The sequence below is a fragment of the Kineococcus lubricus genome (assembly GCF_050871965.1).
GTDB lineage: Bacteria > Actinomycetota > Actinomycetes > Actinomycetales > Kineococcaceae > Kineococcus.
Window position 1 is genome coordinate 1 of the sequence record NZ_JBJLSK010000008.1, and the last position, 112,793, is coordinate 112,793.

Consider the following 112,793-nt stretch of genomic DNA (forward strand, 5'->3'; position numbering starts at 1 on the left):
GGGACCGGTCCCGGTCCCGCCCTCCGGCTCAGCCGTCCGACCCGCGGGTCAGGGGACGATGAGGCCGTTCGTCTGCGTGCGGGCGCGGTCGAAGCGGGCCTGCGCGTCGGCCCAGTTCACGACGTTCCACCACGCCTTGACGTAGTCCGGCTTCACGTTCTTGTAGTCCAGGTAGAACGCGTGCTCCCACATGTCGAGCACGACGATCGGCACCAGGCCCAGCGCCAGGTTGCCCTGCTGGTCGTACAGCTGGACGTTGAGCAGCTTCTGCCCGATGGAGTCCCAGGCCAGGATCGACCAGCCCGAGCCCTGGATGCCCAGCGCGGTCGCGGCGAAGTGCGCCCGGAACCCGTCGAAGGAGCCGAAGTCCGCGTCGATCGCCGCGGCCAGCTCGCCGGTCGGCTTGTCCCCGCCGTCGGGGGACAGGTTCGGCCAGAACACCGAGTGGTTCACGTGACCGCCGAGGTTGAACGCGAGGTTCTTCTCGTGCAGGTTGACCGTCGCGAGGTCGTTCTTCTCGCGGGCCTCGGCCAGCTTCTCCAGCGCCGTGTTCACCCCCGCCACGTAGGTGGCGTGGTGCTTGTCGTGGTGCAGCTCCATGATCGCCCCGGAGATGTGGGGCTCGAGCGCGGAGTAGTCGTAGGGCAGATCCGGAAGCGTGTAGTCAGCCATGCCTTCTCCTCGTCAGCGATCGTCCGTGCGGGACGTGGACCGGCCTGGCGACCCCGTACCGCACCCGTGACCTTCGCGCAGCCGCCGGGGGCGCGCAACCGGCTCCGGCAGCCTCTCACCGGGTGATCGCCGACGGTCGGCCGGGGTCCGGCACGTAGGGTCGGCCCCATGACCCGCACGCCCGACCCCGCCCCGACGCCCGCGCCGACCGGGGCACCGACCGGGGCACCGACCGGGGCACCGGCCCGGGTCCCGGTGGTGGGCTTCGACCTGGACATGACGCTGGTCGACTCCAGCGAGGGCATCACGGCGACGCTGCGCGCGGTCCTGGCCGAGGTCGGCGTCGCGGTGACGGCCGCCGACACCCGGCCCTACGCGGGCATGCCGCTGGAGCTGATCCTGGCCGGGCTCGCCCCCGGCACCCCGGCCGCGCAGCTCGACGCGCTCGCCGCGCGCTACCGCGAGCTGTACCCGTCGCTGGGGGTCGCCTCGGTGCGCGCCTACCCCGGCGCGGACCGCGCGCTGGCCGCTCCCGCCGCCCACGGCGGGCGCAGCGTCGTCGTCAGCGCCAAGCACACCCCGAACGTGCACCGCGTCCTGGCGGTGGCGGGCCTGGACGGCGCCGTCGCCGCCGGCGACGTCGCCGGGGACCTGTTCGCCGAGCAGAAGGGGGTGCGGCTGGCCGAGCTGGGGGCCACCGCCTACGTCGGGGACCACCCCGGGGACGTGCGGGCGGCCGCGGTGGCCGGTGCGGTGTCGGTGGGGGTCACGACGGGCGCGCACGACGCGGCCGCCCTGCTCGAGGCCGGCGCCGACGTCGTGCTCGCGGGGCTGGAGGACTTCCCCGAGTGGCTCGCCACGCACGTCGCCGACCTGCGCGAGGAGGAGCGGGTGGTCCCGGTCCCCCGTTAACCTGGACCGACGGCTCCCCGTCCTGGCGACCTCGCGGTCCGCCGGACGCGGACCGGCAGACACCCGAACGCACCCGCCGGTGCGCGCGGCCACCCGGCCGCCGCGCCCGGCGCCCGCAACTGGAGAAGGTTCCCGTGCCGACTGGCAAGGTCAAGTGGTTCGACGCCGACAAGGGGTTCGGCTTCCTCGCCGCCGAGGACGGCAGCGAGGTGTTCGTGCACGCCTCGGCGCTGCCCACCGGCACCGCGACGCTGTCGAAGGGCACCCGCGTCGACTTCGGCGTGGTGCAGGGCAAGAACGGCAACCAGGCGCTCTCGGTCCGGGTCCTGGACCCCGTCCACTCCGTCGCCCGGGCCACCCGCAAGAAGCCCGAGGACATGGTCCCCATCGTGGAGGACCTCATCAAGCTGCTCGACGGCGTCTCCGGCTCCTTCCGCCGCGGCCGCTACCCCGACAAGTCCGGTGCGAAGAAGATCGCCACCGTGCTGCGGGCCGTCGCCGACGACATCGAGGCGTGAGCGTGAGCCAGGAGACCACCGGGGACACGGCCGGGGGCACGGCCGGGGGCACCACGCCGGTGGCCGCCCCCCGGGTCCGCCGCCCGCGCAAGCCGACGCTGGACGCCGCCGCGGCCGGGGCCGTGGAGCTGGCGCGGGCCGCGGCCGAGGAGGTCGCCGACGAGGGCACCGTCGGGGAGCACCTCGACGCCGTCGCCGAGGGCGACCGCATCGTCAGCCACACCTTCGCGTGCCTGCTGCCGGGCTACCGCGGCTGGCGCTGGACCGTCACCGTCACCCGCGCCTCGCGGGCCCGGAACGTCACGGTCAACGAGGTCTGCCTGCTGCCCGGCGAGGACGCGCTGCAGCCCCCGCAGTGGCTGCCGTGGGCCGAGCGGCTGTCCCCCGGCGACGTCGGCCCGCAGGACACGCTGCCGCGCAAGGAGCACGACCCGCTGCTGGAGCAGGGCTACGAGGAGACCGGCGACGAGGACGCCGACCGGGTGGCGCTGTTCGAGCTCGGCCTGGGCCGCGAGCGCGTCCTGTCGCCGCTGGGCCGCAGCGAGGCCGCCGCCCGCTGGTACGACGGCGACCGCGGCCCGCGCACCGAGATCGCGGAGAACGCCAAGGCCCAGTGCTCGACCTGCGGGTTCTTCGTGCTCCTGGCCGGGTCGCTGCGCCAGGTGTTCGGGGTCTGCGCCAGCGAGTGGTCCCCCGAGGACGGTCGCGTCGTGAGCGCCGACCACGGCTGCGGCGCCCACAGCGAGACCGACGTCGAGGTCACCCCCGACGAGCCGGCGAGCCCCCTCATCGACGACCTGTCCCCCGCGGCCCTCGAGCTGTTCCCGGCCGGTGACGCCACCACCGGGGGCACTGCCGAGGACACCGCTGAGGCCGTCGAGGGCGTCGAGGCCGGCCGCTGACCGCGGAAGACCCCTTCGGGACCGGCGCGGTCCGCGACCGCGTCCTGGCCGCCTGGAACGCCTCGCCCGCGCGGCTGCGGGAGGACGCCAACGCCGAGGAGGACGCCGCCCTCGGCGCCTACCGCGACCGGCTCGTCGTCGAGCTCGCGCAGAACGCCGCCGACGCGGCCGCGGGCGCCGGGGTGCCGGGGCGGTTGCTGCTGCGCCTGGAGGACGACCCCGCCGGGGGCCCGGGGCGCCTGCTGGCCGCGAACACCGGCGCTCCGCTGACCGCGGCGGGCGTGGAGGGGCTGGCGACGCTGCGGGCCAGCGCCAAGCGGGACGAGGCGGGGTCCGTGGGCCGGTTCGGGGTGGGTTTCGCCGCCGTCCTGGCCGTCACCGACGACCCGTCCGTGCGCTCGTCGACCGGGGCGGTCCGCTTCTCCCGCAACGGCTCCGCCGAGCTGATCCGCACGCGGGGCTCGGTCGGGGCGGTCGCCGAGCTGACCGCCCGCGACGGGCACGCACCGGTGCTGCGGCTGCCGTTCCCGGCGCCGGGGGCCGCGGCCGTGCCGACCGGGTACGACACCGTCGTGGAGCTGCCGCTGCGCGACGCGGCCGCCCGCGCGTTCGTGGCCGACCAGCTGGCGGCGCTGCCGGCGGGCGCGGCGGACGTGCTGCTGCTGGCGCTGCCGGGGCTGGCCGAGGTCGTCGTGGAGGTCCCCGGCGGGCCGCGGGCGCGGGTCGGGGAGGTCGGCGAGCGCTGGCGCGTGCTGCACCGCCGCGGGCGGCTGGACCCGGCCGACGTGGCCGGGCGCGGGGTGGAGGACCGGAGGCGGCTGGGGTGGTCGCTGACGTGGGCGCTGCCGCGCACCCCGCAGGTCGCCTCCCCCGGCGTGGTGTGCGCGCCGACCCCCACCGACGAGGACCTGCCGTGGCCGGCGCTGCTGGTGGCGACGTTCCCGCTGGGTCCGGACCGGCGCCGGATCGCGCCGGGGCGGGCCAGCGAGGTGCTGCTGGACGCGGCGGCCGCGGCGTACGGGGACCTGCTGGCCGAGGTCGCGGCCGAGGGCGGGGACGCGCTCGCGCTGGTGCCGTACGGCGCGGCGGTGGGCCGGGTCGACGCCGAGCTGCGCCGCCGGGTGCTGGACCGGGTCCGCGACGTGCCGCTGCTGGTGTGCGTCGAGACCGTCGACGGGCTCCCGCTGCCGGTGCGGCCCGGCAGCGCGGTCGCCCTCACCGGTCCGGGCGCGGACGACCCGGCGCTGCTGGCGGCGCTGGCTCCCGTGCTGGCCGGGCTGGTGCCCGCGCCGCGGCGCGACGACCGGCTGCTGACGGAGCTGGGCGTGACGCGGATGGGCCTGGCCGAGGTGCTGGACGTGCTGCCCGGCGGGGACGGCCCGACCGCGCGGGCGCTGTTCGCGGCGCTGGCGCCGCTGGCCGCGGCCGACCCGGTGGCCCGGGAGGCGATGAGCGGCCTGGCGGTCCCGCTGCTGGACGGTCGCCGCGTGCACGGGGTGCGCGACCTGGTGCTGCTGGACGCCGGGCGCGCGGCGGACGCGCTGGGCGACGGCCGGGCGCGGGTGTTCGCGCCGTTCGGGCTGCGGGTGGTGGACCCGGAGGTGGCGCTCGGCGCCGCCCGCGACCTGCTGGTGCGCCTGGGCGCCCGCGAGGGCGGGGCGTGGGCGGTCCTGACCGACCCCGCGGTCCGCGCGGCCGTCGTGGCGTCCCCGGACGCCGAGGACCCCGAGGAGGTGGCCGACGCGGTGCTGTCGCTGGTCGCGGGGGTCGTCCTGCCCGACGGCCCGTCCGGCGCGGTGGACCGCGCGGCGGTGGACCGGGTGCGCCGCACCCTGCCGTGGCTGTCCGACCTGGCCCTGCCCGACGAGGACGGCGAGCTCACCCCCGCCGGTGCCCTCGTGCTGCCCGGGACGCTGGCCGAGCGGGCGCTGGACCCGGCCGAGGTGGGCCGCGTCGACCCGAACCTGTTGCGGGAGTGGGGGTCCGGGGTCCTCGAAGCGGTGGGGGTGCTGTCCGGCCCGGCCCTGGCGGACCTGCCCGAGGTCGACCTCACCGACGTCGAGGCGGCCCGGGACCTGGGGCTGGCCGACTTCGGGGAGTACGTCGAGGACGTCTGGGGCGACGTCCTGGACGACCCGCTGGAGGGCACGGCCGCCGCGGCGGCCGGGGCCGTGCGGGACCTGGACCTCGTCGTCGCGCAGTGGCCGCAGCTGCTCGCCTCGCTGGCCGCCGACCCCGCCGGGGTGCGGGCGCTGACCGAGCCGTGGGTGCTGGGCCCGCACCGCCGCACCGGCCACACCGCGTGGTGGCTGCGCCACCACGGCCCGGCGCCCTCGGTGACCCGGGACCCGGCGGGGACCGCGCCCGGCTGGCTGCCCGCTGCGCCGGGGTGGACGGCGCAGCTGCCCGCGCCGGTGCGCCGGGTGCTGGGCGTGCTGCCCGACCTGACCGGCGCGGGGGCCGGCGACCTCGAGGGCCTGCTCGACCTCAGCGCCCGGCGGGCCCCGGACGCGGCGGACCTGCTGGTGCTGTGGAGCGTCCTGGGCCGCCTGGCCGGGCAGGCGGGGCCGCTGGCCCCCGAGCGCCTGGCCGCGCTGGACACCCGCGGGGAGCCCGTGGTCGCCGACGCCGCCGACGTGGTGGTGGCCGACGACCCCGCGTGGGCGCAGCGCACCGACCTGGGCCCGCGGCTGCTGGTCCCCGGCGCCGCGCGGGTGGCCGACCTGCTCGACCTCGACCTGGCCTCCGACCGCGCCGACGGTCACCTGGAGCACCCGGCGGGGCGGGAGCGGGCCGTCCCGGCCGCCGCGTTCGCGCTGGTCCCGGGGCTCGCGCCGTCGTGGACGCACGTCGGGGCGCTGACGTGCGACGGGGCCGCGGTGGGTTTCTGGGTCGTCGACGGGCACGTCGTGGCGACCTCCCCGGCGGCGGCGGCCCGGGGCCTGGCGCACGCGGCCGGGGCCTGGTGGGCCCGCGGTCCGCTGGCGCGGCTGCTGGAGGACCCGGCGGCGGCGGCCGCCGTGCTGGCCGGGGAGCTGCCCGGGCTCGGTCGGGACCCGTCCCCGCCGGTCGGGTCCCCGGGCGCAGCGCTGCGCGCGCCCTGACCGCGGCGTCGCTCGCGGGACGTCACCGGCGGGTGCCCGCGGGCGGGGCGCGGACCTGCGCAGCGGCGGGGCGGGTCCTCAGCGCCCGGCGGGGACGGTCGTGATCCGGAAGACCGGGTGCTTCGGTGCGGCGGCCAGCAGGTCGGCGTCGCTCGCACCGGCGTCGATCCCGTCGAAGAACACGCCGACCTCCCACGCCCAGCGGCGCAGGTACTCCCGCAGCAGGGGCGGCTTGTCGGCGTCGGTCACCTCCACCGCGGTGAAGGCCTGCGACCGCCGGCCCGAGCGCAGCTCCCCGGTGCCCGCGGCCCGCAGGTTGCGGACCCACTGCGTGTGGCCGCGGGGGGCCACGAGGTACTGCACCCCGTCGATCGCGAGGGGGTTCACCGGAGTCGTGCGCCACTGCCCGCTGCTGCGCCCCCGCACGGCGAGCACGCGGGACCCGGCCAGCGGCAGCCCCAGGCGCGTCGCGGCGGCCACCAGGGGGTTGAGCAGGCGCCGGGTGAGCAGGTCCGGGGCGACGTAGCGCGGGACGGGACTGTGAGCGGTGGTCTTGGGAGAGAGCACTGATCTCGTCATGCCGACCAGCATGCACCCGTCCGCACCTCCGGGCAAGAGCAGTGCTCTCCGACGTGATCGGTGCTCCGCGCCGTGGCAGGATCCAGGACGTGCCCACCGTCCCCACCGCCCGCGAACGTGCCCGTCGAGAGCTCACCGCCGACATCCTGGCCGCCGCCCGCCACCAGCTCGCCGCCTCCGGAGCGGCCGCGCTGTCGGTGCGCGCCGTGGCCCGGGAGCTGGGCCTGGCCTCCTCCGCCCTCTACCGGTACTTCGCGACGCGCGACGAGCTGTTGACGGCGTTGATCGTGGAGGCCTACGACGACGTCGCCGACGCGGTCGAGGCGGCGGTCGCCCCCCGGCGGGGAGCCTCACGCCGGGCCCGCTTCACCGGGGGCTGCCGCGCCTTCCGCACGTGGGCCCTGGAGCACCCGCACGAGTACGCCCTCGTCCACGGCTCGCCCGTCCCCGGCTACCGGGGCGACGAGCGGACCACGGCGGCCGGCGCGCGGGCCCCGCTGGCACTGCTGTCGGTGCTCGAGGGCCTGGACGGCCCCGCGACCTCCCCGCCCCTGCCGCCGCGACTGGCGGAGGGCGCTGCCCGCGTCGCCTCAGCCGGGGCCGGCGAGGTGCCGGCGGCTCTCATCGTCCTCGCGGCCCAGTGCTGGACGGCCCTGCTGGGGCTGGTGAGCAGCGAGCTGTTCGGCCAGCTGGCGAACACCTTCGACCCGGCCGACGCCTTCGCCGACGCCACGATCGAAGCCCTCGCCGACCGCCTGGGGCTCTGAGGTCACGCGCCCCGGGGTCGGCGCGCCCCGGTCCACGGGGTGGGCCGCGGACCCGCTACCGCCCGCGGCGCCCGCGGCGGTGCAGGTGGGCCAGCCCGACGAGCCCCAGCGCCAGCCCGGCGACGCAGGACCCCAGCCAGCGACCCTCGCCGGTGTCGCGCACCTCGGGGACGGCGATCGCGACGCCGAGCAGCACGGCCCACACGACCAGGCCCACCAGGACGGGCCGGCGGTCGTCGGTCCGCACCGGCGGCGGCGGGGGTTTGGCCTTCGACGGCGGCAGGAACAGCGGCACGGGGCCAGTGTCCCCCGCGCGGGGCCGGTCTGCTGGGATGAGGACCATGCCTGCTCCCGAGACCCCCCAGCGGACCGCCCTCGTCACCGGCGCCAGCAGCGGCATCGGCGCCGCCACGGTGCGGGCCCTGGCCGCGGCGGGTTTCGCGACCGTCGCCGCCGCCCGCCGCGTCGACCGCCTGGAGGCGCTGGCGCGGGAGGTGGGCGGCCGGGCCGTCGCCCTCGACGTGACCGACGCCGCGTCGGTGGCCGCGATGGCCGAGCAGGTCGGCGACGTCGACGTGGTCGTGCACTCCGCCGGGGGCGCCCTGGGCAGCGACCGGATCGAGGACGGCGACCCCGAGGGCTGGAAGACCATGTACGACACCAACGTCGTCGGGGTCCTGCGGGTGCACCAGGCGCTGCTGCCGGGCATGCGCCGCGGCGGCAACGGCCACGTCGTGGTCCTGGGGTCCATCGCCGGTTTCGAGGTCTACCCCGGCGGCGGCGGGTACACGGCCGTCAAGCACGGGGTGAACGCGCTCGTGCGGACGCTGCGCCAGGAACTGCTGGGCGAGCCGATCCGGGTCACCGAGATCGCCCCCGGGATGGTGGAGACGGAGTTCTCCCTGGTCCGGCTGGGGTCGCAGGAGGCGGCGGACAAGGTGTACGAGGGCCTGACGCCGCTGAGCGCCGAGGACGTCGCGGACGTCATCGCGTTCGCCGTGACCCGCCCCGCGCACGTCGACCTCGACAAGGTGGTGGTCCGGCCGGTCGCGCAGGCCGACGCCGCCCACGTGCACCGGGCCTGAAACCCCGCTGAGACCCCTCCGGCGGCGGCGGTAGGCTCGGCGGCGGCGCTCCTCACCCCCGGCGGCGCCCCCCGTCCCGCCCGACGTCACGAACGGTCGCGGCCCGACGCCCGTCCACCGCCGCCGCCCGAGGGGTCCTCGTGAACCGCCCGCCGAACCACCCGCCGAACCACCCGCCGCTGTCCGCCCGCCTGTCCGGTGTCCGTTCCTCCCCGGTGCGCGACCTGCTCGCGCTGACGGGCGTCCGGGACGTCATCTCGCTCGCCGGTGGCCTGCCCGCCCCGGAGCTGTTCGACGTCGAGGGCCTGCGGGCGGCCTACGACCGGGCGCTGTCCGGACCGGGCGCGCGCCGGAACCTGCAGTACGCGGCGACCGAGGGCGACGTGCGGCTGCGCGAGCTGGTGGCCGCGCGGCTGACCCGGCGCGGGTTGCCGACGGCCGCCGACGACCTGCTCGTCACGACCGGATCGCAGCAGGCGCTGACGCTGCTGACGACGGCCCTGCTGGACCCCGGCGCGGTCGTCGCCGTCGAGGAACCCAGCTACCTCGCTGCGCTGCAGGCGTTCACGCTGGCCGGGGCGAGGCTGGTGGGGGTCGCGAGCGACGACGAGGGCGTGCTGCCCGAGGCCGTGGAGGAGGTGTTCGCGACGCACCGCCCCGCGGTGCTGTACCTCGTCCCGAACTTCGCGAACCCCACCGGGCGGACGCTGGCCGCCGACCGCCGGGCCCGCGTCGCCGAACTGGCCGCCGAGCACGGGGTGTGGGTCGTGGAGGACGACCCGTACGGGGAGCTGCGCTACGCCGGGGAGCACCTCGCGCCGATCGCGGCGCAGCCGGCCGGGGCGGCCACGATCCACCTGGGCAGCTTCTCCAAGGTCGGGGCGCCGGGCCTGCGGCTGGGCTGGGCGCGGCTGCCGCGCGCGGTGCGCCCGGCGGTGGTCGTGGCCAAGCAGGCCGCGGACCTGCAGACGTCGACGGTCGACCAGGCCGCGGCCGCGGAGTACCTCGCCGCGACCGACCTCGACGCGCACGTCGCCCGCGTGGTGGCCGCCTACGCCCCGCGCCGCGACGCGCTGCTGGAGGCGCTGGCGGCCGAGCTGCCCGTGGGCAGCAGGTGGTCGCGGCCCGACGGCGGGATGTTCACCTGGGTGCAGCTGCCGGCGGGGGTGGACGCGGCGTCGCGGTTGCCGGTCGCCCTGGAGCACGGCGTCGCGTTCGTGCCGGGCGAGGCGTTCCACGCCGGGGACCCGGACCGGTCGACGTTGCGGCTGTCGTTCACGACCCACGCCCCCGACGTGCTCGCCGAGGGCGCGCGGCGGCTGGGCGCGGCGCTACGGGCGTGAGCCGAGCGGCAGCAGGCCGGCCGCCACGGGACGGCCGAACAGCCAGCCCTGGGCCCGGTCGCAGCCCATCTCCCGCAGCACCCGGGCCTGCAGCTCCGTCTCGACGCCCTCGGCGGTGACGACCATGCCGTGGGCGTGGGCGAGGCTGATGAGCGCCTCGACGACGGCCTCGGCGCGGTCGGAGGACCCCAGCGGCCGGACGAAACTCATGTCGATCTTCAGGAAGCTCAACGGGAACCGGTCCAGGTACGACAGCGAGGAGTAGCCGGTCCCGAAGTCGTCGAGGCCGACGCGCGCGCCGATGCTGCGCAGTTCCCCCAGGCTGGCGCGCGTGGAGGTCGACAGGTCGATGAGGGTGCGTTCGGTGACCTCGGCGAGCAGGGAACTGCCCGCCGCGCCGGTCGACTCGACGCTGTGGGCGAGGCGGTGGGCGAAGGCGGGGTGCTCGAGGGTCTTGCCGGAGACGTTGAAGGAGACCTGGAGCCCGACGCCGTCGCGGCGCCACTCCCGCAGCTGGCGCAGCACCTCCCCCAGGACCCAGGTGTCGACGTCGACGATGAGCCCGGTGTCCTCGGCGGTGTCGACGAAGTGCTTCGGTTCCAGGATGCCCTCGACGGGGTCGTCGAGGCGGACGAGGGCCTCGGCGGCGACGAGCTGGTCGCTGCGCAGGTCCACGATGGGCTGCCAGACGACCCGCAGCCCGTCGGTGCGCAGCGCGCGGCGGACGCGGTGCTCGGCGACGTGCCGGGCCTGGGCCTCCTCGCGCATGGCGGTGTCGTAGACGGCGACGCGGTCGCGGCCGCCGTCCTTGGCCCGGTAGAGGGCCATGTCGGCGCTGCGGAAGAGGTCGTCGGCCGTGCCCTCGTGGCCGACGGCGATGCCGGCGCTGGAGGTGCAGACGAACGGTTCGGGCAGCCCGGGCAGCAGCATGGGCGCCCGCAGCCGGCGGATCATGTCGCGGGCCATGATGGCGGCGGCCTCGACGCGGCCCACGCCGGGGACCATGACGACGAACTCGTCCCCGCCGAGGCGGGCCAGGGTCGCTCCGGGCGGGGCGGCGTCCTCGAGCCGGACGGCGACCTGCCGCAGCAGCGCGTCGCCGATCTGGTGGCCGAGGGTGTCGTTGACGAGCTTGAAGCGGTCGAGGTCGAGCAGGACGAGCGCGACGGCGTTCCCGGGGCTGGCCGCGTCGAGGGCCTCGGCGAGGCGGACGTCGAGCACGGCCCGGTTGGCCAGCCCGGTCAGGGAGTCGCACTGGGCGAGCCGGACGAGCTCGCCGGTGGACTTCTCCCCCGCCGAGACGTCGAGCACGAGGCCCTGCACGACGCTGGAGCTGGTCGTGGCCAGCGGGACGCTCATGCCGAGGAAGGTGCGTTCGGTGCCGTCGGCGGAGGCGATGCGGAACGGGTAGGGCGCGGAGGTGCCGGCGTGGGCGGCGGGGTCCTCGACGCCGGTGAAGGGCCCGCGGTCGTCGGGGTGGATGCGCAGCCGCCACGTCTCCAGGTCCGGGTCGGGGTCGGCGGCGCTCATCCCGAGCATCTCCCGCAGCCGGTCGTCGAGGGTCACGACCCCGGTGGCGGGGTCCCACGCCCAGGACCCCAGCCCGGCCAGGCGCAGGGCCCCGGACAGCAGGAGGCTGGCGCCGGTGGACTCGCGGTCGGCGCGGGCGGCCTCGGCGGAGGCGACGAGCGCGCGCCAGGCGGCGCCGGCGGCGGCGGCGAGGACCTCCAGCCGGGGGCCGGCGGTGCCGGCGGTGCCCCAGACGGCCAGCCGGGGTGCCCGCGGGTGGCCGGGGACGAGCTCGACGACGGCGGACGGCGACATGCGGGTGAGGTCGTTGCCGGTGATGCGGCGGCCGGGGACGAGCAGCAGGTCGCCGCGGGCGGCGAGGACCTCCAGCTCGCGGTGCCGGGACCGGGCGACGGTCTCCAGCAGCAGCACGCGCTGGTACCCGGCGGCGTGGACCTCGACGACGAGCTCCTCGCCGAGGACGGCGGTCTCGGTGCACTCGTTGAACCGCCGCTGGGCCCGCAGGACGGCGGTCGCGGTGTCGTGCTGCGCCGCGGCGCGGGTGGTCACCTCGAGGGTGCCGGGGGCGTCGAGGTCGTCGTGGGTGACGGCGAGGTCCACGTCGGCGAGCCGGGGGCGCCGGTCCCCGACCGCGGCGTCGGCCTCGGCGACCGCCGCGGCGGCTCGCTCCAGGGCCCGCCGGGCCCGACGGGTGGCTGACGTCGCCGCAGATCCACTCACTCGCCCGCTCCACCTCTGCGCCGCAGGCTCTGGGACCACCCGCGAAACCATCACCCAACGTGACCGACTCTAACGCGCCGTGTAGCGCTGCGGTAGTTCGTCCGCGCCTTCGCCACCTCGTTCGCAGTGGTAATTACCTCGAGTCACGATTACAGTGGCCCGGTGACACCACTTCGAGCGGAGTCGCCTCCCGCCCCGCCCCCGCCGGCGGCCCACCCGGACCAGCCCACCGAGGACCGCCTCGCCGTCGACCTGCGCGTCTGCGTGCTGCGCACCGCCCGCCGGCTGCGCGCCCAGAAGAGCGTCGACGAGCTCACCGACGGCCAGTTCTCCGTGCTGTCCCAGCTGCACGGCGGCGGACCGCGCACCCCCGGCGACCTCGCCGAGGCCGAGCACGTCCGGCCCCCGTCCATGACCCGCACCATCGCCGCGCTCGTCGAGTCCGGCCTGCTCGCCCGCAGCGACCACCCCGACGACGGCCGCCAGGTCCTGGTCTCGGCGACCGAGGCCGGTCACCGGGTCGTGGAGGAGACCCGCGCGCGCCGCTCCGCCTGGCTCAGCCGCCGCCTCGACGGCCTGAGCCCCGACGACCGCGCCACCCTGGCCGCCGCCGTCACCATCCTGAACTCGGTGATCAGCGAGTGAGCCAGACGTTCCGCTCGCTGCACCACCGCGACTACCGGCTCTGGTTCAGCGGCGCCCTGGTGTCCAACACCGGCACCTGGATGCAGCGCGTCGCGCAGGACTGGCTGGTCATCCAGGTCCTGACCGACGGGTCCGGGACGGCCGGCGGGATCACCACCGGCCTGCAGTTCGGCCCGATCCTGCTGCTGGCCCCCGTCGCCGGCACCGTCGCCGACCGGTTCCCGCAGCGGCGCACCCTGATGGTCACCCAGGCGGTCATGGGCCTGCTCGGCCTGGTGCTGGGGGCGCTGGTGATCAGCGGTGCGGCGCAGCTGTGGCACGTGTACGTGCTGGCCGCCCTGCTGGGCTGCGCCTCGGCGATCGACGGCCCGGTGCGGCAGACGTTCGTCGGCCAGCTCGTCCCCCGCGAGGACCTGCCGAACGCCATCGGCCTGAACTCGGCGTCCTTCAACTCCGCGCGGCTGGTCGGTCCCGCCCTGGCGGGCGTCCTCATCGCCTGGATCGGGACCGGCCCGGTGTTCGTGCTCAACGCCCTGTCGTTCGTCGCCCCGCTGGTGATGCTGCACCTGATGCGGCCGGCCGAGCCGGTGCCGCGGCCGAAGCCGGCGAAGGGCAGCGGCGGCATGCGCGAGGGGCTGGCCTACGTGCGGGCCCGGCCCGACCTCGTGGCGATCTTCGTCCTGGTGGGGGTCGTGGGGACGTTCGGGCTGAACTTCCAGCTCACCAGCGCCCTCATGACGAGCGTGGAGTACGGCACCGGCTCGGCCGGGTACGGGCTCGCCGGGACGGTGCTGGCGGTCGGCTCGCTGGCCGGGGCGCTCGTCGCCGCCCGCCGCGAGCGGCCCCGCTACCGGCTCCTCGTCGGGGCCGCCGTCGCGTTCGGGGTGCTGGCCTCCCTGGCCGCCGTGATGCCGACGTACGGGCTGTACCTGCTGGTGCTGCCGTTCATGGGGCTGGCGTCGTTGACGCTGCTGACGACCGCGAACGCCACGGTGCAGATGAGCACCGAACCGGCCGTGCGGGGACGGGTGATGGCGCTGTACATGTCGCTCGTGCAGGGCGGCACCGTCCTGGGCGGTCCGTTCGTCGGCTGGGTGGGGACGGCGTTCGGCCCGTCCTGGTCGGTCCTGGTCGGGTCGATCCCCTCCGCGCTGGTCGGCGTCGCCGTCGGGGTGTTCCTGCTGCGGCGGGCGCGGGTGCGGGTCAGCGTCTCCTGGCGCGGCGCCCCGCGCGTCCGGCTGGTGCCGGTGCCGGAGCGGGGACGCGCTCAGGGGCACCAGGCGGACGGCGGGGACACCACCCCCACCCCCACCGCGATCAAGGACAGCGCTCCCGCGATCAAGGACTGAACGTCGGCGATCAAGGACAGCGGGCGCCGGGCGGTGACTGTGTCCTTGATCGCGGTGACTGTGTCCTCGATCGCGGCGACTGTGTCCTCGATCGCGGCGACTGTGTCCTTGATCGCGGTGGGGCGGGCGGAGAATGGGGGCGTGCCCACCGACCTCACCACCGCCCTGGCCGACGTCCGCACCCTGCTGCTGGACACCCCGAACCTGTCCCGGGCGGTCGCGGCGGGTCGGCGCAAGGGCGTGGAGCCGCCCGCGGCCGAGCGGGTGGAGGTCCGGCCGGTGCGGCTGAAGGACGGCCCGCACCTGCAGTTCGTCGCCCGCACCGGGCCGGTCGTCTCCACCCGCAACGTCCCGGTGGACCGGGCCGGGGACGCCGTGGACGAGCTGCTCGCGCAGGCGTACGGGAACCTGCACGTCGAGACGGCCACCGAGGTCGTGCAGGTGCGGATCACCAAGAAGGGCGAGGCCCAGGTGCACCGGGCCCCGGCGCGGCACGAGGCCGGCCCGCGCGCGCACGACCGGGCCAAGCAGCGCCTGGTGGACCCCGACGACCCGATGTTCCGCGTGCTGGGGGCCGGCGGGGACAAGCGCCGCCAGGTGGAGGCGTTCGTCCGCCAGCTCGCCCCGCTGGCCCCGACGGTCCTGTCCGGCGGCGGCGACCGGGTGCGGGCGGTGGACCTGGGGTGCGGCAACGCGTACCTGACGTTCGCGGCGCACCGCTGGCTGGGCGGGGCGGCCCGCGAGCGCGGCAAGGACCTCGTGACCGTCGGGGTGGACGTGCGGGAGGACGTCGTCGCCACCGGTCGCCGCGCGGCGGCCGAGGCGGGGCTGCCGGGGCTGGAGTTCGCGGTGGGGTCGATCGCCGGCGCCGAGCCGTTCCCCGACGCCCGCCCGGACGTCGTGATGGCGCTGCACGCGTGCGACACCGCGACCGACGAGGCGCTGGCCCGCGCGGTGCGCTGGGGTGCGCCGCTGGTGCTGGCCGCGCCCTGCTGCCACCGCGACGTGCAGCGGCAGCTGCACGAGAACCGCACTGCCCTGGTGCGGCACGCGATCCTGCGCGAGCGGTTCGCCGACGTCCTGACCGACGCGCTGCGCTCGCTGCTGCTGCAGGTCCTCGGCTACCGCGTCGAGGTCGTGGAGTTCATCGACTCCGCGCACACGCCCCGGAACGCGATGATCCGCGCGGTGCGCGCGGGCGCACCGCGCGGGTCACGGGCGGCGGAGCTGCTGACGGAGTACGACGAGCTGACGCGGGCGTGGGGCGTGGAGCCGGCGCTGGCGCGGATGCTGACGGCGGAACTGGCGCAGGCCCGTCAGGCGGCGCTGTAGGTCAGGCACTTGGTGCCGCCGGACGCCTCCACGCCGACCTCGACGCTGTCCGCGTGGCAGGTGAGGTCGGAGTTGTGGGTGCAGTCGGACAGCTGGCACGCGCCGACGTGGCCGTCGCTGGTCGGCGAGTGCTTGGTCGGGATGCCCAGGAACGTGGCGCAGTGGTTCGCGCCGTGGTCGCCCACGGTGATGGCCGGGGCGTGGCACGTCGTCGAGGCGTTGAAGGTGCAGCCGTCGACGGAGCACTGGTGGATCGGGGTGAGGTCCAGGTTCACGGTCGCCATGAATTCGACGGTAACCAGGGAAGGCGTTCCCCGCTAGACAGGAACGCCTTTCCTGACAAAACCCGGGGAATTCAGGTCAGGCTTTCCTGAGTGCGTCCACGACGTGGTCGACGCAGGCGGTCAGGGCCCGCACGTCGTCGGGTTCGACGGCCGGGAACACCCCGACGCGGATCTGGTTCCGGCCCAGGCTGCGGTAGGGGAAGACGTCGACGATCCCGTTGCGGCGCAGCACGTCCAGCAGCGCGGTGGAGTCGATGGAGGCGTCCAGGTCGATCGTCGCGACGACGTGGGAGCGGGCCTGCGGTTCGGTGACGAACGGCGTGGCCCAGTCCCGGGCGCCGGCCCAGTCGTACAGGACCTGCGAACTGGCCGCCGTGCGCGCGGTGGCCCAGTCCAGCCCGCCGCGGGCCAGGATCCACTCGATCTGCTCGGCGAGCAGGACCAGCGTCGCCACCGCGGGGGTGTTGTAGGTCTGGTCCTTGCGGGAGTTGTCGACGGCGATCTGCAGGTCCAGCGACGCGGGCGTCCAGCGGCCGGTGGCGCCGATCTCGCGGACCCGGTCCAGGGCGGCCGGGGACAGGACCGCGATCCACAGCCCGCCGTCGGAGGCGAACGCCTTCTGGGGGGCGAAGTAGTAGGCGTCGGTCTGGGCGATGTCGACGGGCAGGCCGCCGGCGGCGGACGTGGCGTCGACGACGACCAGCGGCCCACCCTCGTGCGGGCCCGGCCCGGCGGGGCGGGCGACGGGCGCCATGACGCCGGTGGAGGTCTCGTTGTGCGGCCAGGCCACGACGTCGACGCCGTCGCCGACCTCCCCCAGCCGCGGCAGCGTCCCGGGTTCGCCGCGCACGACGACGGGTTCGGCCAGGAAGGGCGCGGCGGCCGCGGCCGCGGCGAACTTGGCGGAGAACTCCCCCAGGACCAGGTGCTGGGAGCGTTCGCGCACCAGCCCGAGGGTCGCGACGTCCCAGAACGTGGTGCTGCCGCCGTTGCCGAGGACGACCTCGTACCCGTCGGGCAGCGAGAACAGCTCGGCCAGCCCGGTGCGCACGCGCCGCACGACGTCCTTCACGGGGGCCTGCCGGTGGGAGGTCCCCAGCACGGACCGGCCGGCGGCGGCCAGGGCGGCGACCTGCTCGGGGCGGACCTTGGAGGGCCCGGACCCGAAGCGGCCGTCGGCGGGCAGCAGGTGGGTGGGGATGCGCAGACCGGTGTTCTCGACGCTCACGGGGGGATCCTCCCGCACCGGTGGGCCTGCCCGTGACGGCCGCGCGCCCGGTCGCGGTGGGGGCGAGGATGGCGGGGTGGACCTCGAACGCTTCGTGACGGCCTCCGACGGCACCCACGACCGCGCGCTGGCCGAGCTGCGGGCCGGGCGCAAGACGTCGCACTGGATGTGGTGGGAGTTCCCGCAGCTGCTCCTGGGCAGTTCGCCCACGTCGGTCGCCTACGCCGTGTCCGGGGTGCAGGAGGCGCGCGCGTACCTGGCGCACCCGGTGCTGGGCGCGCGGTTCGCGCAGAACTGCGAGGCGCTGCTGGGGCAGGGGTCGCGGGACGCCGTGGAGGTGCTCGGCGGGATCGACGCGCAGAAGCTGCGCAGCTCGGCGACGCTGTTCGCCGCCGCGGGCAGCGAGCTCGCACAGCGGGTGCTGGTGGAGTTCTTCGCCGGGGAGCCCGACCCGGTGACCGCCGCCCGCTGCCGCGAGGGCGCCGGGTCGTGACCGGCGTCAGCAGCAGGGGGCGGCGGTCAGGTCCCAGACCGTGAGCCGCCCGCACATCCCGTACCGCTCCCCCGGCACGGGCGCGGTGGACCGCACGGCGGCTTCCCGCAGGTGCTCGGACCGGCCCTCGCGCAGCGCCCGCAGCTGCTCGCCGGTCCGCGCGGCCTGCGCGGCGGGCCCGGCGGTCCACACGTCGTGGAAGTCCGGCACCCGGGGGCGCACCAGCGCGGCGGCGGCGGCGTGCAGGCCGGCGAGGGCGGCGGGCCCGTCGCGCTCGACGCGCTCGCGCAGCGCGGCGTAGCCCTCCAGGGCCAGGTCGCGCCGGGCGCGGGCGCTCGCCTCGTCGTGGACGGCGGCCGCGCGGGCGTAGGCGCCGGGGTCGGCGAGCACGTCGGCGGGGAACGTCAGGACGGCGTCCCCGGCCTCGGGCAGCCCGGCGTTCTGCATGAGGACGAGGATCTCCAGGTCCCCGGAGCCGTTCACCAGGCGGTGGACGGTGCCGGGGGTGAACCAGAGCACCGTCCCGGGGTGCAGGGGGTGCTCGGCGAACCCCGCCGACCCGAGGGTCTGCACGGAGCCCTCGCCGCGCAGCACGACGTAGCCCTCGGCGCAGGCGGTGTGCAGGTGCGGGGAGCCGCCGCGCAGCCCGTCGGCGGTGGGCCAGTCGTAGACCCGCAGGCGGGAGACCCCCACCGCCCCGGGCAGGCCGGTCAGACGAACTCCTCGAACCGCTTGCGCAGGGTGCGCGCGACGTCGTCGGGGTCCTCGGCCCACCAGCGGGAGGAGAGGATCTCGACCTCGACGGGGCCGCTGTACCCGGCGGCGGCGACGGCGGCGGACATCCGCGGCAGGTCGATGAGGCCGTCGCCCACCATCCCGCGGTCCAGCAGCAGGTCGGAGGTGGCGGGCAGCCAGTCCGAGACGTGGTAGCCGAGGACCCGCTCGCCGGCGCGGGCGATCTGGGTCTCGAGGTCGGGGTCCCACCAGACGTGGTACGCGTCGACGATCACCCCCGGTTCACCGTCCAGGGCGTCGGACAGGTCGAGGGCCTGGGCGAGGGTGTTGATGACCGACCGGACGCCGATCATCATGGGGTGCAACGGTTCCACCGCGAGCCGGACACCGGCGTCGCGGGCGTGCGGCAGGAGCTCGGCGATCCCGTCCTGGACGCGGGCGCGGGCGGCGGGCAGGTCGTGGTCGAGCAGCGGGCCGCAGACGAGGACGAGGGTGTCGGCCTGCAGGGCGGCGGCCTCGTCGACGGCACGCCGGTTGTCGTCGCGCACGTCGCGCTCGGGGTCGGTGAACATGCCCCCGCGGCAGACCGAGCTGACGCGCAGCCCGGCGTCGCGGACGAGCCGGGCGGCGCGGTCGAGGCCGACGGCGGCGATCTTGTCCCGCCACAGGGCGATGGCGCCGATCTCGTGCCGCTCGCAGGCCGCGACGGCCGCGGGCAGGTCGAGGGAGTTCAGGGTGATCTGGTTGAGGCTGAGCCGCGCGGCGTCCATCGTCCACTCCGTCGTCATCGCTGGAATGCGCTTTCCAACGCACTCTGGCACAGTGCTCCGGACCGGTCAAGGTCACAAGTTCCGCTTGTGACCCCACGGCGGACCCCCGCTTCACCCCGCCCCCGGGACGGCGCACGCTGGTCCGGTGCTCCGCGCCGTACCCCGCCCCACCCCCCTCGCCGCCCCCCTCGCCGCACTGGCCCCCGGTCTGCTCGTCGTCGCCGCCGCCACCGTCGTCGCCCTCGGCGTCGAGACCCTCACCCACGTCCTGACCGCCTCCACGGTCGCCGTCGCGCTCGGGGCGCTCGTGCGCAGCACCGGCCTGTTCCGCCCCTCCTGGAGACCCGCGACCGGGTTCGCCGCCAAGCGGCTGCTGCGCGTCGCGGTCGTGCTGCTCGGCCTGCAACTGCCGCTGGCGCAGGTCCGCGGGCTCGGCTGGGGCGGGATCGTCCTGATCCTCGGCGTCGTCGCCGTCACCTTCACCGGCACCCAGCTCCTGGGCCGCGCCCTGGGGCTCTCCCGCGCGCGCTCCCTGCTGGTCGCCACCGGGTTCTCCATCTGCGGGGCCTCGGCCATCGCCGCCGTCCGCCCGGCCACCGACGCCGACGAGGAGGACGTCGCCACCTCCGTCGCCCTCGTCACCCTCTGCGGCTCCCTGGCGATCCTCCTGCTGCCCCTGCTGCGCGCACCGCTGGGCCTGGACGTCCACGCCTTCGGCGTCTGGGTCGGGGCCAGCGTCCACGACGTCGGGCAGGTCGTCGCCACCGGCGACCGGGTGCCCGGGGCGCTGGAGACCGCCGTCGTCGTCAAGCTGTCCCGGGTGCTGCTGCTGGCCCCCCTGGTCGCCCTCGTCGTGCTGCACCGGCGCCGCACCGCCGGGACGGGCACCACCGCCCGCCCGCCGGTCCTGCCGTTCTTCGTCGCCGCCTTCGTCGTCGCGGTCCTCGTGCGGGCCACCGGCGTCCTGCCCCAGGCCGCCCTCGACGGCGTGCAGCACGTGCAGTCGGTCCTGCTCGTCGCGGCCCTGTTCGCCCTCGGCACCGGCATCGACGTCCCGCACCTGGTCCGGACCGGGGGCCGCTCCCTGGCCCTCGGCCTCGGCTCCTGGGTGCTGGTCGCCGGGGTGTCCCTGGCCGGCGTGCACCTGCTGCACGTCGGCTGAGGCTCACCCCCGGGCCAGCCGCAGCGACAGGATCTGGAACGGGCGCAGCGCGACGCTCACCCCACCCTCGCGCACCGTCGTCGCCCCCTGCTCCAGCGGCCGCTCCAGCAGGTCCACCTCCGTGACCGAGGCGACGGGGAAACCCCAGTCGACCCGGCTGCGCACCCGGCCGCCCAGGGACTCGTACAGCCGTACGACGACGTCGCCGGACCCGTCCTGCGCCAGCTTGACCGCCTCCACCACGACCGCGGGGTCCTCGACCCGAAGCAGCGGCTCCACCGGCCCGGCGCCCCGCACGTCCCGGCCGCCGAGGTTCTCCCGGTACCCCTCGCGGACCGCGTCGGCGATCCCCGCCCCGACCACCATCGAGTAGGCGAGCACGTGGGACCCCTGGTCGGTCTCGGGGTCCGGGGACAGCGGCGCCCGCAGCAGCGACAGCCGCACCGTCGTCCCGGGCCGGCCCCCGGCCACGGCGCTGCGGGTCACGTCGTGCCCGTAGGTCGCCGAGTTCGTGACCGCCACCCCGTACCCGGGTTCACCGACGTGGATCCAGCGGTGGGCGCAGACCTCGAACCGGGACGCGTCCCAGCTGGTGTTCTCGTGGGTGGCGCGGAACACGTGCCCGAACTGGATCTCCGACGCCGACCGGTCGGCGTGGACGTCCACCCCGAACGACGCCTTGAGCAGCGCCTCCCGCTCGTGCCAGTCCGCCTGCAGGACGAACCCGACGCGCGACTCCCCCCGCGGCAGCCGGACCACCTGCGTGAGGGTGCTGGCCCCGACCCGGCGGACCACGACGACGGTCGCCCCGTCCCCGGAGTCGGGGTTCACCACCACCGACTCCGCCCCGGTCAGGTCCTGCACGACGTGGCGGTAGTGCGCGTCGACGTCCCAGGCGTCCCACCGGTTCGGGGTGTCGCGGTGCAGCTGGAGCAGCCCGGCGCTGGTGCCGGGCAGCAGCACCTCGCGGTCCTCCACCAGATCGCGCACGGACACGACGTTCCCGCCCGCGTCGACCCGCAGCCGCAGGATCCCGTTGTCCAGCACCGTGCCGTCGCCGTCGGTGGACACCCGCACGGGCGCGCCGGTGAACTCGGGGACACCGACACCGAGGGCCGGGACGCCGCCGCGGTCGTGCGGGGTGGAGTTCACGGCCAGGTCCGTCTCGCCGTCCCCGGTCACCGCGTCCAGCGCGACCCGGATCACGTCTTCCAGCTCGTTCCGCACCCGCTCGTGGGTCTGCTCGGCCTCGCGGTGCACCCACGCGATCGAGGACCCGGGCAGGATGTCGTGGAACTGGTGCAGCAGCACCGTCCGCCACAGTTCCTGCAGCCGGGCCGCCGGGTACGGCGCGCCGGTGCGGACGGCGGCCGTGGTGGCCCACAGCTCCGCCTCGCGCAGCAGGTGCTCGTTGCGCCGGTTGCCCTGCTTCGTCCTCGCCTGCGACGTGTACGTCCCGCGGTGCAGCTCCAGGTACAGCTCCCCCGACCAGACGGGGCGGTCGGGGTAGTCGGCCTCGGCGGTGGTGAAGAACTCCCGCGGGGAGTGCAGGGACACCCGGGCCGACCCGTCGAGGTCGCCGAGCCGGTCGGCGCGCTGCAGCATCTCCCGGGTCGGTCCGCCACCGCCGTCGCCCCAGCCGAACGGGACGAGCGACCAGTGCGCGCGGCCCTTCTCGGCGAAGTTCCGGGCCGCGTGCGCCAGTTCCTTCGCCGACAGCTCGGAGTTGTACGTGTCGACGGGCGGGAAGTGGGTGAAGATGCGCGTCCCGTCGATGCCCTCCCAGTCGAACGTGTGGTGCGGGAACCTGTTGTCCGCGTTCCAGGAGATCTTCTGGGTGAGGAACCAGCGGACGCCGGCCAGCTTCATGATCTGCGGCAGCGCCGCCGAGTACCCGAAGGAGTCCGGCAGCCACGCCTCCTGCGTGTCGATCCCGTACTCGCGGGCGAAGAACTCCTTGCCCTCGACGAACTGCCGGACCATCGCCTCGGACCCGACCATGTTCGTGTCCGACTCCACCCACATGCTGCCCACCGGCACGAAGCGGCCCTCGGCGACGCGGGCGCGGACCTCCTCGTGGACCTCGGGGCGGTGCTCGGCGAGCCAGGCGAACTGCTGCGCCGAGCTCATCGCGTACGTGAACGAGGGGTGGACGTCCATGAGCTGGGTGACGTTCGCGGTGGTCCGCGCGACCTTGCGGACCGTCTCGCGCAGCGGCCACAACCACGCCGAGTCGATGTGCGCGTGGCCGACGGCGCTGACGCGGTGCGCCGAGGCCCGCGCCGGCGCCGCGAACAGCGGCGCGAGGACCGCGCGGGTGCGGGCGGCCGACCCCGGCACGTCGTGCGGGTCGAGGGCGTCGAGCGCGGAGTCGATGCCGCGCAGCAGCTCCCACCGCCGGGCGTCCTCCAGCGGGAGTTCCTGCATGAGCCCGCCCAGGACCTCCAGGTCGGCCAGCAGCTCGGCGACCTCGGTCTCGCGCACGCACACGTCGGCGCGGGCCAGGACGTACAGCGGGTCCCTCGGCGCGGTCAGGACGTCACCGAGCGGGCTGGGCTCGAAGGCGGCCCCGCCCCCGCCGAGGACGTCGGGGTTGGAGGCGGCCTCGACGAAGAACTCGAACGTCGTCGCCCCGGCCGGGACGGGGATCCACGTCGAGAGCGGGTTGATGGCCTTCACCGGTTCCCCGGCCGCGGTGTACACCAGGCCCTCGGCCTGGAACCCGACGTCGCGGGCGCGGGTGCCGAGGTCGAAGACGACCTCCACCGGCCGGTCCGCCCACTGCGCCGGGACCTGCCCGCGCAGCCGGAACCACGACGTCGACCACGGCGGGCCCCACGGGGTGCCGACGGCGAACGGCGCGTAGTCCGCGCCCAGGCCGTCGGCCACCGGGACCGGTTCGCCCGGCGCGTGCCAGGCGGCCACCTCCACCGGCAGCGCACCGCTGTGCACGGCCGGGGCGATGCGCTGGGTGAGGGCCCGGGCGAGCCGGACCTCGGTGACCTCACGCTGGTCGTGCACGGCGTCCTCCTCGTCGAGGTGCTGCGGGGTGCTGCGGGGGGGGGTGTTCAGTTCCCGAACTCGGCCAGGTCGACCGGGACGGTGATCCGGCGGGGCACGACGTCGGAGCCGCCCATGCGCTCGACCAGCAGCGTCGCGGCGCGGCGGCCGACGTCGACCGGGTCGTAGGTGACGAGCGCGACGCGGTCGACGAGCACCTCGGCCAGCTCCACGGTGTCGAAACCGCCGATGACGACGTCGGCGCGCGCCCGGTGGACGGCCAGCAGGGCCCCCACCGTCATGCGGTTGTTGTCGCAGAAGATCGCCGTCGGCGGCTCGGGCAGCGCCAGCAGGTCCTGCGTGGCGGTGCGGGCCTCCTCGCTGCTGTGCTGGGAGAACCGCAGGAGCTCGCGGTCCTCGGGCACCCCGGCGGCCTTGAGCGCGGCGCGGTAGCCGGAGAACCGCTTGGCCCCCGTCCCGGACCCGCGGTCGCCGCCGACGTAGGCGATGCGACGGTGCCCGCGGTCCAGCAGCCACCGGGTCAGGCGCCGGCTGCCGCCGGCGTTGTCGAGCAGCACGACGTCGCCGCGCACCCCCTGCGGGAGCCGGTCGACGAAGACGACGGGGGCCCGCTCGGCCAGCGCGGCGTACCGGCCGGCGCGGTCGTCGGCGCCGGGCACCATGAGGACGCCGTCCACGCGCCGCCGCAGCAGCTCGGCGACGATCTCCTGCTCGCGGGCCCCGTCCCGGTCCCCGGTCGCGTCGCGGCCGGTGGACAGCAGCAGCACGACGTACCCCGCGGCCGCCGCGACCAGCTCGACGCCGTGGGCGAGCTCGGCGGAGAAGGGGTTGGTGAGGTCCTCCACGACGAGCGCGATCGTGGCGGTGCGCTGCCCGGGCCGCAGGGTGCGGGCGCTCTCGTTGCGCAGGAAGCCGAGCGCGGCCACGGCGGCCTCGACCTTCTCCCGGGTGCCCGCGTCGACGTACTTCTCGGCGTTGACGACGCGCGAGACGGTCGAGATGCTGACCCCGGCGTGCTCGGCGACGTCACGCATCGTGGGTGGTCGTCCCAGTGCCACCGCGGCCTCCCCGGCTCCGTGCCCGTCCACCTGCGAACGTTGCCAGCGAAGGGTAGACGACACCCCCGCCCGCGTCACGACCCCGGCGGCCGCGCGCGGCCCCGGGCGGCCCCGGGTGGCCCGGGGGCGGCGGCGTCCCTACGCTGCCCCGGTGGAGGATCCAGCGGGCCGGCGCGTCGACTACGGCGAGCGGCACCTCGTCGAGGAGGACCTCGCCGCCACCCCCCTGGCCCAGTTCGAGGACTGGTACTCGGCGGCCGTGGCCGCCGGGGTCGTCGAGCCCAACGCCATGACGGTCTCGACCGTGGACGCCGACGGCGTCTCGGCCCGCACCGTGCTGCTCAAGGCGGTGGACGCGCGGGGTTTCGTCTTCTACACGAACCTGCGGTCCCGCAAGGCCCGCGCGATCGCCCACGACCCGCGGGTCGCGCTGCTGTTCGGCTGGCACGCCGTCCACCGGCAGGTCGCCGTCCGCGGCCGGGCCGAGCCGGTGCCGCGCGCCGAGACCGAGGCGTACTTCCGCAGCCGCCCGCACGGCTCGCGGATCGGGGCCTGGGCCAGCGCCCAGTCCGAGCCGGTGGACTCCGCCGCGACGCTCGACGCCCGCTACCGCGAGCTCGCCGCCCGCTGGCCCGACACCGGCTCGGCCACCGACGTTCCCGTCCCGGAGCACTGGGGCGGTCTGCTCGTGCGGGCGCACGAGGTCGAGTTCTGGCAGGGGCGGACCTCCCGCCTGCACGACCGGCTGGTGTTCCGCGCCACCGGGCGCGGGACCGCGCTGGACGACCCCGGGAACTGGGTCGTCGGGCGCCGGCAACCCTGACGGGAACTGCGCGGGCCCGCGGCGGGCCCCCGGGTATCGTCGGGGCATGGAGAGGACGTCGCGCACCCGTCGGCGCGCCGACGCGGTCGAGGCCCGCGACGCCCTGCACGCCCGGGTCCCCGCCGACCTCGCCCGGCCGGCGCGGGTCACCCCCCGGCCCTCGACCCCCGGCGCCTGCTCCGGCGACGACGACGGCCCGCCCTTCGCGCGGGGCTGCGCCGCGCAGCGCACGGGGGGCTGAACGCCGTGGCGGTCACCGACGAGGCGATCGAGAAGATCAAGCGGATGATCCTCGGCGGCGAACTGCGCCCCGGTGACCGGCTGCCGCGCGAGGCCGAACTGTCGGCCTCGCTGGGCCTGTCCCGCAACTCGCTGCGCGAGGCGGTGCGGGCGCTGGCCCTCATCAACGTCCTCGACGTGCGCCACGGCGACGGGACGTACGTCTCCAGCCTGGAACCGGGCGTGATGCTGGACGCCATGACGTTCGTCGTGGACGTCCAGCGCGACGACTCCCTGCTGGAGTTCTTCGAGGTCCGCCGCCTGCTGGAACCGTCCGCGACGGCGATGGCGACGACCCGGATGAGCGACGAGGAGATCGCCGGCCTGGCCGACCTGCTGGACGAGCTGGGCCCGGACCCCAGCGTCGAGGACCTCGTCGCCAACGACCAGGAGTTCCACCGGCGCATCGCGCTCGGCTCGGGGAACTCGGTGCTCGCCTCCCTCATCGAGAGCCTGTCCGGGCCCCTGCACCGGGCGCGGGTGTGGCGCGGGCTCAGCGAGGAGTCCGCGACGACGCGGACCCTGGCCGAGCACCGCGCCATCCAGCAGGCCATGGCCACCCGCCAGCACGACGTGGCCCGCGCCTGGGCGCAGGTCCACGTCGCGGGCGTGGAGCAGTGGCTTCGGCAGGTCAGCGCGGACTGACGCCGGCCCTCACCCGCGCAGGTCGAGGTCGACCACGACCGGGCCGGGCACCGTGGCGGCGGGCACGTCGACGACCACGCGGCCGCCCTCCTCGCGCGCCCCGACGGGCGTCCCGTCGGGCAGCCGCGCCGAGGCCGCGTCCACGGCGGGCAGGTCGAGGGCGACCGGCCCGGCGGCCTCGACGACCGCGTGCGCGACGGGACCGGTGCGGGTGTACCGGACCCACGGGTCGTCCGAGGCGGTGGCGCCGGCCAGCGGGGTGGTGCCGTGCACGGCGGAGGAGTTCAGCTCCATCCAGTCCGCGACGCCCTCCAGGCACCGGCGCTGCAGCTCGGGCAGCCGGCCGGCCTCGTCGGGCCCGACGTTGAGCAGGAGGTTCCCGCCGCGGGACACGACGTCCAGCAGGTGCCGGACGGCCCCGGGACCGTCGAGGTGGTGCGAGGCGTCCTCGACCTGGTTGTACCCGAAGGAGAACCCGATGCCGCGGCAGTTCTCCCACGTCCCCGCCGACTCCGACTCCTTGCCCTGCTGGTACTCGCTGGTGCGGAAGTCCCAGTGCGTCAGGCCCCAGCGGTCGTTGACGACGCCGTCGGGCACCGCGGCGTAGTACTGCTCCAGCAGGCGCGCGAAGCTCCTCGGGCCGTCGGGCTTGCCGGCGTCGGGCCACTCGATGTCGCCCCACAGCACGTCCGGGCGGTACCGCTCGATGAGGTCGGCGACGTGGGCGGAGGCGTACTCGTTGTAGGCGGCGTCGACGGGGCGCTCGGCGCCGAGGTCGTCACCGGTGTGCGGCGGCAGGTTCGTGAAGTGCCAGTCCAGCCCGCCGGAGTAGTACGTCCCGAACCGCATCCCGGCCGCGCGGGCGGCGTCGGCGAACTCCGCGACGAGGTCTCGCCGCGGCCCGCGGTGGACGGTGTTGCGGGTCCCGGTGCCCGGCGCGTCCCACAGCGCGATCCCGTCGTGGTGCTTGGTGGTGGGCACCAGGTACCCCGCCCCGGCGCGGCGGAACAGCGCGACGAGCTCGGTCGGGTCGAACTCCGACGCCGTCCACCGGTCGAGGAAGTCGTCGTAGGGGGCTGCGCCGTGCACCTGCCGGTGGTGCTCCTGCGCGGGGCTGCCGTCGATGCGGATGGTGTTCGCGTACCACTCCGCGTACGGGTTGTGCTTCATCCACTCGTGCGGTTCGACGGTGCCGAGCTCACCGGTGGGCTCGGCCCACGCGGGGACCGAGTACGCCCCCCAGTGCACGAAGACGCCGAACTTCACGTCGCGGTACCACTGCGGCGTCTCGCGCTCGAACCTCCGGTACAGCTCCGGGCGCCGGGGGGTGGACTCGAACACGGCCACGGGACGGGCCTCCTCTGGGTTCACGACGGTTCGGGCAGGTGGTACGTGCGGACGGCGTTGCCGCCCAGGACGGCCGCGCGCTCACCGTCCGGCAGCGGGTCCAGGAACGCCCGGGTGCGCTCCACGACGCAGGCGTGGTCGCCGGCGAGGGTGCTGACGGGCCAGTCCGTGCCGAAGATCAGCCGCTGCGGGCCGAAGACGGCGAGGAGGTGCTCGACGGCCGGTCCCAGCAGGTCCTGCCGGGCGAGGGTGAACAGGCCGGACAGCTTGCCCGCGACGTGCGGGCGGGCGGCGAGCTCGGCGACCCCGGCGCGCCAGGCCGGGTAGGCGTCGGTGCCGAGCGGGGGTTTCGCGCCGTGGTCCAGGACGAAGCTCGCGCCCGGGACGGCGTCGACGAGCCGCACGGCGGCCGGCAGCTGGTCGGTGCGGACCAGCAGGTCGACGACGAGCCCGGCCTCCGCGGCCGACCGCACCCCCGCGACGACCTCGGGCCGCGCGGGCCAGCCGGGGTCCGGTTCGTCCTCGGCCTGGTGCCGGACCCCGACGAGCAGGTCGCGGTGGGCGAGGCCGTCCACCTGCCCGGGCACCGGGCGGGTGTGGTCGGCCCAGCCGACGACCCCGGCGATCAGGCCGTCCGAGGCCGCGGCGGTGGCGAGGAGCTCCGCGGTCTCGGCCGGGTCGGAGACGGTCTGCACCAGGACGGTCCGGTCGATCCCCGCGGCCGCGGTGACCGCGCGCAGGTCATCCGGCCTGAACCGGTGCCGCAGCGCGTCGACCATCCACGGGTGGTCCCGCGTCGCGGGGTCCCACAGGTGGTGGTGCGCGTCGACGGTCACGGCCGCGCCCCCTCCGGCAACGGCATCCCGTCGGGCAGCAGGCCCTCGCGGCGCAGCGCCTCCCACGCCTGCGGGGGCACCGGGTCGGCGAACAGCGCGGCGTTGCGCCGCACCTCGGCCGGCGAGCGCATGCCCAGCACCAGCGAGGCGACGGCGGGGTGCGCGGCGGCGGCCTGGACGGCCAGGGCGGGCAGTGAGGTGCCGTGCTCGCGGGCCAGGGCCGCCATCCGCCGGGCCCGCTCCAGCAGCGCCGCCGGGGCCGGGCCGTAGGCGTAGGTGGCGCCGGCGGGCGGGTCGTCGTGCGCCAGCAGCCCCGAGGCGAACACCCCGCCCAGGACGACGGCGGTGCCCGTGCGCTGCGCCGCCGGGAACAGGTCCACCAGGGCGCCGGCGTCCAGCAGGTGGTACCGGCCGGCGACGAGGACGACGTCGAGGTCGAACTCCTGCACGATCCGCGTCGGCAGCCCGGTCTGGTTCATCCCGGCCCCCACCGCGCGCACGAGCCCCTCCTCGCGCATCCGCAGCAGCGCGGGGAAGGCCCCCGCGCGGGCCGCCTCGGCGTGGTCGTCGGGGTCGTGGACGAGCACGACGTCGACGCGGTCCAGGCCGAGGCGCCCGAGGCTGTCCTCCACCGAGCGCCGGACGCCGGCGGCGGTGAAGTCCCAGACGCGCTCGCGGGTGGCGGGGACGTCGAAACCCTCGGTGTCCCGTCCCCCGCCGGCGGCGGGCCGCAGCAGGCGCCCCACCTTGGTCTGCAGCACGAACTCCCCGCGCGGGCGCTCGCGCAGCGCGGCGCCGACGCGTTCCTCGCTCAGCCCCAGGCCGTAGTGCGGTGCGGTGTCGACGTAGCGGATGCCGGCGTCCCAGCAGGCGTCCACGGTCGCGCGGGCCGTCGCGTCGTCGACGGCGGTGTAGAGGTTCCCCAGCGCGGCGGCACCCAGCCCCCACGCGGGCAGTCCCAGCCTCCCGCCCATCAGCCGGGCACCGGCCGGGCGGGCAGCCGCAGCGAGTGCGTGCCGCCGTCGACGGCCATCGCCACGCCCGTGGTCGCCGAGGACCGCGGATCGGCCAGGTGGACGATCGCGTGGGCGACCTCCTCGGCGGTGACCAGCCGCCCGGTGGGCTGGCGGGCCCGCAGCGCGGCGCGCTCGGCGTCGGGGTCGGGGCTGGCGTCGAGCAGCCGCTGCACCCACGGGGTGTCGGCCGTGCCGGGGTTGACGCAGTTGACGCGGACGCCGTCGGCGAGGTGGTCGGCGGCCATCGCCAGCGTCAGGGCCTGCACGGCGCCCTTGGTGGCCGAGTACAGCGCGCGCTGCGGCAGCCCCGTCCACGCCGCGATCGAGCAGGTGTTGACGATCGCGGCGTGCGGGGACCGCCGCAGGTGCGGCAGCGCCGCGCGGGTCGTGCGGACGATCCCGAGGACGTTGACGTCGTAGACGCGGTGCCACTCCTCGTCGTCGTTGTCCGCCACCGTCCCGGTCGCGCCGATCCCGGCGTTGTTCACCACCACGTCCAGCCCCCCGAGCTTCCCGGCGGCCTCCTCGACGGCCGCGCGGACCGAGGCGTCGTCGGACAGGTCGGCCCGCACCGACCCCACCACCCCCCGAGCCGGGTCCACCGGGTCCCGGTCCAGCACGACGACCCGGGCGCCGTCGGCGGCGAACCGCGCGGCGGTGGCCGCGCCGATGCCCGAGGCGCCGCCGGTCACGAGAACTCGCAGTCCCTGCACGTCGTCCGTCCTTCCTGTTCGGGGTTCCGGCGGACCTCAGCGGCCGGCGGGCAGGGCGGGTTCGGCCGGCGCGACCGCGCGCCACTCCGCCCCGCCGGGGTAGGTGAACCGCTCGACCGCGGCGGGGTCCATCTGCGCCGAGAACCCCGGGGCGCGGGGGGCGAGGTAGTGCCCGTCGACGATGCGCACGGGGTCGAGGAAGTGCTCGTGCAGGTGGTCGACGTACTCGATGACCCGGTCCTCGGTGGACCCCGACACGGCGACGAAGTCGAACATCGCCAGGTGCTGCACGAGTTCGCACAGCCCGACCCCACCGGCGTGCGGGCACACCGGGACGCCGAACTTGGCGGCCAGCAGCAGGATCGCGATGTTCTCGTTCACCCCGCCGACGCGGGCGGCGTCGATCTGCAGGACGTCGAGGGCCCCGGTCTGGAGCATCTGCTTGAACACGATGCGGTTCTGCACGTGCTCCCCCGTCGCGACCTGGACGGGGGCGATGCCCTCGCGGATCGCGGCGTGGCCCAGGACGTCGTCGGGGCTGGTGGGTTCCTCCACCCACCACGGGTCGAACGGGGTGAGCTGCCCCACCCAGTCGATCGCCTGGGCGACGTCCCAGCGCTGGTTGGCGTCGACGGCGATCCGGACGTCCGGGCCGACGGCCTCGCGGGCCAGCCGCATCCGGCGCACGTCGTCGGCGACGTCCCCGCCCACCTTCAGCTTGATCTGGCGGTAGCCGTCGCGCACGGCCTCCTTCGCCAGCCGCACCAGCTTCTCGTCGGAGTACCCCAGCCACCCGGGCGTCGTCGTGTACGCCGGGTACCCGCGTTCCAGGAGCAGGTCGCGACGCCGCGCGCGGCCGGGTGCGGCCGCCTCCAGGATCGCCAGCGCCTCGGCGGGGGTGAGCGCGTCGGAGAGGTAGCGGAAGTCCACGAGCGAGACCAGCTCGGCCGGGGACAGCCCCGCGAGGTGCTCCCACAGCGGCTGCCCCGCCCGCCGGGCCCGCAGGTCCCACAGGGCGTTCACGACGGCCGAGACGGCCATGTGGATGACGCCCTTCTCCGGGCCGAGCCAGCGCAGCTGGGAGTCGTCGACGAACAGGCGGTAGGTCGCGCCCATGTCGGCGAGCGCCGCGTCCACGTCCCGGCCCAGGAGGTGGCCGGCGAGGGCGTCGATGGCGGCGGCCTGCACGTCGTTCCCGCGCCCGATCGTGAAGGCGAACCCGTGCCCGGCGAGGCCGTCGGCGGCGTCGGTGCCCAGGACGACGTAGGCCGCGGAGTAGTCGGGGTCGAGGTTCATGGCGTCGGACCCGTCCAGGTGCCGGGAGGTCGGGAACCGGACGTCGTGGGTGGTGAACGTGGTGAAGACGGCCATCAGGCGCTCCCCACCGGGTGCCGCATGCGGCCCAGGCCGTCGATCTCGAGTTCCACGACGTTCCCGGCCCGCAGGTAGGGTTTCGGGTCCGGCCGGCCGAGCGCGACCCCCGCCGGGGTCCCGGTGTTGATGACGTCCCCGGCCTCCAGCACCATGAACCGGCTGAGGTAGAGGAGGATCTCGGCGACGGTGAACACCATGTCCCGCGTGTTCCCGTCCTGGCGCAGTTCGCCGTCGACCCACAGCCGCAACCCGAGCGCGCCGGGGTCGGGGACCTCGTCGGCGGTGACGAGCCAGGGGCCGAGGGGGTTGAACGTCTCGCAGTTCTTCCCCTTGTCCCACTGGCCGCCGCGTTCGAGCTGGAACTCGCGCTCGGAGACGTCGTGCGAGACGACGTAGCCGGCGATCGCGGCGCGGGCTTCGTCCAGGTCGGCCAGGTAGCGCACGCGGCGGCCCAGGACGACCCCGAGCTCGACCTCGTAGTCGGTCTTCGTGCTGCCGCGCGGGACGAGGACCTCGTCGGTGGGCCCGACGACGGTGGAGGGCATCTTGAGGAACACGACGGGTTCGGTCGGCAGCGCGGCCCCGGTCTCGGCCGCGTGGTCCCGGTAGTTCAGGCCGATGCAGACCACGGCCCCCGGCCGCGGGACCGGCGACCCGACCCGCAGGTCCTGCTGGTCGAGCACGGGCAGGTCCTCCTCGCGCAGCGCCGTGCGCGCCCGGTCCAGGTCCTCCGAGGTCCAGGCCCGGTGCGGGTCGAGGTGGTCGCCGAGGTCGCGCAACCGTCCGGCGTCGTCCAGCGCGGCGGGTCGTTCACGGCCGGGTGCTCCGACGCGCAGTAGCTTCATCAGTGCTCCACTCTGGGGCGGTCTCCGCGACGACCCTCACAGACGTCGGATGTCTTGTCAACGACAGGTCGGTGAACTTCTGCGTCTTTGCCACTGCGAGGCATCGACGAGCAAGGAAAACGTCCCTCAGAGATCGGACGACTGCTGCTCCGCTGGCGGGGACGCCAGCCGGTCGGGAGCACGGCGACGGCCCGGGCGGCCCGGCCGCCCGGCCGGAGGGGTGGAACTCGCGGGGCCCCCGCGTCAGGGCGCCCGGCGCCGGTGACCGGGCCACCGCAGGGTCAGCGACCGCCCCCCGTCGTACAGGACGGTCAGCGCCTTCAGCCCCCACCGCTCCCCGAACCGGTAGTCGGCGGCCGGGACGAGCCGGGCGGCCAGGTCCGGCCGCTGCCGGGCCAGGTAGCGGCGGGCGCGCCACGCGTGGACGGGGGACGACGCGATCGCCAGCCGCTGCCCCGGCGCCACCTGCCCGACCGTGAACTCCACGTTCTGCCACGTCGAGCGCGCCGACTCCTCGCACCGCACCCGGCGCGGGTCGCACCCCAGGACGTCCACGGCGTGCGCGGCCATCACCGCGGCCTCGCTCGGCAGCCCCTCGCGGGCGAACCCGGAGAACACCAGCAGCGCCCGGCCGGAGGTGCGGACCGCGATCAGCGTGCGCCAGCGCTGCATCGCACCGGCCGACCCGTCCGGCCGGGGCGGGCACCCCAGCACCACGACCACGTCCGGGTCGTGACCGGCGCGGCGGGCCCCGGCGGGCAGTCCCCGGCGCGCGGCCACCGCGTGCACGGCCTCCACGCCCAGCCACACGACCAGCGCCCCCGTCAGCGCACCGGGCACGGCGACCCGCGCGCCGCGGCTCACCCGCGGCGGACGTAGGACAGGACCACCGCCCCGCTGTCGAACGTGCGGGAACCGGTCAGCGTGAACGCCCGCGGGTGGAACGGCCCGCCGAAGGCGGCGACCCCCCGCCCCTGGACCACCGGGTAGACCTTCACGACGAGCTCGTCGATCTCGTCGGCCAGCGAGGCCGCCAGCCGTCCCCCGCCGGCGAGGTAGACGCCCAGCCCGTCCTGCGCCTTCAGCTCGCGGACCGTGCGCAGGGCGTCCGCGGTGTGCTCGACGGCGGGGTCGGACGGGGTGCGGGTCCGGGAGGCCACGACCTGCCGCAGGTGCGGGTAGGGGTTGCCGATGCCGGCCTCCAGCGCGGGCCGGTAGGTGTCCCAGCCCATCACGACCGTGTCGAACCGGACGTTGGGCCGGTCGTCGGCCCCGACGGCGCGGCGCACGTGCGCGGGCAGCACCTCGGGGTGCTCCTCGACCATCTGCGCGAGGTGGTCCTCGCTGACGGGGTAGTGCTCGATCTCACCGCCCGGGCCGGAGATGAAACCGTCGAGGCTGGAACCGACGTAGTAGGTCAGCGGGCGCACCGCCCCAGCCTGTCGGCCCTCCCCGGTCCCGGCAAGCGAGTAGTGCTACCCGACGACACTCCGGGGCGCTACCCCCGCCGACCTCCTCGTCGCGCGCGGGGGCCCCGTGCCAAGCTGAGCGGGCCCAGCAGACATCGAGAAGGCCGGTCATGAACTTCGAGCAGTCGGACAAACTCGCCAACGTCCTGTACGACGTCCGCGGACCCGCCCTGCGGCGGGCCCAGCAGCTCGAAGAGGCCGGTCACCGGATCCTCAAGCTGAACATCGGCAACCCCGCGCCGTTCGGTTTCGAGGCTCCGGACGAACTCCTGCAGGACATGATCGCCAACCTGCCCGTGGCGCAGGGCTACAGCGACAGCAAGGGCATCCCGTCGGCCCGGCGCGCCGTCGTGCAGTCCAGCCAGCTCAAGGGCGTCACCGACGTCGGCGTCGCCGACGTCTACATGGGCAACGGCGTCAGCGAGCTCATCGTCATGGCGATGCAGGCGCTGCTCAACGACGGCGACGAGGTCCTCGTCCCGGCGCCGGACTACCCGTTGTGGACCGCCGCGGTGAGCCTGGCCGGCGGGCGCGCCGTGCACTACCTGTGCGACGAGTCGGCCGGCTGGGAACCGGACCTGGAGCACCTGCGCTCCCAGGTCTCCCCCCGCACCAAGGCCGTCGTCGTCATCAACCCCAACAACCCCACCGGCGCGGTGTACGGCACCGAGGTGCTCGAGGGGATCCTCCAGGTCGCGCGCGAGCACGGCCTGCTGGTCCTGTCCGACGAGATCTACGACAAGATCCTCTACGACGACGCCGTGCACGTCTCGACCGCCTCGCTGGCCCCGGACCTGCTGTGCCTGACGTTCAACGGGCTGTCCAAGGCGTACCGGGTGGCGGGGTTCCGCTCGGGGTGGATGTACCTGTCGGGCCCCAAGGCCCACGCGAGCGGGTTCATCGAGGGCCTGGACCTGCTGGCGAACATGCGGTTGTGCGCCAACGTCCCCGCGCAGCACGTCGTGCAGGCCGCGCTGTCGGGCCACCAGTCGATCAACGACCTCGTGCTGCCCGGCGGGCGGCTGGCCGAGCAGTCGCACCGGACGTGGGAACTGCTCAACGCCATCCCGGGCGTCAGCTGCGTCAAACCCCGCGGCGCGCTGTACTGCTTCCCCCGGCTCGACCCCGAGGTCCACGCGGTCTCCGACGACTACCAGCTGATCGTGGACCTGCTGGAGGACCAGCACGTCCTGGTGGTCCAGGGCACCGGGTTCAACTGGCCGCGGCCGGACCACTTCCGCATCGTGACGCTGCCGCGGGTGGAGGACCTGGAGAACGCGGTCGGCCGGATCGGCACCTTCCTGCGGGCCCGGGCCCGGGTCTGACCCGCCCCGGGACCGTCCCGGGCCTCACAGGTCCGGGACGGTCCCGGCGCGGTCGGCGTCGTCGGCGTCGGAGACCGCGAACGGCGTCGCGGCGCCCGCGTCGGCCGTGGTGGTCAGCGCCCCGTCGGCCCCGGCCACCACGTACCCCGACGACGAGCGCAGCGTCCAGGCCGACGGGCCCCGCGCGGCCAGGCCGAACCACTGGTCGGTGAACGGGCCGCAGGTCCCGGTGGCGACGGTCCCCTCCGCGGGGACCTGCAGGCAGACGTCCCCGCTGTCGGTGGCGGCGTTGCGCAGCACGTACGTGCGCGGGGTGCCCGTGGGCTCGGCGTACCAGCGCAGCACCGGCGCCGCGGCGTCCGTGGCGGCGGGGTCCTCCAGCGACGCCCCGCCCCCCGCGGTCGCGGCCAGCACCAGGCCGCCGGCCGTCGTGAAGGTCAGCGCCGTCGCGGCCGGGACCACGGTGCCGGTGGTCGGGGGGCGGGTCGTGGGGGTGGTCGGTGGCGGTGCGGGTGGGCGGGGGGCCGCGCACCCGGCGGCGACGGCCAGGAGGACGGGCGCGATCGCCGCACGTCCCCGCCGGCGCTCGGTGGTGGTCACGGGGAGTCGACGCGCGGGACCGCCCGCCGGTTGCCCGCGAGCGCGCCCGGACGGGCGCGGGTCAGCGGACGGCGACCAGGAAGTCCGTCAGCTCGCGGGGCTGGACGTGGACGACGCCGCGGCGCACCTCACCGGCGACGTCGACGGCGAGCGCCACGCCCGGGACGTGCACGCCGCAGCGCTGCAGGTCCCGGGCCACGGCCTCGCTGAGGAAGTCGCCGGGCCCGACCCGCAGCACGTCGCGGCGCCCCGGCGCGTCCAGGGTGGACCACCAGCGTTCGAGGAGATCACGTTGCGTCACGAGGGGTCCATCGCGGCGCGGTGCCCGGCGTTGCACCCCGTCGCCGACGATCGCCCGTCCGGAGCAACCCCGCGGGTGCGGCGGGGCGGGGCTGCACCGAGGCTGGGGGCATGGACTCCAAGGACGTGCTGCTGGACCTCTACGGCCGCATCCCCGACGCCGTGCACGCCGCGGTCGACGGTCTGGACGAGGACGCGCTGAGCGCGCGGCTGGACCCGGCGGCCAACAGCATCGCCTGGCTGGTGTGGCACCTGGCGCGGGTGCAGGACGACCACGTCAGCGAGGTCGCGGGCCGGGAGCAGGTGTGGACGGCCGACGGCTGGGCGGACCGCTTCGGGCTGCCGTTCGCCCCGGCCGAGACCGGGTACGGCCACGACGCCGGGCAGGTGGGGCGGGTGCGGGCGTCGGCGGACCTGCTGACCGGGTACCTCGACGCCGTCCACGCCCGGACGGTCGCGTACCTGGGCGGGCTCACCGACGCCGACCTGGACCGGGTCGTCGACGAGGCGTGGGACCCGCCGGTCACCCTGGGGGTGCGGCTGGTGAGCGTCGCGGACGACGACCTCGAGCACGCGGCCCAGGCCGCCTTCGTCCGCGGGGTGCTGCAGCGGCGCTGAACGCACAGCGACCCCCGTCCCACACGGGGACGGGGGTCGCTGCGGCGTTCGTCAGATCCTGGAGATCAGAGACGCACGACGTTGGCGGCCTGGGGGCCCTTGGCGCCCTGGGTCACCTCGAACTCGACGGTGTCGTTCTCCTCCAGGTTGCGGTACCCGTTGCCGGAGATCGCGGAGTAGTGGACGAAGACGTCCGGACCACCGTCGGTGGGGGCGATGAAGCCGAAGCCCTTCTCACCGTTGAACCACTTGACAGTTCCCTGAGCCATGAGGCCTCCTCGGGTCTTGCGCCCCACACGAGGTGGGACTCGCCGCCGAGGGTGCTGACCTTTGTGGTGAGCGTGCTTGCCCCTCGGTGATCCCCCGGGCGCTACTAGCACGACGAGAAACTGCGACTGTCAGGAAACCTAGCACGTCCGGGCCCGTTCGTCAGCGGCAGGACCCGCGCGGGGCCCGGATCCGCGCACGGCGAACACGGCGGGGCCCCGGGGGCGCGCCGCGCGGACGCCGCCGACCGGGCGAACGCGCGGGTCCGCCCGCCGGACGCCCGGACCCCGGCTCTACTCTTCTTCGGTGCCGTTTCGACGGCACGCACGAGCACCTGCGCGAGGAGCCGCCCGAGTGAGCCAGTCCACCGAGCCGAGCGTCACCCCTGGGACCGAGCAGGAGGTCGCACGCGAGGACGAGCACGTCGGCACGCTGTACGCGCGCCTGGACGTCCTGCGCGAGCAGACGGCGGAGCAGCTCGCCGAGGTCCGCCGCACCATCGCCACCGGCACCCACCAGAGCCGCTTCGAGCGGGACGCCTTCGCGACCCTGTACGAGGACCGGCTCGCGCAGCTGTGGTCGGTCGAGAACCGGCTGTGCTTCGGGCGCCTGGACCTGCGCCCGGGCACCGAGGACCCGCGCCGCTACGTGGGCCGCCTCGGGCTGGCCGACGAGCGCGGCACCCAGATCCTCGTGGACTGGCGCGCCCCCGCGGCGCAGGACTTCTACCAGGCCACCGCCGCCTCCCCCCGCGACGTCGTGCGCCGCCGGCACCTGCTGACCTCCGGCCGGCGGGTCACCGGCCTGGACGACGAGGTGCTGGTGGCCGCCGAGGGCGGGCGCACCACCGGCGACGCGGCGCTGCTCGCGGCCGTCACCGCCCCCCGCACCGGGCGCATGGGCGACATCGTCGCCACCATCCAGGCCGAGCAGGACCGGGTGATCCGCGCCTCCGAGCGCGGCGTGCTCGTCGTGCAGGGCGGGCCGGGGACGGGCAAGACGGCCGTCGCGCTGCACCGCACCGCCTACCTGCTCTACACCCACCGCGACCGGCTGGCCCGCAGCGGTGTCCTGCTGCTGGGCCCCAGCCCGGTGTTCCTGCGCTACGTCGAGCAGGTGCTCCCGGCGCTCGGGGAGACCGGCGTGGTGACCCTGACGCTGGGCGAGATGTTCCCCGGCGTGGTCGCGCGCGGCGAGGACTCCCCCGCCGCGGCCCGCGTCAAGGGGTCGCTGCGGATGGTCGACGTGCTGGAGGCGGCCGTCGCCGCCCGGCAGCGGGTGCCCGCCCGGCCGCTGCGCTTCGACCTGGACGGCACCCGGATCCAGCTGCGGCCCGACGCGGTCGCCGCGGCCCGCACCCGGGCCCGCCGCAGCCGCAAGCCGCACAACCTGGCGCGCGTCACGTTCGTGCGCGAGGTGCTGAACACGATGGTGAACTCCCTGGCCCGCGCCCGCGGCGTCGACCTCGGCGAGGAGCGCGACGACCTGGTCGCCGAGCTGCGCGAGCACGTCGACGTCCGCCGCGAGGTCAACCTGTGCTGGATGCCGCTGACGCCGGCGAAGGTGCTCTCGGCCCTGTACCGGAACCCGGCGCTGCTGGCCGAGGTCGCCCCGCAGCTGTCCGCGCGCGACCGCGAGGCGCTGCACCGCGAGGACCCGGAGGCCTGGTCGGAGGCCGACGTGCCGCTGCTCGACGAGCTCGCCGAGCTGCTCGGGCCGCTGGAGGAGAGCGTCACCTCCGCGCGCGCGGCCGCCGAGCGCGAGGAGCAGCTCGCCTACGCCCGCAAGGTGCTCGAGGACTTCGAGGCCTCCGGCGTGGGGAACCCGCTGGTCAGCCCGGAACTGCTGGCCGACCGCTTCTCCGGCTCCGGCCCCAGCGGCACCGTCGCCGAGCGCGCCGCCGCGGACCGCACCTGGGCGTACGGGCACGTGGTCGTCGACGAGGCGCAGGAGCTGTCCCCGATGGCCTGGCGGCTCGTGGAGCGCCGCTGCCCGTCGCGGTCGATGACGCTCGTGGGCGACGTGGCGCAGACGTCGAACGCGGCGGGGGCGCGCAGCTGGGCGCAGGCGCTCAAACCCGTCGTCGACGACCGCTGGCGGCTGGAGGAGCTCACCGTCAACTACCGCACGCCCGCGAAGATCTCCCGGGTCGCGGCCGACGTGCTGCGGGCCGCGGGGATCGCGGCGAACCCGCCGACGCCGGTGCGCGAGGGCGAGCACGAGCCGGTGGCCCTGCCGCTGACCGGGGTCGCCTCGATCGCCGAGCACGTGCGGGACCGCTTCGCGGCGCTGGACGAGGGCCGCATCGCGGTCCTGACCGCCGACCAGGACGGCCCGCTGGGCTCGGACGCGGTGCGCGCGGCCGTGACGGCGGCGCTGCCCCCGGGGTCGGTCGCGGCCTCCCCCGACGACCTGGACGCCGAGGTCTCGGTGCTGGACGTGCACCGGGCCAAGGGCCTGGAGTTCGACGTCGTCGTGGTGGTCGAGCCGGCCGCGGTGCTGCGCCGCCCGCGCGGGGCGAACGACCTCTACGTGGCGCTGACCCGCGCCACGCAGGAGCTGCACGTCCTGCACGCCGAGCCGCTGCCGGAGGGCATGGCCTCCCTGGGGTGAGGCCCGCGGCTCAGAACCGGCGGCCGGTGAGCACCGGCACCGCGGCCCGGGCCGCGGCGACCTCGCCGAGGTCGAGGTCGACGACGAGCCGCCCCGGCGCCGCGTCGAGGGCGGCGACGACCTGCCCGAGCGGCCCGACGACCCGGCTGTGCCCCACCCCCGTCGGGGCCGGGCCGTGGGCCTCGGCGCGCTCGGCCTGCCCGCAGGCGACGACGAAGCTCGTGCAGTCCAGGGCGCGGGCCCGGGTCAGCAGGTCCCACTGCTCGACCTTGCCCGGGCCGGCGCCCCAGGAGGCCACCAGGACGACGACCTGGGCGCCCGCGCCGGCCAGGTGCTGGAACAGGCCGGGGAACCGCACGTCGTAGCAGGTCGCCAGCCCGACCCCGACGCCGTCGACGTCCAGGACGACGGGACGGGTCCCGGCCTCGACGGTGTCGGACTCGGCGAACCCGAACGCGTCGTACAGGTGGACCTTGTCGTAGTGGTCGCGCACCCCGGCCCCGCGGGCCAGCAGGGTGTTGCGGACCCGGCCGCCCTCCCCGGGCGAGAAGGCCCCGGCGACGACGGTGAGGCCCGCGGCGTCGGCGGCCTCGGCCAGGCCCTCGGCCCACGGCCCGTCGACGGGTTCGGCCACCGGGCCCAGCGGGACGCCGAACCGGCAGGAGAACGCCTCGGGCAGCACCAGCAGCCGGGCCCCGGCCTCGGCGGCCGCCGCGATCTCCGCGCGGGCGAGGCCGAGGTTGGCGGCGGGGTCGGTGCCGCTGTTCAGCTGCGAGAGGGCGATGCGCACGCGCCCTGCCTACCACGCGCCGACCGCCCACCGTGGTGGACCGGTCCAAAGCCGCGCCGTACCCTCCTGCGGTGACCACCGCCGTCCCCGACACCCCCACCCCGGCCACCGGCGGCTGGTCCCGGCCGGTGGCCCTGGTCGTCGCGGCGGCGTTCTTCATGGAGAACCTCGACGCGACGATCCTCACCACCGCCACCCCCTCGATCGCAGCCGGCTTCGGCGTCCGGGCGGCCGACCTGGGCCTGGCCGTCACCGCCTACCTCGTGGCCGTGGCGGCGTTCATCCCCCTCGGCTCCTGGCTGGCCGACCGGCTCGGGGCGCGGGCGGTGTTCCTGACCTCGATCGTCGTGTTCACCCTCGCCTCGATCCTGTGCGCGGCGTCGCAGTCGGTCGCCGCGCTCACCGCCGCCCGGGTCCTGCAGGGCGTCGCGGGCAGCGCGCTCGTGCCCATCGGTCGGCTGGTCGTGCTGCGCGGCACCCCGAAGGCCGACCTGGTGAGGGCCATCGCCTACCTGACCTGGCCCGCCCTGGTGGCGCCCGTCGTGGGCCCGCTGCTGGGCGGTCTGCTCACCGAGCACGCGGGCTGGCCGTGGATCTTCTGGGTCAACGTGCCCGTCGGCGCGGCGCTCGCGGTGGTCGCCTGGCGGGTCGTCCCCCGGGTCGCGACGGTCCGCCGGCCGCTGGACGTCGTGGGCCTGCTGCTGATGGTCACCGCGGTGACGGCCCTCGTCCTCGGCCTGGAGCTCGTGGCCGACCCCGCGCGCACGCCCGCCGGGGCGGCGCTGCTGGCCGGTGCGCTCGTCGCCGGGACCGCCGGGGTCCGGTGGGTGCGGCGGGTCGGGCACCCCGTCCTGGACCTGAGCACGCTGCGCACCACGACGTTCCGCGTCTCCAACTCCGCGGGGTCGGTGTACCGCGCCGTCGTCAGCGCGGCCCCGTTCCTGCTGCCGCTGCTGCTGCAGGACGGGTTCGGCTGGAGCCCGGTGGCGGCCGGGGCGATGCTGATGTTCGTCTTCGCCGGCAACCTCGGGGTCAAGCCGTTCACCACGCCGCTCATGCGCAGGGTGCGGCTCGTGCCGATCGTCGTCGTCTCCACGGCCGTGCTGGCCGCGACGTTCGCGGCGGCGGCGCTGCTGTCCCCGGACACCCCGCAGGTGCTCGTCGCGGCCCTGTTCGTCCTCTCCGGCGCGGCCCGCTCGGTGGGGTTCACGGCCTACGGCACGTTGCAGTTCGCCGACGTCCCCGCCGGCCGGCTGGCCCCGGCGAACGCCGTCGCCTCCATCACCACGCAGCTCGCGACGGGCCTGGGGGTCGCGCTCGCGGCGCTGCTGGTCCGCTGGGCCGGCCGGTTCGCCCCGGACGGTGACCCCGCGTTCGCCTACCGCGCGGCGCTGGTCGCGATGGCCGTCGCCGGGGTGCTCGGCGTCGCGGAGGTCCTGCGGCTGCCCCGCGGCGCCGGCGACGCCGTCCGCCCCGGACCGCGCTGAGGGTCAGCGCGCCAGGAACAACCGCACCGCCAGCGCGAACCCGGCGACCGCGACGACGACGCGCAGGACGCGCGGGTCGACGCGGCGCACGATCGGCGGCCCGACCCGGCCCCCGGCGACGCACCCGGCCCCCAGGGCCAGCGCGGCCCACCAGTCCACGGGCCCGAACGCCGCGAACCCCACGGCGGCGACCGTGTTCGCGGCCCCCGTCAGCATGTTCTTCAGCGCGTTGTTGCGAGCCAGGGGCTGGGCGTGCAGGACCTCGGTGAGCGCCAGCATGAGGACGCCCGCGGCCGCGCCGAAGTACCCGCCGTACACGCCGACGGCGAAGATCGCGGCCAGCACGAGGGGGTTGCGCGGGGAGTACCGGCCCGGCTGCAGCTGCTTGACGCGCGGTTGCAGCAGCAGCGTCACCGACGCCCCCGCGACCAGGAACGGGACGACGAGCTCGAACGCCCCCGGCGGCAGCGCCAGCAGCAGCAGGCACCCCACGGCACCGCCGGCCGCGGCGATCGGCAGCAGCCGCCGCAGCCGCGCCCCCTGCCCGCGCAGCTCCGGGCGCGACCCGGCGGCCGTGCCCGCCGTCACCCCCAGCAGCGCGACGGTGTTGGTGACGTTGGCGGCCAGCGGCGACAACCCCGTCAGCAGCAGCGCCGGGTACGACACCAGGGAGGCCAGCCCGGCGGTCGCGCCGACCAGGCCGGTCAGCACACCGGCCAGCAGCAGCAGGGGGATCTCGATCAGCGGCACGGGGGGCCATCCAACCAGGCACCCGCGGGTACTCCCGTCGTGTCGGTGCTCTGTGCTGTGCTGTGCCTGTGACGACCTCCGGCACGGCGACCAGCGGTCCGGCGACTCCCCGGACCTTCACCCACGACGAGCTCGAACCGGAACTGGCCGCCCACCGGGCGGAGCTGACCGGGTACTGCTACCGGATGCTGGGCTCGGCGTTCGACGCCGAGGACGCCGTCCAGGACACGCTGGTGCGGGCCTGGCGCAGCATCGACGGCTTCGAGGGACGGTCGGGGCTGCGGTCCTGGCTGTACCGCATCGCCACCAACGTGTGCCTGACGATGATCGAGGGCCGCAAGAAGCGGGCCCGCCCGATGGACCTGTCCGCCACGGCGTGGGAACCGGTCGAGGCGTCGCTGGCCCGCAGCCGGCCCGAGGACACCTGGCTGGAGCCGATGGTCGACGAGCGGGTCCTGCCCGACGCCGGCGACCCGGCCGACATCGCGGTCGCCCGCGAGTCGATCCGGCTGGCGTTCGTCGCCGCGCTGCAGCACCTGCCCCCGCGGCAGCGCTCGGTGCTCATCCTGCGCGACGTGCTGCGCTGGCGGGCCGAGGAGGTCGCGAAACTGCTCGACACCACGACGGCGTCGGTGAACAGCGCCCTGCAGCGGGCCCGCGCGACGCTGGCCGAACGACCCGACGTCGAGCGCACCGAACCCCTCGACGACGGCCACCGCGCCCTGCTGGAGGAGTACGTCCGCGCCTTCGAGGCGTACGACATCGACGCGTTCGTGAAGCTGCTGGCCGCCGACGTCACCCAGAACATGCCGCCGTTCGAGCTGTGGCTGGCCGGGGCCGACGACATCGCCGCGTGGATGGTCGGCCCCGGTCACCAGTGCCGCGGCTCGAAGCTGGTGCCGGTGACGATGAACGGCTCCCCCGCCTACGCGCACTACAAGCCCGTGGGCGAGCACGGCGAGCTGGTGCCGTTCGCGATCCAGGCCCTGGAACTGGCCGACGGGAGGATCGCCCGCATCACCTCGTTCCTGGACACCCGCCTGTTCGACCTGTTCGGGTTCCCCCGGCAGGCGCCGGGGGCCTGACCCGCCGTCGGGTCGCAGGACACCGAGGTCACGGCGGAGCGCGAGCGGAAGATGTCCAGTTCCCTTGACATCGTGTCCAGTAGCCTTGACACTCGTCCCGTGGCCAGGTCCTCAGCGCGAGGGCGCAGCAACAGCGTCCGCGACGCCCGCACCGCGCTGCGGATGACGCAGGCCGAGCTCGCCGAAGCGGTCGAGGTCACCCGCCAGACGGTGGTCGCCGTCGAAGCCGGCAACTACGCCCCTTCGGTGTACCTCGCCCTGGCCATCGCCCGCCGGCTCGGACGCAGCGTCGAGGACCTCTTCGGCACAGCCGGCGCACCCGACCACCCCGACAGCCACCCCGCCACGGAGGTCCGACGGTGAACCAGCACGACGAAGCGCACGAGCAGCTGCGCGAGCAGGACGGCCCGTTCCTGCGCCTGACCGAAGGCGTCGGCGACCTCACCAACCCCTTCCACCGCGAGGAACGCCAGCGCGACGTGTGGAACGAGGCCTCGGCCGTCGGCCTGCAGGTCGCGCTGTGGCTGGGCACCGCGGCCGCCACCGCCATGGTCTGGATCGGCGGCCGCACGGCACTGCCGTACGCCCTGACCACCTTCGCCGTGACGGTCGTCGCCTCCGGCTTCGCCCTGGCGCACGCCACCCGCCTGGGGGTTCGCCCCGACGATCCCCGATGGTCCCGGGCGCGGCGCCTGGTGCCGTACGGGGTGCTCGTGCTCGCCTTCCTGGCCGGTGTCGTGCAGGCCGCCCCGTCGGGCGCCTTCGGCTCGGGCCTGGCCGTCGGGGCGGCGGGCGGCGGTGTGCTGGCGCTGCTCTGCGCGGTGATCGGCACGGTGCGCGCGCGCCGACGCTCCACGCCGAGCGCGAACTGACGACTCCGCGCGCCGGCGGGCCACCCGGGCGCCCCGCCGACCTCGCTCGCGAACGCCCCCGCTGCTCGGCGGTCCCGGGCGAGACGGTGCGCGGGAAGCTCGACGCGGCGGTGTCGGTGCCCGTTCGGCGGGCACTGGCCTGGTGCGACGAGTGGAACCGCCGGTACCCGTGGGACCACAACGCACACCACCACGGCTGGATCGAACGGCACCTGCCCGCCCACGTCCACACCGCCCTGGACGTCGGCTGCGGCACCGGCGACCTGGTCCGCCGGCTGTCCCGGCGCGCCGGGCACGTCACGGGCCTGGACATCGACCCCGCCGGCATCGAGGTCGCCCGGCGCCTCTCGCGCGGGCGCGCCGACGTCGACTTCCGCTGCCAGGACCTGCTGACCGCCGACCTGCCCGGCGGGTACGACGTCATCACCGCACTGACGGTCCTGCACCACGTCCCCTTCGAGCCGGCCCTGGCCCGGCTGCGGGACCTGCTCGCCCCCGGCGGCACCCTGCTCGTCCTCGGCGTCTACCGCGAGGAGACGCCCTCCGACCACCTGCTCAGCGCCGCGGCCGTCCCCGCCAACCTCGTCGTGGGCACGGTCAAGACCCTCCAGCGGGGCTCGGCTCGACGACCCGTCGCCATGACCGCACCCACCACGCCCACCACCACGACCCTGCGCGAGATCCGCGAGGTCGCCCGCAGGCAGACGCCGGGAGCCGTCCTGCGACGGCACCTGTTCTGGCGGTACTCGCTGCGCTGCACCGCCCCGCCCGACGCGGTCCGGTGATCACCTCGACACCCGAGGACGTCATGCTCACCCCATCGACTTGCGGCCGTCGATCGCCTCGCGCAGCAGGTCGGCGTGCCCGGCGTGCTGGGCGATCTCGGCGACCAGGTGCAGCAGGACCCGCCGGACGCTCCACCGCTCCCGCTCGAACCAGGGCGCCCGCGGCAGCTCGTGGGCCAGGTCGAGGTCGAGGGTGCGGACGAGGTCGTCGGTGCGGGCCGCGACGGCGGCGTGGTCGGCGAGCACCCCGGCGACGGTCTCCCCCGGCAGCAGCCGGAAGGAGTCGGCGCGGGCCTGCCAGTCGACGTCCTCGAAGGAGGGGAAGGCCGCGGCGCCCTCGCGGGCGAACGCCGCCCACTGCGCCTCGGTCTGGCCGACGTGCTTCACGAGCCCGCCCAGGCAGAGCTCGCTGACGGTGGTGCGGGCGGCGGCCTGCTCGTCGGTCAGACCGGTCAGGGTCGCGGTGAACAGCCGGCGGTGCTTGCTCAGCGCGGACAGGAACTCGCGTCGTTCGGCGGACAGCCCCTCGTCGGTGGTCATGCCGGGACGGTAGGGCCGGGCTCCGACACTAAGCTCGCTGCGATGCCCACGGCCCCAGCTCCGCGCACGCTCGCCGAGGACCTGCGCGCCCGCACGGACGAGGACCTGCAGGCCCTGTTCGCCGCGCGGCCCGACCTCGCGTCCCCGCTGCCGACCTCCTCCACGGCCCTGGCCACGCGCGCGACGACGCGGGCCAGCACCCAGCGCGCGCTGGAACGGCTCGACACCCCCACCGTGCAGGTCGCCGAGGTCCTGGCCGTGCTGCCGGACCCGACGAGCGTCACCGCCGTCTCGAAGGCGTGGGGCGCGCGCGCCGGCGACGTGGTGGCCGACCTGCGCCGGCGGGCGCTGGTGTGGGGCCCGGACCGCCGGGTGCGGCTGGTGGCGGCGGTGCGGGAGCTGCTGGGCCCGCACCCGGCCGGGCTGGGCCCGACGCTGGCCGACGCGCTGGGGCGCCGCTCCCCGCAGCGGCTGGCCGAGCTGCTGGAGGACCTGGGGCTGGAGGTCAGCCACGACCCCGAGGTCGCGCTGCGCCGGCTGACCGCGCACCTGGCGGTCCCCGCGACCGTGCAGGACCTGCTGGTCACCGCCCCCGAGGGGGTCCGGGCGGTGCTGGAGAAGCTGACGTGGGGGCCGCCGACGGGCGCCGTGGAGCGCGCCGACCGGCAGGTGCGGGCCGCCTCGGCCGCCGGACCGGTCGACTGGCTGCTCTCCCGCGGGCTGCTCGCGGTGTCCGGGCCGGGCACGGTCGTGCTGCCCCGCGAGGTCGGCCTGGCGCTGCGCGGGGGCCGGGTCCACCGCACGGCCGACCGGGTGCCCCCGGCGCTGCCGGTGACCGAGCTGCCCGCGGCGCGGGTGCTGGGCGCCGCCGCCGAGGCCGCCGCCGAGGCGTGCCGGCTGGTCGCCGAGCTCGGCCGGTCGTGGGGGCAGGCCGGTCCGGCGGTGCTGCGCGCCGGCGGGCTGGGGGTGCGCGACCTGCGGCGCACGGCGGCGGCCCTGGAGGTCGACGAGGCCACCGCGGCCCTGGTCGTGGAGACCGCCTGGGTGGCCGGGCTGGTCGCCGACGACGGCGAGGTCGAACCCCGCTGGCTGCCCACGCCCGCGTTCGACACCTGGCTGGAGGCGGACCTGCCCGAGCGGTGGCTGACGCTGGTCACGGCGTGGCTGCCCTCGACGCGGGTGCCGGCGATGGTCGGGTCCCGCGACGCGAAGGACTCCGCCCGCAACGCCCTGGGCCCGGACCTGGACCGCGCCTCGGCGCCCGCGGTCCGGCACGCCGTGCTGGCCGAGCTGGCGCAGCTGCCCGAGCACGCCGCGGCGCCCGTGCCCGACCTGGCCGCCCGACTGCGGTGGGCGGCGCCCCGGCGCGCGAGCCGGTTGCGCGACGACCTCGTCGGCTGGACGGTGCGGGACGCGTCGTGGCTGGGGGTGCTGGGCGCCGGGGCGCTGACGCCCGCGGGGCGGGCGCTGCTGGCCGGGGACGAGGACGCCGCGCTGGCCGCGCTCGCCGCGACGCTGCCCACCCCGGTGCGGGAGGTGCTGCTGCAGGCCGACCTGACGGCCGTGGCGCCCGGGCCGCTGGAGGCCGCCGCGGCGCGGCGGCTGGAGTCGCTGGCCCGGGTGGAGAGCCGCGGCGGGGCGACGGTGTACCGCTTCGACCCCGCGACGGTGCGCCGGGGGCTGGACGAGGGGCTGACCGCCGACGAGGCCCTGGCGTTCCTCGCGGAGCTGTCGACCACGGGCGTCCCGCAGCCGCTGGAGTACCTCGTCCGGGACGTGGCCCGCCGTCACGGCCGGGTCCGGGTGGGCCGGGCGGGGGCGTACGTGCGGGCCGAGGACCCGGCCCTGCTCGCCGAGCTGGTGGCCGACAAGCGGTGCGCCGCACTGGGTCTGCGCTCGCTGGCCCCGACGGTGCTGGCGAGCGCGGCCGAGCCGGACGAGGTGCTGGCGGTGCTGCGGGAGGTCGGGGCCGCCCCGGCGGCGGAGGGCCCGGCCGGGGAGCTGCTGGTGCGGCGCCCCACCGCGCACCGCACGACGCCGCGCCCGGCGCCCCGGCCGGTGACCGGTGAGCCGCCGGCCCCGGGGCCCTCGCTGGTCGCGGCGGCGGTCCAGACCGTGCGCGGCGGCGACGACGACCTCGCCGAGCGGGAGCGCCGGCGGGACCGGCAGAAGGACGCGCCGGCGCTGCCGACGATGGACCCCTCGACGTCGCTGTCGGTGCTGCGCGAGGCCGTGGGGCGCCGCCGGCCGGTGTGGATCGGGTACGTCGACGCGACCGGGGCGGCGGGGAGGTTCCTCGTGGACCCGCTGGGGGTCGACGGCGGGCGCATCACGGCCTTCGACCACGCCGAGCGCACCGTCCGGTCGTTCTCGGTGCACCGCGTCACCGGGGTGGTCGACGCCGGCTGAGCAGCCGGGTGAGCAGCGGGAGGCCCGCGTCGGGACCGTGGGCTAGCGTCGAGGGGAGCAGGTCACGACCTCCGACGACTCACGACGATTGCGAGCACGGCCACCATGAGCGACAACGGGCAGGGCGACGGACAGCGGTCCTGGTGGGAGAAGCCGGACGCCGAGCCGACGCCGGACCCCTATGCCGGTCCGGGCGGGACGCCCGCGGGTGACGCGCACGACCCGTACCGCGCCGGCGGGTCGCCCGACGCGCCGGCCGGTTCGCACGCGGCGGGGCCGACCGAGAGCCTGCCGCGGTACGGGGAGCAGTCCCCCGCCGACCAGCCGTACCCCGGCCAGCAGTACGGGAACCAGCCCTACGCGAACCCCCCGTACGGGAGCTCGCAGTACGGCGACCAGCAGTACGCGAACCAGCAGTACGGCGACCAGCAGTACGCGAACCAGCCCTACGCCAACCAGCCCTACGCCAACCAGCAGTACGGCAACCAGCCCTACCCCGACCAGCAGTACGGGTACGGCCAGCCCCCCGTGACCGGCATGGCGCACGCCGTGTGCTGGACGGCCGTCGGCGGTCTGCTGCTGTCCTTCACCTTCCTGGGGTGGATCGCCTCGATCGTCGCGCTGGCGCTGGCCCCCGGGGCCCGCCGCGAGGTCCTCGCCTCCCAGGGCGCCAAGCGGGGCCTGGGGTTCATCCTGGCCGGGAAGATCTGCGCCTGGGTCAACCTGGGGCTGTCCGTCCTGGTGGTGCTGTTCTTCGTGCTGTTCATCCTCATCGGGATCGGCGGCGGCTGGGACGAGACCTCGACCTTCGACACCAACTCGGTGAACGTCCTGTTCGGCCGATGACCGGAAGCAGACGCGCCCGCGCGGGGTTGGACCTCAGGTGACCGACGGACCCCTCATCGTCCAGAGCGACAAGACCCTGCTCCTGGAGGTCGACCACCCGCGGGCGGGCGCGTGCCGGGCGGCGATCGCGCCGTTCGCCGAGCTCGAGCGCGCTCCGGAGCACGTGCACACCTACCGGCTGACGCCGCTGGGGCTGTGGAACGCCCGCGCGGCCGGGCACGACGCCGAGCAGGTGGTGGACACCCTGCTGGAGTTCTCCCGCTACTCGGTGCCGCACGCGCTGCTGGTCGACGTGGCCGAGACGATGGCCCGCTACGGCCGCCTGCAGCTGGTCAAGGACGAGGAGCGCGGTCTGCTGCTGCACGCCCTCGACGCGCCGGTGCTCGAGGAGGTGCTGCGCAGCAAGAAGGTCGCGCCGCTGCTGGGTGAGCGGATCACCCCGGACACCGTCGTGGTGCACCCCAGCGAGCGCGGCAACCTCAAGCAGGTCCTGCTCAAGCTCGGCTGGCCCGCGGAGGACCTCGCCGGGTACGTCGACGGCGAGGCGCACCCCATCGACCTCGCGCAGGACGGCTGGACGCTGCGGCCCTACCAGGACGAGGCCGTGCAGGGTTTCTGGCACGGCGGGTCGGGTGTGGTCGTGCTGCCGTGCGGGGCGGGCAAGACGGTCGTCGGGGCCGCGGCGATGGCGCGGGCCCGCGCGACCACGCTCATCCTCGTGACGAACACCGTCTCGGCCCGGCAGTGGCGCGACGAGCTGATCAAGCGGACGTCGCTGACCGAGGACGAGATCGGTGAGTACTCCGGGGCCCGCAAGGAGATCCGCCCGGTGACGATCGCGACGTACCAGGTGGTGACGACGAAGCGGAAGGGCGTCTACCCGCACCTGGAGCTGTTCGACGCCCGCGACTGGGGCCTCATCGTCTACGACGAGGTGCACCTGCTGCCGGCGCCGATCTTCCGGATGACCGCCGACCTGCAGGCCCGCCGCCGGCTGGGGCTCACGGCGACGCTGGTGCGCGAGGACGGCCGCGAGGGCGACGTGTTCTCCCTCATCGGCCCCAAGCGGTACGACGCGCCGTGGAAGGACATCGAGGCGCAGGGCTACATCGCGCCCGCGGACTGCGTGGAGGTGCGGGTGACGCTGCCGGACTCCGAGCGCCTGGCGTACGCCACGGCCGAGGACGACGAGCGGTACCGGTTGTGCTCGACGTCGCCGGAGAAGTCGCGGGTGGTGGAGAAGCTGGTGGCCCAGCACGCGGGGCAGCCGACGCTGGTCATCGGGCAGTACATCGACCAGCTCGACGACCTCGCCGCGCGGCTGGACGCGCCGGTCATCAAGGGCGAGACGTCGGTGAAGGAGCGTCAGCGGCTGTTCGACGCGTTCCGGCACGGGGAGATCAGCACCTTGGTGGTGAGCAAGGTCGCGAACTTCTCCATCGACCTGCCCGAGGCGAAGGTCGCGATCCAGGTGTCGGGCTCGTTCGGGTCCCGCCAGGAGGAGGCCCAGCGGCTGGGCCGGGTGCTGCGCCCCAAGGGCGACCACGGGGCGGCGCGGTTCTACACGGTCGTCTCCCGGGACACCAAGGACCAGGACTTCGCCGCGCACCGGCAGCGGTTCCTGGCCGAGCAGGGGTACGCGTACCGGATCGTGGACGCCGACGACATCGACGGCGGCGTCCCGGACGCCGACGGGGTCCTGCCGGGGAACTGAGGCGGGACGCGCGGCGCGGGCCCTGCGTTCAGCGCGCGGCCACGCGCTGCGGCGCCGCCGCGGGGCCCGGCTCGGAGCGCCCGCGCTGGGCGAGGGCGGCCAGCAGGAGGTCGGCGGGCTCGGGACGCGCGTCCTCGCGCGCCTCGAGCCAGCCGAGGAGGCCGTCGGGGCGGTTGGTGATGACGCCGTCGACGCCGGCCTCGACCAGCACCCGCCACAGCGGGGCCTCGTCCACGGTCCAGGGCCACACCTGCAGCCCGGCCGCGTGCAGCTCGGCGACCGCGGCGGGCCGCGCCGCCAGGGCGGCCACGGAGGGGTTGCAGGCGACGACGCCGAGGTCGCGACGCAGGGCGCGGCCCTGGGCGAGGGCGTCGTCGTCGAGCTCCTCGAGCAGCACGGCGCGGCGCACGCCCGGGGCCAGCCGTTGCACGGCGGTCAGCGTGCCCACCTCGAAGCTCTGCAGCACGACCTGGTCCAGGGCGCCGGTGCGGCGCAGGTCCCGCAGCACCCCCTCGACCTCCGCGCGGCCCCAGACGCCCTTCAGCTCCAGCAGCAGCTGGGCACCGGGGTGCTCGGTGAGCAGGTCCAGCAGGTCCACCAGCAGCGGGACGCGCTGGCCGCGGTAGGCGGGGGAGAACCACGAACCGGCGTCGAGGCGGGTGAGCTCGGCGGGGCCGAGGTCGGCGACCAGGCCGCTGCCACCGGTGGTGGCGTCGACCTCGGCGTCGTGGATGAGGACCGCGGAGCCGTCGGCGGCGGAGTGCAGGTCGGTCTCGACCATGTGCGCGCCGCAGCGCAGGGCCGCCTCGAACGCGGCGAGGGTGTTCTCCGGGGCCACGGCGGAGTACCCGCGGTGGGCGATGACGAGGGGCGGACCCACCGCGGGCGTGCTGGTCGTGGAGCTGCTGCCGATGGTCACCAGGGGCCTCCGCCCTGCTCGGATCGAGTGCCGGTGACGTGCCCGGCCCGTGCTCCGAGGAGCTTTCGGCACGTCCCGGGTCAGCCTGAAGCCCCGCCGGGGCTCAGGCGGGGACGGAGCCCGGGGCGGCGACGTCGATGAGCACCTTGCCGACGACGCCGCCCTCGACGGCGTCGTGGGCGGCGGCGGTCTCGGCGAGGGTGAAGCGGTGCAGCGGCAGGCCGTGCTCCTCCCCCACGGGCAGCGCCCCGTCGCGCAGGGCGGCGGTGACGTCCTCGGCCGCGGCGCGCAGCGCCTGCTCGCCCATCGTGTACATGAGGATGAACTGCAGCCGGGTGTTGAGGACCATGTTGGCCCGGACGTCGAGGCGGGCTTCGCCGCCGCCGTCGTCGGCGTAGCTGGCGATGGAGGCGCGCGGGCGGATCACGGCCTGGTCGAGCGCGAGGTTCTGCCCGAGGGCGACCTCGACGACGAGGTCGACGCCGTCGGGGGCGATCGCGCGGATCGCCGGGGCGGGGTCGGGTTCGCGGTAGTTGACGACGTGGTGGGCGCCGGCGGCGGTGGCCAGCCGGGCCTTCTCCGGGCCCGAGACGGTGGCGATGACGGTGGCGCCGGCCCAGCGGGCGAGCTGGATCGCGGCGTGGCCGACGGCCCCGGCGCCGCCGGCGACGAGGACGGTGCGCCCGTCCAGGGCGCCGGGGGCGAGCCGGCGGGGGCCGTCCTCGGCGACGGTGAGGGCGCGGTGGGCGGTGACGGCGGGCACGCCGAGGGAGGCGCCGACGTCGAAGGAGACCCCGTCGGGCAGCGGCGTCACCCGTTCCCGGGGCAGGACGGTGCACTCCTGCGCGGTACCGGTGGGGCGGCCCTGCGCGGCCATGCACGTCCACACCCGGTCCCCGACGGCGAGGTCGTCGACCCCGGGGCCGACGGCGTCGACGATCCCGGCGCCGTCCTGGTTGGGCGTGGCCTCGGCAGCGGGGAGGGCGCCGGTGGCGCCGCTGCGGGACTTCCAGTCGGTGGGGTTGACCCCGGAGACGACGACGCGCACGCGCACCTCCCCGGCGCCGGGTTCGGGCAGCGGGCGGTCCTCCAGGCGCAGGACGGAGCTGGGGCCGGTCTGGGAGTAGACGATGGTCTTCACGTCTGCTCGCCAACGGCGGGAGGCCGTACCGGATTCCGGTTCACCTCGCGGTCACGGTCGTGTCACACGTCGCACCTAGCGTGCGACTGTCCGTGACCCACCTCGGAAGGACCCGCATGTTCCCCCACCCCGGCTGCCGAGGCTCCCGCGCCCGGCGCGCCGCCGTCGGTGCCGCCGCCGTCTCGCTGACGGCGCTGGGCCTGCCCGTGATCGCCGCGGGCCCGGTCTCCGCCGCCGAGCCCACCACCCCGTTCGTCTCCGAGATCCACTACGACAACGCCGGCACCGACACCGGGGAGTTCGTGGAGGTGCAGCTGCCCGCGGGCACCAGCTCCGCGGGGCTGTCGGTGGTGCGCTACAACGGCAACGGCGGCGCGCCCTACGGCACCACGGCCGTCCCGGAGGTCACCGCCCCGGCCGACGCGCCCGCGGTCGTGGTGGTGGAGTTCCCCGTGGACGGGCTGCAGAACGGCGCCCCGGACGCCGTGGCCCTCGTCGCCGCCGACGGCGCGGTGCTGGAGCTGCTCAGCTACGAGGGCGTCCTCACCGCGGTCGGCGGACCGGCCGACGGCCTCACCAGCACCGACGTCGGCGTCGCCGAGTCCGGCACCACGCCCGCCGGGCAGTCGTTGCAGCGCAGCGTGGACGCCTCCGGCGCCCTGGTGTGGTCCCGGCCCGCTCCGGCGACCCGCGGCGCGCTGAACACCGCCGCCCCCGGCGACCCCGACCCGCAGCCCCCGGCACCCGTCGAGATCGGCGCCGTGCAGGGCACCGGTGCGACGACCCCGTTGGAGGGCCGGCAGGTCACCGTCACCGGCGTCGTCGTCGGCGACACCCCGGGCCTGTCCGGGTTCTCCGTGCAGGACCGCGACGGCGACGGCGACCCCGCGACCTCCGACGGCGTCTTCGTGTCCAGCACCGCCCCCGTGGACCTCGGCGACACGGTCACCGTCACCGGGCGGGCCGAGGAGGGCTTCGGGCAGACGCAGGTCCGCGCCTCCGGCGTGACGGTCGTCGCCGAGGGCACCGCGGCGGACCTGCCGGAGCCCGCCGCGCTGGACCTGCCCGCCGACGACGCCGCCCGCGAGCGCCTGGAGGGGATGCGCGTGGCTCCCGCCGACCGCCTCACGGTCAGCGAGGTCTACGACCTGACGACCTACGGGGAGCTGACCCTGTCCGAGGGCGGGGTCCTCGTGCAGCCCACCGAGCTGGCCCGTCCCGGCGCCGGCGCGGAGGCGGTCGCCGCGCAGAACGCGCTGCGCGGCGTGGTCCTGGACGACGCGAACAGCGCCCGCGTCTCCGTGACGACCCGCCCGTACCTGAGCCCGACGACGCCGGTGCGGGTCGGCGACGAGCTGACCTTCACCGAGCCGCTGGTGCTCGGCTACGGCTTCGACGCGTGGCGGTTGCAGCCGGCCGACGGCAGCGCCGACGGCGTCTTCGCCGCGCAGGACACCCGCCCGCAGGCTCTCGGGGCGGTCGGCGGGGACGTGCAGGTCGGGGCGTTCAACGTCCTGAACTACTTCCTGACGTTCGGCGAACCCGGGCGCGGGGCGGCGGACCAGGCGCAGCTGGACGCGCAGGCCGGGAAGATCGTCCCGGCGATCCGCGCGCTGGGCGCGGACGTGGTGACCCTCATGGAGATCGAGGACACCGACTCCACCGGCCTGACCCCCGGCAACGCGGACACCGCGCTGGCGGACCTGGTGCAGCGGCTGAACGCCGCGGCCGGGTCGCAGGAGTGGGCGTACGTGCCGATGCCGGACGAGCTGTACGCGGTGGACCGCGACGTCATCCGCAACGCGATCATCTACAAGCCGGGCGTCGTGCAGCCGGCCGGTGAGCCCGTCGGCCTGGTCGACGAGAGCGTGTGGTCCAACGCCCGGGAGCCGATCGCTCAGACGTTCACCGCCGACGGCGACGCGTTCACGGTCGTGGCCAACCACTTCAAGTCCAAGGGCGGCACCGGTACCGGCGACAACGCCGACACCGGGCAGGGGTCCTTCAACGGCGACCGGGTGCGGCAGGCGCAGTCGCTGGCGGGGTTCGTCGCCGGGCTGCGCGAGAGCACCGGTGACGCCGACGTGGTGGCCCTCGGCGACTTCAACGCCTACACGCGCGAGGACCCGATCGAGACCCTGCGCACCACCGCGGGCCTGGTCGACCTGGGGTCGGAGTTCGACGAGGGCCGGTACAGCTACGTCTTCGACGCGCTGTCCGGTTCGCTGGACCACGCGCTGGCCAGCGCGGAGCTGACGGCGAAGGTCACCGGCGTCACCCACTGGAACGTGAACTCGGTGGAGTCGTCCGCGTACCAGTACACCGGTGACCCGGCGCTGTACGCGGCGGACCCCTACCGCTCCAGCGACCACGACCCGCTGGTCCTCGGGCTGGACCTGCAGGCCCCGGCCTCGCCGACCTGCCAGGGCCTGACCCCGACCGTCGTCGGCACCCCCGGCGACGACGTCCTGAAGGGCACCAACAAGGCCGACGTCATCGTCGGGCTCGGCGGGAACGACGTCATCACCGGCGGCAACGGCGACGACGTGGTCTGCGGCGGTGACGGGGACGACCGGGTCTGGGGCGGCAACGGGTCGGACGTCCTGCTCGGCGGGGCCGGGGACGACGTCCTCGACGGCGGCAACGGTCCCGACCGGCTGTTCGGCGGGGCCGGCCGGGACGTGCTGACGCAGGGCAACGGCAAGGGGGTCGAGGACCCGGAGGGTCCGGCCTCCTGACCGGAGGGGGTTCCGGGGCTCAGGCGCCGTCGAGGCCGCGCCGCCGCAGCAGCGGCGCGAGGTCGGCGTCGCGGCCCCGGAACTCCCGGTACGCCTCCAGCGGGTCGACGCTGCCGCCGCGGGCCAGGACGGTGCGGCGGAAGTGCTCGCCGTTCTCCCGGCGCAGCCCGCCGTTCTCGGCGAACCACTCCACGGTGTCGGCGTCGAGGACCTCGCTCCACACGTAGGAGTAGTAGGCCGCCGCGTACCCGCCGCCGAAGACGTGGTGGAAGTAGGTGCTGCGGTAGCGCGGCGGCACCGTGTCCAGCGCGACGCCGGCCTCGGCCAGCGCGGCGGCCTCGAACCGCTGCACGTCGTCCGGCTCCGAACCGTCGAGGGCGCCGGGACCCAGCCGGTGCCAGGCCTGGTCCAGCAGCGCGGCGGCCAGGTACTCGGTGGTGGAGAACCCCTGCCCGTACCGGCGGGCCGCGCGCAACCCCTCCACGGCACCGTCGGGCAGCGGTTCCCCGGTCTCGACGTGGCGGGCGTAGCGGGCCAGCACCTCCGGCTCGAAACCCCAGAACTCGTTGACCTGGGAGGGGAACTCCACGAAGTCGCGGGGGACGTTCGTGCCGGAGAACCGCGGGAAGCGCACGTCGGACAGCAGCCCGTGCAGGGTGTGGCCGAACTCGTGGAACAGCGTCTCCACCTCGTCGACGGTCAGCAGCGCCGGGTCCCCCGCGGCGGGCCTCGGGACGTTGAGGCAGTTCACGACGACGGGCCGGGCGCCCAGGAGCCGGGACTGCTCCACGAACGAGCTCATCCACGCCCCGCCGCGCTTGGACTCCCGGGCGTAGGGGTCGAACAGGTACAGGCCGACCGGCCCGGACTCGTCGGCCACCTCGAACGCGCGGACGTCGGCGGAGAACACCGGGACGTCGGTGCGCTCGGTGAACGTCAGGCCGTACAGCGCGGTCGCGGTCGCGAACACGCCGTCCACGAGGACCCGTTCGAGCTCGAACCACGGTTTGAGGGCCTCGGCGTCGACGGCGAACCGCTCCCGGCGCAGCCGCTCGGCGTAGTACGCCCAGTCCCACGGTTCCAGGGGCCCGTCGAAACCGTCGGCGTGCAGCAGCCCGGTGAGCTCGGCCTCCTCGCGGCGGGCGTTGGCGACGGCGGCGGGCGCGAGGCGGCGCAGCATCGCGGCGGCGGCCTCGACGTCACCGGCGGTCTCGTCGGCGATCACCCAGGAGGCGTGGTCGGGGTGGCCGAGCAGCGCGGCCCGCTCGGCGCGCAGCGCCGCGATCCGCAGCAGGACCGGGCGGGTGTCGTGCTCCCCGCCGCGACCGCCGCGCACCACCGACGCCTCGTGGACCCGCTGCCGGGTCCGTCTGCGGTGCAACGTCTCCAGCACGGGCTGGCCGGTGGGCAGGACGAGCGGGAGCAGGTACCCGCCGCGCTCGCCCGCCGCGGCCGCGGCCCGCGCGAGCTCGGCCGCGCTCAGCCCCTCCAGGTCGTCGGCGTCGGTGACGTGGACGGCGAGGGCGTTGGTGTCGGCGAGCAGGTCGACGTCGAACCGGGTGGTGAGCCGGGCCAGCTCGTCGTTCAGCTCCCGCAGCCGCGCGGCGGCGGCCTCGTCGAGCAGGGCCCCGGAGCGGACGGCGTCGCGGTGGCGCTCGGCGACGAGGCGGCGCTGCTCGGGGTCGAGGTCGAGGCCGGGGTCCTCGTGCAGTTCCCGGATGCGCTGGACCAGGCGCGGGTCGAGGCGGACGGCGTCGTGGTGGGCGGACAGGCGCGGGGCGTACTCGGCCTGCACGGCGCGCAGCGCGTCGTCGGCGTCGGTGCCGACGAGGTTGTGGAACACCGCCTCGGCGCGCCCGAGCAGCTGCCCCGCGGACTCCAGCGCGTCGAGGAACCGCGCGGGGGTCAGGTCGGCGGCCAGCAGCGCGTCGACCTCGGCGAGGTGGCGGGCCATCCCCGCCTCGAAGGCGGGGGCGTAGTGCTCGGCGCGGACCCGGTCGAACGGCGGCACCGCGAACGGCAGGTCGCTGGGGGCGGCGAAGGGGTTGTCCGGGGCCAGGTCGCCGGCGAGGTCGCTCATCCCCGCATGCTGCCGCACGCGGCGGCGCCGGGCGCACCGGACGCACTCAGGTGAGGCTCACCGTGCTCGCAAGCGCTCCACAGCTGTTCACCGGCAGGGCACCCGCAGGTCACCGGAAGGGGGTGCGCCCTTCCCTAGCGTCCGCGGCGAGACCGGTTCCCGCTCTCGCCCACCCCTCCCCTCCCCTGGAGATCGCGTGACCGCCACGGACGACCGCCCCCTGCTGGACCTGCTGCCCTACTCCCCCGCCGGGCGCCGCAGCGCCATGACCTGCCACTACCGCTGCGCGACGTCCTGCGCGAAGCCGGTGGCGAACACCACCGGCAACGCCTACTTCGGCGACGTGGTGCGTGCCGCGGTGTCCCGGCGCGGCGTGCTGGCCGCCCTGGTCGGTCTGGGTGTCGCCGGCAGCGCCGTGACGCAGGCCCCGCGCGCGGCGGCCGCCACCGGTGGCGGGGTCGACCTGCTCGCCGCCCCCTTCGCCCCGGGCCACCAGATCGACTTCACCCCGATCGCGCCCGTCCCCGGCGACCGCGACTCCTTCGACGTCGCCGCCGGTTTCGCCTGGACCACCGTCATCTCCTGGGGCGACCCGATCGTGGCCGGCGCCCCCGACTTCGACGTCGACGCCCAGACGCCCGAGGCGCAGGCCGGGCAGTTCGGCTACAACAACGACTACACCGACGTGCTGCCGCTGGCCGGGGACCCGAACCGCGCCCTGCTGGTGTGCAACAACGAGTACACCAACGAGGAGCTCATGTTCCGCGGCTGGGCCGAGCAGGACGGCCCGACCGACGAGCAGCTGCGCATCGCGATGGCCGCGCACGGCATGTCCGTCGTGGAGCTGCGCCGCGCCGACGCCGGCTCGCCGTGGGCGTACGTCCGCGGCAGCGAGTACAACCGCCGCATCACCGCCGACACCCCGATGGAGCTGACCGGCCGCGCCGCGGGCTCGCGCCTGGTGCGCACGGGGGCCGACCCGGAGGGCCGCACCGTGCTGGGCACCTTCGGCAACTGCGCCGGCGGGACGACCCCGTGGGGCACCGTCCTGTCGGGCGAGGAGAACTTCAACGGGTACTTCCGCGCCCCGGAGGAACCGGCCGACGACGCCGCCGCCCGCTACGGCATGGGCGGGGAGGGCCGCGGCTGGGACCTGGTCGACGCCCGCTTCGACGTCACCCGCGAGCCCAACGAGCCGAACCGCTTCGGGTACGTCGTCGAGGTCGACCCGTACGACCCGACCTCGACGCCGCGCAAGCACACCGCGCTGGGCCGCCTCAAGCACGAGGGCGCCACGATCTCGCTGGCCGCCGACGGCCGCGCCGTGGCGTACATGGGCGACGACGAGCGCTTCGACTACGTCTACAAGTTCGTCTCGAAGCGCGCGTACCGCGAGGGCGACCGCGCGCACAACCTGACGCTGCTGGAGGAGGGCGACCTGTACGTGGCCGTCTTCACCGGCGACGGCGCCGAGGACGGCCGCTACGACGGCACCGGCCGCTGGGTCCCGCTGCTGACCGGCGGGGTCTCCCGCGTCCCCGGTTTCTCGGTGGACGAGGTGCTGGTGCACACCCGGCTGGCGGCCGACGCGGTGGGCGCCACGAAGATGGACCGCCCCGAGGACGTGCAGCGCAACCCGGTCAACGGCCGCGTCTACGTCGCCTGCACGAACAACTCCCGCCGCGGCACCGAGGACAACGCGGGCGTCGACGAGGCGAACCCGCGCCCGGAGAACAAGGACGGCCACGTCGTCGAGATCACCGAGCGCGGGGACGACGCCGCCGCGACGGAGTTCTCCTGGAACCTCGTGCTGGTGTGCGGTGACCCGGCCGACGACACGACGTACTTCGGCGACGTGGACCGCTCGCTGGTCTCGCCGATCTCCTGCCCGGACAACCTGGCGTTCGACACCGTCGGCAACCTGTGGATCTCGACCGACGGCAACACCCTGGGCAGCAACGACGGCCTGTACGAGGTGACCGTCGACGGCCCCGAGCGCGGGATGGTCCGGCAGTTCCTGTCGGTGCCGACCGGCGCGGAGACCTGCGGTCCGGTCATCACCGCCGACGGCAGCGTGTTCGTGGCCGTGCAGCACCCCGGTGAGCTGGAGGGGGCCAGCGTCGACACGCCGATGTCGCTGTTCCCCTACGACGGCAGCGGCCAGCCGCGCCCGTCGGTCGTGCAGGTCCGCCGCGTCTGACGGGCCCCGTCTCAGCCGCCGGGCCGGACCAGCCGCACCAGCAGCCGGTCCAGCTCGGCGGCCGGGTCGGCCGTGAGCCCGCAGTGCACCGGGGAGGTCTGCAGGACCGTCGAGCGCGGGGCGACGAGCCAGCGGAACCGGGCGCCCTTCGCCTCCCCGGTGGGGGCGCCGCCGCGCGGGTCGCCGGCGCACACGTCCTCCAGCGCCCGCAGGTGCCGGGCGACGGCGTCGACGTCGAGGTCGGGCGCCAGGGCCAGGGCGCGCCCGGCGTCGAGGGCGGTGCGGGCGGCCAGGTGCTCCAGCGCCCGGCACCACAGCACGATCCCGGCGTTGACGAACTCCGCGCGCTCGACGTGCGGCACGACCCGCACGACGGCGTACTCGAAGACCTCCAGCTCAGCCACGGCGGGCCTCCCCCCGGGTGGACTGGACGCGGGCCAGGTCCGCGACCCAGCCGGTCGCGGCCCGGCGGGCGGTGAACCAGTCGAGGTAGGCGGCGCGGACGTCGTCGGCGGAGGCGAACCCCGGTTCACCCTCCAGCCAGCCGTCGGGGACGTCGGCGACGGCGGCGTGCAGGACGTCGTCGGTCAGGGCCGCGGCGCACGCGGCGGCGGCGTCGGCGACGGGCGCGGCCACCGGCAGCAGGAGGTGGTCCTCGGCGTGCCGCAGCGGCCGGTCGGTGCTGCTCGCCGCGCGGGCCCAGTCGTGGTGGAAGTACAGCGCGGCGCCGTGGTCGATGAGCCAGGGCCGCGCGCCCCACCACAGCGAGTTCGGGTTGCGCCAGGAGCGGTCGACGTTGAGGACGAAGCCGTCGAACCACAGCACCCGCGCCGCCCACGCCGGGTCGGCCGGGTCGACGGCGGGGTCGAAGGACAGCGCCCCGGGCAGGAAGTCCATCCCGAGGTTGTCTCCGGGCGAGCGCAGCAGCAGGTCCTGGACCTCCTCGTCGGGCTCGCCGCGGCCGATGACGGGGTCGACGCGGGCCACGACGAGCTCGGGGACCCGCAGGTCCAGCGCGGCGGCCAGGCGGGCGGCGAGGACCTCGGCCACCAGCACCCGCCGGCCCTGCCCGGCGCCGTGGAACTTCACGACGTAGGTCCCGGAGTCGTCGGCCTCGCACAGCCCCGGCAGGCTCCCGCCCTCCCGCAGCGGCGCGACGTAGCGGGTCGCGGTCACCGTCCTCAGCACCCGGTGATCCTGCCACCCCGCACCGTCGGCGCCCCCGCCGCACCGCACCCCTCCCCCTCCGCGATCAAGGACACACGTGTCCTTGATCGCCGATGGTGGGGGCGACGGGGCGTCCTGCCGCCGGCCCGGCTCCGGGCGCGTCCCCAGCCGCCTCCCAGCCTCGCGGGGCAGACTGGCCGACGTGAGATCCGCAGGCTCGCCCCCCGAAGCCCGACTGCTCGTGGTCGACGACGAGCCGAGCATCCGCGAGCTGCTGGCCACCAGCCTGCGCTTCGCCGGTTTCGAGGTCGCCTCCGCCGCCGACGGCGCCGAGGCGCTCAAGCTCGCCGAGGAGTTCCGGCCCGACCTCGTGGTGCTCGACGTGATGCTGCCCGACCTCGACGGGTTCACCGTGACGCGCAAGCTGCGCGAGCGCGGCCGGGCGGTGCCGGTCCTGTTCCTCACCGCGCGCGACGACACGGCCGACAAGGTCGCCGGGCTGACGGTCGGCGGCGACGACTACGTGACGAAGCCCTTCAGCCTGGAGGAGGTCGTGGCCCGCATCCGCGCCGTGCTGCGGCGCACGGGCGCGGTCGCCGGGCCCGACACCGGCCGGCTGGTGTTCCACGACCTGGAGCTGGAGGAGGACTCCCACGAGGTGCGCCGCGCCGGGCGGGAGGTGGAGCTGTCCCCCACCGAGTTCAAGCTGCTGCGGTACCTCATGCTCAACCCGAACCGGGTGCTGTCGAAGGCGCAGATCCTCGACCACGTGTGGGACTACGACTTCAACGGCGAGGCGGGGATCGTGGAGTCGTACATCTCCTACCTGCGCCGCAAGCTGGACACCGAGGGGCTCGACCCCCTGATCCACACCAAGCGCGGGGTCGGGTACGTCCTGCGCGTGCCGCAGACGGCGGGATGAACCGGCTCCGGGACCGAGCGCGGGACCGGTTGCGGGCGGCGCGCTCGCGCGCCCGGGACGTCGAGGCCCGGCTGCCGCTGCGGACGCGGCTGCTCGTCATCGTCGTGGTGCTGCTGCTCGCGGCGATGGGCGTCACGAGCGTCGTCTCGCTGCACCTGCTGCAGGGCAACCTGCAGCAGCAGGTCGACGACCAGCTGGCGCAGGAGGGGAAGGCGGCGATCTACAGCGCCTTCCCGGCGCTGAACCAGCCGTCGGCGCAGTCGCTGTTCCTGTCGGACTACTACGTGCAGTTCTCCGCCGCCGACGGGTCCGACCCGCGCCGGGTGTGCGCGCTGGACGTCCAGCGCCGCTGCGAGGACTCCCCCGACCTGCCCGCGCTGACGGCCGAGTTCGTCCGGGACCACCCGCAGGTGTTCACCGCCGACGACACCGGCGGCGGCGACCCGTGGCGGGTGCTGGTGTTCAGCGCGACCGTCACCGGCAGCCCCGAGACGGTGAACATCGCGGTGGCTCTGCCGCTGACCGGGGCCACCCGCACGCTCTCGGACTTCCGGACCGTCGCCCTCGCGGTCGCCGCGGGGGTGCTGGTCCTGGGGGGTTTCTTCGCGGCGCTGGCGATCCGCCGCAGCTTCCGGCCGCTGGACGACATCGAGCGCACGGCGTCCGCGATCGCGGGCGGGGACCTGTCGCGCCGGGTCCCCGACGCCGCGCCGGGCACCGAGATCGGCCGGTTGTCGAACGCGCTGAACTCCATGCTGGGCCGGATCGAGGACTCGTTCCGCGCCCAGCAGCGCTCCGAGGAGCAGATGCGCCGGTTCGTCGCCGACGCCAGCCACGAGCTGCGGACACCGCTGGCCGCGATCCGGGGTTTCGCCGAGCTGTACCGGCAGGGCGCGGTGCGCGAACCGGACGACGTCGCGCACGTGATGGGGCGCATCGAGGGCGAGTCGACCCGGCTGGGCCGGCTCGTGGAGGACCTGCTGGCGCTGGCCCGGCTGGACGAGGCGCAGCGCGCCCGCACGGCCCGGCGCGAACCGGTCGACCTGGCCGTCGTCGCCTCCGACGCCGTGCACGACGCCCGGGCGCTGGCCCCCGACCGCGCGGTGCGGCTGGTGGGGGTGACCGAGGGGTCCGGGCCGTCGTCGGCGGTCGTGCTCGCCGACGAGGCGGGGCTGCGGCAGGTCCTGACGAACCTGCTGGCCAACGCGGTGCACCACACCCCCGCGGGCACGCCGGTCGAGGTGGCGGTGGGCCGGGTCCAGGGTCCGTCGGGCCCGGAGGCCGTCGTGGAGGTGCGCGACCACGGCCCGGGGCTCGCACCGGACCAGGCCGAGAAGGTCTTCGAGCGCTTCTACCGCGTCGACTCCTCGCGCCGGCGCGGGACCGGCGGCGGGTCGGGGCTGGGGCTGGCCATCGTCGCCACGATCGTGGAGGTGCACGGCGGCACCGTCTCGGTGCTGCCCACCCCCGGCGGCGGGGCGACCTTCCGCGTCCGGTTCCGCGCCGACGAGCCGCCCGCCGACCCGTCCGACGAGGACGACGACGAGGACGAGGACGCGGGCGCGGACTTTCACAGCTAGGTTCCAGCCGGTTCCGGGTGCACCTGCAGCGGGGTGTCCGTCAATGGAGGGGTGGAGGGCGCAACCCCTCCCGACCACTCCCGATCCGACTCGCAGAGGTGAGCAAGGATGAACGGCCCCGACGAACGCGACGTCCACGACGGCTTCGGCCACCCCGCGTCCGGGGTGGTCTCCACCACCGCCCGCGGCGACCAGGGCGGGAGCGCCGGTGACCAGGACGCGACCCGGCCCCAGCAGGCCTGGGACTGGAACCGCGGCCCGTACGGGCAGCCCGGCGCCCCGGGGTACGGGCAGCCCGGGTACACCCGCCACGACCCGTGGGCCACGCCCGGTGGGCCCACCCCGCCCGGTGGGAGCGACGACGGTCGCGGCGGCGGGGGTGGCGGCGGGGGCCGCCGCGGTCCGCGCCGCGCGCCCGGCTGGCTGGGGTCGGCGGGGATCGCGGTCGCGAGCGCGCTGGTGGCCAGCGTCGTGACGGTCGGCGCGGTGGGCGCCTTCGGGCAGGACACGTCGACCACGCCCTCGTCGTCGGCCTCCTCCAGCAGCGCCCCGGTCCAGGGCGTCAGCGAGACGACCGTGAACTGGCAGGCCGTGGTGAGCGCCGTCGCGCCGAGCGTGGTGTCGGTGACGGTGACCGGGCAGGGCGGTGAGGCCGAGGGGTCGGGCGTCGTGTACGACGCCTCCGGGTACGTGGTGACGAACAACCACGTCGTGTCGGGGCTGGGCACCGGGGCGAGGATCACGGTGACGCTGTCGGACGGCCGCGAGTACGCGGCGACCATCAAGGGCACGGACGCGGCCACGGACCTGGCCGTCATCGCGCTGACCGACCCGCCGAGCGACCTGAAGGCGGCGACGTTCGCCGACTCCGACGACGTCGTGGCGGGTCAGGCCGTGATGGCGCTGGGCAACCCGCTGGGCCTGTCGGGCAGCGCGACGACGGGCATCGTGTCGGCGCTGGACCGCCCGGTGCTGACGACGACGGAGAGCACCCCCTCGCAGCAGGACCCGTTCGGGATGCAGCAGCAGCAGACGACCGGGGAGACCGCGGCGACGAACGCGATCCAGACGGACGCGGCGATCAACCCGGGCAACTCCGGCGGGGCGCTGCTGAACTCCTCCGGTGAGGTGATCGGCATCAACTCCTCGATCGCCTCGCTGAGCTCCTCGGCGTCCTCCAGCCAGTCCGGCAGCATCGGCCTGGGCTTCGCGATCCCCTCGAACGAGGTGGAGATGATCGCCGACCAGCTCATCGCGACCGGTTCGGCGCAGCACGCCTGGCTGGGCGTGAGCATGTCCCAGCAGGCCGCGACGGCCACCGTCGGGGACGTGACGCGGCAGGGGGCGCAGGTCGCCGACGTGACCAGCGGTTCGCCGGCCGCCACGGCCGGGGTGCGCGCCGGCGACGTGATCACGGCCGTGGACGGGGTGACGATCGACGGGTACGAGTCGCTGACCGCCACGATCCGCGGCAAGGCCGTGGGCAGCACCGTGCAGCTGACGGTGGTGCGCGACGGCGCGGAGCAGACGCTCGACGTGACGCTGACCGCGCGCGCCGAGGGCTGACCCACCCCCTCGTCCCGTCGCCCCCGGCGGCCGCCCGCGCGGTCGCCGGGGGTTCCCCCGGGTCAGACCTTGAAGGTCGACACCAGGCCCCGCAGGTCGTCGGCGAGGGCCGACAGGTGCGCGGCGGCGGTCCGAGCGGCGACGGCCCCGGTGGAGGTCTCGTCCGCGACCCGGTTGACGGCGGTGACGGCGGCGACGACCTCGCCGCTGGCGGCGGCGGCGTCGGCGCCGGTGCGCGTCATCTCCGCCGTGGTGGCCGACTGCTCCTCAACGGCGCTGGCGATGGTGCCGTTGTAGTCGTGGATCTGGTCGACGACGGTGCGGACGTGCTCCACGGAGGCGGTGGCCCCGGCGGTCCCGGTCTGGATGGCCTGCACCTGCGCGGTGATCTCGTCGGTGGCGCGGGCGGTCTGGAGGGCCAGTTCCTTGACCTCCCCGGCGACGACGGCGAAGCCCTTCCCGGCGTCGCCGGCGCGGGCGGCCTCGATGGTGGCGTTGAGGGCGAGCAGGTTGGTCTGCTCGGCGATGGCCTGGATGAGGCTGACGACCTGGCCGATCTGGGCGCTGGCCTGGCCGAGGGTGCCGATCTGCTCGGAGGCCGCGCCGGCGAGGGAGACGGCCTCGACGGTGACGCCGGCGGCGCGGGCGGCGTTACCGGCGATCTCGGAGATGGAGGCGGCCATCTGCTCGTTGCCGGCGGCGAGGCCGTGGATGCTGCGGTCGACCCGGGAGGCCGAGTCGGCGGCCCCGGACGCCTCGGCGGACGTCTGCGCCGCGGCGCCGTGGAGCTGGTCGGAGACCTGGAGCAGGGACGAGGCGGCGGTGGACAGCCGGTCGGCGGAGTCGCCGATGGCGGCGACGGTGTCGGAGACCTTGGTGAGGAACCGGTTGAAGGCGGCGCCGAGCTGGCCGGCCTCGTCGGTGCGGGTGTCGTCCATGCGTTCGCGCAGGTCGCCGTCGCCGTCGGCGATCTCGGCCATGCGGTCGCGCAGGACCTCCAGGGGGCGCACGGTGCGGCGGGCCACGACGACGGTGGCCAGGCCGGTCAGGAGGAGGACGGCTCCGGCCAGGGCGATGCTGACGACGCGCAGCCGGTGGGCGGGGGCCAGGACGGTCTCGGTGGGGACGGTGACGACAACGGCCCACCGGTCGACGGAGCTGACGGCGACGGGGACGGCGACGACGCGCTGCTCGCGGCCGTCGACCTCGGCGACGGTGCTGCGGGTGCGGCCGGTGCCGACGGCGTCGCGGACGGCCTCGCCGAGGACGCCGGTGGCGGTGTCGCCGACGGTGAGGCCGCTGCCGGAGCCGACGACGACGCCCCCGGCGGTGAACAGGTGCGCGCGGCCGGTGCCGAAGGGGGTGACGGCGGCGACCTGCTCCTGGACGGAGTCGAGGGCGAGGTCGAGCCCGGCGACACCGACGACGGTGCCGTCGCGCACGATCGGGACGGTGGTGGAGGTCATGAGGACGTGCTCGCCGCCGACGAGGTAGTCCTAGGGGTCGAGGACCTTCTCCCGACCGGAGTCGCGGGCCGCGAGGTAGTAGTCGCCGGGGCCGGGGGTCTCGTAGTCGGTGAGGGCGGCGACGGCGAGGTCGGAGCCGTCGCGGTGCCAGTAGCTGATGTACCGGCCGGTGCCGTCGCTGGTGGCGGTACCGGCGTGCTGGGCGTCCTGGCCGTCGAAGGCGTCGGGTTCCCAGGCGGACCAGACGGCGAGGTAGCCGGGGTGGGCGGCGAGCAGGTCGTGCTCGACGGCGTCGGCCTGGGCGCGGGTGCCGCCGTGGGCGCTGAGCCCGCCGAGGGTGGCGGCGAGGTCGCGGCTGGTGCCGAGGGCGGTGGTGAGCTCCTCGCGGATCTGCGCGGCGCTGCGTTCGGAGACCTCGTCGGTCTCGCGGTGGGCGGCGTCGCGGGCCATGTCCTGGGTGCGGGCGCTGACCACCGCCACCAGGGCCACGAGGGCGAGGGCGAGGACCGCCACGACGCTCAGGACGAGTCGGGACTTGATGGTGAGGTGGCGCCCGCGCATGTCGGCTCCGTCGGCTCAGGGGGGTTCCTCCCTGGAGCGTCGGGTGCCGGTTCCGCGGTCTTGAGGCGGGGCGTGGCCCCGAATCACCCGGGGTTCAGCAGGGGGGCCCACCACCGGTCGGTGGCGGGGACGGGCGCGCCGGGCTCGACGAGGAGCCCGTCGTGGCGCAGGTCGTAGCCGGCGGCGGTGCGCAGCCACCAGCGGCGGAAGCCGGCGACGGCCGTGCCGGGGTGCCCGTGCAGGTGGGCGGTGACGGGCAGGTCGCCGTCGGCGGCCAGGACGAGCCGCCCGGCGCGGGTGCGGGCGACGCGGTGGGTGCCGTGGGGCGGCGGGACGGCCGCGGCGCGCACGACGTCGACGCGGTGCCCGTCGACGACGGTGGAGCGCAGGACCTTCTCGCCGCGGCGCTTGGGGGTGCGCAGCCCGGCGGCGCGCAGCCGGGCGAGCAGTTCGCGGGTGCTGACGAGCTCGGCGCCGAGCGCGACGGCGTCCGGGACGCGCTCGACGGGGACGTCGTAGTGGTCGCCCTCGCAGGCGCGGGCCGGGATGCCGAGGAGCTGGGCGAAGCGGTGCAGCTCGGCGGCCGAGGTGTCGCTGGCCAGGTGCGCCCACGACCGGCCGTGGGCGGGGATCGCCGCGGTGTCGACCATGACGCTCACGGGAGGCTCACCGGGCGCTCACCGACGGCCGTGTCGTCCCGGTCCGCACAACCGCCGGCCGGGGGCGTGGGGTGGGTGCGCTGTGGACGGGCGCGCCGTCGGGTGGGGTCACCGGCCTACGTTCCTCCGCACCAGCAGTCGAGTCCGCGGTCCGCCGCGGGAGTGAGGAGCATGCCATGAGCCGGTTCGAGGTCGACAGCGCACGGGTGGAGCAGGCGGGGACGGCGGTGGCGACGTCGGCGGGCAACCTCGCGGCCGAGGTGGAGGCGATGACGCGGCACCTGCTGGACCTGGAGTCGTGCTGGAAGGGGCAGGCGGCCAGCGGCTTCCAGGCGTTGTCGGCGCAGTGGCGCGTCACCCAGGACCGGGTGCGGGCTTCGCTGGAGGACATCCAGCGGGCGCTGGCGCAGGCGGGGCGGCAGTACGCCGAGGTGGAGAGCGCGAACGCCCGGATGTTCGGGTCCTGACGCCGGCCCCGAACCGGGGGCCGGACGCACGAGGACCCCGCACGGCGGTGCGGGGTCCTCGTGGTCGTGACCTGGGTCAGGCCGCTCGGGCGAGCGGAGCGTGCGCCCCGGGGATGCTCCAGCGCATCTCCAGGTGCGGGCGGCCCGACGCGTCCCGGACCGTCACCCAGTGCATGACGGGCGTGGTGCCCGTACCGTGCGTGGCCTTCGTCTCCATGACGTTCATGTGCCACCTCCTGTTCATCTGGTGTTTACCTTAGCCCATCGACGCGGTGCTGACCAACCTTTGACGCGCTTCACGTGGAGTGACGAAGGCCACACGGAGGATCACCGCCGGTCGGCGAGGTCCGGACCGCGACGGTGCGCGACTTACGCTGGGCGCGTGAGCACGGTCGATCTGGGCGTCCCCCGCGTGCGGCCCCCGGCAGCGGACGAGGTCGCCACCGCGGCCGCCGACCCGCGCTTCGGGACGGGCGACCTGCGCGACCGGCACGGGCGGACGGCCCGGGACCTGCGGGTCTCCCTGACCGACCGGTGCACGCTGCGCTGCCACTACTGCATGCCCCCCGAGGGGCTGCCCTGGCTCGAGGACGCCGCCGTCCTCACCGACGACGAGATCGTCCGCCTGGTCCGGCTCGCCGTCGGCGCCCTGGGCATCCGCGAGGTGCGCTTCACCGGCGGAGAGCCGTTGCTGCGCAAGGGGTTGGAGAACATCGTGGCTGCCACGGCGCAGCTTCGGACCCCCGAGGGCGAGCCCGTGCGGACCTCCCTGACGACCAACGGGCTGGGCCTGGCCCGCCGCGCGCGGGCCCTGGCGGCGGCGGGGCTGACCCGGGTGAACGTCTCCCTGGACACCCTGCGCGCCGACCGCTTCACGCGGATCACCCGCCGCGACCGGCACGCCGACGTCCTCGCCGGCCTCGCCGCGGCCTCCGAGGCGGGCCTGGCCCCGGTCAAGGTCAACGCCGTCCTGCTGCGGGGCACCAACGACGACGAGGCCGCCGACCTGCTGCGCTGGGCCCTGGAGCAGGGGTACCGGCTGCGGTTCATCGAGCAGATGCCGCTGGACCCGCACGGCAGCTGGCAGCGCTCGGACATGGTGACGGCCGACGAGATCCTCGCTGCGCTGCAACGGGAGTTCACCCTCGCCCCGCAACCGGGATCGGTCCGCGGGGCGGCACCGGCCCAGACCTGGGACGTCCTGGACGCGGCCGGGGCGCGCGTGGGCGACGTCGGCGTCATCGCCTCGGTGACGCGGCCCTTCTGCGGCGACTGCGACCGCACCCGGCTGACCGCCGACGGGCAGGTCCGCACCTGCCTGTTCTCCACCACCGAGACCGACCTGCGGACCGCGATGCGCTCGGGCGCCGACGACGCGGCCCTCGGGGCGGCGTGGCGGGCGGCGATGTGGGGCAAGCTGCCGGGCCACGCCATCGACGACCCGTCGTTCCTGCACCCCACGCGCCCGATGAGCGCGATCGGCGGATGACCCGCCCCCTCGAGGAGGTGAACGGAAGGTGAACGACGCGATGACCCTGTCGGTCCGGTACTTCGCCGGCGCCGCGGAGGCCGCCGGCCGGGAGACCGAGGAGGTCCGGCTGCCGCCGGCCTCGACCCTGGGCGACCTGGTCGCCGCCCTCGGCACCCGCGGCCCGGCCCTGGCCCGCGTGCTGGCCGCCTCGAGCTTCCTGCTCGACGGCGTCAGCGCCCGGCCCGAGGACCGGCTGGGGGCCGGCGCCACCCTCGACGTGCTGCCGCCCTTCGCCGGCGGCTGAGCCCGCTCACCCGCCGGCGAGGCGGACCGCGGAGTTGACCAGGTGCACCCGCATCGCCGCCCGCGCCGTCTCGGCGTCTCCGCGCTCGAGCGCGGCCACGATCGAGCGGTGCTCGGCCTCGACCGGGCCGCCGCCGTCCGCGCCCGCCCGCAGCCGCGCCGCGGGCATGGCGATCATCGGCTCGCCGAGGGTCTCCAGCAGCCGGCCGAGGTAGCGGTTGCCCGAGGCGGCCGCGACGGTCAGGTGGAAGCGGAAGTCCGCGTCCACGGCCTCGGCCGGGCGCGCCGCGGCCGCCTCGAAGGCGCTCGCCGCCCGGCCGATCGCGGCGAGGTCGTCGTCGGTGCGCCGCCGCGCGGCCAGCGCCGCGGCCTCGGTCTCTACGGCCGTGCGGAACTCCAGGAGCTCGGCCCGCTCGGCCGCCGACCGCAGCCCCCCGACGTCGACCCCGAAGGACCGCCCGCTGGGCCGGGCCAGCACGAAGGACCCCCGGCCCCGCAGCGTCTCCACGAGCCCGGCGGCCTGCAGGCGGGAGACGGCCTCGCGCACGACGGTGCGCGAGACCCCGAACTCGGCGACCAGTTCGCTCTCGGACCCGATCGCCTGCCCCGGGACCAGCGCACCCTCCTCGATGCGGGCGCGCAGGGCGTCCACGAGGGTCTGGGTGCGGGTCGTCACGCGCGGCCGAACTCGACGCGGTCGGTGGTCCAGGCGCGGGCCTGCTCGCTGAGGGTGAACCCCAGACCGGGACGGTCCGGGACGAGCATCCGGCCCTCGACCGTCTCCAGCCGCTCCTCGAACAGCGGGTTCAGCCACTCGAAGTGCTCCACCCACGGCTCGCGCGGGTAGGCCGCGGCCAGGTGCAGGTGGATCTCCATGGCGAAGTGCGGGGCGAGGTCCAGACCGGCCTGGTCGGCCAGGGCCGCCAGCCGCAGGAACGGGGTGATGCCCCCGATGCGCGGGGCGTCGGGCTGGATCACGTCGGCCGAGCGGTGCTCGACGAGGGCCAGGTGCTCCCCGACGCTGGACAGCATCTCCCCGGTGGCGATCGGGGTGTCCAGCGCCCGCGCGAGGTCGGCGTGCCCCACGGCGTCGTAGGCGTCGAGGGGTTCCTCGATCCACACCAGGTCGAACTCCTCCAGGGCCCGGCCCATCCGCAGCGCGGAGGTGCGGTCCCACTGCTGGTTCGCGTCGACCATGAGCGGCACGTCGGGGCCGAGGTGCTCGCGCACGGCGCTCACGCGGCGCAGGTCCTCGCGCCGGTCCGGCTGACCGACCTTGATCTTGATGCCGCCGATCCCGGCGGCCAGCGACTCGTCGGCGCGGGCCAGGACCTCCTCCAGCGGGGCGTGCAGGAAACCCCCGGAGGTGTTGTAGGTGCGGACGGAGTCGCGGTGGGCGCCGAGGAACTTCGCCAGCGACAGCCCGGCCCGCTTGGACTTCAGGTCGTACAGCGCGATGTCGATCGCGGCGAGCGCCTGCGTCGCGACGCCGCTGCGCCCGACGGAGGCCCCCGACCACAGCAGCTTGGTGTAGAGCTTCGCGATGTCGTTGGGGTCCTCCCCCAGCGCGTCGGCCGCGACCTCGCGGGCGTGGGCGTACTGGGCCGGGCCGCCGGCGCGCTTGGAGTAGCTGAAACCGGTCCCGGACAGGCCCTGCTCGGTGGTGACGGTGGCGACGAGGAACACGATCTCGGTCATGGGCCGCTGCCGGCCGGTGAGGACCTTGGCGTCGCTGACGGGCCGTTCCAGCGGCAGCGTGAGGGTGGACAGCTCGACGTGGCGGATGCGATCGGCGGTGGTCACGCACTCATCGTACAAGTCGAGTTACTTGTCCTACAAGAAGGGCGCGGGGTCGAACGTGCCGTTGCGGCGGCGGAACTCCGTGGCCGTGTCCGGCCACAGCAGCGTCAGCCGGCCGCTGCGCTCGTCGACGTACCAGCTGCGGCACCCACCCCGCAGCCACACCGACTCCCCCGCCATCGCGTCGATCCGCGCCGTGTACTCCTCCTGCGCCGCCAGGCTCACCTCCAGCGGCCGCCCCGAGGCGGCGAGGTGGTCCAGCGCCCCCAGCAGGTACCCGATCTGGCTCTCGATGACGTGCACCGCCGAGTTGTGCCCCAGGCTCGCGTTCGGGCCGTCCAGGACGAACAGGTTCGGGAAACCGTGCACGACCGTCGAGGCGTGCGAGACCATCCCGCCCGCCCACGCCTGCGCCAGCGACGTCCCCCCGCGCCCCAGCACCCGCCGCGCGTACGGCTGCACCGTCGAGTGGAAACCCGTCGCCAGCACCAGCGCGTCCAGCCGGTGCCGCACGCCGTCGGCCGTCACCACCGCGCCCGGCCCGGCCGACCGTACCGCCGAGGGCACCAGCGTCACGTCCGGACGGGTCAGGGCCGGGTAGAAGTCGTCGGACAGCAGCACCCGCTTGCAGCCGATCTCGTAGTCCGGGGTCAGCGCCGCCCGCAGCCCCGGGTCGGCCACCGCCGCCCGCAGGTGCTCGACCGCCCTGCGGCGCAACGCCTCCAGCGCCACCGGCTCCAGCCGCCGAGCCTCCAGACCGCGTTCCATCTCCGCGAACGTCGCCTCCCGCACCCGCCGCGCCGCCTCCGGTTCGCGCGCGAAACCCGCCCGCTCGTCCGCGCTGAACGGCCGGTCCCCGCGCGGCACGATCCACGCCGCGCTGCGCTGGAACACGCTCACGTGCCCGGCGACCCCCGCCAGTTCCGGCACCACCTGGACCGCCGAGGCGCCCGTCCCCACCACCCCGACCCGCAGGCCGGCCAGGTCGGCCGAGTGGTCCCAGCGGGAGGTGTGGAACACCGGCCCGGCGAAGGCGTCCAGACCCTCCACGTCGGGGACCCGCGGCTCGGTCAGCCGGCCGGCCGCCACCACCAGCACCCGGGCCCGCACCGTCCCCGTCGTGGTCGTCAGCACCCAGCACCCCGAGGGGTCCCAGCGCGCCTCCAGCACCTCGCAGCCCAGCCGCAGGGACCCCTCGACCTCCGCCGCCCGCGCCCGCAGGTACCGCTGCACCTCGGCCCCCGGGGCGAACACCCGCGACCAGCCCGGCTCGGGGGCGAAGGAGAACGAGTACAGGTGCGAGGGGACGTCGCACGCCACCCCCGGGTAGGTGTTGTCCCGCCACGTCCCGCCGACCTGCCCGGCGCGCTCGAGGACCACGAAGCTCTCCCGGCCCCGCCGGGCCAGCCGGATCGCCGTGCCCAGGCCGGCGAAACCCGCCCCGACCACCGCGACGTCGAGGACCCCGTCCGCGCTCACGCGGGGACGGCGCCGTACCGGGTGCTGCGCTGCCGCAGCGGCCGACCGGCGCGGCCCGCGAGCGCCGCGGCCCCCGCGCGCGACAACGTGGTCCCGGCCTCCTGCCCGGCCGACGGGTCGCGCTCGCCGTCGAGCAGCAACCCGCCCAGGTCGTCGGCGCCGCCGCGCAGCAGCTGCACGACGAGGTCCGCGTCGTGCTTGGGCCAAGCCGCCTGCACGTGGTCGACGGCCCCGTCCAGCAGCAGCCGGGCGACGGCGTGCAGCGCCCGGGTCGCGCGCGCGGACGGCGGCCGCAGCGGGGAGGGCATCGCGATGAACTCGGTGATGCCGCCGGTCGCGCGGCCGATGCCGGCCAGCAGCCGCAGGTGCCGCACCTGCTGGGCCGCGGTCTCCGGGCCGCCGTGCACGAGCGTCGAGGTCGAGGTGAGCCCGGCGGCGTGCGCCGCGCGCAGCACCTGCACCCACCGCGCGACGGGCAGGTCGGGGACGCCGCCGTTCAGGACGGTCCGCACGTCGTCGTCGAGGACCTTCGCCGCCGTCCCCGGCACCGACCCCAGCCCGGCGTCGCGGGCCTCGCGCAGGAACGCCTCGACGGTGCTGCCGCGGCGGGCCGCGGCCTCCAGCAGCTCGGGCACCCGGAAGGCGTGCAGGTGGACGTCGTGCTCGCGCACCGCGCGGACCAGGTCGAGGTACCCCTCGGCGCCGGCCGCGGCCGGCACCGGTCCCTGGACGCAGACCTCGGTGGCGCCCAGCGCGACCGCCTCGGCGACCAGCTCGCGCACCAGCGGCAGGTCGGCGCCGACCCGCTCGCCGTCGAGGTTGCGGTTCACGACGAACGTCACGTCGTCGCCCACCCGTTCGCGGCGCAGGCCGTCGGCGATCGCGGCCAGCTCCTCCAGGTCCTCCCCGTCGGCGCCCAGCAGCGCGACCGCCTGCTCGTCGGTCAGCGCGCGGGGGGAGGCGGCGGCCACGGCGAGAGCTTCGAGCACCGCCCGAGGCTAACCCTCAGGGGCAGGCCACCCACTCGGAGGTGCCGTCGGTGAAGTGCTGGTGCTTCCACACCGGCAGCTGGTCCTTGACCTCGTCGACCAGCCGCGCGCACGCGGCGAACGCCTCGCCGCGGTGCGCGGCCGAGACCGCGACGGCCAGGGCCACGTCCCCGACCGCCAGGTGCCCCAGCCGGTGGCTGACGGCGACGGCGTCCACGTCGGCGTCCGCGCACACCTGCGCCACGACGCGGGCCAGGACGTCCCCGGCGGTCGGGTGCCCCACGTACTCCAGCTCCCGCACGCCGCGGCCGTGGTCGTGGTCGCGGACGACGCCGGCGAAGGTGACGACGGCGCCGGCGGCGGCGTCGCCCACCAGCGCGGCGTGCTCGGCGACGTCGAGGGGGTCGGTGCCCACCCGGGTGCGCACGACGCGGCGCGCGGGCGCGGTCAACCGCGCGGGGATCTCCACACGCGCCAGGGTAGGTGTTCCCCCGGCCGGGTCCGTGGGGGAGACTCCCCCGGTGACGCACGTGAGCGGCTGGCGGGTCGTCGTCCCGGTCAAGGGCGGTGACGAGGCGAAGACCCGGCTCGCGCTGCCCCCGCGCGGGCGCCGCGAGCTGGCCCTGGCCATGGCGCTGGACTGCCTGACGGCGTGCCTGGCCACGCCCGGTGTCGGGCTCGTGGTGTGCGTCAGCGACGACCCCGACGTCCTGCGCGCGGCCCGCGCCGCCGGGACGGCCACCGTCTGCCCCGGCCGCCCCGGGCTGGACCGCGCGCTGGAGGCGGGCCTGGCGAGCCTGGAGCGGGGCCCGACGGCGGTCCTGCTGGGCGACGTGCCCGCGCTGCGCCCGCACGACCTGGCCGCCGCGCTGGCCGAGGCGCTGCGCGTGCCCGGTCCCGCCCTGGTCACCGACGCCGACGGCACCGGCAGCGTCCTGCTCGCCGACCGCGACGGCGACGTCCCGCACCGGTTCGGCCCGGGCTCGGCCGCGCGGCACCTGGAGGCCGGGGCGCGCCCCCTGGGGGCCGCCCTGCCCTCGCTGCGCCGCGACGTCGACACCCTGGCCGACCTCACCGAGGCGCTGGCCCTCGGGGTGGGCCCGCGCACGCGGCGCGCCCTGCCCCCCGAGCTGCGCCCCCACCCGCACGACCACCCGCGCGCCGGTCACCCCGTCCGCGCCGACTCCTGACCCCGCAGAGGACCCGTCGTGAGCACCAGCCTCCCCGCCCCGCGCCGCCGGCACGCCGCCCCGCCCGAACCGGCCCCCGCACCGTCGGCGATCGCCGACGCGCTCGGGCGCGCCCGCGACGGGGCCCTGGACCGCGCCGGCGCGCAGGCCCTGCTGCACGCCCGCGGCGACGACCTCGACGCGCTGTGCGCGCTGGCCCGCCCGGTGCGCGACCAGGCCCTCGCCCGCGCCGGGCACCCGGGCGTGATCACCTACTCGCGCAAGGTCTTCGTCCCCGTCACGCGGTTGTGCCGGGACCGCTGCCACTACTGCACGTTCGCCACCGTCCCGGGCCGGCTGCCCGTCGCATACCTGTCCGAGGACGACGTCCTGACCATCGCCCGCGACGGCGCGGCCGCCGGGTGCAAGGAGGCGCTGTTCACCCTCGGCGACGCCCCGGAGGACCGCTGGCCCGCGGCCCGCGACTGGCTGACCCGGCACGGGTTCGCCTCCACGCTGGAGTACGTGCAGCACCTGGCCCGCCGCGTCCTGGACGAGACCGGTCTGCTGCCGCACCTGAACCCGGGCGTCATGACGCACGAGGCGCTGCTGTCCTCCCGGCCCCTGGCCCCCTCCATGGGCATGATGCTGGAGACGACCTCGCGCCGGTTGTGGCTCGAACCGGGGCAGGTCCACCACGGCTCCCCCGACAAGGACCCCGACCTGCGGCTGCGCGTCCTGCGCGACGCCGGCCGCGCCCGGGTGCCCTTCACCAGCGGCGTCCTCGTCGGCATCGGGGAGACGTACGCCGAGCGCGTCGACTCGATCCTCGCCCTCGTGGACGTCGCCGAGGAGTTCGACGGCCTGCAGGAGGTCATCGTGCAGAACTTCCGCGCCAAGGACGACACCGCGATGCGCGGCGAGGCCGACCTGGAGCACCCCGAGTACATCGCCACCCTCGCCGTGGCGCGGCTGCTGCTGGGCCCGGGGGTGTCGCTGCAGGCGCCGCCGAACCTGTCCGACCCCGGCCAGCGCGAGCAGCTGCTCGCCGCCGGCGTCGACGACTGGGGCGGGGTGTCCCCGCTGACGCCCGACCACGTCAACCCCGAACGGCCCTGGCCGCAGATCGACGACCTGGCCGCGACGACCCGGGCCGCCGGGTTCGCCCTGGCCGAGCGGCTCACCGCCCACCCCCGGTTCGTGCTCGACGCCCTCGCCGGCCACGGCACCTGGATCGACCCGGGGCTGCACGGGGCCGTCGCGGCGCTCGCGGACCCGGCGACGGGCCTGGCCCACGCCGCGGCCCGCCCCGTCGGACGGGTGGCCGCCTGATGCCGGAGGCTCCCCCGCCCACCGACGCCGAGGTGCGGATGGCGCGCTTCGTCGGCGAGCAGCTCATCCCCGACGGCCGTCCCCTCGTCGAGGAGTTCCTCAGCCGCGACGAGTCGCTGTCGCTGGACGTGCTGACCGCCCCCGACGCCCCGTCGCCGGGTTTCACGTCCGTCTCGACGGTGTCGATGCACCGGTACCCGAACGTCGTCGGCAGCACCGACGTGCGCGTGGAGCTGGTGACCGTCCTGCAGGACGTGGAGCAGCGGCTGGCGACGGGGCTGCTGGTCGCCTCGGCGTTCGCCGCCGTGGGTGAGCCGTGGCCGCTGTCGCCCGGGACGGTGTTCCCCGGGATCGTGGCGGACCTGCTGGGCGGGCGCACCGAGCACCTGCTGTTCACCGCACCGGGGAACTTCGCGCACCTGTCGCGCTACCCGCTGGAACCGGACCTGGACGTGCACTGGCTGCAGGCGGTCCCGGTCCACGAGAGCGAGCGCCGGTTCCTGCTGGAACGGGGGCTGGACGCGCTGGAGGAGGCGTTCGAGGCGGCCGAGGTGCCGTTCTACGACGTGCGCCGCGACGCCGTGGTCTGAGCCGCGCGGACCTCAGCCCGGCGACCGCCGGGCCCCTCGTCGAGGGCCCGCTCGGTCCCCCACCCCTGCCGGGGCCCTACTGCCGGTCGCTCTGGGCCTGGGCGCGGCTCTCGCTCTCCACGATGCGCTCCTCGAGCGCGTCGTCGTTGAACTCCTCGGCCCGGACGGCCCCCGCGTCACCGGCGACCGGGGCGGTGCCGGCGGTGCGCTCGCGCTCCAGGGAGTCCGCCGCCGCGGCCACGGCTTCACCCTCCGCCTTGCGCTCGCCGACCTTGGCCGCCGCCGCGGCAGCCACCCCGACCGTCGCGGCGACCCCGGCGGCGATGCCGGCCTTGACCCCGCCGCTCATGCCCTCGACGGGCACGGCGACCCCGGTGGTGGCGATGCGCTCGGCCAGGGCCTTGACCTTCGACCCCGCGCTCTGCTCCGTGACGAGGTTGGTCTGCAGCAGCGCCACGACGGGGGCGGCACCGCGGGCGCGGGCGTGGATCAGCAGCGTCTCGTAGACGGCCTGCTCGTGGTGCTCGGTCTCCAGCGCGCCGGCGAGGATCACGGCGTCGACGAGGGAGTCGTCGGTCTTCTTGAGGGTGGCCTTCGCCTCGGCCGCGAGGGCCTTGGTGACCGGGCACGGGGAGTCGTCGACCTCTTCACCCAGCAGGGCGAAGCACTGCTCGATCACCGTGATCTGCTGACGGGTCTCCTCGGCGTGCTCGGCGAGCAACTGCTTGAGCTCGGGGCGGCGCGCGGAGTCCTGGAGGTCGCCCAGCATGGCGAGGGTGTCCTTCTCCATGGTGAGGGCGGCTCCCAGCTTGTAGCTGAAGATCTCCTCGGGCGTGTTCAGCCGTTCGAACATCGTGCGCTCCTCCACGTCGGCCGTCCTGGTCCTGGCCAACCTGGCACGACCGGGACCACCGCGCCCGTTCGAACCGGACCCGGGAACGCCACGAGGGCGGCCCTCCGGGTGGAGGACCGCCCTCGCGGGTGGTTCAGGTGGTGCTGGGTGCGGCGGGACTCAGAAGTCCATGCCGCCCATGCCGCCGTCGCCACCGGCGGGGGCCGCAGCGGCCTTCTCCGGCTTGTCGGCGATGACGGCCTCGGTGGTCAGGAACAGCGCCGCGATGGAGGCGGCGTTCTGCAGCGCGGAGCGCGTCACCTTGACCGGGTCGTTGATGCCCGCGCCGAGCAGGTCCACGTACTCGCCGGTGGCGGCGTTGAGGCCGTGACCGGTGGGCAGGTTGCTGACCTTCTCCGCCACGACGCCGCCCTCGAGGCCGGCGTTGATCGCGATCTGCTTCAGCGGGGCCTGGATGGCGACCTTGACGATGTTCGCGCCGGTCGCCTCGTCCCCGGTGAGGTCGAGCTTCTCGAAGGCCAGCACGCCGGCCTGGATGAGGGCCACGCCACCACCGGCGACGATGCCCTCCTCGACGGCGGCCTTGGCGTTGCGGACGGCGTCCTCGATGCGGTGCTTGCGCTCCTTGAGCTCGACCTCGGTCGCCGCGCCGGCCTTGATGACGGCCACGCCGCCGGCCAGCTTGGCGAGACGCTCCTGGAGCTTCTCGCGGTCGTAGTCGGAGTCGCTGCGCTCGATCTCGGCGCGGATCTGGCCCACGCGGCCGGCGATGGCGTCGGCGTCGCCGGCACCCTCGACGATCGTGGTCTCGTCCTTGGTGACGACGACCTTGCGGGCGCGGCCCAGCAGGTCGAGGTCGGCGGTGTCGAGCTTGAGGCCGACCTCCTCGGAGATGACCTGGCCACCGGTGAGGATGGCGATGTCGCCGAGCATGGCCTTGCGGCGGTCGCCGAAGCCCGGGGCCTTGACGGCGACGGACTTGAAGGTGCCGCGGATCTTGTTCACGACCAGGGTCGCGAGGGCTTCGCCCTCGACGTCCTCGGCCACGATGACGAGCGGCTTGCCCGACTGCATGACCTTCTCCAGCAGCGGGAGCAGGTCCTTCACGGTGGAGATCTTGGAGTTGAGGATGAGGATGTAGGGGTCCTCGAGCTCGGTCTCCTGACGCTCCGCGTCGGTGACGAAGTAGGGCGAGATGTAGCCCTTGTCGAAGCGCATGCCCTCGGTGAGCTCGAGCTCGAGGCCGAAGGTGTTGCTCTCCTCGACGGTGATGACGCCTTCCTTGCCCACCTTGTCGAGGGCTTCGGCGATCAGCTCGCCGATGGAGGCGTCACCGGCGGAGATCCCGGCGGTGGCCGCGATCTGCTCCTTGGTGGTGACCTCCTTGGCGGCGCCGAGCAGCTGCTCGGTCACGGCCTCGACGGCCTTCTCGATGCCGCGCTTGAGGCCCATCGGGTTCGCACCCGCGGCCACGTTGCGCAGACCCTCGCGGACGAGCGCCTGGGCGAGGACGGTGGCGGTGGTGGTGCCGTCGCCGGCGACGTCGTCCGTCTTCTTGGCGACTTCCTTGACGAGCTCGGCCCCGATCTTCTCGTAGGGGTCGTCGAGCTCGATCTCCTTGGCGATGGAGACACCGTCGTTGGTGATCGTGGGGGCGCCCCACTTCTTCTCCAGGACGACGTTGCGGCCCTTGGGGCCGAGCGTCACCTTGACCGCGTCGGCGAGCTGGTTCATCCCGCGCTCGAGGCCGCGACGAGCCTCTTCGTCGAAGGCGATGATCTTGCTCATGCCTGGTGTTCCTCCCAGAAGACGGGCGGTGGGTGGTCGGAACGGCGCCCGCGACGGACGGCCGGGGGCACCGGGGTCACGTCCCCCGGAGCCCGCAGGCCTCACCGGACCGGCCGGGGAGCTTCGCTCCCGGGTCGAGTGCAGTTGTCACTCTCGACTCGAGAGTGCCAACGCCAATGTTGGCACTCTCGGGGTGCGAGTGCAAACCCCTCCCACCCGGTTCCGCCCCCGGCGAACCCACCCCGCCCCTCGGGAGCGGGACCGGTCCGGGGTGGCGACCACCCCGGACCGGCGCGGCTCAGAGGGCGCGGACGCTTTCGGCCTGCGGGCCCTTCTGCCCCTGCCCGACCTCGAACTCCACGCGCTGGCCCTCCTCGAGGGCGCGGTACCCGTCGGCGACGATCGCCGAGTAGTGCACGAACACGTCCGCGCCACCGTCGTCGACGGTGATGAAGCCGTACCCCTTCTCGGCGTTGAACCACTTCACGGTGCCCTGAGCCATTGCTTCTCCTGTGGTGCAGCGAGCGGAAGACGCCCCCGGCGCGGGGGGCGCCGGGCACGGGTCTCACGCTGCCCGCGGCCACGCGGCCGTGAGCGACGACGACGTGCGCTCCGCGGAGGAGTGGTGCTCGCCGAACGGATCGACCGAGGTCCACGTTAGTGCGGGGAGGGGCTGGTGGGACAGGGTTCGACGAACCCGGTTGTGCGCCGTCTTCACCGGACCGTCACGTCACCCCCGCTCACAGGACACCCCGGGCGACCTCCAGCAGCGGCCCGAGCACCGAGCGCAGGGCCACGACGAGACCGGCCGCGACGACGCCCGCGACGACCAGCCAGACCAGGAGGAGGAGCAGGACGCCGGCCGGGCCCCGCCGGGTGCGGTGCGCACCGCGCCGGGCGGCCAGCTGACGGGGCCGCTGACCCCGCCCGCTCAGGGCTGCACGCCCAGGCGGCGGGCCGAGCGCGCGCGCTGGCGGCTGCTGCGCATCCGGCGCAGCCGCTTGACGAGCATCGGGTCGTGCGCGAGCGCGGCCGGGGAGTCGATGAGCGCGTTGAGCAGCTGGTAGTAGCGCGTGGGCGAGAGGTCGAACAGCTCCCGCACGGCCTGCTCCTTGGCGCCGGCGTACTTCCACCACTGGCGCTCAAAGGCGAGGATCTCGGCGTCCCGGCGGCTCAGCCCCTCGGGCAGCTCCCCCGCCCGCTCGTGCTCGTCGCGCTCGATGCGCGCTGCGGCGTCCGACCGCTCCACGTGTCCCCCTCCGTCCTGCCGGGCCCCCGGACCGGTGACCACGCTGGGGAGTCTAGGAGGGGGTACCGACACCGGCTCCGACGACGCACGGCGCGTCGCGCGGTCGTAGCGTCACTCCCGTGACTGCTCCCCCACCCTTCCCGCAGACCCCGCACGACCCGGCCGGACTGGGCCTGGACGACCTCGACCCGGGGTGGGCGCGGGCCCTGGAGCCGGTGCGCGCGGACCTCGAACGGGTCTCGGCGGCGCTGGCCGCCGAGACGCAGGAGTGGCTGCCGGCGCCGCAGAACGTGCTGCGCGCGTTCCGGCAGCCGTTCGAGGCGGTCCGCGTGCTGCTGGTCGGCCAGGACCCCTACCCCACCCCGGGCCACCCGATCGGGCTGAGCTTCGCCGTCGAACCGCACGTGCGGCCGCTGCCGCGCAGCCTGGTCAACATCGGGCGCGAGCTGCGCGAGGACGTGGGCGTGGTGCCGCCCGAGCACGGTGACCTGTCGCGCTGGACCGACGCGGGGGTCCTGCTGCTCAACCGCGTCCTGACGGTCCGCTCCGGCGCCTCCGGTTCGCACCGCAAGCTCGGCTGGCAGGCCGTCACCGACGGCGCGGTCCGCGCGCTGGCCGCCCGCGGCGGGCCGCTCGTGGCGCTGCTGTGGGGCAAGGACGCGCAGCAGGTCGCTCCGCTCCTGGAGGGGGTGCCGGTGGTCGCGGGGGTCCACCCCAGCCCGCTGTCGGCCTCGCGCGGGTTCTTCGGGTCCCGGCCGTTCAGCCGGGTGGACGCGCTGCTGCGCGAGGCGGGCGGGGAGGGCGTCGACTGGCGCCTGGACTGAGCGCGGGGCTCCGTCCGCACGGGCGCGGGCGGTAGGGCACGATCGCCCCCATGACTGCAACGTTGCACAAGACGCCCTTCGGCCGCACCCGCCGGGGCGAACCGGTGGAGCGCTGGGAACTGCGCCTGCCCTCGGGCGCGAGCGCCGCGGTGCTCACGCGCGGGGCGGCGCTGCAGCAGGTCCTCGTCCCCGACTCCACCGGGACCCTCGGGGACGCCGTCGTCGCCCTGCCGGACGTCGCCGCCTACGAGGCCGCCTCCGGGTACCCGGGCGCGGTCGTGGGCCGGGTGGCGAACCGGGTGGCCGGTGGCCGGTTCACCCTCGACGGCGTGCAGCACCGGATCCCGGTGAACGACGGCCGCAACGCCCTGCACGGCGGCCTGGAGGGTTTCGACCAGCGGGTCTGGACGGCGACCGAGGTGGACGCCGACGGGGTCCGGGGCGTGCGGCTGTCCCTGCGCAGCCCCGACGGCGACATGGGTTTCCCCGGGACGCTGGACGCCTCGGTCACGTGCTCGCTGCGCGAGGAGGAGGGGGCGGTCGTCCTGCGCCTGCGCTACCGCGCCACCACCGACGCCCCCACCCCGGTGAACCTGACGAACCACGCCTACTTCGCCCTCGACGGCGCGGGCCCGGTCGAGGACCACGTCGTGCGGTTGCGGGCCTCGCGCTACCTGCCGGTCGACGAGCACCTGATCCCCACCGGCGAGCTCGCGGCGACCGCCGGCACCCCGTTCGACTTCAGCGCCCCCACCCGGCTCGGGGACCGGCTGCGCGACGCCGACGAGCAGCTCCTGCGGGCCGGCGGCTACGACCACTGCCTGGTCCTGGACGAACCCGGCGCGCTGCGCGAGGTCGCCGCGGTCACCGGGCCCCGCAGCGGCCGGACGGTCACCGTCCGCACGGACCTGCCGGGGTTGCAGTTCTACTCGGGGAACTTCCTCGACGGGTCCTGGCGCACGACGGCGGGCCGGCCGGTGCGGCAGGGCGACGCGCTGTGCCTGGAGACCCAGCTGCTGCCCGACGCGGTGAACCAGCCGCTGCTGGGGGACTCGGTGCTGCGCCCGGGCGAGGAGTTCACCACCACCACCGAGTACGTGTTCACCGCCTGAACCCGGCTGGACCGGGCTGAACCCACCGGTGGACGCCGCACGCCCGCCCCGGGGACCGGGGCGGGCGTGCGGGACGGCGGGCGACGTCAGTTGATGTGCTTGCCGCCGTCGACCTGGTAGCTGGCGCCGTTGACGAACCCGGCGTCCTCGGACAGCAGGAACGCCACCATGGCGGCGATGTCGGCCGGGGTGCCGACGCGGCCGACGGGGATGCCCGCGGCCATGCCCGCCTTGCGCTCCTCGGTCAGCGCGCCGCCCATGATGTCGGTGTCGATCGGGCCGGGCAGGATCGCGTTGGCGGTGATGCCGTGCGGTCCGAGTTCACGGGCCGCGCCGCGGGTGAGCCCCAGGACCGCGGCCTTGGCCGCGGCGTAGGAGGTCTTGGAGAACGTCCCGCCGCCGTCGACCGCGGTGATCGAGGAGGTGTTCACGATGCGCCCCACCCCGACCTCGATCATCCGGCGGGCAGCGGCCTGGATCATGAGCAGCGACCCGGTGGCGTTGACGGCCATCGTCCGGTTCCAGCCCTCGACGGTGAGTTCCATCAGGGGGGTGGGGTCGGCGATGCCGGCGAGGTTGACCAGGCCGACGACGGGCGGCAGTTCGCGGTCGAACCGCGCGAAGGCGTCCGCGACGGAGTCGAACGAGGCGATGTCGGTGACGGCGCCGTGGACCTCGGCGCCGGCGTCGGCGAGTTCGCGGGTGATCTCGTCGACGCCGGGGGCGGAGATGTCGACCAGACCCAGGCTCCAGCCGTCCTTCGCGAGGCGGCGGGCCACGACGCGGCCGATGCCGCGGGGGGCGCCGACGCCGGTGACGACGGCGGTGCGGCGGGCGGGGAACTCCATGGTGGTCTCCAGGTGGTCGAGGGGGTGGGTCAGCGGGCTGCGCCGGCGGTCCGGTCGGACGGCGCGTCGGCGGGGGCGTCACGCATCAGGCGGGTGCCCAGCAGGAACAGCGCACCCAGGACGGCCATCCCGGCGAGGGCGAACAGGCCCGCGGTGGTGGAGTCGAAGGTCTCCTCGGCCCAGACGCGGATGTTCGGGGCGATGAAGCCGCCGAGGTTCCCCAGGCCGTTGATGAGGCCGAAGCCCGCGGCCAGCGCGGCGCCGCTGAGGTAGCGGGTGGGCAGGGTCCAGAACAGCGGCTGGCAGGTGACGAAACCGATCGCGGCGACGCACAGGGCGACGATGGCGACGACGGCGTTGCCCGCGACGGCCGAGACGGCGATGCCGACGCCGGACAGGACCAGCAGCGCGGCACCGATCTCGCGGTGCCGGCCGCTGCGGTCGGCGAACCGCGGCAGGACCGCGATGGTGACGAGGGCGCACAGCCACGGGATGGAGGTGAGCAGGCCGACCTTGAACCCGACCTCGCGGCCGGTGATGGACGCGACCTGGGTGGGCAGGAAGAACGTGAGCCCGTAGACGGCGGCCTGGATGCACAGGCAGACCAGGCAGAAGTACAGGACGCGGGGGTTGAGCAGGGCCTTGCCCCAGCCCTGGTGCCCGCCGACGGCGGCGCGGTCGGCGTTGTCGGCCTCCAGCCGGGCCAGCAGGGCGTCGCGCTCGGCGGCGGGCATCCAGGCGGCCTTCTCGGGCCGGTCGGTCAGGTAGAACACCGCGACGATCCCGACGACGACGGCGATGAGGCCCTCGACCATGAACAGCCACTGGTACCCGGCGAGCCCGGCGGCGCCGTCCAGTTCCAGGAGACCACCGGACAGCGGACCGCCGACGATGTTGGCCAGCGGCAGGCCCATCTGGAACAGGCCGGTCGCGAACGCGCGCCGGTCCTCGGGGAACCAGTACGTGAGGTAGAGCAGGACGCCGGGGAAGAAACCGGCCTCGGCGACGCCGAGCAGGAAGCGCAGGACGTAGAACATCGTCTCGCCCTGCACGAACATGAAGGCGGTCGCGATGATGCCCCAGGTCACCATGATCCGGGCCATCCACCAGCGGGCGCCGACCTTGTGCATGATCAGGTTGCTGGGCACCTCGAAGACGGCGTACCCGACGAAGAACAGGCCCGCCCCCAGCGCGTACGCCGAGGCCGACAGCCCGATGTTGATCTCCAGCTCCTCCTTGGCGAACCCGACGTTGCTGCGGTCGAGGAACGCGATGACGTACATCAGCAGGAGGAACGGGATGAGCCGCTTGACCGAGCGGCGGACGGCGGAGTCGACCAGCTGGGTCTGCTCCGGGGTGGTGGGTGGGGTCACTGCCTGCTCCTGAAGACGTCATCGTTCACAGAGGTCACTCGGACGGGCCAGCCCGCCTCGCGAATGGAACATCCAATAGGATGTAGGTGTCAAGCGGACCTGGTGCGGCTCGGGAGAGCATCAGGAGCCGGTCGTGCTCCCGTGGCCGACGGCGGCGCTGTCCGCGATCGCGCGCGAGCGCACGGCCTCCAGGTGCTCACGCATCCGCTCCGCCGCCGCGGCGGCGTCCCGCTCCCGCAGGGCCCGCACGAGCGCGCCGTGCTCGACGATCGCCATCTCCGCGTCGGTGACACCGTCCCCGACCAGCCGCAGCCGGAACCGCTGCACCTGCCCGTTCAGCGCCTCGAAGGCCTCGGCCAGGAAGGTGTTGCCCCCCGCGCGGTTCAGCAGCCGGTGGAACTCGTTGTCGGCCCGGTGGTAGTCCTGGTAGTCCGCGAAGGACGGGCCCTTGGGCGCTTCCTCCATGCGCCGCACCGTGTCCGCGAGCCGGTCCAGCAGCTCGTCGTCGACGCGGGCGGCGGCCGCGGCCGCGTTGTGGCACTCCAGCAGCAGCCGGGCGTCCATCAGCTCCTCGACCTCGCGCGGCGTGAGCAGCCCCGCGACCCGGTAGCCCCGCATGGCGATCCGCTCGACCAGGCCGGTGCCCTCGATCCGGGCCATCGCCTCCCGCACGGGGGTCGGGGAGACCCCCAGCGTCCGGGCCAGGCCGTCGATGCTCAGGGACTCCCCCGGGCGGGCGTTGCCGTCCATCAACCAGGCCAGCAGCGAGGCGTGCACCGAGTCGGCCAGCGATTCCCGGGCAGGCGGGGACGGCGGCACGGGGCGGGGGGTCACCGCGGGATCGTACCCAGCGGGTCCGGCGGGGGCGGTTCCCCGGCGAGGGCGGCCAGCGTCTCCTCGCACCACGCCCGCGCCGCGCGGGCCGTGTGCTCCCCCGCCGAGATCGTCGTGAGCCGGTAGCGGGCGCGCGGGTCCCCGGCCGCGATCTCGCCCTCGACCTCGGCGCGCGCCGCGGCGAGCACGGCGAGCCGCTCACCGGCCCGTTCCCGCACCTGCCGCACCAGGTCGGCGCAGGCGGCGGGCCCCAGCAGGTCCCCGAAGAACAGCCGCAGCAGCGTCCCGTCGCGCGGGCGCTGCGGCACCGGGGGTCCGGCCAGGCCGGCGAGCAGCCGCTCGCGGCCGGCGGCGGTCAGCGCGTACCGCGCCGACCCCGCGCGTCCCCCCTCGACGGGGTGCACGGAGCCGTCGGCCACCAGTCGGGAGATCGCCGGGTGGACCTGCCCGAAGCTCTCGCCCCGGAAGGCGCCGAGCCGGCCGTGGACCAGGTCGCGCACGGCGTACCCGGTGGCGGGGCGCACGCTCAGGACGGCCGGCACCACGAGTTCGGTCCGGTTCACGGTCCTCCCTCGCATCCGGCGGGTACGACAGCCCAGCCTGCGGACGTGACCCCGCTCCTGGCCGCCGGCACCACCGCCGCCCTGCTCCTGCTCGTCGTCACGGGGTTCCAGGTCGCCCTCGCCGCGGGCGTCCCCCGGGGCCGGGCCGCGTACGGCGGCGCCCCCGACCACCTGCCCCCGCGCCTGCGGGTCACCAGCCTGGTCGCGGCCCTCCTCCGGGCCACCGCCGCGCTGCTCGTGCTGCGCCGCACCGGCGTCGGCGTCCGGACGCCGCTGCCCGAGGACGGCCTGCCCACCGCGCTGTGGGTGCTGGTGGCCCTGCTCGCCGTCGGGGCGGTCCCGGACCTGCTGACCCGCAGCCGCGTCGAGCGCGCCGTGTGGGCCCCGGTCAGCGTCGTGGCCTGCGGCGCCACCGCCACGGTCAACCTGCTCGCCTGACCCCCGGGCGCTGCGCGGCGGGCAGCGGGTGGATCACCGCGACAAGCGACGGGCGCGTCCCTACAGTCGGAGCGGTCCGTGCAGGCTCCGGGACGCTGAGGACGTGAGGCGATGGCGATGGCGGCGGCGTCCGACCCCGAGGTCCCCGACCACGCCGGCCACCGCGAGCTGCGCGCGGTCTACCAGCCCGTCGTGGAGCTGGACAGCGGCCGCGTCGTCGCCGTCGAAGGGCTCGTCCGCGCCCGCCGGGACGGCGCCGAGCTGAGCCCCGCCCGGCTGTTCGCCGACGCCGGGCCCCCCGGCGGCGCCGCCGCGCTGCGACTGGACGCCGAGTGCCTGCGGTGCGTCCTGACCGGGGCCGGCTCCCTGCCCGCCGGGGCGACCCTCTTCGTCAACGTCGAGCCGCCCACGCTCGGGGCCCTGTCGCACCAGGACCTGGCCGAGCTCTCGGCCGTGCTCGACCCCGGGGTGCAGGTCGTCGTGGAGGTCACCGAGCGGGACCTGCTGCACGACCCCGCGCAGCTGCTGGCCGGGATCGCCCGGGTGCGGGAGCTGGGGTGGGCGGTGGCCCTGGACGACGTGGGCGCCGAACCGGCCGCCCTGGCGCTGATGCCGTTCCTGCGCCCGCAGCTCGTCAAGCTGGACCTGGCGCTGGTGCGGGCCCGCCCCTCGCTGGACGTGGCGGCCATCGTCAACGCCGTGCACGCGGAGGCGCAGCGCAGCGGCGCGCTCGTCCTGGCCGAGGGCATCGAGACGCCGGAGCACCTGCGCCGGGCCCTGGGGATGGGGGCCCGGCTGGGGCAGGGGTGGCACTTCGCCCACCCCGGGCCCCCGCCCGCGCGGTGGGGGGCGCCGCTGGCGCTGCCGCCGACCCCGCCCGCGCCCACGGCCGCGACCACCGCCTTCGACGTGCTCCGCCGCGACGGCGCCACCCGGCCCACGACCCCCGACCTGCTGGCCGCGCTGACCCGGCACGTCGAGCGCCAGGCGATGCTGCTGGACGAGGCGACCGTCGTCCTGTCCTCCTTCCAGCACTCCGACTCCTTCACCACCGCCACCCGCCGCCGGTACGAGGCCCTGGCCGCGGTCTCCTGCCTGACCGCCGTCCTCGGTCCGGGCATGTCGGCCACCCCCGTGCCCGGGGTGCGGGGCAGGGCCCTGGCCGACGACGACCCCGTCGGCGCGGAGTGGGTGGTGACGGTCGTCTCGCCCCACTTCGCCGCCGCCCTGGCCGCCCGCGACGCCGGCGGGGACGGCCCCGCACCCGCGCGCCTCGACGCCGGCACCGGTCCGCAGCGGCCCATGACCTACGTCCTCAGCTACGACCGCGACCAGGTGATCGAGGCCGCGAACGTGCTGATGTCGAGGGTCCACGTCAGCGCCCCCGAGCCGGACGGCGCCGGGGAGGGCACGACCGGCGCGCCCGGCGAGCGGGCGGGCACCGGTGGCGAGCGGGCCGGGACGACGGTGACGCTGCGCCCCGCCGACGGCGTCAGCGCGTCGATGCTGGGCGGCGTGGCCCCGGCCGAGCTGCCGGGGCTGCTCACCCGGGCCATCGCCACCGCCAGCAACGGCATCGTCATCGCCGACGCCACCGCCCCCGACCTGCCGCTGGTGTACGTCAACACCGCGTTCGAGCAGATGACCGGGTACGGCGCGCAGCAGGTCCTGGGACGCAACTGCCGTCTGCTCCAGGGCCCCGGGACCGACCGCACGCAGGTGCGGGTCATCGCGCGGCGCCTGCTGACCGGCCGCACCGTCCAGACCACCCTGCTGAACTACCGGCACGACGGCACGCCGTTCTGGAACGAGATCACGATCAGCCCCGTCCACGACTCCACGGGACGCCTGACGCACTTCATCGGCAACCAGTCCGACGTCAGCGACCGCGTCGAGCGCGAGCGGCGCACCGCTCACCTGGCCTACCACGACTCCCTGACGGGCCTGCCCAACCGGGCGCGGATCGTCGCGAACCTGGAACGGGAACTGCGGCGCAGCGCGCGGACCGGTGACGCGGTGGCGGTCGTCCTCGCCGACCTGGAGGACATCAGGTCCCTCAACGACCGGCTGGGCCACGAGGCCGGGGACTGGGCGCTGGTCCACGCCGCCCGGCGCCTGCGGGCGGTGGTGCGCACGGAGGGTTTCGTGGGCCGGCTGGCCGGGAACGAGTTCCTGCTCGTCCTGCCCGACCTGCCGCCCGGCGACGACGGTCCGGTGCGCGACGTCGTGCGGCGGCTGCACGAGAGCCTGGAGGAACCGGTGAACCTGCCCGGCGGGCCCGTTCGGCTGCGCGCCGACCTCGGTTCCGCCCTGGCCCCGCGGGACGGCCTGAGCGCCGCCGCCCTCGTGGACGCCGCGCGGGCCCGCACGGGCCGCGGCGACCGGGGCCCGTCGCGCTGAGGGCACCCGGTCGGTGGCGGCGGTCCGCCGCCACCGACCGGCCGTCAGAACAGCTCGACGAGCGGGGTGGCCGGCTGCGCCGGAGCCGTGCCCCCGGAGCCGGCGCGCCCGGAGTGCACCGCTCGCTGGCGCTGGGAGACGTAGGAGGACTGCAGGGCGGCGACGGCGTCGTCGAGGGCGCGCAGGGCCTCGGCGTCGGCCTCACCGCGCAGGTGGCCGGTGACGACGGCCAGCTGACGGCCCAGCTCCTCCATCGCCCCGGTGACCGCGGCGACGGACTGGCGGGTGATGTCCTGGAACTGGGTCTGCGCCAGCGCCGCCGTCGTGCGCGTCCCCAGGTCGGCGACCGCCCCGGCGATCTGGCCGGCGACCTCGCGGGTGGCGCCCACGCTCGCGCTGAGCACCTCCGAGGCCTCCTGCTGGGCGGCGGCGATCCCCTCCAGGCGGGCGTTGATCTGCTCGGAACTGCCCGCCGAGCCGGTCTCGCTGCCCAGCCGCTGCTCCATCAGCGACGTCACCCGCGTGATCCCGGCGCGCACGCTGGACGCGGCCTGGGCCGACTGCCGCGACAGTTCCCGGACCTCGTCGGCCACCACCGAGAAACCCTCCCCGGCGTCACCGGCCCGGACGGCCTCGATCTTGGCGTTGAGCGCCAGGATGGTGGTGGCGTGCGCGACGGCGGCGATGGCGTCCACCTCGCGGTCCAGGGCCCGCACCTCCCCGACCAGGTCGAGCACGGAGCGGTCCCGGTCGGTGACCAGCTGGACCAGTTCCTCGACGTCGGAGGCGTTCTCGCGGGTGCGGCGGGCCACCTCGTCGGCGCCCTGCTCGCAGCGGCGCACCAGCTCGTCGGCCAGGGCGCTCATCCGCTCCACGCCGCCGTCGATCTGCTGCACCTCGCTGATGAGGCCGAACGCGGCCTCCTCGGTCCCGTCGACGACGTCGCCCAGCTGGGCGACGAGCACCTCGAGCAGCTGCCCGGAACGGGCGAGCACCCCGGTGGTCGCGGGCACGTCGACGTCCGGTCCTGCGTGCACCGGCTGCTCCTCCCGGCTCCTGGTGAACAGACCCACCTCAGGCTCCGGGGACGACCTGGCGGATCACGCTCATCAGCGCGTCGCCGGTCACGGGCTTGACGAGCCAGCCGGTGGCGCCGGCGGCCTTGGCCTCGTCCCGCTTGGTCTGCTCGGACTCGGTGGTGAGCATGAGGATCGGGGTGAAGCGCAGACCCGCCCGGCGCGCCTCGCGCACGAAGCCGATGCCGTCCAGGCGGGGCATGTTCACGTCGCTGATGACGAGGTTCGGCTTCAGGCCGCCCTTGATGCGGTCCAGCGCCTCCTGGCCGTCGGCGGCGGTCTCGACCACCAGGCCCTCCTTGGTGAGGATGGACTTGATGCTCATGAGCATGGTGGGCGAGTCGTCGACGAGCATGACGGTGGTCATCGGGGGTCCTCTTCGGGTGCGGGGTGGGCGGTGGAGGGTTCAGCGGGAGTTTCAGCAGGAGTTTCCGCGGGGGTTTCCGCGGGGGTTCCCGCGGGGGTTCCCGCGGGGAGGTCCACCGCGGCGTCGGCCGGGGCGGTGTCCTGGACCGCAGCGGTGTCGGCAGCTGGGGCGGGTCCCTCGGCGGCGTCGGCCCGCAGCAGCGGCAGGACCCACACCCTGAGGAACTCATCGGCCGGGACGGCGCTGACCTTGACCCGGGCCGCCATCAGCGCCTGCAACGCGGCGGTGTGCAGGTGCCGGCAGTCGGTCAGGTCGGCGCGCGGGGCCGGGGTGGTGCGCAACCAGGCCGCCAGCGGCTCGGCGTCGTCGACGACGACGGCACCGCTCAGGACGGCGGTGCTCTCAGCGAAGTGCAGCGGCACGGGAGTTCAGCTCCTTGACGTCGAGGACCAGCAGGACGAGGCCGTCGCCCAGCAGGGCGGTGCCGCAGTAACCGGGGGTCGCGGCCAGGAAACCCTCCAGGGGTTTGAGGATGACGTCGGTGTTCTGGTGGAAGCGGTCCACCACCAGACCCAGGGGGCCGGTGCCGGTGCGCACCACCAGGACGTTGAGCGCCTCGGCGTCCAGGTCCCCGCCGGTCCCCAGCAGGGCCCCCAGGGACACCAGCGGCACCACCTCGTCGCGCAGGGCCAGGACGGGGTGCCCGGCCACGCGGGTGACCTCCTCGCGGTCCACCCGCACGGTCTCCACCACGTCGTCCAGCGGGACCCCGAAGCGCTGCCCGCCGGCGGTCAGCAGCAGGACCCGCGAGACGGCCATCGTCAGGGGCAGCCGCAGCCGCACCGTCAGACCCTGCCCGCGCCGGTTCTGCGTCGTGACCGAGCCGCCGAGACGCTCGATGGAACTGCGCACCGCGTCCATGCCCACCCCGCGCCCGGAGACGTCGGAGATGACCTCGGCGGTGGAGAAACCCGGGGCGAAGACGAGCTGGGCCGCCTCCTCCTCGGACATGTTCTCCAGGGCGTGCTCGTCGATCAGACCGCGCTGGTAGGCCTTGGCCCGCACCACGTCGGTGTCGATGCCCCGCCCGTCGTCGGTGATCTCGACGAGGACCGCGTCGCCGTCGGGAGCGGCGCGCAGCAGCAGCGTCGCCTCCTCGGGCTTGCCGGCCGCCACGCGCTGCTCGGGGGTCTCGATGCCGTGGTCGAGGCTGTTGCGGACCAGGTGCACGAGGGGCTCGGTGAGCATCTCGATCACGTCCTTGTCCGCGGCCGTCTCCTCCCCCTCCTGCACGAGGTGGACCTTCTTGCCCAGCTTGCGCGACAGGTCGCGCACCAGGCGGGGAGCGCGGGCGAAGGCGGTGGAGACCGGCAGCATGCGCACGTCCATGACGGCCTGCTGCAGTTCCTCGCTGACCCGGCTGACGACGGCGTACTCGTCCAGGACGCGGCGGGCCAGGGCCCGGGAACCGGCGTCCTCGGCCTCCTGCGCCACGAAGGGCAGCGCGTTCTTGGCCACGACGAGCTCACCGACGAGGTCCAGCAGCTTGTCGACCTTGGCCTGCTCGACCTTCAGGACCCGCCCGGCGCGGGAGGCGTCCTCGGGCGCCGCCGCGTCGGCCCGCACCACCGGGGTCTCCTCCGGGGAGGTGCGGGGGGCGGGGACCGGGCCCGGCGCGGGCGCGGCGGCGCCGCGCTCCTGCTCGGCCAGGCTGGGGGCCGGGGTCCCGGCGCCCGCGGTGACCTCGCCGATCCACTGCACCAGCGGCCCGGCGAGACCCGTCTGGAGGAAGTGGGTGAGGCCGGCGACGCCGGGGGCGGTGTCCAGGCCCGCGGCGGTGGCGATCCGCAACGCGACCGCGGCGGCCGAGCGCACCCGGGCGGCGCCGGCCGGGGGGCCGTCGCTGACGTCGTCGCGGTCGGTGCCCACGTGCGAGAGCAGACGGCACTGGGCCTGCAGCAGCAGGGCGTGCAGCGGGTCCAGCCCGGCACCGGCGGGGGCGTCCGGGACGTCCGGGGCGTCCGGCGCGTCCGCCGCGGCGGGAACGCCGTGCAGCAGCCGGGTCAGGGCGCCCGCCGAGACCTCCACGACCTGCACCTGCTCGGGCACGTACCGGAAGACGTGGGCGAGTTCCCCGACGGCCGCGCGGGTCAGCGCGGTGAAGCGCAGCACGCACTCGTACTCGTCGACGTCGGCGATGTCGCCCATCGGCTCCGCGGGTGCGGTGTGCAGCAGTTCCAGCGCCGGGACCTGGCGGAACAGGTTCAGCGGGTCCTCACCGCGGAAGAAGCACGCCGCGTCCGGTTCGTACCGCACCGCGCGCACGGTGGCGCCGGTGGTCTCCAGCCACGCCCGCAGCTCCTCCAGGTGGCCGGTGGGCAGGTCCCGCAGCCAGCCGGGCAGGTCCACGGGTTCGACGACGGGCGCCGCGGGGGCGGCGGGGGCCGCGTCCGGCCGGGCCCGCTCGCCCAGCCAGGACCGCAGCATCGCCGACTGGGTGTCGGCCTCGCGGTCGGCACCCTCGGGGGTCCGGCCGGTGGCCTCGATGACCGGCATCCAGCGCCGGACGGTGTCGAACGCCCACAGCAGGGCGTCGACCATCTCCGGGGTGAGGGGGAGCCGGCCGGCGCGCACGGCGTCGAGCAGGTCCTCGGCGGCGTGGGTGAGCCGCGTCAGCTCGGGCAGGTCGAACAGCCCGGAGGAACCCTTGAAGGTGTGGGCGGCGCGGAACACGGCGTTGACGAGCTCGCCGTCGCCGGGTTCGGCCTCCAGGCGCAGCAGGCCCTCGTCGACGTCGGCGAGCAGGTCGGCCGACTCGGCGACGAACTGCACGAGCAGGGGGTTGGTCACGACCGGCTCCCGGGGGTCGGGCTGGATGCGGAGGAGGGCGACGGCAGGGGTGCGGTGAGCAGGTCGGCGACCCGGGTCAGCAGGTCGGGCGCCACCGGTTTGACGAGGTACAGGTTGGCGCCGGCGGCGTACCCGGCCTCGGCGTCGGACTCCTGGGACTCGGTGCTGATGGTGACCACGGGCACGGAACGGCCCAGGGCCTCCCCCCGCAGTCGGCGCACGAGGGTGAGACCGTCCACGTGCGGCATGTTCACGTCCGTGACGACGAGGTCGTAGCGGTTGACCAGCAGCAGTTCCAGCGCCTCGAAGCCGTTGGCGGCCTCCTCGACGGTGAAACCGGCGGCGCGCAGGACGCCCCCGTGGTACATCCGCACGGTGGGCGCGTCGTCGACGACCAGCACCAGACCGCGCGACGGCGACCCGGGTCCGGGGTCCTGCCCGTCCCCGGGGTTCTCGGTGAGCGGGTTCATGCCGTGGCTCCGATCGCGGGTCGCTGGTAGACGATCCCCTCCGGCAACCGGACGGGGTCGAAGATGGGTGAGATGCGGCTCATGGACTCCGAGTGCCCCAGGAAGAGGAACCCGCCCGGCCGCAGGGCGCCGAAGAGGTTCTCCGCGGCGCGGCGGGAGGAGATCTCGTCGAAGTAGATGAGGACGTTGCGGCAGAACACGACGTCGAAGGCCCGGAAGGAACGCATCTGCGCGGTGTCGCAGATGTTCGCGGTCGTGAACTCGATGGCCTCGCGCACGTCCGCGCTGAGGCGGTGGCGGTCGCCGCCGATGCGCTCGAAGAACCGGTTCCGCAGGGCCGGCGGCACGCGGTGCATCGACCGCGCCCCGTACTCCCCGCGCTGGGCCAGTTCCAGGACGCGGGTGTCGATGTCCGCGGCGACGATCTCCACGTCGGACTCCTCGATGCCCGGCCAGTCCGACAGCAGGCGCAGCGCGATGGAGTACGGCTCCTCGCCGGTGGAGCAGGGGACGGACAGGATGCGGATCGGGGTGGCGTCGCGCTGCGCCCGCCGGGCCGCGGCGATGCCGGGCAGGACCGTGCGGACCAGCGAGTCGAACTGGTGGTCCTCGCGCAGGAAGTACGTCTCGTTGACCGTCAGCTCGTTCACGAGCTGCTGGGCGACGCGCTCGTCGGCCCCCGCCCGCAGGGACGCGAACCACAGGTTGAAGTCACCCCCGTGCTCGCGCACGCAGGAGTTCACGCGCTTGTCGACGAAGTAGCGCTTGTTGTCGCCGAACTGGATGCCGGTGCGCCGGTAGACCCACTCCCGCACGCGGGCGAACTGGGCGTCGGTGAGCTGTCCCCCGACGGCGCCGGTGGTGGACAGGTTCACCGGGCACCCGCCGCGAGGGTCGCCAGGAACCGCAGGTAGGGGTTGGCGGGGAAGCGGGCGGCGGCCGCGGTGGCCAGCTGCCGCGCCAGGCCGTCCTCCAGCTGCTGGGCGGCGTCCACGGCGGCGGCGACGACGTTCTCGTCGGCGTCGGCGTCCACGACGACCTCCAGCCAGTCCGGCACCCCGGGGTGGGGCAGGGCGCTGAGCACCATCACGGCCAGGGTCCGGACCCGGACGTCCCCGGTGGTCAGCAGCTCGTCCAGGACGGCGGCCGCGCCGTTCGGCATGGCCTGCAGCGTCAGCACCGCCGCGTTGCGCCGGACGGCGTCGTCGTCGCCGAGCCAGCCGGCGAGCTCGCGCGCGACCTCCGGCAGGTCGTGGGCGACCAGGGTGGTGAGCACCGCGTCGCGCACCACCGGCTGCCGCTCCCCGCGCGCCGCGGACAGCAGCGCGGGGACGGCCTCCCCCACCCCGGCCAGGTCCAGGGCGGCCCGGCGGCGCTGCTCGGCGTCGACGCTGCGCAGCTGCGCCAGCAGACCGTCCAGGTCCCGCTCGGTGTCGCGGCGCTCGGCGCTCGGCTCGGCGGCCGCGGTGGTGGCGGCCTTCTTGACCAGGCCCATGGCTCCTCCTCGGGGAACTGCGGGTAGGGGTGGGGGGTGCGGGCGGTCAGGCCCAGGCGACGACCTGCGCCGCGATCCGGTCGGCGGGCAGGACCCGGGTGGCGCCGCCGCGGGCGACGAGCTGGCCGGGCATGCCCCAGACCACGGCCGACTCCTCGGCCTCGGCCACGGTCCGGCCGCCGCGGGCCCTCAGCTGCGCCATCTGCTCGGCGCCGTCGTCGCCCATGCCGGTGAGCAGGACGCCGACGGTGCGGGCGGGGTCCACGTGCTCCAGCGCGCTGGCGACCAGGCGGTCGACGCTGGGGTGCCACCGGTAGGCCGCCCCGGCGGGCGCGGGCCGGACCACGAGGTCCGCACCGCGCCGGCCCAGCACCACGTCGGCGTCGCCGCGGGCCACGTAGACGTGCCCCGGCTGCACCGGGACCAGCCCGGTGACCTCGCGCACCGGCAGGGCGCAGGAGGCGTCCAGCCGCTGGGCCAGCGCCCCGGTGAAGGACGCCGGCATGTGCTGGGCGATGACCACCGGCGCGGGGAAGTCGGCCGGGAACTGCGACAGCAGGGCCGACAGCAGCGCGGGACCGCCGGTGCTGGACCCCACGACCACCAGGTCGGTGGCGCCGGCGGCCGCGCCGCCGGTGGTGCCCCGGTGCACGGGCGGGGCCGGGCGGGCGGGGCGCCCGGCGGCGAACGCCTCCTCCCGCTGCCGGCGCAGGCGGGAGGTCAGCGAACCGGGACGCACCCGCGACCGGGCCGCGCGGCGGACCTTGCGGCGGATCTCCTCGGCGGCCTCGGACAGGTTCAGCGACACGGTGCCGCCGGGTTTGGCGACGTAGTCGACCGCCCCCAGCTCGAGGGCCTCCAGGGTGGCCACGGCTCCCCGCTCGGTGATCGAGGAGACCATGACCACCGGGACGGGACGCTCGTCCATGATCCGCGCCAGGCAGGTCAGCCCGTCCATCACGGGCATGTTGACGTCGAGGGTGACCACGTCGGGTTCCTCGCGCCCCAGGACGTCGAGGGCGTCCTCGCCGTTGCGGGCGAGGACGACCTCCACGTCGCCGTCGGCGGTGAGCATCGTCTTCAGCGCCTTGCGCATGAGCGCGGAGTCGTCGACGACGAGCACCTTCACCTTCTCCCCGGGACCGGCCACCGGCGCGGCTCCCGGGTTCAGGCGGCGGTGGACGAGGTCCGCACCTCGTCCACCAGCTGCGCGACCTGGGCCCCGCCGAGCAGCTGGGCCGGTTCGAGGACGAGCAGCATCCGGTCCTGGCGGGGCAGGTTCGCCACCCGCGTCACGACCTCCGCCTGCTCCGGGGACAGCTCGGGGGCGTTCTCCAGCTCGGCGTTGCCGACCCGCAGGACCTCCGCGACCGAGTCCACGACGAACCCGGTGCGCACGCCCTGGATGATGAGCACCACGATGCGCTGGCGCTCGTCGCGGGCGCTGCGGTCCAGCCCGAGCCGGGTGCGCAGGTCCACCACGGGCAGCACCGCGCCGCGCAGGTTCACCAGGCCCTCGACGAAGTCGAGGGTCTTCGGGACGCGGATGAGCGTCTCGGGCACGCGGATGATCTCCTGCACGGCGTCGACCGCCACGCAGTACTCCTCGCCCTGCAGGCGGAAGACGACGAGCAGCTCGTCGTCCCCGCGGCCGTCGTCCACCACGTCGTCCTCCTGGTCCTGGCGGGTGCGGTTCACCACCGCGTCGTCGAGGTCGAAGTCGGTGAGCCCACCGACGTCGACGAGGGAGTCGGCCGACAGGACCGACACCAGCCGCTTGCCGTCCTCCAGCCGGCACACCGACTGCACCTCGCGGCTGCGGCCGCCGCCGGAGACGACGTGCGGCAGGGCGCCGACGAGCTCGGCGGGCACCCGCAGGACCTCCCGGACGGTGTCCATGACGACGCCCACGAGCGACTCGCGGCCCTCCCGCTCGACCGTCACCACGACGATGCGGTTGTGCGGCTGCAGGACGGGGACCTCCAGGCCGAAGACCTGGCGCAGGCTGACGACGGGCAGCAGCCCGCCGCGCAGGTCCATGACCCCCAGGACGCGGGCGGCCGCGTTGGGCACGGCCGTGACCCGCTCGGGGGCCTGGACGATCTCCTGCACGCGGTCGATGGGCAGGGCGTACTCCTGCCCGTCGACGGCGAAGCTCACCAGTTCCAGGGTGTCGGAGGAGTCGTCCTCGGCCACCGTCGCCGCCGGCGACCACGCGCCGGGACCGGCGCCGCTCGCGGCGACCCGGCGGGCCAGGTCCGCGAACTCCGCCCGGACCAGGCGCTGCACGTCGAGCACCGTGGTCATGCGGCCGGCGGTGCCCTTGAGGACCGCGGCGAGCAGTTCGGAGCGGACGGTGCTCTGCACGCCCTCGGCGCTCTCGAGCTGGTCGGCCTCCACCGACACGACGGCGGTGACGCGGTCGACCACCAGGCCCAGGGTCGCCCCCGCGGCCTGCACGACCACCACGCGGGTGGCCTCGTCGTGCTCGGCGGTGCTCAGCCCGCAGCAGGCGCGCAGGCTCACCACCGGCAGCACCCGCCCGCGCAGGTTCGCCAGGCCCTCCAGGGCCGGCGGGCCCAGCGGGACCCGGATCAGCTCGGGCATGCGGATGATCTCCTGCACCCGCTCCATGGGCAGGGCGTAGGACTCCCCCGCCATCTCGAACGTCACGAAGTCGCTGGTCGTGTCGTTCTCCTCCCCCTCGCTCGCGACGGGGTTGTCCTCCAAGGGGAGGGTTTCCACGGTGCTCATCGCGCTCCTCGTCATCGCCTCGGTCGCCGCGCGGGTCAGGGCTGCTGGAGCTCGTCGGCCAGGGCGGCGATCTCCTCGATGGCGGTGGCGAGCTCCTCGGCGCCGGTGGACTGCTGGCGCGCGGCGGCGGAGGCCTGCCCGGCCAGGGTGTCGGCCTGGTTGGCGGCGGCGGAGATCTGGTCCAGGGCGGTCTTGACCTGCGAGAGCGCGGAGGCGATCTCGGCGGACGCGGCGCGCACCTCCTGGTTGCCCTCGCGCACGTCGGCCATGTCGCGCTCGACCTCGACGAGGCGGGCGGTGCTGGCCTTGGCGCGCTCGACCTCCACCAGGGCCTGGCGGGAGGTCTCCTCCAGGTCCGCGCGCACGGCGGCGATGCGGTCCTGGACCTCCTTCACGAGGTCCTTGATGCGCTCGGCGTTGTCGGCGGAGTCGCGGGCCAGGTTGCGGATGTCGGTGGACACGACCGCGAACCCCTTGCCGTACTCGCCGGCGCGCGCGGACTCCACGGACCCGTTGACGGCCAGCATGTTTGTCTGGATGGAGACGTTGGCGATGGCGTCGACGATCTTGTCGATCTTGCGGGAGACGATCTCCAGCTCCACGACCTGCTTGACGCTGTCCTTCGCGGCGGCCGACGCGGCGGTGATCGCGGTGATCATCGCGTCGACGGCCTGCTTGTTGGTGGCCAGCTGCTCGATCATCTCGCCGGCCTTGTCCACGGCCACGCCCGCGCGGCTCTCGGCGAGCTGGGCGCCGGACTCGATCTGGTTGATGGCGCTGGAGGACTCCTGGGTCTTGGCCGACTGCGCCTGCGCCCCGCTGGAGATCTCGCCGATGGCCTGGGAGATCTGGGTGGCGGCGCGGTTGATCTCCTCCGCGGCGGCGGCCAGCTCCTCGGCGGAGGCGGCGACCTCCTCGGCGGACTTGCCGATGTCGGCGGACCCGCGCAGCTCGTCGGCGATCTCGGACAGCTGCTCGGCGGCCTGCTCGCTCTGCTGCAGCGCCGCGCCCTGCTGGTCGACGGTCTGCAGGACCTCCTCGGCCGCGGCGGACTGCTGCTCGGCGGCGGCGGCGATCTCCTCGGCGCGCAGCTGCGCGTCCTGGGAGGCGCGCTCGGCCTGGGTGGCGGCGGCGGCGATCTCGCCCGCGCCGTCGAGGATGACCACCATGTCGTCGCGGATCTGCGCGAGCTGGGCGGTGACGGCGCGGCCCTTCTCGACCTCGCCGCGGGAGGTGTCGGCCGAGGCCTGCACGCCCTCGGCGACGGCGGTGACGCCGCTGCGGATGGAGTCGATGAGCTCGCGGATCTGGCTGGCGGAGCGCTCGGAGGTCTCGGCCAGGGTGCGGACCTCGTCAGCGACGACGGCGAAGCCCTTGCCGTGCTGACGGGCCCGGGCGGCCTCGATGGCGGCGTTGAGGGCCAGCAGGTTCGTCTGGTCGGCGATGCGCGCGACGGCGGCGACGATGGTGCCGATCTCCTCGGCCTGCTTCTCCAGCTCGGTGATCATCTCCACGGACTGGGTCTGGCGGTCGGCGGCCTCGCCCACGTTCGCGACCAGGCTGGAGATGCCGTCGGCGGTCTCGCCGAGCAGCGTCTGCAGCTTGGTGGTGGTGTCCTTCACCCGCGCGCTGGTCTGCTTCTGCGTCTGGATGCGCCCGGCGACCTGGTTGGTGGCGGCCAGGGACTCCTGGGTGGCGCCCGAGGCCTCCTCGGCCCCGGCGGCGATCTGCTGCATCGCGTCGCGCAGCTGGCGGGAGGCCTCGGCGGACTGGGCGGTGGAGGCGGCCAGCTCGGTGGTGGCGGCGGCGATGCGCTCGGCGGCCTGCTGCTGCTTGGCGACCGTGCGGGCGCGCCGGCGCGCCTCGTCGGACTCGCGGGGGTCCTTGCGGGCGGCCGCGGGCGCGGTGGTCGCCCCGGTGGCGGGACGGGCTGCGGGGATGGTCGCCTTGGCGCCGTTCCTGGTCAGGGGCATGGACTCGGTCCTTCGCTTCGGGTGCGACGAGACGGTGGCCGACGGCCGCCGGGACGGCGCTCGCTGGGGGATGTCTAGAAGTTCGGCAACCCCCGTTGCCGACTTGAGCAACCCCCGTTGCCGCCCCGGTCCCCGGCAGGACGGCGGCCGCCCCGGCTCCCGGGGCGGGCGCGGACGGCCGACAATGCACCGTGGCGACGATCGACGACCCGGACGACGGGCCCGCGGCGGGCCAGGACCCGACCGAGGAGAGCCTGGAGGTGCTGGTCGCCGAGCTGACCGAGGCGGTGGAGGTCCTGCACCTGGTGCGCGAGCGCGCCCAGGGGGTGCTGCACCGGCGGGCCAGGGGCGAGAGCTACAGCGACATCCTGCGCTCGACCAAGCGCCCCTTCATCGCCGAGACGCTCGCGCGGACGATGGGCGAGCTCGCCGAGGCCGGCAGCCGGTACCGCCGCGCCCAGGTCAGGGCGCTGCGCGCGGAGGGCTTCAGCGTCCCGGACATCGCGGTGCTGTTCGGGGTCACCCGCCAGCGGGTCTCGGCGCTGCTCGAGGAGCGCCGGGACCCGGGCTGAGGCGACGGGTGGGCGCCCGGCCCCTCAGAACGAGGCGAGCAGGTCGGCCACCGCGGGCCGCTCGTCGTCGGCCAGCGCCACCAGCAGCAGCCGCAACGGCTCCAGCCCGCGCAGCCGGACGAAGGCGATGTCGTCGGAGCGGTGCGCCGAGGCGACGGCCGCGGACGTGATGGCCATCGCCCGCCCCGTGGCGACGACCGCCAGCATCTCCTCCACGGTCGTGGCCGGCGGCCCGACGACGACGGGGGCCGCCCCCGAGGGGCGCGGGTCGACGAGCCAGACGTCGCGGTCGCTGCCGGCGTCGACGATGGGCTCGTCGTCGAGGTCGGCGATGGACAGCGACGGCTCACCGGCCAGCGCGTGGGCGCGGGCGAACACCGCCACCCGGTCGACCTCGGCCACGGTGACCGCCCGCACCCGCGGGTCGGGGTCGCGCCCGGGCGGCAGCTGCACGAAGGCGACGTCGACCAGGCCGGCGGCGAGGTCGGTGACCTCGCGCCCCCACGGGACGTGCCGCAGCACGACGTCGAGCTCGGGGCTCTCCTGGGCGGCCTCGACGAGCCGCGTGGAGACCCAGCGCGGGGTGGAGGTGCCGATCCCCACGGTGAGCCGTTCCCGTTCCCCGGCCTCGGCCAGCCGGCGGGCCCGGACCAGGGCCCGGTCCAGCAGCTCGGTGATGCGGTGCGCGTCGGCCAGCAGCGCCTGCCCCGCGGGGGTCAGCGGTGAGCCCTCGCGGGCGACGCCGCGGGCGTCGCGCACGACGAGGCGGCCGCCGACGAGGTTCTCCACCCGGGCGATGGCCTGGCTCAGCGCGGGCTGGGAGACCTGCAGGGACGCGGCGGCGGCGGTGAAGCTGCGCTCGCGCGCGACGGCCAGCAGGTACCGCAGGGACCTCGCGTCGAGCTCCCCTCCCGGCCGTGCCGCGCGCTCATCCACGCGCTGGATGCTCCCAGAAGACCGTCTTGTGCGACACGTGGGGGGCGCGCTCCCTACGTTGATCGGGTGCACCCGCCACGATCGCTCACCGCGCTGCCGAAGGTCCACGTGCACGCGCACCTGGACGGTTCCTACCCCCGGCGGGCCGTCCTCGACCTGGCCCGGCGCCGCGGTCTCGACCTCGACCCCGAGGCCGACCTGCCGGTGCGGGCGGGCGCGTCCGGGGGCCCCGGCGGCTGGCGGGACGTGTGGGAGTTCTTCGACGCCTACGGCCGCGTCCCCGCCCTGGTCGCCGACCTCGACGACCTCGCCGGGTTGTGCCGGGCCCTGGTCGCGCAGGAGGCCGAGCAGGGGGTCGTGTTCTTCGAGCCCGCGATCGAGCCGCAGCTGTACGCCCCGCGGCTGGGCAGCCTGCGGGAGGTGACCCGGGTGGTGCTGGGCGCGTTCGCCGACGCCGGGCGCGAGCACGACGTCGAGGTCGGTGCGCTGGTGACGGTGAACACCGACCAGGACGAGCCGATCGCCGCCGACCTCGCCGCGATCGCCGCCGAGTTCGCCGGCGCCGGGGTGACCGCCTTCGGGACCGCGGGTTTCGAGGAACCGTCCGGGCTGGGGCGTTTCGCGGGGTGCGCGGCCGCGGCCCGCGCGGCGGGGCTGCCCGTCGTCGCCCACGCCGGCCAGACCGGCGGGTGGGAGTGCGTCGCCGAGGCCGTCGACGTCCTGGGCGCCACCCGCATCTCCCACGGCGTCCGGTCCGTGGAGGAACCGCGGTTCGTCCAGCGCCTGGTCGAGGCCGGGATCGTGCTGGACGTGGCGCCGGTGTCCAACGTGGCGCTCGGCGTGGTCGCCGACCTGGCCTCGCACCCGGCGCCGGTCCTGCACCGCGCCGGGGTGGGCGTCACCCTCAACGCCGACGACCAGTTGTGGTTCGGGCGCAGCGTGAGCGACCAGTACGCGGTGGCCCGCGACGTGTGGGGGCTGCCCGACACCGAGCTCGCGGCCCTGGCCGGTCACGGGTTGCGGGTGGAGGGCATGAGCAGCGCGACCCGGCAGCGCCTGGGGCGGGGGCTGGCGGACTGGCTGGGCGCCCCGTGAGCCTGCTGCTGTCGGCGTTCGAGATCAACGGCCCGAACCTCACCAGCCAGGGGTTGTGGGCGCACCCGGAGCAGGAGTCGTCGCGGTACACCGACCTCGCGCACTGGACGGGCCTGGCCCGGCTCCTGGAGGACGGGGGTTTCGACCTGCTGTTCCTGGCCGACTCCCCCGGGTACCCGGTGCTGGACGGCGCCGTCCCGGACGTGACGTTCGAGCAGGCCGTCGAGATGCCGACGAACGACCCGCTGCTGCTGGTCCCGGCCATGGCCGCCGTCACCGACCGGCTGGGTTTCGCGGTGACGGCCTCGACGACCTTCGAGGGCCCCTACCCCAACGCGCGGCGGTTCGCGACGCTGGACCACCTGACCGGGGGGCGGATCGGCTGGAACGTCGTCACCACGTCCTCGCCGGTGGTCAGCGACCTGCACGGCCGGGACGCGCTGCCGCCGCACGACGTGCGGTACGACGTCGCCGACGAGCACCTCGAACTCAGCTACCGGTTGTTCGAGGGCAGCTGGGAGGACGGTGCGGTGCTCGCCGACAAGGCCGCCCGCCGCTACGCCGACCCCCGCCGGGTGCACGAGGTCCACCACGAGGGGCGGTGGTTCTCCTCGCACGGGTACTTCAAGGTCGAGCCCTCCCCGCAGCGCACCCCGGTCATCTTCCAGGCCGGGGCCAGCGACCGAGGCCGGGAGTTCGCGGCCACCCACGCCGAGGTCGTCTTCCTGCAGGGCCGCGACGCGGCGTCGCTGCACCGGCAGGTGCGGGACGTGCACGCCCGCGCGGCGGCGCACGGGCGGGCCCCGGGGTCGGTGCGCACCCTGGCGGGCCTGAGCGTCGTCCTGGGCCGCGACCGCGCCCACGCCCGCGCCCGGCTCGAGGAGTACCTGTCGTGGGTGGACCCCGAGGCCGCCCGCGCCTACTACGCGGCGATGACCGGGATCGACCTGACCGCGCTGGACCCCGCGGGCAGCTTCTCGGACCTGCGGACCGAGGGCGGGCGCACCCAGGTCGAGCGGTACCGGGGCGAGACGGTCGCGCGGGCCACGGCGGACTTCCTGCGCTTCGGGATGCGCGAGTTCGTCCTGGCCGGGTCCGCGGTGGACGTCGCCGACGACCTGCAGGCCCTCGTGGAGCGCACCGGGGTCGACGGGGTCAACCTCACCCCGTTCGTCGTCCCGGGCTCCTACCGGGAGTTCTGCGAGCAGGTCGTCCCCGAGCTGCGCCGGCGCGGGCTCGTCGACGGACCGGACGGCCGTGCGGCAGGCTCTACCCTGCGAGAGAAAATCTTCGGCGCGGGCCGCGCGAGGCTGCCCGCCGACCACCCGGCGGCCCGGTTCCGCCCGGCCCACGAGGAGCAGCCGTGAGCGAGGTCCCCACGAGGTCCCGGACCCGGGTCGGGGGTGTCGGCGTCGAGCTCAACGGCGTCAACGCCGTCGCCGAGGACGAGCGGCACGGCCGGCCGCGGGACCTGTTCTGGCCGTGGTTCGCCGCCAACGTCTCGGTGCTGGCCGTCAGCTACGGCTCCTTCGTCCTCGGGTTCGGCATCTCGTTCTGGCAGGCGACGTTCGTCTCGGTCGCGGGCGTCGTGGCGTCCTACGTGGTCGTGGGGCTCGTCGCGATCGCCGGCAAGCGCGGGTCGGCGCCGACGATGACGTTGTCGCGGGCCGCGTTCGGGGTCCACGGCAACCGGCTGCCGTCGCTGGTGTCGTGGCTGCTGACCCTGGGCTGGGAGACGTCCCTGGCGGCCGTCGCGGTGCTGGCCACGGCCACCGTCCTGGACCGGCTCGGCGCCGGCGGCGGGACGGGGACGAAGCTCGTGGCCCTCGTCGTGGTCGTGGCGCTGATCGTCCTGGGCGGCACCCTGGGGTTCGGCGTCATCATGCGGATGCAGCGCTGGATCACGGTCGTGACGGCGGTCCTGACGGTGGCGTACATCGCCTTCGCCGCCCACTCCGTCGACCTGGCGGTGGTGGGGGCGATCCCCGCCGGCGGCACCGCGGCCGTGGTCGGCGCCTTCACCATGGTCATGACCGGGTTCGGCCTGGGCTGGGCCAACGCCGCGGCCGACTACTCCCGCTACCTGCCGCGGGAGGCCTCCAGCGGCGGGGTGGTGCTCTGGACGACCCTGGGCAGCTCGATCGGGCCGGCGGTGCTGCTGGTGTTCGGCGCCCTCGTCGTGGGCTCGGACCCCGACCTGGGCGCGCTCGTCGGCAAGGACCCCGTGGGGGCGCTGACGACGATCCTGCCGACGTGGTTCCTCGTGCCGTTCGTCGTGGTGGCCGTCCTGGGCCTGGTCGGCGGCGCCGTCATGGACATCTACTCCTCGGGGCTGGCGCTGCTCAACGTGGGCCTGCGCGTCCCCCGCCCCGTGGCGGTGCTCGTCGACGGCGCCCTCATGGTCGCCGGCGCCACCTACATCGCGTTCTTCTCCGCCGACTTCCTCACCCCGTTCCAGGGGTTCCTCATCACCCTGGGCGTGCCGATCGCGGCGTGGGCGGGGATCTTCCTGGCCGACCTGGCGACCCGGCGCCGCGGGTACGCCGAGGCCGAGCTGCTCGACGCCGGGGGCCGCTACGGCTCGGTGCGCGCGCTGCCGGTGGCGACGATGGTCGCGGCCACCGTGGTGGGCTGGGGCCTGGTGACCAACCAGAACGCGAGCTGGCTGACCTGGCAGGGCTACCTGCTGGGCCCGATCGGGGGCCGCGAGGGCGCCTGGGCCTACGCGAACCTCGGGGTCCTGCTGGCCTTCGCGATCGGCTTCGCCGTCGTCGCGGTGTTCGGCCGGCCGGCGGTGCGGCGGCAGGAGAGCCGCTGAGGCCCCCGCCGCCGCGCACCGGCCGCGCGGGGGTCAGGCCCGCTGGACGGTGACCTTCGGCGGGACCTGCAGCGTCTGCGCGATGACGCAGTACCGCTCGGCGAGGGAGACCATCTTCGCCTCCGTCGCCTCGTCGGCGTCGGAGGTGAAGTCGAAGGTGATGGTGACGTCGGTGATCCCGATCGGGACCTCCCGGGAGACCCCGAGGGTGCCGCGGGCGTCCCAGTGCGCGTCCACGGCCACGGAGGCGTTGCGCAGCTCGACGCCCATGGCCGTCGCCACGCTGCGCAGCGTCACCCCGGCGCAGGCCGCCACGGCCTCGCAGAGCATGTCGGCCGAGCAGGCCTCGGTGCCGTCGCCGCCGGCGGCGGGGTGCAGCCCGGCGCGGGTCGTCCCGGCGAAGCCGTCGACCGAGACGCCGATGGACTGCCCGTCCAGGACGGCCACCGCCCGGGCCGGGACCAGCGCCTTGGCGGGGTCCTCCCGGTAGGAGTCCTTCAACGGCTTCTGCAGGGCTCTGAGCTCGGTCGAATCCACCGGCGAAGCTTAGGCCCGGCCACGGCCCGGCCCGCAACCTCCCGCCGGGGTCGGCCACACTGGCCGGTGTGAAGTGGACCACCGCGGTGCGGACGCTGGAGGAGGTCGCCGACCGCTGCGCGCACGTGAGCCGTCAGCCGGCCGGGATCGTGCGGTTGCGGGTGGAGCAGGCGTGGGTGTTCGGCGCCCTGCTGGGGCCGCGGCGGGACGTGCTCGACGACGCCGGGGCGGTGCGGGTGGCCCTGGTGACGAACGCCGACGAGGCCGACTGCGCGCACCTGACCCAGCCGCCGGCCGCCGGGCACTGGCTGGCCGCCTCCGGGCTGGCGACCCGGCCGGTGACCCTGACGTTCCGGTCCGCGCAGGCGCCGGTGTGGAACCACCTGGTCGAGCGGCCGGTGCTGTTCTGGACGGTCGGGGACGGCACCGACCACGAGGTCCTGGGGCAGCTGCGGGCCGGCGACGGCGAGTTGCTGCGCCCGGAGCCGCCCACGCCCGCCGAGCTCGCCGGGCGGCTGGACCGCGAGCTCGCGGTCAGCCTGGGGGCGCTGGGCCGCGCGGCGCGCGCGTACGACGAGAAGCGCTGGGCGCCGGGGGCTCCCGCGCGGCGGGCCGACGCGCTGGCCGACGCGGCCCTGGGGTACCTGGACCTGCGCGCCGCCCGGGACGGGCTGGGCCCGGCTAGCCTCGGCGCATGAGCGACCCCACCCCCGAGGACGTCCCGCAGAAGCTCGCCTACCGGCTGCTGACCGGCACCGACGACCGCTCGTTCTGCGAGAAGGTGAGCGCGGCGCTGGCCGACGGGTACGTCCTGCACGGCAGCCCGTCGGTGACCACGACCGGGGGCGTCACCGTCGCCGCGCAGGCCGTCGTCCTCCCCCACGCCCTGCCCCCCGCGCGCGCCTGAGGTCCGGCCGGGGCGCTCGCGGCCGGGGGCGGACCGGCGGGAACCGTCCACGCTGTCGGACAGCCGGTGTTAAGCTCGGGGCAGGTCATGAGTGACAGCGGTAAGCCCTGGCTTGCTGTCCGGCAACCCTCCTCCGCGGCGGGGTGCCCCAGGTGAGGACCTGGCCGGACGGACCCGTCCGGCAAGCGCGGATCGCCGGACGCCGGTCGATCACGGGAGCCCTGCGAGCCGCGCGCCCGCCCGTACGACCTCCCGGAGTGTCCCCGTGTCCACTGCCCCCTCCCTGCCCGACAAGCCCAAGCGCCGCGGCGTGCTGTACGCCGTCATCGCCGCCGTCGTCGTCATCGCCGTGGTGGTCGTGGCCCTCGTCCTGGGCAACCGGGACGACTCCACCAGCACCAGCGCCGCCGGAGCCGGCGAGGCGAAGACCGTGAAGATCGGTGTCGCCGACAAGTCGCTGCCGTACTGGACGACGTACAGCGAACTGGCGAAGTCCCGGTTCAACGTCGACGTCGAGCTGGTCAACTTCTCCGACTACACGCTGCCCAACCCGGCGCTGTCGCAGGGTGAGCTGGACCTCAACCAGTTCCAGCACATCCAGTACCTCGCGAACTACAACGCGACCGCCGACGACGACCTGCAGCCCATCGGCGCGACCGCCGTCTACCCGCTGCCGCTGTACTCCCTCACCGCGGGGTCCGTCGAGGAACTGCCCGCCGACGCGAAGGTCGCCATCCCCAACGACGCCATCAACGAGGCGCGCGGTCTGCTCGTCCTGCAGCAGGCCGGCCTGGTGACGCTGAAGGACGGCGGCACCCCGTTCTCCACCACGAACGACATCGAGTCCTCCAAGGTGGAGGTCGTCACCGTCGCCGCCGACCAGACCGCCAGCGCGCTGCAGTCCGGTTCCGTGGCCGCCGCGATCGTCAACAACAACTTCGCCACCGCGGCGAAGCTGTCCGAGGACTCCGTCATCGTCGACGACGACGCCACCTCCCCCGCGGCGGCGCCCTACGTCAACATCTTCACCGCCCGCAAGGCCGACACCGGCAACCAGACGTACCTGGACCTGGCGGCGCTGTGGCACGACCCGGCCGTGCAGGAGGTGTTCCTGCAGGACAACCCGAGCGCGATCGTCCGCGACGTGCCCGCCGCCGACCTGCAGGCGGAGACCGCGGAGGTCGAAGCCGACGCGAAGGCCGCCTCGGCCAAGTGACCGCCCTCATCACGCTGACCGACGTCAGCAAGCGCTTCGACCGCCGCGACGGGTCCTCCGTCGCGGCGGTCGACGCCGTTTCCCTCCAGGTCGAGCAGGGCGAGGTCCTCGCGGTCATCGGGTACTCCGGCGCCGGGAAGTCCACGCTCGTCCGGCTGCTCAACGCGCTGGAGAGACCGACCTCGGGCAGCGTCGTCGTCGCCGGTCAGGACCTCACGAGGCTGTCCGAGGGTGAACTGCGCGCGGCCCGGTCGAAGATCGGGATGATCTTCCAGCAGTTCAACCTGTTCCGGTCCCGGACGGTCGCCGGGAACGTGGCGTACCCGCTGAAGGTGGCGGGCGTGGCGAAGGCCGAGCGGGACCGGCGCACCGCCGAGCTGCTCGACTTCGTGGGCCTGCTCGACCGCGCCCACGCCTACCCCGAGCAGTTGTCCGGCGGCCAGAAGCAGCGGGTCGGCATCGCCCGCGCGCTGGCGACGAACCCGCCGCTGCTGCTGGCCGACGAGGCCACGAGCGCGCTGGACCCCGAGACCACCACCGAGGTCCTGTCGCTGCTGCGGCGCGTCAACGCCGAGCTCGGGGTGACGATCGTCGTCATCACCCACGAGATGGAGGCCGTGCGGCAGATCGCCGACCGGGTCGCGGTCATGGAGAACGGGCGGGTCGTGGAGGTCGGGGACACCTACGACGTGTTCTCCGACCCGCGGACCCCCGCCGCGCAGCGGTTCGTCCGCAGCGCCACCCACGACCGGCCGTCCGCGGACACCCTGGCGAGGTTGCGCACCCACCACCCGGGCCGGCTCGTGAGCGTGCGCATCACCGACGAGCCGGGTCTGCAGCAGCGCGTCGACGCGGCCTTCCGGGACACCGGGACGACCGCCGAACTCGTCTACGGCGGGGTCTCGGAGATCCGCGAGCGCCGGACGGGGTCGCTGACGTACGAACTCACCGGGGGTGTCGACGCCGCGCTGGAGGCGTTGCGGGCCGCCGGGATCCACGCCGACGAGGAGGCCTGATGGACTTCACCGGTTTCCTGGAGACCGTCGACGTCTTCCGGGACGCGATCTGGCAGACGCTGCTCATGGCGGTCGTGTCGCTGATCTGCTCGGGGGTCCTCGGGCTCGTCCTGGGGGTGGCGCTGTACGCGACGCGGCCGGGCAACCTGTTCGGCAGCAAGGTCGTGTTCGGGTTGCTGGGGTTCGTCGTGAACGTGGTGCGGCCCATCCCGTTCGTCATCTTCCTGGCCGCCATCACCCCGCTGCAGATCGCGGCGGTGGGCACGACGATCGGGACGACCGCGGTGACGTTCGCGATCTCGCTGGCGGCGGCGTTCGCGGTGTCCCGCATCGTGGAGCAGTCCCTGGTGAACGTCGACCCGGGGGTCGTGGAGGCGGCGCGGGCGGCCGGGGCCTCGCGGATCTCGATCCTCGTGGGCGTCGTCATCCCCGAGGGGCTGGGCCCGCTGGTGCTGGGGTACACGTTCATCTTCGTCGGGATCGTCGACATGACGGCGCAGGCCGGGCTCGTCGGCGGCGGCGGGCTGGGCGACTACGCCATCACGTACGGCAAGCAGCGCTACGACTACGGGATCATCTACGTGGCCGTGTTCGCGATCATCGTGATCGTGCAGGTGGGTCAGGTCATCGGCAACCGCATCGCGCGCGGGGTCATGCGCCGCTGACCCCAGCCCCGCGGTCCGGCTCGTGGTCCAGGCGCTGGGCGCCCGGGCCACGAGCCGGGACCCACCCGGCCGCCGGGGGTCAGCGGGGGCAGACGACGCTCCAGACGTCGGCGTGCATCTCGAACCGCTCGGAGGTCTGGGGGTCGGTGACCTCCCCGTCGGAGTTGAGCCGGAACGTGCCGGACTCGGCGTGGATCTCGACGACCTTGCCGGTGGCGGTGGTGACGTCCTGCCGCTCGACGTGGACGCCGCGGCGCAGGCCCGCGGCGAACCCCACCCGGGCCAGCGGGCCGGTGGAGGTGCTGACGACGACGTCGGCGACCCCGTCGTGCGGGTCGGCGCCGGGTACGAGGGGCGCTCCCCCGCCGATGGTGCCGCCGATGCCGATGCCGACCATGAGCACCGGGCGGGGGCCGGGGTTGACGACCCGGCCGTCGACCTCCACCCGCAGCCGGAAACCCCGGCCGGCGCTCACCCCGGCCCAGGCCGCCCCGACGGGGTAGGCCAGCGCCTTCAGCCCCTTCTTCAGCCGCTGCGCCTTGGCCGTCGCCGAGGCGCCGATCCCGGCGTGCACGGTGTTGACGGTGATGCGGTCGCGGGAGTCGACGAGCAGTTCCAGGCCGCGGGGGCGTCCGGTGGTGACGACGCGGGCGGCGGCGACGGGGTCCAGCGGCAGCCGCAGCGAGCGGGCGAGGTCGTTGCCGGTGCCGAGCGGGACGATGCCCAGCGGGCCGACGTCCCGGGTCCGGCCGGCGTCCCAGAGCAGCTGCAGGGCGGCGTGCAGGGACCCGTCGCCCCCCATGACGACCAGCCGGCGTCCCCGGGCGCCCAGGAGGGCGTCGCGCAGGTCGTCGAGGCTGCCGGTGCGGCGCAGCTCCACGTCGCCGGCGCGGGCCAGCTCACCCACGACGGCCTCGACCGCGTCGGCCCGCGCCGATCCGGCGCCGGCGTTGACCACGGCCAGGTACTCGTTCTCGCTCACGGGCTGCTCAACGCCCGGGGACGCCGACAGGTGCCGGGGACGGCGCGGTGCGCGGGCGGTCCCCGGGCGGGCGCCACGCCGGCCCCGGGCGTGCCCTGGAAGCGCACCGGCGACGGCGCTAGCCTCGGAGCACGCTGACGAGGAGGTCACCGATGCCCGACACCCCACCGGACCCCTACGAGGTGGCGCGGTCGTCCCCGGAGTTCCAGGCGCTGCGGCGGCGTTTCCGCCGGTTCGTCCTGCCGCTGGCCGCGCTGTTCCTGGTCTGGTACGCCGTCTACGTCCTGCTCGCCGACTACGCCCACGACTTCATGAGCACCCGGCTCGGCGGCACGAACATCACCGTCGGGCTGCTGTTCGGGCTGGGTCAGTTCGTGTCCACGTTCGTCATCACCACGGTCTACGTGCGCTGGGCGAACCGCACCTTCGACCCGGCCGCGGAGGCGCTGCGCCAGGAGGTCGAGCGGGGCCTGTCCCCGGACCCCGCCCACGACGCCCACGGCCCGTCCCGCGACACGGGGGTGCAGCGGTGACCGACATCGGCGAACCCCTCGTCAACATCGCCATCTTCACGGTGTTCGTGGTGGTCACCCTGGCGGTCGTGCTGCGCGCCAGCCGGAACAACCGCACCGCCGCCGACTTCTACGCCGGGGGCCGTTCGTTCACGGGGCCGCAGAACGGCATCGCCATCGCGGGCGACTACCTGTCCGCGGCCAGCTTCCTCGGCATCGCCGGGGCGATCGCGGTCTACGGCTACGACGGTTTCCTGTACTCCATCGGGTTCCTCGTGGCCTGGCTGGTGGCGCTGCTGCTGGTCGCCGAGCTGCTGCGCAACACCGGCCGGTTCACGATGGCCGACGTCCTGAGCTTCCGGCTGCGGGAGCGGCCGGTGCGGCTGGCTGCGGCGGTCTCGACCCTGGCCGTCTCGTTCTTCTACCTGCTGGCGCAGATGGCCGGGGCGGGTGGGCTGGTCGCGCTGCTGCTGGGGATCGACTCGGCCGCGGGGCAGAACGTCGTCATCGCCGTCGTGGGGTCGCTGATGATCCTGTACGTCCTGGTGGGCGGGATGAAGGGCACCACCTGGGTGCAGATCATCAAGGCGTGCCTGCTGGTGGCCGGCGCCGGGGCCATGACGGTGTGGGTGCTGGCCCGCTACGGGTTCAACCTGTCCGACCTGCTGGGGGCGGCCGTCGCCGCGCCGGGGTCGGCCGGTGAGGCGCTGCTGGGGCCGGGCGCGCAGTACGGCGCCACGGAGGTCTCGAAGCTGAACTTCCTGTCGCTGTCGCTGGCCCTGGTCCTGGGGACCGCGGGGCTGCCGCACGTCCTGATGCGCTTCTACACGGTGCCGTCCTCGCGCGAGGCGCGGCGCAGCGTGGTGTGGGCGATCTGGATCATCGGGTTCTTCTACCTGTTCACCCTGGTCCTGGGGTACGGCGCCGGGGCGCTGGTGGGCAAGGAGGCCATCCTGGCCGCGCCGGGGAAGGTGAACTCCGCCGCACCGCTGCTGGCGTTCGAGCTGGGCGGGACGATCCTGCTGGGCGTCATCGCCGCCGTCGCGTTCGCGACGATCCTGGCCGTCGTGGCCGGGCTGGCGATCACGGCCAGCGCCTCCTTCGCGCACGACGT

The 112,793-nt window shown here is 75.3% G+C and carries 110 protein-coding genes, 1 pseudogene and 1 riboswitch (1 of these 112 running past the window's edge); of the genes and pseudogenes, 52 read left to right on the plus strand and 59 right to left on the minus strand.

The features are described from left to right. Window positions 1–48: 48 nt before the first annotated feature. Window positions 49–672 (minus strand): superoxide dismutase, encoded by a 624-nt coding sequence (locus ACRYRX_RS07570; protein ID WP_432511232.1) that lies wholly within the window; start codon window positions 670–672, stop codon window positions 49–51. A gap of 168 nt (window positions 673–840) precedes the next feature. Between ACRYRX_RS07570 and ACRYRX_RS07575 the strand changes: the two genes are divergently transcribed. The 4 genes from ACRYRX_RS07575 (at window position 841) to ACRYRX_RS07590 (ending at window position 6,108) form a co-directional block, all read left to right on the plus strand. After that, window positions 841–1,584: an HAD family hydrolase gene (locus ACRYRX_RS07575; protein ID WP_432511233.1), complete on the plus strand. Its 744-nt coding sequence runs from the start codon at window positions 841–843 to the stop codon at window positions 1,582–1,584. A gap of 134 nt (window positions 1,585–1,718) precedes the next feature. Then, window positions 1,719–2,102 carry a cold-shock protein gene (locus tag ACRYRX_RS07580; RefSeq protein ID WP_432511234.1) on the plus strand — a complete coding sequence of 128 codons (384 nt, stop codon included), beginning with the start codon at window positions 1,719–1,721 and terminating at the stop codon, window positions 2,100–2,102. Window positions 2,103–2,104: 2 nt separating this feature from the next. Beyond that, a complete protein-coding gene (locus tag ACRYRX_RS07585) occupies window positions 2,105–3,004 on the plus strand; it encodes a DUF3027 domain-containing protein (RefSeq protein WP_432511235.1) in 900 nt (299 codons plus the stop codon). 44 nt (window positions 3,005–3,048) lie between these two features. Further along, the gene (locus ACRYRX_RS07590) at window positions 3,049–6,108 is read left to right on the plus strand and encodes a sacsin N-terminal ATP-binding-like domain-containing protein (RefSeq protein WP_432511400.1); all 3,060 of its coding nucleotides are present in this window, start codon (window positions 3,049–3,051) and stop codon (window positions 6,106–6,108) included. A gap of 78 nt (window positions 6,109–6,186) precedes the next feature. Here the strand turns inward: ACRYRX_RS07590 and ACRYRX_RS07595 are convergent, their stop codons facing one another. Further along, window positions 6,187–6,687: a nitroreductase family deazaflavin-dependent oxidoreductase gene (locus tag ACRYRX_RS07595; RefSeq protein WP_432511236.1), complete on the minus strand. Its 501-nt coding sequence runs from the start codon at window positions 6,685–6,687 to the stop codon at window positions 6,187–6,189. A gap of 89 nt (window positions 6,688–6,776) precedes the next feature. Here ACRYRX_RS07595 and ACRYRX_RS07600 point away from each other — a divergent pair, with 89 nt between their 5' ends. Next, entirely contained in the window at window positions 6,777–7,454 is a 678-nt protein-coding gene (locus ACRYRX_RS07600; protein ID WP_432511237.1) for a TetR/AcrR family transcriptional regulator, read from the plus strand. A 55-nt stretch (window positions 7,455–7,509) separates the two neighbouring features. Here ACRYRX_RS07600 and ACRYRX_RS07605 read toward each other — a convergent pair whose 3' ends face one another. Further along, window positions 7,510–7,749: a DUF2530 domain-containing protein gene (locus tag ACRYRX_RS07605; RefSeq protein ID WP_432511238.1), complete on the minus strand. Its 240-nt coding sequence runs from the start codon at window positions 7,747–7,749 to the stop codon at window positions 7,510–7,512. A 46-nt stretch (window positions 7,750–7,795) separates the two neighbouring features. Here ACRYRX_RS07605 and ACRYRX_RS07610 point away from each other — a divergent pair, with 46 nt between their 5' ends. Both ACRYRX_RS07610 and ACRYRX_RS07615 read left to right on the plus strand, forming a co-directional pair. Beyond that, window positions 7,796–8,539 (plus strand): SDR family NAD(P)-dependent oxidoreductase, encoded by a 744-nt coding sequence (locus ACRYRX_RS07610; protein WP_432511239.1) that lies wholly within the window; start codon window positions 7,796–7,798, stop codon window positions 8,537–8,539. Between the two features lie 140 nt (window positions 8,540–8,679). Continuing rightward, complete coding sequence (locus ACRYRX_RS07615; RefSeq protein WP_432511240.1) at window positions 8,680–9,882, plus strand: aminotransferase-like domain-containing protein; 1,203 nt, start codon at window positions 8,680–8,682, stop codon at window positions 9,880–9,882. Here ACRYRX_RS07615 and ACRYRX_RS07620 read toward each other — a convergent pair. After that, a complete protein-coding gene (locus tag ACRYRX_RS07620) occupies window positions 9,871–12,132 on the minus strand; it encodes a putative bifunctional diguanylate cyclase/phosphodiesterase (RefSeq protein WP_432511241.1) in 2,262 nt (753 codons plus the stop codon). The genes ACRYRX_RS07615 and ACRYRX_RS07620 overlap by 12 nt on opposite strands. A gap of 162 nt (window positions 12,133–12,294) precedes the next feature. Here ACRYRX_RS07620 and ACRYRX_RS07625 point away from each other — a divergent pair, with 162 nt between their 5' ends. From ACRYRX_RS07625 to ACRYRX_RS07635, 3 genes are all read left to right on the plus strand, one after another. Further along, on the plus strand, window positions 12,295–12,777 hold the full coding sequence (locus ACRYRX_RS07625) for a MarR family winged helix-turn-helix transcriptional regulator (RefSeq protein WP_432511242.1): 483 nt from the start codon (window positions 12,295–12,297) through the stop codon (window positions 12,775–12,777). Beyond that, a complete protein-coding gene (locus tag ACRYRX_RS07630) occupies window positions 12,774–14,126 on the plus strand; it encodes an MFS transporter (RefSeq protein ID WP_432511243.1) in 1,353 nt (450 codons plus the stop codon). The genes ACRYRX_RS07625 and ACRYRX_RS07630 overlap by 4 nt, the downstream gene beginning before the upstream one ends. Before the next feature lie 141 nt (window positions 14,127–14,267). Beyond that, window positions 14,268–15,458 (plus strand): class I SAM-dependent methyltransferase, encoded by a 1,191-nt coding sequence (locus ACRYRX_RS07635; protein ID WP_432511244.1) that lies wholly within the window; start codon window positions 14,268–14,270, stop codon window positions 15,456–15,458. Here the strand turns inward: ACRYRX_RS07635 and ACRYRX_RS07640 are convergent. Then, window positions 15,443–15,742: a DUF1540 domain-containing protein gene (locus ACRYRX_RS07640; protein ID WP_432511245.1), complete on the minus strand. Its 300-nt coding sequence runs from the start codon at window positions 15,740–15,742 to the stop codon at window positions 15,443–15,445. The genes ACRYRX_RS07635 and ACRYRX_RS07640 overlap by 16 nt on opposite strands. A gap of 76 nt (window positions 15,743–15,818) precedes the next feature. Further along, entirely contained in the window at window positions 15,819–16,970 is a 1,152-nt protein-coding gene (serC, locus tag ACRYRX_RS07645; RefSeq protein WP_432511246.1) for a phosphoserine transaminase, read from the minus strand. A 76-nt stretch (window positions 16,971–17,046) separates the two neighbouring features. Here serC and ACRYRX_RS07650 point away from each other — a divergent pair, with 76 nt between their 5' ends. Then, a complete protein-coding gene (locus ACRYRX_RS07650; protein WP_432511247.1) occupies window positions 17,047–17,463 on the plus strand; it encodes a DUF1810 domain-containing protein in 417 nt (138 codons plus the stop codon). 6 nt (window positions 17,464–17,469) lie between these two features. Here ACRYRX_RS07650 and ACRYRX_RS07655 read toward each other — a convergent pair whose 3' ends face one another. Continuing rightward, window positions 17,470–18,156, minus strand: a complete 687-nt coding sequence (locus tag ACRYRX_RS07655; protein ID WP_432511248.1) for a cupin domain-containing protein — start codon at window positions 18,154–18,156, stop codon at window positions 17,470–17,472. A gap of 17 nt (window positions 18,157–18,173) precedes the next feature. Continuing rightward, window positions 18,174–18,986, minus strand: coding sequence for a sugar phosphate isomerase/epimerase family protein (locus ACRYRX_RS07660; protein WP_432511249.1), 813 nt, complete (start codon window positions 18,984–18,986; stop codon window positions 18,174–18,176). 127 nt (window positions 18,987–19,113) lie between these two features. Here ACRYRX_RS07660 and ACRYRX_RS07665 point away from each other — a divergent pair, with 127 nt between their 5' ends. Further along, on the plus strand, window positions 19,114–20,130 hold the full coding sequence (locus tag ACRYRX_RS07665) for a YeiH family protein (RefSeq protein WP_432511250.1): 1,017 nt from the start codon (window positions 19,114–19,116) through the stop codon (window positions 20,128–20,130). A gap of 3 nt (window positions 20,131–20,133) precedes the next feature. Here ACRYRX_RS07665 and ACRYRX_RS07670 read toward each other — a convergent pair whose 3' ends face one another. Next, the gene (locus tag ACRYRX_RS07670; RefSeq protein WP_432511251.1) at window positions 20,134–23,151 is read right to left on the minus strand and encodes an alpha-mannosidase; all 3,018 of its coding nucleotides are present in this window, start codon (window positions 23,149–23,151) and stop codon (window positions 20,134–20,136) included. A 47-nt stretch (window positions 23,152–23,198) separates the two neighbouring features. After that, the gene (locus ACRYRX_RS07675; RefSeq protein ID WP_432511252.1) at window positions 23,199–24,239 is read right to left on the minus strand and encodes a LacI family DNA-binding transcriptional regulator; all 1,041 of its coding nucleotides are present in this window, start codon (window positions 24,237–24,239) and stop codon (window positions 23,199–23,201) included. A gap of 121 nt (window positions 24,240–24,360) precedes the next feature. On the opposite strand from ACRYRX_RS07675, the gene pdxH reads away from it, so the two are divergent. Genes pdxH through ACRYRX_RS07690 form a run of 3 tightly spaced genes read left to right on the plus strand, consistent with a single transcriptional unit; the run spans window position 24,361 to window position 25,956 of the window. Beyond that, a complete protein-coding gene (gene pdxH, locus ACRYRX_RS07680) occupies window positions 24,361–25,032 on the plus strand; it encodes a pyridoxamine 5'-phosphate oxidase (RefSeq protein WP_432511253.1) in 672 nt (223 codons plus the stop codon). A gap of 46 nt (window positions 25,033–25,078) precedes the next feature. Then, the gene (locus tag ACRYRX_RS07685; RefSeq protein ID WP_432511254.1) at window positions 25,079–25,273 is read left to right on the plus strand and encodes a hypothetical protein; all 195 of its coding nucleotides are present in this window, start codon (window positions 25,079–25,081) and stop codon (window positions 25,271–25,273) included. Window positions 25,274–25,278: 5 nt separating this feature from the next. Then, window positions 25,279–25,956 carry a FadR/GntR family transcriptional regulator gene (locus tag ACRYRX_RS07690; RefSeq protein ID WP_432511255.1) on the plus strand — a complete coding sequence of 226 codons (678 nt, stop codon included), beginning with the start codon at window positions 25,279–25,281 and terminating at the stop codon, window positions 25,954–25,956. 9 nt (window positions 25,957–25,965) lie between these two features. Here ACRYRX_RS07690 and ACRYRX_RS07695 read toward each other — a convergent pair whose 3' ends face one another. The 8 genes from ACRYRX_RS07695 to ACRYRX_RS07730 all read right to left on the minus strand — a co-directional run bounded on the left by ACRYRX_RS07695 (window position 25,966) and on the right by ACRYRX_RS07730 (window position 33,517). Further along, complete coding sequence (locus ACRYRX_RS07695) at window positions 25,966–27,303, minus strand: alpha-L-fucosidase (RefSeq protein ID WP_432511256.1); 1,338 nt, start codon at window positions 27,301–27,303, stop codon at window positions 25,966–25,968. Between the two features lie 20 nt (window positions 27,304–27,323). After that, window positions 27,324–28,139, minus strand: coding sequence for an amidohydrolase family protein (locus tag ACRYRX_RS07700; RefSeq protein ID WP_432511257.1), 816 nt, complete (start codon window positions 28,137–28,139; stop codon window positions 27,324–27,326). Continuing rightward, window positions 28,136–29,113: an aldo/keto reductase gene (locus tag ACRYRX_RS07705; protein WP_432511258.1), complete on the minus strand. Its 978-nt coding sequence runs from the start codon at window positions 29,111–29,113 to the stop codon at window positions 28,136–28,138. The genes ACRYRX_RS07700 and ACRYRX_RS07705 overlap by 4 nt, the downstream gene beginning before the upstream one ends. Continuing rightward, window positions 29,113–29,868, minus strand: a complete 756-nt coding sequence (locus tag ACRYRX_RS07710; protein ID WP_432511259.1) for an SDR family NAD(P)-dependent oxidoreductase — start codon at window positions 29,866–29,868, stop codon at window positions 29,113–29,115. The genes ACRYRX_RS07705 and ACRYRX_RS07710 overlap by 1 nt, the downstream gene beginning before the upstream one ends. A gap of 36 nt (window positions 29,869–29,904) precedes the next feature. After that, entirely contained in the window at window positions 29,905–31,239 is a 1,335-nt protein-coding gene (locus tag ACRYRX_RS07715) for an enolase C-terminal domain-like protein (RefSeq protein ID WP_432511260.1), read from the minus strand. Continuing rightward, complete coding sequence (locus tag ACRYRX_RS07720; protein WP_432511261.1) at window positions 31,239–32,087, minus strand: fumarylacetoacetate hydrolase family protein; 849 nt, start codon at window positions 32,085–32,087, stop codon at window positions 31,239–31,241. The genes ACRYRX_RS07715 and ACRYRX_RS07720 overlap by 1 nt, the downstream gene beginning before the upstream one ends. A gap of 243 nt (window positions 32,088–32,330) precedes the next feature. Next, on the minus strand, window positions 32,331–32,951 hold the full coding sequence (locus tag ACRYRX_RS07725; protein WP_432511262.1) for a YdcF family protein: 621 nt from the start codon (window positions 32,949–32,951) through the stop codon (window positions 32,331–32,333). Continuing rightward, window positions 32,948–33,517 carry a dihydrofolate reductase family protein gene (locus tag ACRYRX_RS07730; protein WP_432511263.1) on the minus strand — a complete coding sequence of 190 codons (570 nt, stop codon included), beginning with the start codon at window positions 33,515–33,517 and terminating at the stop codon, window positions 32,948–32,950. The genes ACRYRX_RS07725 and ACRYRX_RS07730 overlap by 4 nt, the downstream gene beginning before the upstream one ends. A 149-nt stretch (window positions 33,518–33,666) precedes the next feature. Here ACRYRX_RS07730 and ACRYRX_RS07735 point away from each other — a divergent pair, with 149 nt between their 5' ends. Continuing rightward, entirely contained in the window at window positions 33,667–34,881 is a 1,215-nt protein-coding gene (locus ACRYRX_RS07735) for a pyridoxal phosphate-dependent aminotransferase (protein WP_432511264.1), read from the plus strand. A gap of 24 nt (window positions 34,882–34,905) precedes the next feature. Here ACRYRX_RS07735 and ACRYRX_RS07740 read toward each other — a convergent pair whose 3' ends face one another. Then, window positions 34,906–35,481, minus strand: a complete 576-nt coding sequence (locus ACRYRX_RS07740) for a hypothetical protein (protein WP_432511265.1) — start codon at window positions 35,479–35,481, stop codon at window positions 34,906–34,908. A gap of 61 nt (window positions 35,482–35,542) precedes the next feature. Continuing rightward, window positions 35,543–35,782 (minus strand): hypothetical protein, encoded by a 240-nt coding sequence (locus ACRYRX_RS07745; protein WP_432511266.1) that lies wholly within the window; start codon window positions 35,780–35,782, stop codon window positions 35,543–35,545. Between the two features lie 110 nt (window positions 35,783–35,892). On the opposite strand from ACRYRX_RS07745, the gene ACRYRX_RS07750 reads away from it, so the two are divergent. Further along, the gene (locus ACRYRX_RS07750; protein ID WP_432511267.1) at window positions 35,893–36,399 is read left to right on the plus strand and encodes a mycothiol transferase; all 507 of its coding nucleotides are present in this window, start codon (window positions 35,893–35,895) and stop codon (window positions 36,397–36,399) included. Between the two features lie 65 nt (window positions 36,400–36,464). Here the strand turns inward: ACRYRX_RS07750 and ACRYRX_RS07755 are convergent, their stop codons facing one another. Continuing rightward, complete coding sequence (locus ACRYRX_RS07755) at window positions 36,465–36,668, minus strand: cold-shock protein (RefSeq protein ID WP_106212702.1); 204 nt, start codon at window positions 36,666–36,668, stop codon at window positions 36,465–36,467. Window positions 36,669–37,020: 352 nt separating this feature from the next. On the opposite strand from ACRYRX_RS07755, the gene ACRYRX_RS07760 reads away from it, so the two are divergent. Then, entirely contained in the window at window positions 37,021–39,279 is a 2,259-nt protein-coding gene (locus ACRYRX_RS07760; RefSeq protein WP_432511268.1) for a HelD family protein, read from the plus strand. Between the two features lie 10 nt (window positions 39,280–39,289). Here ACRYRX_RS07760 and ACRYRX_RS07765 read toward each other — a convergent pair whose 3' ends face one another. Then, complete coding sequence (locus ACRYRX_RS07765; protein WP_432511269.1) at window positions 39,290–40,069, minus strand: nitrilase-related carbon-nitrogen hydrolase; 780 nt, start codon at window positions 40,067–40,069, stop codon at window positions 39,290–39,292. Between the two features lie 71 nt (window positions 40,070–40,140). On the opposite strand from ACRYRX_RS07765, the gene ACRYRX_RS07770 reads away from it, so the two are divergent. Next, a complete protein-coding gene (locus ACRYRX_RS07770) occupies window positions 40,141–41,556 on the plus strand; it encodes an MFS transporter (protein WP_432511270.1) in 1,416 nt (471 codons plus the stop codon). 3 nt (window positions 41,557–41,559) lie between these two features. On the opposite strand, the gene ACRYRX_RS07775 is transcribed toward ACRYRX_RS07770, so the two are convergent. Further along, window positions 41,560–42,306 carry a sulfite exporter TauE/SafE family protein gene (locus tag ACRYRX_RS07775; protein ID WP_432511271.1) on the minus strand — a complete coding sequence of 249 codons (747 nt, stop codon included), beginning with the start codon at window positions 42,304–42,306 and terminating at the stop codon, window positions 41,560–41,562. A 68-nt stretch (window positions 42,307–42,374) separates the two neighbouring features. Here ACRYRX_RS07775 and ACRYRX_RS07780 point away from each other — a divergent pair, with 68 nt between their 5' ends. From ACRYRX_RS07780 to ACRYRX_RS07795, 4 genes are all read left to right on the plus strand, one after another. Continuing rightward, window positions 42,375–43,391: a sigma-70 family RNA polymerase sigma factor gene (locus ACRYRX_RS07780; protein WP_432511272.1), complete on the plus strand. Its 1,017-nt coding sequence runs from the start codon at window positions 42,375–42,377 to the stop codon at window positions 43,389–43,391. A gap of 99 nt (window positions 43,392–43,490) precedes the next feature. Continuing rightward, window positions 43,491–43,754, plus strand: coding sequence for a helix-turn-helix transcriptional regulator (locus ACRYRX_RS07785; RefSeq protein ID WP_432511273.1), 264 nt, complete (start codon window positions 43,491–43,493; stop codon window positions 43,752–43,754). Continuing rightward, window positions 43,751–44,263, plus strand: coding sequence for a hypothetical protein (locus ACRYRX_RS07790; protein ID WP_432511274.1), 513 nt, complete (start codon window positions 43,751–43,753; stop codon window positions 44,261–44,263). Before ACRYRX_RS07785 ends, ACRYRX_RS07790 begins: the two co-directional genes overlap by 4 nt. An 86-nt stretch (window positions 44,264–44,349) precedes the next feature. After that, entirely contained in the window at window positions 44,350–45,048 is a 699-nt protein-coding gene (locus ACRYRX_RS07795; protein WP_432511275.1) for a class I SAM-dependent methyltransferase, read from the plus strand. 27 nt (window positions 45,049–45,075) lie between these two features. Here the strand turns inward: ACRYRX_RS07795 and ACRYRX_RS07800 are convergent, their stop codons facing one another. After that, window positions 45,076–45,588: a DinB family protein gene (locus ACRYRX_RS07800; protein ID WP_432511276.1), complete on the minus strand. Its 513-nt coding sequence runs from the start codon at window positions 45,586–45,588 to the stop codon at window positions 45,076–45,078. 42 nt (window positions 45,589–45,630) lie between these two features. Between ACRYRX_RS07800 and ACRYRX_RS07805 the strand changes: the two genes are divergently transcribed. The 3 genes from ACRYRX_RS07805 (at window position 45,631) to ACRYRX_RS07815 (ending at window position 50,557) form a co-directional block, all read left to right on the plus strand. After that, entirely contained in the window at window positions 45,631–47,997 is a 2,367-nt protein-coding gene (locus ACRYRX_RS07805) for a helicase-associated domain-containing protein (RefSeq protein WP_432511277.1), read from the plus strand. A gap of 105 nt (window positions 47,998–48,102) precedes the next feature. Then, complete coding sequence (locus tag ACRYRX_RS07810) at window positions 48,103–48,843, plus strand: DUF4190 domain-containing protein (RefSeq protein ID WP_432511278.1); 741 nt, start codon at window positions 48,103–48,105, stop codon at window positions 48,841–48,843. A 37-nt stretch (window positions 48,844–48,880) separates the two neighbouring features. Further along, window positions 48,881–50,557, plus strand: a complete 1,677-nt coding sequence (locus ACRYRX_RS07815; RefSeq protein WP_432511279.1) for a DNA repair helicase XPB — start codon at window positions 48,881–48,883, stop codon at window positions 50,555–50,557. 28 nt (window positions 50,558–50,585) lie between these two features. Here ACRYRX_RS07815 and ACRYRX_RS07820 read toward each other — a convergent pair whose 3' ends face one another. Beyond that, window positions 50,586–51,476, minus strand: coding sequence for a glycerophosphodiester phosphodiesterase (locus ACRYRX_RS07820; protein WP_432511280.1), 891 nt, complete (start codon window positions 51,474–51,476; stop codon window positions 50,586–50,588). A 103-nt stretch (window positions 51,477–51,579) separates the two neighbouring features. Then, window positions 51,580–52,617, minus strand: a complete 1,038-nt coding sequence (locus ACRYRX_RS07825; RefSeq protein ID WP_432511281.1) for an NADPH:quinone reductase — start codon at window positions 52,615–52,617, stop codon at window positions 51,580–51,582. A 116-nt stretch (window positions 52,618–52,733) separates the two neighbouring features. Here ACRYRX_RS07825 and ACRYRX_RS07830 point away from each other — a divergent pair, with 116 nt between their 5' ends. Then, window positions 52,734–55,355: an ExeM/NucH family extracellular endonuclease gene (locus ACRYRX_RS07830; protein ID WP_432511282.1), complete on the plus strand. Its 2,622-nt coding sequence runs from the start codon at window positions 52,734–52,736 to the stop codon at window positions 55,353–55,355. 19 nt (window positions 55,356–55,374) lie between these two features. Here the strand turns inward: ACRYRX_RS07830 and ACRYRX_RS07835 are convergent, their stop codons facing one another. Then, on the minus strand, window positions 55,375–57,435 hold the full coding sequence (locus tag ACRYRX_RS07835; RefSeq protein WP_432511283.1) for a M3 family metallopeptidase: 2,061 nt from the start codon (window positions 57,433–57,435) through the stop codon (window positions 55,375–55,377). 196 nt (window positions 57,436–57,631) lie between these two features. On the opposite strand from ACRYRX_RS07835, the gene ACRYRX_RS07840 reads away from it, so the two are divergent. After that, window positions 57,632–59,635 (plus strand): PhoX family protein, encoded by a 2,004-nt coding sequence (locus ACRYRX_RS07840; protein WP_432511284.1) that lies wholly within the window; start codon window positions 57,632–57,634, stop codon window positions 59,633–59,635. Between the two features lie 11 nt (window positions 59,636–59,646). Here ACRYRX_RS07840 and ACRYRX_RS07845 read toward each other — a convergent pair whose 3' ends face one another. Continuing rightward, window positions 59,647–60,039 (minus strand): DUF3037 domain-containing protein, encoded by a 393-nt coding sequence (locus ACRYRX_RS07845; protein WP_432511285.1) that lies wholly within the window; start codon window positions 60,037–60,039, stop codon window positions 59,647–59,649. Then, window positions 60,032–60,823, minus strand: coding sequence for a HipA family kinase (locus ACRYRX_RS07850; protein ID WP_432511286.1), 792 nt, complete (start codon window positions 60,821–60,823; stop codon window positions 60,032–60,034). The genes ACRYRX_RS07845 and ACRYRX_RS07850 overlap by 8 nt, the downstream gene beginning before the upstream one ends. A gap of 181 nt (window positions 60,824–61,004) precedes the next feature. Here ACRYRX_RS07850 and ACRYRX_RS07855 point away from each other — a divergent pair, with 181 nt between their 5' ends. The 3 genes from ACRYRX_RS07855 to ACRYRX_RS07865 all read left to right on the plus strand — a co-directional run bounded on the left by ACRYRX_RS07855 (window position 61,005) and on the right by ACRYRX_RS07865 (window position 64,870). After that, the gene (locus tag ACRYRX_RS07855; RefSeq protein WP_432511287.1) at window positions 61,005–61,724 is read left to right on the plus strand and encodes a response regulator transcription factor; all 720 of its coding nucleotides are present in this window, start codon (window positions 61,005–61,007) and stop codon (window positions 61,722–61,724) included. Next, window positions 61,721–63,304 carry a sensor histidine kinase gene (locus ACRYRX_RS07860; RefSeq protein WP_432511288.1) on the plus strand — a complete coding sequence of 528 codons (1,584 nt, stop codon included), beginning with the start codon at window positions 61,721–61,723 and terminating at the stop codon, window positions 63,302–63,304. The genes ACRYRX_RS07855 and ACRYRX_RS07860 overlap by 4 nt, the downstream gene beginning before the upstream one ends. A gap of 108 nt (window positions 63,305–63,412) precedes the next feature. Next, the gene (locus ACRYRX_RS07865; protein WP_432511289.1) at window positions 63,413–64,870 is read left to right on the plus strand and encodes a S1C family serine protease; all 1,458 of its coding nucleotides are present in this window, start codon (window positions 63,413–63,415) and stop codon (window positions 64,868–64,870) included. Between the two features lie 62 nt (window positions 64,871–64,932). Here ACRYRX_RS07865 and ACRYRX_RS07870 read toward each other — a convergent pair whose 3' ends face one another. From ACRYRX_RS07870 to ACRYRX_RS07880, 3 genes are all read right to left on the minus strand, one after another. Continuing rightward, a complete protein-coding gene (locus tag ACRYRX_RS07870; RefSeq protein ID WP_432511290.1) occupies window positions 64,933–66,336 on the minus strand; it encodes a methyl-accepting chemotaxis protein in 1,404 nt (467 codons plus the stop codon). A 30-nt stretch (window positions 66,337–66,366) separates the two neighbouring features. Beyond that, window positions 66,367–66,897, minus strand: a complete 531-nt coding sequence (locus ACRYRX_RS07875; RefSeq protein ID WP_432511291.1) for a cache domain-containing protein — start codon at window positions 66,895–66,897, stop codon at window positions 66,367–66,369. 83 nt (window positions 66,898–66,980) lie between these two features. Beyond that, window positions 66,981–67,547, minus strand: a complete 567-nt coding sequence (locus ACRYRX_RS07880) for a DUF4031 domain-containing protein (RefSeq protein ID WP_432511401.1) — start codon at window positions 67,545–67,547, stop codon at window positions 66,981–66,983. A gap of 185 nt (window positions 67,548–67,732) precedes the next feature. Here ACRYRX_RS07880 and ACRYRX_RS07885 point away from each other — a divergent pair, with 185 nt between their 5' ends. Continuing rightward, window positions 67,733–68,023 carry a WXG100 family type VII secretion target gene (locus tag ACRYRX_RS07885; RefSeq protein WP_432511292.1) on the plus strand — a complete coding sequence of 97 codons (291 nt, stop codon included), beginning with the start codon at window positions 67,733–67,735 and terminating at the stop codon, window positions 68,021–68,023. A 76-nt stretch (window positions 68,024–68,099) separates the two neighbouring features. Here the strand turns inward: ACRYRX_RS07885 and ACRYRX_RS07890 are convergent, their stop codons facing one another. Then, window positions 68,100–68,249 (minus strand): hypothetical protein, encoded by a 150-nt coding sequence (locus ACRYRX_RS07890; RefSeq protein ID WP_432511293.1) that lies wholly within the window; start codon window positions 68,247–68,249, stop codon window positions 68,100–68,102. 156 nt (window positions 68,250–68,405) lie between these two features. On the opposite strand from ACRYRX_RS07890, the gene moaA reads away from it, so the two are divergent. Then, entirely contained in the window at window positions 68,406–69,512 is a 1,107-nt protein-coding gene (gene moaA / locus ACRYRX_RS07895) for a GTP 3',8-cyclase MoaA (protein ID WP_432511294.1), read from the plus strand. 40 nt (window positions 69,513–69,552) lie between these two features. Beyond that, window positions 69,553–69,798, plus strand: a complete 246-nt coding sequence (locus ACRYRX_RS07900; protein WP_432511402.1) for a MoaD/ThiS family protein — start codon at window positions 69,553–69,555, stop codon at window positions 69,796–69,798. Window positions 69,799–69,804: 6 nt separating this feature from the next. Here the strand turns inward: ACRYRX_RS07900 and ACRYRX_RS07905 are convergent, their stop codons facing one another. From ACRYRX_RS07905 to ACRYRX_RS07925, 5 genes are read right to left on the minus strand one after another with little or no spacing between them, the layout of a single operon-like run. Beyond that, window positions 69,805–70,473 carry a FadR/GntR family transcriptional regulator gene (locus ACRYRX_RS07905; RefSeq protein WP_432511295.1) on the minus strand — a complete coding sequence of 223 codons (669 nt, stop codon included), beginning with the start codon at window positions 70,471–70,473 and terminating at the stop codon, window positions 69,805–69,807. Then, window positions 70,470–71,600: an L-talarate/galactarate dehydratase gene (locus ACRYRX_RS07910; protein ID WP_432511296.1), complete on the minus strand. Its 1,131-nt coding sequence runs from the start codon at window positions 71,598–71,600 to the stop codon at window positions 70,470–70,472. Before ACRYRX_RS07910 ends, ACRYRX_RS07905 begins: the two co-directional genes overlap by 4 nt. A gap of 30 nt (window positions 71,601–71,630) precedes the next feature. Beyond that, on the minus strand, window positions 71,631–73,076 hold the full coding sequence (locus tag ACRYRX_RS07915) for a flavin-containing monooxygenase (protein WP_432511297.1): 1,446 nt from the start codon (window positions 73,074–73,076) through the stop codon (window positions 71,631–71,633). After that, complete coding sequence (locus tag ACRYRX_RS07920) at window positions 73,073–74,065, minus strand: FO synthase (protein WP_432511298.1); 993 nt, start codon at window positions 74,063–74,065, stop codon at window positions 73,073–73,075. Before ACRYRX_RS07920 ends, ACRYRX_RS07915 begins: the two co-directional genes overlap by 4 nt. A gap of 16 nt (window positions 74,066–74,081) precedes the next feature. Next, window positions 74,082–74,534: a molybdenum cofactor biosynthesis protein MoaE gene (locus tag ACRYRX_RS07925; protein ID WP_432511299.1), complete on the minus strand. Its 453-nt coding sequence runs from the start codon at window positions 74,532–74,534 to the stop codon at window positions 74,082–74,084. 52 nt (window positions 74,535–74,586) lie between these two features. Between ACRYRX_RS07925 and cofC the strand changes: the two genes are divergently transcribed. The 3 genes and pseudogenes from cofC (at window position 74,587) to ACRYRX_RS07940 (ending at window position 77,156) form a co-directional block, all read left to right on the plus strand. Continuing rightward, the gene (gene cofC, locus ACRYRX_RS07930) at window positions 74,587–75,255 is read left to right on the plus strand and encodes a 2-phospho-L-lactate guanylyltransferase (protein ID WP_432511300.1); all 669 of its coding nucleotides are present in this window, start codon (window positions 74,587–74,589) and stop codon (window positions 75,253–75,255) included. Window positions 75,256–75,273: 18 nt separating this feature from the next. After that, a pseudogene (cofG, locus tag ACRYRX_RS07935) lies at window positions 75,274–76,554 on the plus strand (7,8-didemethyl-8-hydroxy-5-deazariboflavin synthase CofG); the annotation flags it as partial. An 11-nt stretch (window positions 76,555–76,565) separates the two neighbouring features. Continuing rightward, window positions 76,566–77,156: a suppressor of fused domain protein gene (locus ACRYRX_RS07940; protein ID WP_432511301.1), complete on the plus strand. Its 591-nt coding sequence runs from the start codon at window positions 76,566–76,568 to the stop codon at window positions 77,154–77,156. Between the two features lie 76 nt (window positions 77,157–77,232). Here ACRYRX_RS07940 and ACRYRX_RS07945 read toward each other — a convergent pair whose 3' ends face one another. From ACRYRX_RS07945 to ACRYRX_RS07960, 4 genes are all read right to left on the minus strand, one after another. After that, a complete protein-coding gene (locus ACRYRX_RS07945; protein WP_432511302.1) occupies window positions 77,233–78,024 on the minus strand; it encodes a ferritin-like domain-containing protein in 792 nt (263 codons plus the stop codon). 144 nt (window positions 78,025–78,168) lie between these two features. After that, window positions 78,169–79,797, minus strand: coding sequence for a chaperonin GroEL (gene groL, locus ACRYRX_RS07950; RefSeq protein WP_432511303.1), 1,629 nt, complete (start codon window positions 79,795–79,797; stop codon window positions 78,169–78,171). Between the two features lie 298 nt (window positions 79,798–80,095). After that, complete coding sequence (locus ACRYRX_RS07955; RefSeq protein ID WP_106212766.1) at window positions 80,096–80,299, minus strand: cold-shock protein; 204 nt, start codon at window positions 80,297–80,299, stop codon at window positions 80,096–80,098. 429 nt (window positions 80,300–80,728) lie between these two features. Next, window positions 80,729–81,019, minus strand: coding sequence for a DUF3263 domain-containing protein (locus tag ACRYRX_RS07960; protein ID WP_432511403.1), 291 nt, complete (start codon window positions 81,017–81,019; stop codon window positions 80,729–80,731). Window positions 81,020–81,213: 194 nt separating this feature from the next. Here ACRYRX_RS07960 and ACRYRX_RS07965 point away from each other — a divergent pair, with 194 nt between their 5' ends. Beyond that, a complete protein-coding gene (locus tag ACRYRX_RS07965) occupies window positions 81,214–81,870 on the plus strand; it encodes a uracil-DNA glycosylase (RefSeq protein ID WP_432511404.1) in 657 nt (218 codons plus the stop codon). A 50-nt stretch (window positions 81,871–81,920) separates the two neighbouring features. Continuing rightward, a complete protein-coding gene (locus ACRYRX_RS07970) occupies window positions 81,921–82,982 on the plus strand; it encodes an aldose epimerase family protein (protein WP_432511304.1) in 1,062 nt (353 codons plus the stop codon). Between the two features lie 86 nt (window positions 82,983–83,068). On the opposite strand, the gene ACRYRX_RS07975 is transcribed toward ACRYRX_RS07970, so the two are convergent. The 4 genes from ACRYRX_RS07975 to ACRYRX_RS07990 all read right to left on the minus strand — a co-directional run bounded on the left by ACRYRX_RS07975 (window position 83,069) and on the right by ACRYRX_RS07990 (window position 86,600). Then, window positions 83,069–83,830 (minus strand): SDR family NAD(P)-dependent oxidoreductase, encoded by a 762-nt coding sequence (locus ACRYRX_RS07975; RefSeq protein WP_432511305.1) that lies wholly within the window; start codon window positions 83,828–83,830, stop codon window positions 83,069–83,071. A gap of 29 nt (window positions 83,831–83,859) precedes the next feature. Further along, window positions 83,860–85,203, minus strand: coding sequence for an MFS transporter (locus tag ACRYRX_RS07980; RefSeq protein WP_432511306.1), 1,344 nt, complete (start codon window positions 85,201–85,203; stop codon window positions 83,860–83,862). Between the two features lie 120 nt (window positions 85,204–85,323). Beyond that, window positions 85,324–86,037 carry a GntR family transcriptional regulator gene (locus ACRYRX_RS07985; RefSeq protein WP_432511307.1) on the minus strand — a complete coding sequence of 238 codons (714 nt, stop codon included), beginning with the start codon at window positions 86,035–86,037 and terminating at the stop codon, window positions 85,324–85,326. After that, window positions 86,034–86,600, minus strand: coding sequence for a PadR family transcriptional regulator (locus ACRYRX_RS07990; protein WP_432511308.1), 567 nt, complete (start codon window positions 86,598–86,600; stop codon window positions 86,034–86,036). Before ACRYRX_RS07990 ends, ACRYRX_RS07985 begins: the two co-directional genes overlap by 4 nt. 45 nt (window positions 86,601–86,645) lie before the next feature. On the opposite strand from ACRYRX_RS07990, the gene ACRYRX_RS07995 reads away from it, so the two are divergent. After that, window positions 86,646–87,038: a hypothetical protein gene (locus tag ACRYRX_RS07995; RefSeq protein ID WP_432511309.1), complete on the plus strand. Its 393-nt coding sequence runs from the start codon at window positions 86,646–86,648 to the stop codon at window positions 87,036–87,038. Between the two features lie 111 nt (window positions 87,039–87,149). Then, on the plus strand, window positions 87,150–89,438 hold the full coding sequence (locus ACRYRX_RS08000; protein WP_432511310.1) for an EAL domain-containing protein: 2,289 nt from the start codon (window positions 87,150–87,152) through the stop codon (window positions 89,436–89,438). A 44-nt stretch (window positions 89,439–89,482) separates the two neighbouring features. Here ACRYRX_RS08000 and ACRYRX_RS08005 read toward each other — a convergent pair whose 3' ends face one another. The 10 genes from ACRYRX_RS08005 to ACRYRX_RS08050 are packed head-to-tail and all read right to left on the minus strand — an operon-like array spanning window position 89,483 to window position 100,423. Then, a complete protein-coding gene (locus ACRYRX_RS08005) occupies window positions 89,483–90,475 on the minus strand; it encodes a methyl-accepting chemotaxis protein (protein ID WP_432511311.1) in 993 nt (330 codons plus the stop codon). A gap of 37 nt (window positions 90,476–90,512) precedes the next feature. Next, entirely contained in the window at window positions 90,513–90,881 is a 369-nt protein-coding gene (locus ACRYRX_RS08010; protein ID WP_432511312.1) for a response regulator, read from the minus strand. After that, window positions 90,878–91,303 (minus strand): hypothetical protein, encoded by a 426-nt coding sequence (locus ACRYRX_RS08015; RefSeq protein ID WP_432511314.1) that lies wholly within the window; start codon window positions 91,301–91,303, stop codon window positions 90,878–90,880. The genes ACRYRX_RS08010 and ACRYRX_RS08015 overlap by 4 nt, the downstream gene beginning before the upstream one ends. Next, window positions 91,284–93,731: a chemotaxis protein CheA gene (locus tag ACRYRX_RS08020; RefSeq protein WP_432511315.1), complete on the minus strand. Its 2,448-nt coding sequence runs from the start codon at window positions 93,729–93,731 to the stop codon at window positions 91,284–91,286. The genes ACRYRX_RS08015 and ACRYRX_RS08020 overlap by 20 nt, the downstream gene beginning before the upstream one ends. Continuing rightward, complete coding sequence (locus ACRYRX_RS08025; RefSeq protein ID WP_432511316.1) at window positions 93,728–94,201, minus strand: response regulator; 474 nt, start codon at window positions 94,199–94,201, stop codon at window positions 93,728–93,730. The genes ACRYRX_RS08020 and ACRYRX_RS08025 overlap by 4 nt, the downstream gene beginning before the upstream one ends. Next, window positions 94,198–95,076: a CheR family methyltransferase gene (locus ACRYRX_RS08030; protein ID WP_432511317.1), complete on the minus strand. Its 879-nt coding sequence runs from the start codon at window positions 95,074–95,076 to the stop codon at window positions 94,198–94,200. Before ACRYRX_RS08030 ends, ACRYRX_RS08025 begins: the two co-directional genes overlap by 4 nt. Beyond that, the gene (locus tag ACRYRX_RS08035) at window positions 95,073–95,696 is read right to left on the minus strand and encodes a HEAT repeat domain-containing protein (protein WP_432511318.1); all 624 of its coding nucleotides are present in this window, start codon (window positions 95,694–95,696) and stop codon (window positions 95,073–95,075) included. The genes ACRYRX_RS08030 and ACRYRX_RS08035 overlap by 4 nt, the downstream gene beginning before the upstream one ends. A gap of 46 nt (window positions 95,697–95,742) precedes the next feature. After that, window positions 95,743–96,846: a chemotaxis-specific protein-glutamate methyltransferase CheB gene (cheB, locus tag ACRYRX_RS08040; RefSeq protein WP_432511319.1), complete on the minus strand. Its 1,104-nt coding sequence runs from the start codon at window positions 96,844–96,846 to the stop codon at window positions 95,743–95,745. Between the two features lie 17 nt (window positions 96,847–96,863). Then, entirely contained in the window at window positions 96,864–98,450 is a 1,587-nt protein-coding gene (locus tag ACRYRX_RS08045) for a chemotaxis protein CheW (protein WP_432511320.1), read from the minus strand. 35 nt (window positions 98,451–98,485) lie between these two features. Continuing rightward, entirely contained in the window at window positions 98,486–100,423 is a 1,938-nt protein-coding gene (locus tag ACRYRX_RS08050; RefSeq protein ID WP_432511321.1) for a methyl-accepting chemotaxis protein, read from the minus strand. Window positions 100,424–100,614: 191 nt separating this feature from the next. Between ACRYRX_RS08050 and ACRYRX_RS08055 the strand changes: the two genes are divergently transcribed. Further along, window positions 100,615–100,995 carry a hypothetical protein gene (locus tag ACRYRX_RS08055; RefSeq protein ID WP_432511322.1) on the plus strand — a complete coding sequence of 127 codons (381 nt, stop codon included), beginning with the start codon at window positions 100,615–100,617 and terminating at the stop codon, window positions 100,993–100,995. 24 nt (window positions 100,996–101,019) lie between these two features. Here ACRYRX_RS08055 and ACRYRX_RS08060 read toward each other — a convergent pair whose 3' ends face one another. Then, on the minus strand, window positions 101,020–101,931 hold the full coding sequence (locus ACRYRX_RS08060) for a LysR family transcriptional regulator (protein WP_432511323.1): 912 nt from the start codon (window positions 101,929–101,931) through the stop codon (window positions 101,020–101,022). A 66-nt stretch (window positions 101,932–101,997) separates the two neighbouring features. On the opposite strand from ACRYRX_RS08060, the gene ACRYRX_RS08065 reads away from it, so the two are divergent. The 3 genes from ACRYRX_RS08065 to ACRYRX_RS08075 are packed head-to-tail and all read left to right on the plus strand — an operon-like array spanning window position 101,998 to window position 105,844. Next, on the plus strand, window positions 101,998–103,026 hold the full coding sequence (locus ACRYRX_RS08065; protein ID WP_432511324.1) for an adenosine deaminase family protein: 1,029 nt from the start codon (window positions 101,998–102,000) through the stop codon (window positions 103,024–103,026). Beyond that, the gene (locus ACRYRX_RS08070) at window positions 103,023–104,393 is read left to right on the plus strand and encodes an NtaA/DmoA family FMN-dependent monooxygenase (protein ID WP_432511325.1); all 1,371 of its coding nucleotides are present in this window, start codon (window positions 103,023–103,025) and stop codon (window positions 104,391–104,393) included. The genes ACRYRX_RS08065 and ACRYRX_RS08070 overlap by 4 nt, the downstream gene beginning before the upstream one ends. Next, window positions 104,390–105,844, plus strand: coding sequence for a purine-cytosine permease family protein (locus tag ACRYRX_RS08075; protein WP_432511326.1), 1,455 nt, complete (start codon window positions 104,390–104,392; stop codon window positions 105,842–105,844). The genes ACRYRX_RS08070 and ACRYRX_RS08075 overlap by 4 nt, the downstream gene beginning before the upstream one ends. 33 nt (window positions 105,845–105,877) lie before the next feature. Here ACRYRX_RS08075 and ACRYRX_RS08080 read toward each other — a convergent pair whose 3' ends face one another. Continuing rightward, the gene (locus ACRYRX_RS08080) at window positions 105,878–106,381 is read right to left on the minus strand and encodes an OsmC family protein (protein ID WP_432511327.1); all 504 of its coding nucleotides are present in this window, start codon (window positions 106,379–106,381) and stop codon (window positions 105,878–105,880) included. A 68-nt stretch (window positions 106,382–106,449) separates the two neighbouring features. Here ACRYRX_RS08080 and ACRYRX_RS08085 point away from each other — a divergent pair, with 68 nt between their 5' ends. The 5 genes from ACRYRX_RS08085 (at window position 106,450) to ACRYRX_RS08105 (ending at window position 110,185) form a co-directional block, all read left to right on the plus strand. Next, the gene (locus ACRYRX_RS08085; RefSeq protein WP_432511328.1) at window positions 106,450–107,079 is read left to right on the plus strand and encodes a DUF7711 family protein; all 630 of its coding nucleotides are present in this window, start codon (window positions 106,450–106,452) and stop codon (window positions 107,077–107,079) included. After that, window positions 107,076–107,288, plus strand: a complete 213-nt coding sequence (locus ACRYRX_RS08090; RefSeq protein ID WP_432511329.1) for a DUF1737 domain-containing protein — start codon at window positions 107,076–107,078, stop codon at window positions 107,286–107,288. Before ACRYRX_RS08085 ends, ACRYRX_RS08090 begins: the two co-directional genes overlap by 4 nt. An 83-nt stretch (window positions 107,289–107,371) precedes the next feature. Next, window positions 107,372–107,482: riboswitch (SAM riboswitch) on the plus strand. 71 nt (window positions 107,483–107,553) lie between these two features. Continuing rightward, window positions 107,554–108,504, plus strand: coding sequence for a MetQ/NlpA family ABC transporter substrate-binding protein (locus tag ACRYRX_RS08095; RefSeq protein WP_432511330.1), 951 nt, complete (start codon window positions 107,554–107,556; stop codon window positions 108,502–108,504). Beyond that, window positions 108,501–109,520, plus strand: a complete 1,020-nt coding sequence (locus ACRYRX_RS08100; RefSeq protein WP_432511331.1) for a methionine ABC transporter ATP-binding protein — start codon at window positions 108,501–108,503, stop codon at window positions 109,518–109,520. The genes ACRYRX_RS08095 and ACRYRX_RS08100 overlap by 4 nt, the downstream gene beginning before the upstream one ends. Beyond that, window positions 109,520–110,185 (plus strand): methionine ABC transporter permease, encoded by a 666-nt coding sequence (locus ACRYRX_RS08105; protein ID WP_432511332.1) that lies wholly within the window; start codon window positions 109,520–109,522, stop codon window positions 110,183–110,185. The genes ACRYRX_RS08100 and ACRYRX_RS08105 overlap by 1 nt, the downstream gene beginning before the upstream one ends. A 79-nt stretch (window positions 110,186–110,264) precedes the next feature. On the opposite strand, the gene ACRYRX_RS08110 is transcribed toward ACRYRX_RS08105, so the two are convergent. Then, a complete protein-coding gene (locus ACRYRX_RS08110; protein ID WP_432511333.1) occupies window positions 110,265–111,167 on the minus strand; it encodes a diacylglycerol/lipid kinase family protein in 903 nt (300 codons plus the stop codon). Between the two features lie 152 nt (window positions 111,168–111,319). On the opposite strand from ACRYRX_RS08110, the gene ACRYRX_RS08115 reads away from it, so the two are divergent. Together ACRYRX_RS08115 and ACRYRX_RS08120 are read left to right on the plus strand one after the other, a co-directional pair. Continuing rightward, the gene (locus ACRYRX_RS08115; RefSeq protein WP_432511334.1) at window positions 111,320–111,700 is read left to right on the plus strand and encodes a DUF485 domain-containing protein; all 381 of its coding nucleotides are present in this window, start codon (window positions 111,320–111,322) and stop codon (window positions 111,698–111,700) included. Further along, on the plus strand, window positions 111,697–112,793 hold the 5' portion of the coding sequence (locus tag ACRYRX_RS08120) for a solute symporter family protein (protein WP_432511335.1). Its footprint extends 523 nt past the window's final position; only the first 1,097 of its 1,620 coding nucleotides appear in the window; its start codon is at window positions 111,697–111,699; the stop codon falls past the right edge of the window. The genes ACRYRX_RS08115 and ACRYRX_RS08120 overlap by 4 nt, the downstream gene beginning before the upstream one ends.

What these genes read in the sequence shown, in the direction of transcription:
- ACRYRX_RS08010 (WP_432511312.1), bottom strand. Translation starts at nt 90,881, where the DNA reads ATGACCACCGTCATGCTCGTCGACGACTCGCCCACCATGCTCATGAGC.
- ACRYRX_RS07970 (WP_432511304.1), top strand. Translation starts at nt 81,921, where the DNA reads ATGACTGCAACGTTGCACAAGACGCCCTTCGGCCGCACCCGCCGGGGC.
- ACRYRX_RS07880 (WP_432511401.1), bottom strand. Translation starts at nt 67,547, where the DNA reads ATGGTCGACACCGCGGCGATCCCCGCCCACGGCCGGTCGTGGGCGCAC.
- ACRYRX_RS07755 (WP_106212702.1), bottom strand. Translation starts at nt 36,668, where the DNA reads ATGGCTCAGGGAACTGTCAAGTGGTTCAACGGTGAGAAGGGCTTCGGC.
- ACRYRX_RS07805 (WP_432511277.1), top strand. Translation starts at nt 45,631, where the DNA reads ATGCCCACGGCCCCAGCTCCGCGCACGCTCGCCGAGGACCTGCGCGCC.
- ACRYRX_RS07810 (WP_432511278.1), top strand. Translation starts at nt 48,103, where the DNA reads ATGAGCGACAACGGGCAGGGCGACGGACAGCGGTCCTGGTGGGAGAAG.
- ACRYRX_RS07835 (WP_432511283.1), bottom strand. Translation starts at nt 57,435, where the DNA reads ATGAGCGACCTCGCCGGCGACCTGGCCCCGGACAACCCCTTCGCCGCC.
- ACRYRX_RS08090 (WP_432511329.1), top strand. Translation starts at nt 107,076, where the DNA reads ATGAGCGACCCCACCCCCGAGGACGTCCCGCAGAAGCTCGCCTACCGG.
- ACRYRX_RS07750 (WP_432511267.1), top strand. Translation starts at nt 35,893, where the DNA reads ATGGACTCCAAGGACGTGCTGCTGGACCTCTACGGCCGCATCCCCGAC.
- ACRYRX_RS07570 (WP_432511232.1), bottom strand. Translation starts at nt 672, where the DNA reads ATGGCTGACTACACGCTTCCGGATCTGCCCTACGACTACTCCGCGCTC.
- ACRYRX_RS08115 (WP_432511334.1), top strand. Translation starts at nt 111,320, where the DNA reads ATGCCCGACACCCCACCGGACCCCTACGAGGTGGCGCGGTCGTCCCCG.
- ACRYRX_RS07940 (WP_432511301.1), top strand. Translation starts at nt 76,566, where the DNA reads ATGCCGGAGGCTCCCCCGCCCACCGACGCCGAGGTGCGGATGGCGCGC.
- ACRYRX_RS07830 (WP_432511282.1), top strand. Translation starts at nt 52,734, where the DNA reads ATGTTCCCCCACCCCGGCTGCCGAGGCTCCCGCGCCCGGCGCGCCGCC.
- ACRYRX_RS08000 (WP_432511310.1), top strand. Translation starts at nt 87,150, where the DNA reads ATGGCGATGGCGGCGGCGTCCGACCCCGAGGTCCCCGACCACGCCGGC.
- ACRYRX_RS07685 (WP_432511254.1), top strand. Translation starts at nt 25,079, where the DNA reads ATGGAGAGGACGTCGCGCACCCGTCGGCGCGCCGACGCGGTCGAGGCC.
- ACRYRX_RS07875 (WP_432511291.1), bottom strand. Translation starts at nt 66,897, where the DNA reads ATGCGCGGGCGCCACCTCACCATCAAGTCCCGACTCGTCCTGAGCGTC.
- ACRYRX_RS08025 (WP_432511316.1), bottom strand. Translation starts at nt 94,201, where the DNA reads ATGAACCCGCTCACCGAGAACCCCGGGGACGGGCAGGACCCCGGACCC.
- ACRYRX_RS07705 (WP_432511258.1), bottom strand. Translation starts at nt 29,113, where the DNA reads ATGGGCGGGAGGCTGGGACTGCCCGCGTGGGGGCTGGGTGCCGCCGCG.
- ACRYRX_RS07595 (WP_432511236.1), bottom strand. Translation starts at nt 6,687, where the DNA reads ATGACGAGATCAGTGCTCTCTCCCAAGACCACCGCTCACAGTCCCGTC.
- ACRYRX_RS07735 (WP_432511264.1), top strand. Translation starts at nt 33,667, where the DNA reads ATGAACTTCGAGCAGTCGGACAAACTCGCCAACGTCCTGTACGACGTC.
- ACRYRX_RS07870 (WP_432511290.1), bottom strand. Translation starts at nt 66,336, where the DNA reads ATGACCTCCACCACCGTCCCGATCGTGCGCGACGGCACCGTCGTCGGT.
- ACRYRX_RS07885 (WP_432511292.1), top strand. Translation starts at nt 67,733, where the DNA reads ATGAGCCGGTTCGAGGTCGACAGCGCACGGGTGGAGCAGGCGGGGACG.
- ACRYRX_RS07900 (WP_432511402.1), top strand. Translation starts at nt 69,553, where the DNA reads ATGACCCTGTCGGTCCGGTACTTCGCCGGCGCCGCGGAGGCCGCCGGC.
- ACRYRX_RS07575 (WP_432511233.1), top strand. Translation starts at nt 841, where the DNA reads ATGACCCGCACGCCCGACCCCGCCCCGACGCCCGCGCCGACCGGGGCA.
- ACRYRX_RS08035 (WP_432511318.1), bottom strand. Translation starts at nt 95,696, where the DNA reads ATGGGCCTGGTCAAGAAGGCCGCCACCACCGCGGCCGCCGAGCCGAGC.
- ACRYRX_RS07890 (WP_432511293.1), bottom strand. Translation starts at nt 68,249, where the DNA reads ATGAACGTCATGGAGACGAAGGCCACGCACGGTACGGGCACCACGCCC.
- ACRYRX_RS07800 (WP_432511276.1), bottom strand. Translation starts at nt 45,588, where the DNA reads ATGACCACCGACGAGGGGCTGTCCGCCGAACGACGCGAGTTCCTGTCC.
- ACRYRX_RS07860 (WP_432511288.1), top strand. Translation starts at nt 61,721, where the DNA reads ATGAACCGGCTCCGGGACCGAGCGCGGGACCGGTTGCGGGCGGCGCGC.
- ACRYRX_RS08105 (WP_432511332.1), top strand. Translation starts at nt 109,520, where the DNA reads ATGGACTTCACCGGTTTCCTGGAGACCGTCGACGTCTTCCGGGACGCG.
- groL (WP_432511303.1), bottom strand. Translation starts at nt 79,797, where the DNA reads ATGAGCAAGATCATCGCCTTCGACGAAGAGGCTCGTCGCGGCCTCGAG.
- ACRYRX_RS07715 (WP_432511260.1), bottom strand. Translation starts at nt 31,239, where the DNA reads ATGGCCGTCTTCACCACGTTCACCACCCACGACGTCCGGTTCCCGACC.
- ACRYRX_RS07865 (WP_432511289.1), top strand. Translation starts at nt 63,413, where the DNA reads ATGAACGGCCCCGACGAACGCGACGTCCACGACGGCTTCGGCCACCCC.
- ACRYRX_RS07955 (WP_106212766.1), bottom strand. Translation starts at nt 80,299, where the DNA reads ATGGCTCAGGGCACCGTGAAGTGGTTCAACGCCGAGAAGGGGTACGGC.
- ACRYRX_RS07640 (WP_432511245.1), bottom strand. Translation starts at nt 15,742, where the DNA reads ATGGCGACCGTGAACCTGGACCTCACCCCGATCCACCAGTGCTCCGTC.
- ACRYRX_RS07610 (WP_432511239.1), top strand. Translation starts at nt 7,796, where the DNA reads ATGCCTGCTCCCGAGACCCCCCAGCGGACCGCCCTCGTCACCGGCGCC.
- ACRYRX_RS08050 (WP_432511321.1), bottom strand. Translation starts at nt 100,423, where the DNA reads ATGCCCCTGACCAGGAACGGCGCCAAGGCGACCATCCCCGCAGCCCGT.
- ACRYRX_RS07720 (WP_432511261.1), bottom strand. Translation starts at nt 32,087, where the DNA reads ATGAAGCTACTGCGCGTCGGAGCACCCGGCCGTGAACGACCCGCCGCG.
- ACRYRX_RS07975 (WP_432511305.1), bottom strand. Translation starts at nt 83,830, where the DNA reads ATGGAGTTCCCCGCCCGCCGCACCGCCGTCGTCACCGGCGTCGGCGCC.
- ACRYRX_RS07660 (WP_432511249.1), bottom strand. Translation starts at nt 18,986, where the DNA reads ATGACGACGGAGTGGACGATGGACGCCGCGCGGCTCAGCCTCAACCAG.
- ACRYRX_RS08045 (WP_432511320.1), bottom strand. Translation starts at nt 98,450, where the DNA reads ATGAGCACCGTGGAAACCCTCCCCTTGGAGGACAACCCCGTCGCGAGC.